106 protein-coding genes and 7 tRNA genes (1 of these 113 running past the window's edge) are annotated in these 115,343 nt (G+C 41.0%); 49 read left to right on the top strand and 64 right to left on the bottom strand.

Annotation, left to right across the window (positions count from 1 at the left end):
- The 9 genes from ACOQOA_RS03165 to ACOQOA_RS03125 form a co-directional block, all read left to right on the top strand.
- On the top strand, nucleotides 1-1,435 hold the 3' portion of the coding sequence (locus tag ACOQOA_RS03165) for an ATP-binding protein (protein ID WP_420547204.1). The gene continues 797 nt to the left of window position 1, outside the view; 1,435 of the gene's 2,232 nt are visible here — the last part of the coding sequence; the start codon falls outside the window, past its left edge; it ends in the stop codon at nucleotides 1,433-1,435.
- 33 nt (nucleotides 1,436-1,468) lie between these two features.
- Complete coding sequence (locus tag ACOQOA_RS03160) at nucleotides 1,469-2,869, top strand: sigma-54-dependent transcriptional regulator (protein ID WP_420547203.1); 1,401 nt, start codon at nucleotides 1,469-1,471, stop codon at nucleotides 2,867-2,869.
- A 38-nt stretch (nucleotides 2,870-2,907) separates the two neighbouring features.
- The gene (trkA, locus tag ACOQOA_RS03155; RefSeq protein WP_420547202.1) at nucleotides 2,908-4,284 is read left to right on the top strand and encodes a Trk system potassium transporter TrkA; all 1,377 of its coding nucleotides are present in this window, start codon (nucleotides 2,908-2,910) and stop codon (nucleotides 4,282-4,284) included.
- 13 nt (nucleotides 4,285-4,297) lie between these two features.
- On the top strand, nucleotides 4,298-4,963 hold the full coding sequence (locus ACOQOA_RS03150) for an HAD family hydrolase (RefSeq protein ID WP_420547201.1): 666 nt from the start codon (nucleotides 4,298-4,300) through the stop codon (nucleotides 4,961-4,963).
- A 224-nt stretch (nucleotides 4,964-5,187) separates the two neighbouring features.
- Nucleotides 5,188-5,442 carry an RNA chaperone Hfq gene (gene hfq, locus ACOQOA_RS03145; RefSeq protein ID WP_420547200.1) on the top strand — a complete coding sequence of 85 codons (255 nt, stop codon included), beginning with the start codon at nucleotides 5,188-5,190 and terminating at the stop codon, nucleotides 5,440-5,442.
- A 47-nt stretch (nucleotides 5,443-5,489) separates the two neighbouring features.
- Nucleotides 5,490-6,884: a GTPase HflX gene (gene hflX, locus ACOQOA_RS03140; RefSeq protein ID WP_420547199.1), complete on the top strand. Its 1,395-nt coding sequence runs from the start codon at nucleotides 5,490-5,492 to the stop codon at nucleotides 6,882-6,884.
- A gap of 95 nt (nucleotides 6,885-6,979) precedes the next feature.
- Complete coding sequence (locus ACOQOA_RS03135; RefSeq protein WP_420547198.1) at nucleotides 6,980-7,801, top strand: inositol monophosphatase family protein; 822 nt, start codon at nucleotides 6,980-6,982, stop codon at nucleotides 7,799-7,801.
- Between the two features lie 46 nt (nucleotides 7,802-7,847).
- A complete protein-coding gene (locus tag ACOQOA_RS03130; RefSeq protein WP_420547197.1) occupies nucleotides 7,848-8,720 on the top strand; it encodes an NAD(P)-dependent oxidoreductase in 873 nt (290 codons plus the stop codon).
- Between the two features lie 15 nt (nucleotides 8,721-8,735).
- A complete protein-coding gene (locus ACOQOA_RS03125) occupies nucleotides 8,736-9,941 on the top strand; it encodes an adenylate/guanylate cyclase domain-containing protein (protein ID WP_420547196.1) in 1,206 nt (401 codons plus the stop codon).
- Between the two features lie 12 nt (nucleotides 9,942-9,953).
- Here the strand turns inward: ACOQOA_RS03125 and ACOQOA_RS03120 are convergent, their stop codons facing one another.
- Complete coding sequence (locus ACOQOA_RS03120; RefSeq protein WP_420547195.1) at nucleotides 9,954-10,679, bottom strand: glutathione S-transferase family protein; 726 nt, start codon at nucleotides 10,677-10,679, stop codon at nucleotides 9,954-9,956.
- 107 nt (nucleotides 10,680-10,786) lie between these two features.
- Between ACOQOA_RS03120 and ACOQOA_RS03115 the strand changes: the two genes are divergently transcribed.
- Complete coding sequence (locus ACOQOA_RS03115) at nucleotides 10,787-11,545, top strand: helix-turn-helix transcriptional regulator (protein ID WP_420547194.1); 759 nt, start codon at nucleotides 10,787-10,789, stop codon at nucleotides 11,543-11,545.
- On the opposite strand, the gene mazG is transcribed toward ACOQOA_RS03115, so the two are convergent.
- Together mazG and ACOQOA_RS03105 are read right to left on the bottom strand one after the other, a co-directional pair.
- Nucleotides 11,529-12,317 (bottom strand): nucleoside triphosphate pyrophosphohydrolase, encoded by a 789-nt coding sequence (gene mazG / locus ACOQOA_RS03110; RefSeq protein ID WP_420547193.1) that lies wholly within the window; start codon nucleotides 12,315-12,317, stop codon nucleotides 11,529-11,531. The genes ACOQOA_RS03115 and mazG overlap by 17 nt on opposite strands.
- A gap of 198 nt (nucleotides 12,318-12,515) precedes the next feature.
- Nucleotides 12,516-13,160: a 4'-phosphopantetheinyl transferase family protein gene (locus ACOQOA_RS03105; RefSeq protein ID WP_420547192.1), complete on the bottom strand. Its 645-nt coding sequence runs from the start codon at nucleotides 13,158-13,160 to the stop codon at nucleotides 12,516-12,518.
- A 123-nt stretch (nucleotides 13,161-13,283) separates the two neighbouring features.
- Between ACOQOA_RS03105 and ACOQOA_RS03100 the strand changes: the two genes are divergently transcribed.
- From ACOQOA_RS03100 to ACOQOA_RS02990, 23 genes are all read left to right on the top strand, one after another.
- Complete coding sequence (locus ACOQOA_RS03100; RefSeq protein WP_420547191.1) at nucleotides 13,284-13,688, top strand: hypothetical protein; 405 nt, start codon at nucleotides 13,284-13,286, stop codon at nucleotides 13,686-13,688.
- A 34-nt stretch (nucleotides 13,689-13,722) separates the two neighbouring features.
- Nucleotides 13,723-14,484 carry a beta-ketoacyl synthase chain length factor gene (locus ACOQOA_RS03095; protein ID WP_420547190.1) on the top strand — a complete coding sequence of 254 codons (762 nt, stop codon included), beginning with the start codon at nucleotides 13,723-13,725 and terminating at the stop codon, nucleotides 14,482-14,484.
- Complete coding sequence (locus ACOQOA_RS03090) at nucleotides 14,477-15,241, top strand: lysophospholipid acyltransferase family protein (protein ID WP_420547189.1); 765 nt, start codon at nucleotides 14,477-14,479, stop codon at nucleotides 15,239-15,241. Before ACOQOA_RS03095 ends, ACOQOA_RS03090 begins: the two co-directional genes overlap by 8 nt.
- Entirely contained in the window at nucleotides 15,241-15,501 is a 261-nt protein-coding gene (locus tag ACOQOA_RS03085) for a phosphopantetheine-binding protein (RefSeq protein ID WP_420547188.1), read from the top strand. The genes ACOQOA_RS03090 and ACOQOA_RS03085 overlap by 1 nt, the downstream gene beginning before the upstream one ends.
- Nucleotides 15,502-15,506: 5 nt before the next feature.
- Nucleotides 15,507-15,752 carry an acyl carrier protein gene (locus ACOQOA_RS03080; protein ID WP_420547187.1) on the top strand — a complete coding sequence of 82 codons (246 nt, stop codon included), beginning with the start codon at nucleotides 15,507-15,509 and terminating at the stop codon, nucleotides 15,750-15,752.
- The gene (locus ACOQOA_RS03075; protein WP_420547186.1) at nucleotides 15,752-16,348 is read left to right on the top strand and encodes a hypothetical protein; all 597 of its coding nucleotides are present in this window, start codon (nucleotides 15,752-15,754) and stop codon (nucleotides 16,346-16,348) included. Before ACOQOA_RS03080 ends, ACOQOA_RS03075 begins: the two co-directional genes overlap by 1 nt.
- Nucleotides 16,349-17,701, top strand: a complete 1,353-nt coding sequence (locus ACOQOA_RS03070; protein WP_420547185.1) for a hypothetical protein — start codon at nucleotides 16,349-16,351, stop codon at nucleotides 17,699-17,701. It abuts the gene before it with no gap.
- A gap of 59 nt (nucleotides 17,702-17,760) precedes the next feature.
- Complete coding sequence (locus ACOQOA_RS03065; protein ID WP_420547184.1) at nucleotides 17,761-18,138, top strand: hypothetical protein; 378 nt, start codon at nucleotides 17,761-17,763, stop codon at nucleotides 18,136-18,138.
- Nucleotides 18,131-18,880, top strand: a complete 750-nt coding sequence (locus ACOQOA_RS03060) for a glycosyltransferase family 2 protein (RefSeq protein ID WP_420547183.1) — start codon at nucleotides 18,131-18,133, stop codon at nucleotides 18,878-18,880. Before ACOQOA_RS03065 ends, ACOQOA_RS03060 begins: the two co-directional genes overlap by 8 nt.
- 11 nt (nucleotides 18,881-18,891) lie before the next feature.
- On the top strand, nucleotides 18,892-19,827 hold the full coding sequence (locus ACOQOA_RS03055; RefSeq protein WP_420547182.1) for a hypothetical protein: 936 nt from the start codon (nucleotides 18,892-18,894) through the stop codon (nucleotides 19,825-19,827).
- A gap of 38 nt (nucleotides 19,828-19,865) precedes the next feature.
- Nucleotides 19,866-21,410: an HAL/PAL/TAL family ammonia-lyase gene (locus ACOQOA_RS03050; protein WP_420547181.1), complete on the top strand. Its 1,545-nt coding sequence runs from the start codon at nucleotides 19,866-19,868 to the stop codon at nucleotides 21,408-21,410.
- Nucleotides 21,411-21,428: 18 nt separating this feature from the next.
- The gene (locus ACOQOA_RS03045; RefSeq protein WP_420547180.1) at nucleotides 21,429-21,833 is read left to right on the top strand and encodes an acyl-CoA thioesterase; all 405 of its coding nucleotides are present in this window, start codon (nucleotides 21,429-21,431) and stop codon (nucleotides 21,831-21,833) included.
- Entirely contained in the window at nucleotides 21,833-22,438 is a 606-nt protein-coding gene (locus tag ACOQOA_RS03040) for a hypothetical protein (protein WP_420547179.1), read from the top strand. Before ACOQOA_RS03045 ends, ACOQOA_RS03040 begins: the two co-directional genes overlap by 1 nt.
- The gene (locus ACOQOA_RS03035) at nucleotides 22,431-24,746 is read left to right on the top strand and encodes an MMPL family transporter (protein ID WP_420547178.1); all 2,316 of its coding nucleotides are present in this window, start codon (nucleotides 22,431-22,433) and stop codon (nucleotides 24,744-24,746) included. The genes ACOQOA_RS03040 and ACOQOA_RS03035 overlap by 8 nt, the downstream gene beginning before the upstream one ends.
- Nucleotides 24,739-25,980 (top strand): NAD(P)/FAD-dependent oxidoreductase, encoded by a 1,242-nt coding sequence (locus tag ACOQOA_RS03030; RefSeq protein WP_420547177.1) that lies wholly within the window; start codon nucleotides 24,739-24,741, stop codon nucleotides 25,978-25,980. The genes ACOQOA_RS03035 and ACOQOA_RS03030 overlap by 8 nt, the downstream gene beginning before the upstream one ends.
- Nucleotides 25,965-26,522, top strand: a complete 558-nt coding sequence (locus ACOQOA_RS03025) for a DUF3261 domain-containing protein (RefSeq protein ID WP_420547176.1) — start codon at nucleotides 25,965-25,967, stop codon at nucleotides 26,520-26,522. Before ACOQOA_RS03030 ends, ACOQOA_RS03025 begins: the two co-directional genes overlap by 16 nt.
- On the top strand, nucleotides 26,519-27,721 hold the full coding sequence (locus tag ACOQOA_RS03020) for a beta-ketoacyl-[acyl-carrier-protein] synthase family protein (RefSeq protein ID WP_420547175.1): 1,203 nt from the start codon (nucleotides 26,519-26,521) through the stop codon (nucleotides 27,719-27,721). Before ACOQOA_RS03025 ends, ACOQOA_RS03020 begins: the two co-directional genes overlap by 4 nt.
- A complete protein-coding gene (locus ACOQOA_RS03015) occupies nucleotides 27,705-28,148 on the top strand; it encodes a hypothetical protein (RefSeq protein ID WP_420547174.1) in 444 nt (147 codons plus the stop codon). Before ACOQOA_RS03020 ends, ACOQOA_RS03015 begins: the two co-directional genes overlap by 17 nt.
- Nucleotides 28,149-28,164: 16 nt before the next feature.
- The gene (gene fabG / locus ACOQOA_RS03010) at nucleotides 28,165-28,893 is read left to right on the top strand and encodes a 3-oxoacyl-ACP reductase FabG (RefSeq protein ID WP_420547173.1); all 729 of its coding nucleotides are present in this window, start codon (nucleotides 28,165-28,167) and stop codon (nucleotides 28,891-28,893) included.
- Nucleotides 28,894-28,896: 3 nt separating this feature from the next.
- A complete protein-coding gene (locus ACOQOA_RS03005) occupies nucleotides 28,897-30,123 on the top strand; it encodes a beta-ketoacyl-ACP synthase (RefSeq protein ID WP_420547172.1) in 1,227 nt (408 codons plus the stop codon).
- 237 nt (nucleotides 30,124-30,360) lie between these two features.
- The gene (locus tag ACOQOA_RS03000) at nucleotides 30,361-30,816 is read left to right on the top strand and encodes a toxin-activating lysine-acyltransferase (RefSeq protein ID WP_420547171.1); all 456 of its coding nucleotides are present in this window, start codon (nucleotides 30,361-30,363) and stop codon (nucleotides 30,814-30,816) included.
- A 156-nt stretch (nucleotides 30,817-30,972) separates the two neighbouring features.
- Entirely contained in the window at nucleotides 30,973-31,599 is a 627-nt protein-coding gene (locus tag ACOQOA_RS02995; protein ID WP_420547170.1) for a hypothetical protein, read from the top strand.
- A gap of 80 nt (nucleotides 31,600-31,679) precedes the next feature.
- The gene (locus ACOQOA_RS02990; protein WP_420547169.1) at nucleotides 31,680-42,842 is read left to right on the top strand and encodes an Ig-like domain-containing protein; all 11,163 of its coding nucleotides are present in this window, start codon (nucleotides 31,680-31,682) and stop codon (nucleotides 42,840-42,842) included.
- A 623-nt stretch (nucleotides 42,843-43,465) separates the two neighbouring features.
- Here the strand turns inward: ACOQOA_RS02990 and ACOQOA_RS02985 are convergent.
- From ACOQOA_RS02985 to ACOQOA_RS02945, 9 genes are all read right to left on the bottom strand, one after another.
- Nucleotides 43,466-43,807 carry a hypothetical protein gene (locus tag ACOQOA_RS02985; protein WP_420547168.1) on the bottom strand — a complete coding sequence of 114 codons (342 nt, stop codon included), beginning with the start codon at nucleotides 43,805-43,807 and terminating at the stop codon, nucleotides 43,466-43,468.
- Between the two features lie 15 nt (nucleotides 43,808-43,822).
- Complete coding sequence (locus tag ACOQOA_RS02980; RefSeq protein WP_420547167.1) at nucleotides 43,823-44,602, bottom strand: MBL fold metallo-hydrolase; 780 nt, start codon at nucleotides 44,600-44,602, stop codon at nucleotides 43,823-43,825.
- Nucleotides 44,602-45,399, bottom strand: a complete 798-nt coding sequence (locus ACOQOA_RS02975; protein ID WP_420547650.1) for a TatD family hydrolase — start codon at nucleotides 45,397-45,399, stop codon at nucleotides 44,602-44,604. The genes ACOQOA_RS02980 and ACOQOA_RS02975 overlap by 1 nt, the downstream gene beginning before the upstream one ends.
- Nucleotides 45,400-45,433: 34 nt before the next feature.
- A complete protein-coding gene (metG, locus tag ACOQOA_RS02970) occupies nucleotides 45,434-46,984 on the bottom strand; it encodes a methionine--tRNA ligase (RefSeq protein ID WP_420547166.1) in 1,551 nt (516 codons plus the stop codon).
- Between the two features lie 57 nt (nucleotides 46,985-47,041).
- Complete coding sequence (locus ACOQOA_RS02965) at nucleotides 47,042-48,166, bottom strand: DNA polymerase III subunit delta' (protein WP_420547165.1); 1,125 nt, start codon at nucleotides 48,164-48,166, stop codon at nucleotides 47,042-47,044.
- A 5-nt stretch (nucleotides 48,167-48,171) separates the two neighbouring features.
- The gene (gene tmk, locus ACOQOA_RS02960) at nucleotides 48,172-48,816 is read right to left on the bottom strand and encodes a dTMP kinase (RefSeq protein WP_420547164.1); all 645 of its coding nucleotides are present in this window, start codon (nucleotides 48,814-48,816) and stop codon (nucleotides 48,172-48,174) included.
- A gap of 19 nt (nucleotides 48,817-48,835) precedes the next feature.
- Nucleotides 48,836-49,987 (bottom strand): D-alanyl-D-alanine carboxypeptidase family protein, encoded by a 1,152-nt coding sequence (locus tag ACOQOA_RS02955; RefSeq protein ID WP_420547163.1) that lies wholly within the window; start codon nucleotides 49,985-49,987, stop codon nucleotides 48,836-48,838.
- 115 nt (nucleotides 49,988-50,102) lie between these two features.
- The gene (locus tag ACOQOA_RS02950) at nucleotides 50,103-51,125 is read right to left on the bottom strand and encodes a septal ring lytic transglycosylase RlpA family protein (RefSeq protein WP_420547162.1); all 1,023 of its coding nucleotides are present in this window, start codon (nucleotides 51,123-51,125) and stop codon (nucleotides 50,103-50,105) included.
- Nucleotides 51,126-51,168: 43 nt separating this feature from the next.
- The gene (locus ACOQOA_RS02945) at nucleotides 51,169-52,425 is read right to left on the bottom strand and encodes a lytic murein transglycosylase (protein WP_420547161.1); all 1,257 of its coding nucleotides are present in this window, start codon (nucleotides 52,423-52,425) and stop codon (nucleotides 51,169-51,171) included.
- Nucleotides 52,426-52,716: 291 nt separating this feature from the next.
- Between ACOQOA_RS02945 and ACOQOA_RS02940 the strand changes: the two genes are divergently transcribed.
- The 7 genes from ACOQOA_RS02940 to ACOQOA_RS02910 all read left to right on the top strand — a co-directional run bounded on the left by ACOQOA_RS02940 (nucleotide 52,717) and on the right by ACOQOA_RS02910 (nucleotide 59,837).
- Nucleotides 52,717-54,324, top strand: coding sequence for an EAL domain-containing protein (locus tag ACOQOA_RS02940; protein WP_420547160.1), 1,608 nt, complete (start codon nucleotides 52,717-52,719; stop codon nucleotides 54,322-54,324).
- A 93-nt stretch (nucleotides 54,325-54,417) separates the two neighbouring features.
- Nucleotides 54,418-54,507, top strand: a tRNA-Ser gene (locus tag ACOQOA_RS02935).
- A gap of 384 nt (nucleotides 54,508-54,891) precedes the next feature.
- A complete protein-coding gene (locus ACOQOA_RS02930; protein WP_420547159.1) occupies nucleotides 54,892-55,158 on the top strand; it encodes a hypothetical protein in 267 nt (88 codons plus the stop codon).
- Between the two features lie 449 nt (nucleotides 55,159-55,607).
- A complete protein-coding gene (locus ACOQOA_RS02925; protein WP_420547158.1) occupies nucleotides 55,608-56,453 on the top strand; it encodes a D-amino-acid transaminase in 846 nt (281 codons plus the stop codon).
- A gap of 335 nt (nucleotides 56,454-56,788) precedes the next feature.
- Nucleotides 56,789-57,784, top strand: a complete 996-nt coding sequence (locus ACOQOA_RS02920; protein ID WP_420547157.1) for an ABC transporter substrate-binding protein — start codon at nucleotides 56,789-56,791, stop codon at nucleotides 57,782-57,784.
- A gap of 85 nt (nucleotides 57,785-57,869) precedes the next feature.
- A complete protein-coding gene (locus ACOQOA_RS02915; protein WP_420547156.1) occupies nucleotides 57,870-58,766 on the top strand; it encodes an ABC transporter permease in 897 nt (298 codons plus the stop codon).
- Nucleotides 58,767-58,781: 15 nt separating this feature from the next.
- On the top strand, nucleotides 58,782-59,837 hold the full coding sequence (locus ACOQOA_RS02910; protein WP_420547155.1) for a quaternary amine ABC transporter ATP-binding protein: 1,056 nt from the start codon (nucleotides 58,782-58,784) through the stop codon (nucleotides 59,835-59,837).
- Between the two features lie 54 nt (nucleotides 59,838-59,891).
- On the opposite strand, the gene ACOQOA_RS02905 is transcribed toward ACOQOA_RS02910, so the two are convergent.
- The 3 genes from ACOQOA_RS02905 to proS are packed head-to-tail and all read right to left on the bottom strand — an operon-like array spanning nucleotide 59,892 to nucleotide 63,841.
- Nucleotides 59,892-61,160, bottom strand: a complete 1,269-nt coding sequence (locus ACOQOA_RS02905) for a diguanylate cyclase (protein ID WP_420547154.1) — start codon at nucleotides 61,158-61,160, stop codon at nucleotides 59,892-59,894.
- 47 nt (nucleotides 61,161-61,207) lie between these two features.
- A complete protein-coding gene (locus tag ACOQOA_RS02900; protein WP_420547153.1) occupies nucleotides 61,208-62,452 on the bottom strand; it encodes a lipoprotein-releasing ABC transporter permease subunit in 1,245 nt (414 codons plus the stop codon).
- 48 nt (nucleotides 62,453-62,500) lie between these two features.
- Entirely contained in the window at nucleotides 62,501-63,841 is a 1,341-nt protein-coding gene (gene proS, locus ACOQOA_RS02895; RefSeq protein WP_420547152.1) for a proline--tRNA ligase, read from the bottom strand.
- A 180-nt stretch (nucleotides 63,842-64,021) separates the two neighbouring features.
- Here proS and ACOQOA_RS02890 point away from each other — a divergent pair, with 180 nt between their 5' ends.
- Both ACOQOA_RS02890 and cobD read left to right on the top strand, forming a co-directional pair.
- Entirely contained in the window at nucleotides 64,022-65,275 is a 1,254-nt protein-coding gene (locus ACOQOA_RS02890) for an NAD(P)/FAD-dependent oxidoreductase (protein ID WP_420547151.1), read from the top strand.
- A gap of 2 nt (nucleotides 65,276-65,277) precedes the next feature.
- Complete coding sequence (cobD, locus tag ACOQOA_RS02885) at nucleotides 65,278-66,294, top strand: threonine-phosphate decarboxylase CobD (RefSeq protein ID WP_420547150.1); 1,017 nt, start codon at nucleotides 65,278-65,280, stop codon at nucleotides 66,292-66,294.
- On the opposite strand, the gene ACOQOA_RS02880 is transcribed toward cobD, so the two are convergent.
- The 33 genes from ACOQOA_RS02880 to ACOQOA_RS02720 form a co-directional block, all read right to left on the bottom strand.
- Entirely contained in the window at nucleotides 66,285-66,776 is a 492-nt protein-coding gene (locus tag ACOQOA_RS02880; protein WP_420547149.1) for a hypothetical protein, read from the bottom strand. The genes cobD and ACOQOA_RS02880 overlap by 10 nt on opposite strands.
- A 46-nt stretch (nucleotides 66,777-66,822) precedes the next feature.
- The gene (locus ACOQOA_RS02875) at nucleotides 66,823-67,380 is read right to left on the bottom strand and encodes a DNA-3-methyladenine glycosylase I (protein ID WP_420547148.1); all 558 of its coding nucleotides are present in this window, start codon (nucleotides 67,378-67,380) and stop codon (nucleotides 66,823-66,825) included.
- 89 nt (nucleotides 67,381-67,469) lie between these two features.
- Complete coding sequence (locus ACOQOA_RS02870; RefSeq protein WP_420547147.1) at nucleotides 67,470-67,709, bottom strand: DUF1467 family protein; 240 nt, start codon at nucleotides 67,707-67,709, stop codon at nucleotides 67,470-67,472.
- A 12-nt stretch (nucleotides 67,710-67,721) separates the two neighbouring features.
- Nucleotides 67,722-68,126: a methylmalonyl-CoA epimerase gene (gene mce / locus ACOQOA_RS02865; protein WP_420547649.1), complete on the bottom strand. Its 405-nt coding sequence runs from the start codon at nucleotides 68,124-68,126 to the stop codon at nucleotides 67,722-67,724.
- Nucleotides 68,127-68,154: 28 nt separating this feature from the next.
- A complete protein-coding gene (locus tag ACOQOA_RS02860) occupies nucleotides 68,155-69,828 on the bottom strand; it encodes a ribonuclease J (RefSeq protein ID WP_420547146.1) in 1,674 nt (557 codons plus the stop codon).
- A gap of 18 nt (nucleotides 69,829-69,846) precedes the next feature.
- The gene (locus ACOQOA_RS02855) at nucleotides 69,847-70,617 is read right to left on the bottom strand and encodes a type III pantothenate kinase (RefSeq protein WP_420547145.1); all 771 of its coding nucleotides are present in this window, start codon (nucleotides 70,615-70,617) and stop codon (nucleotides 69,847-69,849) included.
- A complete protein-coding gene (locus tag ACOQOA_RS02850; RefSeq protein WP_420547144.1) occupies nucleotides 70,601-71,404 on the bottom strand; it encodes a biotin--[acetyl-CoA-carboxylase] ligase in 804 nt (267 codons plus the stop codon). The genes ACOQOA_RS02855 and ACOQOA_RS02850 overlap by 17 nt, the downstream gene beginning before the upstream one ends.
- Before the next feature lie 7 nt (nucleotides 71,405-71,411).
- Nucleotides 71,412-72,863, bottom strand: coding sequence for an NADH-quinone oxidoreductase subunit NuoN (nuoN, locus tag ACOQOA_RS02845; protein WP_420547143.1), 1,452 nt, complete (start codon nucleotides 72,861-72,863; stop codon nucleotides 71,412-71,414).
- A 21-nt stretch (nucleotides 72,864-72,884) separates the two neighbouring features.
- Nucleotides 72,885-74,408, bottom strand: a complete 1,524-nt coding sequence (locus tag ACOQOA_RS02840; RefSeq protein WP_420547142.1) for an NADH-quinone oxidoreductase subunit M — start codon at nucleotides 74,406-74,408, stop codon at nucleotides 72,885-72,887.
- 18 nt (nucleotides 74,409-74,426) lie between these two features.
- Entirely contained in the window at nucleotides 74,427-76,361 is a 1,935-nt protein-coding gene (nuoL, locus tag ACOQOA_RS02835) for an NADH-quinone oxidoreductase subunit L (protein WP_420547141.1), read from the bottom strand.
- Nucleotides 76,362-76,369: 8 nt separating this feature from the next.
- On the bottom strand, nucleotides 76,370-76,678 hold the full coding sequence (nuoK, locus tag ACOQOA_RS02830) for an NADH-quinone oxidoreductase subunit NuoK (RefSeq protein WP_155154122.1): 309 nt from the start codon (nucleotides 76,676-76,678) through the stop codon (nucleotides 76,370-76,372).
- 2 nt (nucleotides 76,679-76,680) lie between these two features.
- Entirely contained in the window at nucleotides 76,681-77,295 is a 615-nt protein-coding gene (locus ACOQOA_RS02825; protein ID WP_155154121.1) for an NADH-quinone oxidoreductase subunit J, read from the bottom strand.
- A 72-nt stretch (nucleotides 77,296-77,367) separates the two neighbouring features.
- Nucleotides 77,368-77,853, bottom strand: a complete 486-nt coding sequence (gene nuoI, locus ACOQOA_RS02820; protein ID WP_155154120.1) for an NADH-quinone oxidoreductase subunit NuoI — start codon at nucleotides 77,851-77,853, stop codon at nucleotides 77,368-77,370.
- 15 nt (nucleotides 77,854-77,868) lie between these two features.
- Nucleotides 77,869-78,909 carry an NADH-quinone oxidoreductase subunit NuoH gene (gene nuoH, locus ACOQOA_RS02815; protein WP_155154119.1) on the bottom strand — a complete coding sequence of 347 codons (1,041 nt, stop codon included), beginning with the start codon at nucleotides 78,907-78,909 and terminating at the stop codon, nucleotides 77,869-77,871.
- Nucleotides 78,902-80,968, bottom strand: coding sequence for an NADH-quinone oxidoreductase subunit NuoG (gene nuoG / locus ACOQOA_RS02810; RefSeq protein ID WP_420547140.1), 2,067 nt, complete (start codon nucleotides 80,966-80,968; stop codon nucleotides 78,902-78,904). Before nuoG ends, nuoH begins: the two co-directional genes overlap by 8 nt.
- A gap of 24 nt (nucleotides 80,969-80,992) precedes the next feature.
- Nucleotides 80,993-82,276, bottom strand: a complete 1,284-nt coding sequence (nuoF, locus tag ACOQOA_RS02805; protein WP_420547139.1) for an NADH-quinone oxidoreductase subunit NuoF — start codon at nucleotides 82,274-82,276, stop codon at nucleotides 80,993-80,995.
- A gap of 14 nt (nucleotides 82,277-82,290) precedes the next feature.
- Nucleotides 82,291-82,896 carry a complex I 24 kDa subunit family protein gene (locus ACOQOA_RS02800; protein WP_420547138.1) on the bottom strand — a complete coding sequence of 202 codons (606 nt, stop codon included), beginning with the start codon at nucleotides 82,894-82,896 and terminating at the stop codon, nucleotides 82,291-82,293.
- Nucleotides 82,893-84,092 carry an NADH-quinone oxidoreductase subunit D gene (locus ACOQOA_RS02795; protein WP_420547137.1) on the bottom strand — a complete coding sequence of 400 codons (1,200 nt, stop codon included), beginning with the start codon at nucleotides 84,090-84,092 and terminating at the stop codon, nucleotides 82,893-82,895. Before ACOQOA_RS02795 ends, ACOQOA_RS02800 begins: the two co-directional genes overlap by 4 nt.
- Nucleotides 84,093-84,094: 2 nt before the next feature.
- Nucleotides 84,095-84,724 (bottom strand): NADH-quinone oxidoreductase subunit C, encoded by a 630-nt coding sequence (locus ACOQOA_RS02790; RefSeq protein WP_420547136.1) that lies wholly within the window; start codon nucleotides 84,722-84,724, stop codon nucleotides 84,095-84,097.
- Between the two features lie 11 nt (nucleotides 84,725-84,735).
- Nucleotides 84,736-85,263, bottom strand: a complete 528-nt coding sequence (locus ACOQOA_RS02785) for a NuoB/complex I 20 kDa subunit family protein (protein WP_420547135.1) — start codon at nucleotides 85,261-85,263, stop codon at nucleotides 84,736-84,738.
- On the bottom strand, nucleotides 85,254-85,622 hold the full coding sequence (locus ACOQOA_RS02780) for an NADH-quinone oxidoreductase subunit A (RefSeq protein ID WP_407923888.1): 369 nt from the start codon (nucleotides 85,620-85,622) through the stop codon (nucleotides 85,254-85,256). The genes ACOQOA_RS02785 and ACOQOA_RS02780 overlap by 10 nt, the downstream gene beginning before the upstream one ends.
- A 419-nt stretch (nucleotides 85,623-86,041) precedes the next feature.
- A tRNA-Asp gene (locus tag ACOQOA_RS02775) sits at nucleotides 86,042-86,118 on the bottom strand.
- Nucleotides 86,119-86,222: 104 nt separating this feature from the next.
- A tRNA-Asp gene (locus ACOQOA_RS02770) sits at nucleotides 86,223-86,299 on the bottom strand.
- 377 nt (nucleotides 86,300-86,676) lie between these two features.
- Nucleotides 86,677-86,752, bottom strand: a tRNA-Val gene (locus tag ACOQOA_RS02765).
- Between the two features lie 41 nt (nucleotides 86,753-86,793).
- Nucleotides 86,794-86,869: transfer RNA gene (locus ACOQOA_RS02760), tRNA-Val, on the bottom strand.
- Between the two features lie 172 nt (nucleotides 86,870-87,041).
- On the bottom strand, nucleotides 87,042-87,317 hold the full coding sequence (locus ACOQOA_RS02755) for an HU family DNA-binding protein (RefSeq protein WP_328597106.1): 276 nt from the start codon (nucleotides 87,315-87,317) through the stop codon (nucleotides 87,042-87,044).
- Between the two features lie 238 nt (nucleotides 87,318-87,555).
- Entirely contained in the window at nucleotides 87,556-89,976 is a 2,421-nt protein-coding gene (lon, locus tag ACOQOA_RS02750; RefSeq protein ID WP_420547134.1) for an endopeptidase La, read from the bottom strand.
- A 156-nt stretch (nucleotides 89,977-90,132) separates the two neighbouring features.
- Nucleotides 90,133-91,401: an ATP-dependent Clp protease ATP-binding subunit ClpX gene (gene clpX, locus ACOQOA_RS02745; RefSeq protein WP_420547133.1), complete on the bottom strand. Its 1,269-nt coding sequence runs from the start codon at nucleotides 91,399-91,401 to the stop codon at nucleotides 90,133-90,135.
- Between the two features lie 248 nt (nucleotides 91,402-91,649).
- Nucleotides 91,650-92,288, bottom strand: a complete 639-nt coding sequence (clpP, locus tag ACOQOA_RS02740) for an ATP-dependent Clp endopeptidase proteolytic subunit ClpP (RefSeq protein ID WP_420547648.1) — start codon at nucleotides 92,286-92,288, stop codon at nucleotides 91,650-91,652.
- 185 nt (nucleotides 92,289-92,473) lie between these two features.
- Nucleotides 92,474-93,907 carry a trigger factor gene (gene tig, locus ACOQOA_RS02735; protein WP_420547132.1) on the bottom strand — a complete coding sequence of 478 codons (1,434 nt, stop codon included), beginning with the start codon at nucleotides 93,905-93,907 and terminating at the stop codon, nucleotides 92,474-92,476.
- A gap of 131 nt (nucleotides 93,908-94,038) precedes the next feature.
- Nucleotides 94,039-94,123, bottom strand: a tRNA-Leu gene (locus tag ACOQOA_RS02730).
- A 229-nt stretch (nucleotides 94,124-94,352) separates the two neighbouring features.
- Entirely contained in the window at nucleotides 94,353-94,688 is a 336-nt protein-coding gene (locus ACOQOA_RS02725) for a hypothetical protein (RefSeq protein WP_155153247.1), read from the bottom strand.
- A 184-nt stretch (nucleotides 94,689-94,872) separates the two neighbouring features.
- A complete protein-coding gene (locus ACOQOA_RS02720) occupies nucleotides 94,873-96,330 on the bottom strand; it encodes an NAD(P)H-hydrate dehydratase (RefSeq protein ID WP_420547131.1) in 1,458 nt (485 codons plus the stop codon).
- Nucleotides 96,331-96,418: 88 nt separating this feature from the next.
- Between ACOQOA_RS02720 and ACOQOA_RS02715 the strand changes: the two genes are divergently transcribed.
- Complete coding sequence (locus tag ACOQOA_RS02715; protein WP_155154542.1) at nucleotides 96,419-96,619, top strand: SlyX family protein; 201 nt, start codon at nucleotides 96,419-96,421, stop codon at nucleotides 96,617-96,619.
- Between the two features lie 140 nt (nucleotides 96,620-96,759).
- Complete coding sequence (locus tag ACOQOA_RS02710; RefSeq protein WP_420547130.1) at nucleotides 96,760-98,076, top strand: aspartate aminotransferase family protein; 1,317 nt, start codon at nucleotides 96,760-96,762, stop codon at nucleotides 98,074-98,076.
- Nucleotides 98,077-98,161: 85 nt separating this feature from the next.
- On the opposite strand, the gene ACOQOA_RS02705 is transcribed toward ACOQOA_RS02710, so the two are convergent.
- Genes ACOQOA_RS02705 through ACOQOA_RS02690 form a run of 4 tightly spaced genes read right to left on the bottom strand, consistent with a single transcriptional unit; the run spans nucleotide 98,162 to nucleotide 103,743 of the window.
- Entirely contained in the window at nucleotides 98,162-98,944 is a 783-nt protein-coding gene (locus ACOQOA_RS02705) for an enoyl-CoA hydratase-related protein (protein ID WP_420547129.1), read from the bottom strand.
- 14 nt (nucleotides 98,945-98,958) lie between these two features.
- Complete coding sequence (locus ACOQOA_RS02700) at nucleotides 98,959-101,019, bottom strand: acetate--CoA ligase family protein (protein ID WP_420547128.1); 2,061 nt, start codon at nucleotides 101,017-101,019, stop codon at nucleotides 98,959-98,961.
- Between the two features lie 23 nt (nucleotides 101,020-101,042).
- Nucleotides 101,043-102,203 carry an acyl-CoA dehydrogenase family protein gene (locus ACOQOA_RS02695; protein ID WP_420547127.1) on the bottom strand — a complete coding sequence of 387 codons (1,161 nt, stop codon included), beginning with the start codon at nucleotides 102,201-102,203 and terminating at the stop codon, nucleotides 101,043-101,045.
- 49 nt (nucleotides 102,204-102,252) lie between these two features.
- On the bottom strand, nucleotides 102,253-103,743 hold the full coding sequence (locus ACOQOA_RS02690; RefSeq protein ID WP_420547126.1) for an L-carnitine dehydrogenase: 1,491 nt from the start codon (nucleotides 103,741-103,743) through the stop codon (nucleotides 102,253-102,255).
- A 176-nt stretch (nucleotides 103,744-103,919) separates the two neighbouring features.
- Between ACOQOA_RS02690 and ACOQOA_RS02685 the strand changes: the two genes are divergently transcribed.
- From ACOQOA_RS02685 to ACOQOA_RS02670, 4 genes are all read left to right on the top strand, one after another.
- Complete coding sequence (locus ACOQOA_RS02685) at nucleotides 103,920-104,882, top strand: GlxA family transcriptional regulator (protein WP_420547125.1); 963 nt, start codon at nucleotides 103,920-103,922, stop codon at nucleotides 104,880-104,882.
- Between the two features lie 111 nt (nucleotides 104,883-104,993).
- The gene (locus ACOQOA_RS02680) at nucleotides 104,994-105,413 is read left to right on the top strand and encodes a Fur family transcriptional regulator (RefSeq protein ID WP_420547124.1); all 420 of its coding nucleotides are present in this window, start codon (nucleotides 104,994-104,996) and stop codon (nucleotides 105,411-105,413) included.
- Nucleotides 105,410-106,210, top strand: a complete 801-nt coding sequence (locus tag ACOQOA_RS02675) for an ATP-binding cassette domain-containing protein (protein ID WP_420547123.1) — start codon at nucleotides 105,410-105,412, stop codon at nucleotides 106,208-106,210. Before ACOQOA_RS02680 ends, ACOQOA_RS02675 begins: the two co-directional genes overlap by 4 nt.
- Nucleotides 106,211-106,224: 14 nt before the next feature.
- Complete coding sequence (locus tag ACOQOA_RS02670; RefSeq protein WP_420547122.1) at nucleotides 106,225-107,019, top strand: iron chelate uptake ABC transporter family permease subunit; 795 nt, start codon at nucleotides 106,225-106,227, stop codon at nucleotides 107,017-107,019.
- Between the two features lie 47 nt (nucleotides 107,020-107,066).
- On the opposite strand, the gene ACOQOA_RS02665 is transcribed toward ACOQOA_RS02670, so the two are convergent.
- The 9 genes from ACOQOA_RS02665 to ACOQOA_RS02625 all read right to left on the bottom strand — a co-directional run bounded on the left by ACOQOA_RS02665 (nucleotide 107,067) and on the right by ACOQOA_RS02625 (nucleotide 112,356).
- Entirely contained in the window at nucleotides 107,067-107,447 is a 381-nt protein-coding gene (locus ACOQOA_RS02665; protein ID WP_420547121.1) for a c-type cytochrome, read from the bottom strand.
- Between the two features lie 218 nt (nucleotides 107,448-107,665).
- Nucleotides 107,666-107,742, bottom strand: a tRNA-Pro gene (locus ACOQOA_RS02660).
- Between the two features lie 62 nt (nucleotides 107,743-107,804).
- Nucleotides 107,805-108,293 (bottom strand): MerR family transcriptional regulator, encoded by a 489-nt coding sequence (locus tag ACOQOA_RS02655; RefSeq protein ID WP_420547120.1) that lies wholly within the window; start codon nucleotides 108,291-108,293, stop codon nucleotides 107,805-107,807.
- A 20-nt stretch (nucleotides 108,294-108,313) separates the two neighbouring features.
- Complete coding sequence (locus tag ACOQOA_RS02650) at nucleotides 108,314-108,619, bottom strand: integration host factor subunit alpha (protein WP_155154532.1); 306 nt, start codon at nucleotides 108,617-108,619, stop codon at nucleotides 108,314-108,316.
- A 204-nt stretch (nucleotides 108,620-108,823) separates the two neighbouring features.
- Nucleotides 108,824-109,795, bottom strand: coding sequence for a beta-ketoacyl-ACP synthase III (locus ACOQOA_RS02645; RefSeq protein ID WP_420547119.1), 972 nt, complete (start codon nucleotides 109,793-109,795; stop codon nucleotides 108,824-108,826).
- Nucleotides 109,796-109,840: 45 nt separating this feature from the next.
- Nucleotides 109,841-110,875 carry a phosphate acyltransferase PlsX gene (plsX, locus tag ACOQOA_RS02640; protein WP_420547118.1) on the bottom strand — a complete coding sequence of 345 codons (1,035 nt, stop codon included), beginning with the start codon at nucleotides 110,873-110,875 and terminating at the stop codon, nucleotides 109,841-109,843.
- Nucleotides 110,876-110,903: 28 nt separating this feature from the next.
- Nucleotides 110,904-111,083, bottom strand: a complete 180-nt coding sequence (gene rpmF / locus ACOQOA_RS02635; RefSeq protein WP_155154529.1) for a 50S ribosomal protein L32 — start codon at nucleotides 111,081-111,083, stop codon at nucleotides 110,904-110,906.
- Nucleotides 111,084-111,212: 129 nt separating this feature from the next.
- Nucleotides 111,213-111,794 carry a YceD family protein gene (locus ACOQOA_RS02630; protein ID WP_420547117.1) on the bottom strand — a complete coding sequence of 194 codons (582 nt, stop codon included), beginning with the start codon at nucleotides 111,792-111,794 and terminating at the stop codon, nucleotides 111,213-111,215.
- Between the two features lie 4 nt (nucleotides 111,795-111,798).
- Nucleotides 111,799-112,356: a ubiquinol-cytochrome C chaperone family protein gene (locus tag ACOQOA_RS02625; RefSeq protein ID WP_420547116.1), complete on the bottom strand. Its 558-nt coding sequence runs from the start codon at nucleotides 112,354-112,356 to the stop codon at nucleotides 111,799-111,801.
- Nucleotides 112,357-112,564: 208 nt separating this feature from the next.
- Here ACOQOA_RS02625 and ACOQOA_RS02620 point away from each other — a divergent pair, with 208 nt between their 5' ends.
- Nucleotides 112,565-113,029, top strand: a complete 465-nt coding sequence (locus ACOQOA_RS02620; protein ID WP_420547115.1) for an outer membrane protein assembly factor BamE — start codon at nucleotides 112,565-112,567, stop codon at nucleotides 113,027-113,029.
- Between the two features lie 39 nt (nucleotides 113,030-113,068).
- Here ACOQOA_RS02620 and ACOQOA_RS02615 read toward each other — a convergent pair whose 3' ends face one another.
- From ACOQOA_RS02615 to ACOQOA_RS02605, 3 genes are all read right to left on the bottom strand, one after another.
- Nucleotides 113,069-114,298: an MFS transporter gene (locus tag ACOQOA_RS02615; RefSeq protein WP_420547114.1), complete on the bottom strand. Its 1,230-nt coding sequence runs from the start codon at nucleotides 114,296-114,298 to the stop codon at nucleotides 113,069-113,071.
- Nucleotides 114,299-114,751 carry a hypothetical protein gene (locus ACOQOA_RS02610; protein WP_420547113.1) on the bottom strand — a complete coding sequence of 151 codons (453 nt, stop codon included), beginning with the start codon at nucleotides 114,749-114,751 and terminating at the stop codon, nucleotides 114,299-114,301.
- A 36-nt stretch (nucleotides 114,752-114,787) separates the two neighbouring features.
- Nucleotides 114,788-115,343 (bottom strand): thiamine-phosphate kinase (locus ACOQOA_RS02605; RefSeq protein WP_420547112.1); only part of this gene is annotated, 556 nt, incomplete at its 5' end.

The raw sequence follows: 115,343 nt of genomic DNA, 5'->3' as shown, positions 1-115,343 counted from the left end.
TGATCCTTTAGTTCTTGAAAAGGCGACTAAAGCACAGAATGCAGTGGCACAATTTAGAAATCTTGAACAACAACGCGGCGATATTAAGATATCGTTTGCGTTTGCGTTCATGATTGTCACTCTACTATTGCTACTTGCGGCTGTTTGGATTGGTTTAAGTTTTGCTGCAAATTTAACGCGCCCAATTTCCACTTTAATTGCGGGAACAGAAGCTATTCGAAGTGGGGATTTATCCATTCGAGTTCCTGAAGTTAAGAAAGAAAACGAGCTAGCGACCCTTAGTCGCGCCTTTAACAGAATGACAGAACAACTTGAAACGCAAAGAAAAGAGATTATCGAAGCCAGTCAGGTTATTGATGAAAGGCGGCGCTTCACAGAAGCTGTGCTAACTGGTGTCTCTGCTGGTGTAATCGGTCTCGATCGAAAAGGACGCGTCGACCTGCCAAACAAAGTTGCTTCCGAGTTGTTAGGATTGCGCTTGGATGAACTAAAAGGACACGAACTTGCCTCACTTGTTCCTGAAATGGCGCCTTTGTTAAGTCAAGCCATACAAAATCACCATATTGACCAATTTTTGGGTGAAGAAATCAAGATCGATGTAGATGGTCAAATTCGTAATCTTTATGTGCGCATCGGAGCAGAGACTGAAAACTTAAATGATGAAATTATTGTTGATGGCTTTATCGTAACATTTGACGATATTACAAATTTACAATCCGCACAGCGAAAGGCTGCTTGGGCAGATGTTGCGCAACGAATTGCACATGAAATCAAAAATCCTTTAACACCCATTCAACTTTCCGCCGAACGATTAAAACGCAAATATTCCAAGCAAATTCAAGAAGATAAAGAAACATTTGAAGCATGTACAGATACCATTGTTCGACATGTGGAAGATATAGGCCGTATGGTTTCTGAATTCTCCAGCTTTGCACGTATGCCAAAACCAACCATGCAAATGGAAAATTTAGCCGACTTATGTCGACAAACTATTTTCTTGCAAAAGAATGCTAATAGAAATGTGGAATATATTTCTGATATTCCGCAGGGCGAAATTTCCGCATTTTGTGATGGAAGGCAAATTTCACAGGTTCTGACAAATTTACTTCAAAATGCTTATGATGCCATTGAGGGACGTAAACAAGATCAGCGATTTGAAAAAGGTGAAATAAAACTCGAATTATTGCAAAAAGAAGGCGGCCTTGAAGTAAGAATCACCGATAATGGCAAAGGGTTACCAATTGAAGAACGTAAAAACTTAATGGAACCTTATGTGACTACACGTGAAAAAGGAACCGGCTTAGGTTTGGCGATCGTAAAAAAGATCATGGAAGATCACAATGGGGAGTTTCTTTTAGACGATCGAGAAGATGGAAGAGAAGGGGCCATCGCAACCTTGGTGTTTTCTGGCCAATCCGGCCAACGCGGTACATAACGATAACAGATAATTTAATGGAGTATACAGGCAATGGCGCCTGAAATTCTAATTGTAGATGATGAAGCCGATATTCGCGGTTTAATCGCCGAGATTTTACGAGACGAAGGGTATGAGGCAAGAGAAGCAGCTTCTGATAAAGAAGCATATGCTGCCGTAGCTGCACGCCAACCAGCCCTAATGATTTTGGACGTCTGGCTAAATGGTAGCGAACATGATGGCATTCAAATTCTTGAAAATATTAAAAAAAATCATCCGTCACTTCCAGTGATTATGATTTCAGGTCATGGTACTGTCGATATGGCTGTAAGTGCAACCAAGATTGGTGCATACGATTTTATAGCGAAGCCTTTTAAAACCGACGTTCTTCTTCACACAATTGAGCGTGCTTTATCTGAAGCAAAACTACGAAAAGAGAATGAAGAACTCAAAAAATTAAGCGGCGAAGAGGATTCTCAAAATCTTGTTGGACAATCAAGTATCATTACTGAAATTCAGAAAGAAATCGAACGTGTTGCTGAAATGGAGAGCCGGGTTTTAATCACTGGTGATCCAGGGTCAGGTAAGAATTTTGTTGCCAAACTTATTCACAAACAATCCCCTAGAAAAGACGGGCCATTTGTGGTTTTAAATTGTGCAGCATTGTCTTCAGAGAAGGTAGAAGAAACTCTATTTGGTGTAGAAGAAACACCTGAAACACCACGCAAAATTGGATTGCTAGAAGAAGCGCATAGCGGCATCTTGTTACTTGATGAAGTAGCTGACATGCCTTTGGATACGCAGGGGCGCATTGTTCGTGTTTTGCATTCTCAAAAATTTCAACGTCTTGGTGGTGAGGGGTTTGTAGAGGTAAATGTTAGAGTTCTCGCGACGAGTAACAAGAACCTTCAACAATTAATGGAAAACGGACTTTTCCGCGAAGACCTATATTATCGCCTGAATGTGGTACCTCTAAATATTCCTCCATTAGTTGACCGCAGAGATGATATTCCAGAGCTTGCAAAACAGTTGCTGAAAAAGCGCGCAACTGCAACCGGTCGCGCTACGCCAATTTTAACAGAAGATGCAGTTTCTGTTCTTCAAACTCATGAATGGCCCGGCAATGTTTGGGAATTGGCAAACATTATTGAGCGCGCCCTTATCATCACACAAAATAAAGATGTTAGTTCTATTAATGGGGATATCGTCAATTCTGCTTTAAGTGAGCAAAGTGAATCAAAACTAATGAGTTGGTCTCGTGCACCAGAAGTCCTGAATAAGCCACTTCGTGAAGCACGAGAATCTTTTGAGCGAGAATATCTAATGTTTCATCTGGATCGTTTTGGTGGCAATATTAGCCGTACAGCGGAATTCGTTGGAATGGACCGTGCCGCTTTACATCGCAAACTTAAAGGTTTAGGTGTTCAATCCAACACAAAATCAACTGGCACTTAATCTAAACCAGTTTCTATTTTTTTCTTTGGGGTTAATTCATGAAAGTCATTATTTGCGGTGCCGGACAAGTAGGTTTCCATCTTGCGCGCTATCTTTCAGCAGAAAACAACGATATTACTGTTGTTGACCAATCCCCGGAATTGATCGGCAAGATTAATGATCAATTAGATGTTCAGGCTTTTGTTGGTCATGCTGCACATCCTCATACATTGGAGAGAGCGGGGGCTGAGGATGCTGATATGTTGATTGCGGTTACGTTCACGGATGAAGTTAATATGACTGCATGTCAGGTTGCTCACTCATTATTCAATGTTCCAACTAAGATCGCACGTATTCGACAGCAAAATTATCTCGACCCTTTGTGGGGAAACTTGTTTTCCAAAGATAATCTTCCAATCGATGTGATCATTTCACCAGAGATTGAGGTTGCAAGAGCTATCAACCGAAGGCTTCATGTTCCTGGTGCCTTTGACATGATACCAATGGCTGATGATCGTGTACGGGTGATCGGTGTGCGCTGCACAGAAGACACACCTATTATCAATACTCCGTTACGCCAACTTACTTCATTATTTCCGGATTTAAGTATCAGGGTTATCGGTATTCGCCGTGATGCCAAAATGATTATACCAACTTCTAATGATCAGATGTTTGCAGGGGACGAAGTTTATTTCGTAACCGAAACAACACATCTATCACGTGCCATGTCCGCATTTGGTCATGAAGAAAAGGAAACCCGTCGGATCGTCATTATTGGTGGCGGAAATATTGGCACCTATCTAGCTAAAGAGCTTGAAGAAGCTAATGATGGATATTCTGCTCGCATTATTGAGTATAGCCCTGAACGCGCGCGTGAAGTTGCTGAGATATTACCTACAACCAGTGTTATTCGTGGCGATGCTCTTGATAGTGAAATCCTTGAAGAAGCGAACATCTCACGTGCTGAAGCTGTTGTTGCAGTGACTGACCAGGATGAGACAAATATTCTATCTTCTCTTCTGGCAAAACGTCACGGTGTCGAACGAGCGATAACCTTAGTTAACAAGGCGAATTACAACCAACTTATAAATAACCTTGGAATTGATGTTGTTGTAAGTCCAAGAGAAATCACCGCATCAACTATTTTACAGCATGTGCGTCGAGGCCGCATTCGCGCTGTACATAGTTTACGCGATGCTGAGGCCGAAGTCATTGAGGCAGAAGCACTAGCAACCTCTCAATTAGTCGGGAAAGCGATCCGGGATGCGAAAATCCCTAAAGGCGTTGTTGTTGGTGCGATTGTCCGTGGGGAGGAGATCATTATCCCACGCGCCGGAACAATTATAGAAGAAAACGATATCATTATTCTATGCGCATCATCTGAAGTCGTTCGAAAAGTTGAAAAACTTTTCGCAGTTCGACTTGAATATTTCTAGTTTGGTATACCAAATGATTAGACGAATTGATAAGTTACAACATCCAAAAGCTATCGTTTTTGATTGGGATAATACTTTGGTCAATACTTGGCCAGTCATCCATAAATCGCTTGAAGAGACCTATTTGGCATTTGATAAAAAGCCAATGACGATGGATGAAGTCAGGTCTAATGTTAAATATTCTTTAAGAGATAGCTTCCCAGATATATTCCATGATGATTGGGAAAAGGCGCGCGATATTTTCTATAATACATTTGAAAAGGTACATCTTGAAGAGTTACAAAAACTAGAAGGGGCTGATGTTTTTCTTAAGCATCTTACATTACTAGATATTCCAATTTCTCTTGTTAGTAACAAAACAGGTAAATACCTTAGACAAGAAGCTGAATATCTCAATTGGGAAACATATTTTCATCGCATCATTGGTGCGGGGGATGCTGAAAACGATAAACCCGCGATCGATCCTTTATATCTGGCTCTCGAAGAAACGAATCTTGACGTGAATGAAGCTATTTGGTTTGTCGGTGATTCCGAGGTAGACATAAAAATTGCCGAAAATGCTGGGTGTACGGGTATTTTACTTCATTTCAATGAAAAGCCACAAGATATGACAGCTTCGCCTCATCAAATTCATCCAGATTTTGACAGCCTGTTACGTGAAATAAGACAGTTTTATTAAAAAAATACAAATAGTTCACAAGTTCTCTTGCATTCTAAACACAATCCAGATTAGAGTATCTAAGCGATAAAATTTGATTTTGTCGCTTCTTGCTTTGCGAGGTTATGAATGGCTGCGGGAAGAATGATGGTTCTTTACTGGGTAATTTGAATTGGGGACATTCAATAACTTTTTCAAGCGATGAAAAATAAACAACAAATAACTAAAAGAAAATGGGGGCACAAATGTCCGAAAAAACACAAAATCTGCAAGATGTATTCTTAAATAACCTACGTAAAAACAAAGCATCCGTCACAGTCTTTTTAGTGAATGGTGTGAAATTACAGGGTATCGTGACGTGGTTTGATAATTTCTGCGTTTTACTTCGTCGCGATGCACATTCTCAGTTGGTTTACAAACATGCAATTTCCACTATTATGCCGGCAACTCCGGTTCAGCTGTTTGAACCAAATGAAAAGGATGAAGGCGAATCTTCGTAATTGTCGCTGCGCTTACATCCAAATCAATTCTCTTGGATGGTACCTAATTGAGTAAAGAACATCGCCGAGAAGGCAAAGGTTGGGGCCCGGCTGAAAGTAGTCGGGCTCTGGTGATTCACCCAATCATTCGAATTAAGGGTGAGCCTCTACGTAGCCCAGACGCCCGTTTGGAGGAAGCAATAGGTCTAACTCAAGCGATTGAGTTAGACGTCGTGCATGCGGAAACGATCCGTACAGACAAAGTAAGTCCAGCACATTTGATTGGTGGCGGTGCGAAAGAACGCCTTGCTCATTTAATTAAAAATGAAGAAATTGATTTGGCGATTGTGGATAGTAGCCTAACACCTATTCAACAACGTAATCTGGAAAAAGCTTGGGAATGTAAGGTTATTGATAGAACGGGTTTAATTCTGGAAATCTTTGGTGCTCGTGCTCGTACACATGAAGGCCGCCTGCAGGTAGAACTTGCGGCAATGAAGTATCAACGATCACGCTTGGTAAGAAGCTGGACCCACTTGGAACGACAAAGAGGTGGTTTAGGCTTCATTGGCGGCCCTGGTGAAAGCCAACTTGAAATTGACAGACGCCTGATTGATGAACGTATTGATAAATTAAAACGTGAATTGGAACGTGTTAAGAGAACACGTGAATTGCAACGTTCTGCCCGCAAACGTGTTCCTTATCCGGTAATAGCGTTTGTAGGCTATACAAATGCCGGTAAATCGACCTTATTTAATCGCCTCACAAATTCGGATGTTTTTGCAAAAGATCTTTTATTTGCAACACTGGATCCGACAATGCGTTCAGTAGAACTTGTAAGTGGACGAAAAGTTATATTATCAGACACAGTTGGTTTCATTTCAGATCTTCCTCATGATTTAATTGCTGCCTTCCGAGCAACATTAGAAGAGGTTTTAGAAGCAGATATTGTACTTCATGTACGTGATATTGCATGCAGTGATAGCGAAGAACAATTACGTGATGTTGAAACCGTGCTTGCAAGCTTGAATATGGGGCAATCAGTGCCCGTAGTTGAAGCCTGGAACAAGCTTGACCTGGTTGAAGGCGAAGAACGCAAAGCATTGCTGGAAAAAGCATTACGCGATGAGAATATTATTGCTATTTCTGCCTTAAACGGCGAAGGGTGCAATGCGCTTCTATCACGTTTAGATGATCTTCTAACCCGCCATAATACTGAGCTGGAGCTTGAGATTGAACCATGGGATGGCAAACAACTTTCTTGGCTTTATGAACATGCTGATGTTTTACAACGTAAAGATACAGATGAAGGAAAAATCGTTCTACGAGTTTCATTTGCTGCGGATATGATGGGAAAATATTTTGCTGCATATCCGGACCAACTTCCTGAAGACGATTACGCGGAAGAGCTGGTGCTGGAGAGTGAAACAGAAGAACCTGTTCCATATGACCCATTGAAATAATTCATCTCATTAAGATAGAAATTCATTTTTATTTCTAATCTATAACGCTATATTATCATTGTGTTTTTAGCATTTTGAAACTATGGAGGCCTATCATGGCTATGCCTGAATTTTCAGCTGATAGGTTAGGTCCGCATTTACAGCAATTAGCTGAAGATATAATGTTGCCAAAATTCAAAATGCTTTCTGATGATGAGAAACGTCAGAAAGCACCGGGCGATTATGTCACTGTAGTAGATATTGAGATGGAAAGACGTCTCAACACCCTCCTGCCACAATTGATTGATGGATCCATCGTAATTGGTGAGGAAGCAGTCTCTACAGATCCAAAACTTCTAAAAGAGGCCTATAAAGAAGACCTCGTATGGTTGGTTGACCCACTAGATGGTACCAACAATTTCACCTCGGGCAATGAAAATTTCTGCGTCATGGTTGCCCTTCATTATAAAGGTGAGACCGTCATATCTTGCATTTATGATCCTTTAAAAAAGAAAACAATAACTGCAGAAAAAGGGCAGGGCGCGTATAATGGAAGTCGCAGATTGATTTGTAACCCGGATGTGTCATTTGAACAGATGACAGGTCAGATAAATTTTCGAATTATCCAAGATGACAATCATAGAGAATATTTGAAGAAAGACTCTCAAGAACGGTTTAGAGAAGTAAAACGTCTAGGTTGTGCTGGACAGGATTTTATTATGCATGCTGAAGATGTTAGACATTTTTCTTTATACAGCAGATTAGCACCCTGGGATTTTGCTGCTGGTGGCTTAATCTTGAAAGAAGCGGGTGGTAAACTTGCTAAAATTGATGAAAGTGAGATGTCCGCCTTTGAATATGCATATGGGTTACTAACATCAGTAAACGAAACGAATTGGTTTGCATTAAAAGATTACTTCTGCAAACCACAGTATTAATAATATTTTCTAGCGATGAATAATATAAGGAAACTGGGAGTTTATAATGGCAAAAGTTGCATTTATCGGTTTAGGTGTCATGGGATATCCAATGGCGGGTTATCTGAAGTCAAAAGGTGAACATGAAGTAACGGTTTATAACCGAACCACCGCGAAAGCACAGAAATGGGCGGAGGAGTTTGGAGGCAATTTTGCTGAGACACCTCGGAAAGCAGCAGCAGGGGCCGATTTTGTATTCTGCTGTGTAGGTAATGATGATGATTTACGTGGTGTGGTCCTAGGAGAGGATGGTGCATTTGCAGAAATGTCATCAGGATCAATCTTTATCGATAATACAACAACAAGTGCAGAGGTAGCACGCGAGCTCTATGCAATTGGTAAAGAAAAAGGGATTTCCTTTATCGACGCACCTGTATCTGGCGGTCAAGCAGGTGCTGAAAATGGTGTACTAACCGTTATGTGCGGTGGTGACGAAGATGCATATACCAAGGCAGAACCACAAATTATGGCATTCGCGCGCGCATGTCGTCGTATGGGTGATATCGGTGCTGGACAAACTACTAAAATGGTTAATCAGATTTGTATTGCAGGCCTTCTTCAAGGTTTAGCTGAAGGTATGAATTTTGGATCAAAAGCTGGTCTGGACATGGATGCTGTTATCGATGTGATTTCAAAAGGAGCTGCTGGATCTTGGCAAATGGAAAACCGTGGTTCCACCATGTGTAAAGGTGAGTTTGATTTTGGTTTTGCCATTGATTGGATGCGTAAGGATCTAGGTATTTGTTTGGAAGAAGCTAAAAATAATGGCGCAAGATTACCAGTAACTGCTATGATTGATCAGTTTTACGCGCAAGTTCAAGCACGTGGCGGTGGTCGTTGGGATACGTCTAGCTTGATGCATTTACTTGCTAACGATTAAGATTAAGGAAATAGGGTGAGTATTAAATCTCTTCAGGAAATCGCACAAATCGTTAGCGACAAGGTGATTAATATTGGATTGATTGATGATCGCCCGGAAAAAGCTTTGGAAACCTTGTGTGATAGTCTTGTCACACTTGGTTTTCCTCTTATGCGAGGGCATATCGCAACAAGTTGGTTAAACCCTGTCTCTCAGTCGACTAGTGTGACTTGGCTTAATGGAAGTGGAATTACGGATCGTGATCGTCATGCCCATGGTGCTGAGAAGTTAGATGATTGGCAACGAAGCCCTTTAAAGTTCTTGCTGGATGAGGAACTCTACGAAAAGAGATTCCCGATCAACGAAGAAAATGTAACAAAATTCCCTCTTCTTGAGAATTTTCAAACCGCAGGCGCTACAGAATATGTAGCTTTTGTTGTGCCATATTCCGATTCTCCTGATGCAATAAAAGACCTTACAGGCGTCATAACTTCCTTTGTAACGGATCAAGAGGGCGGCTTTACTGAAGGGCAAGTTGAAATCTTACGACGTGTCATCCCAAGGTTTGCGCTTGCCTTTAAGTCAGCTATTCGTCATGAAACTTCTAGCAATATCATGACGGCCTATCTCGGTGAAAATGCAGCTGACCAAGTATTATCTGGAAGCATTAAACGTGGAGATGGTCAACATATCAATGCTGTCCTTTGGTATTCTGATATGCGTAATTCCAGCCGACTGGCTAGTGAATTAAAGCAAGAGGATTTTTTGTCGCTCTTGAATAGTTATTTTGAATGCACTGCAGGTAGCGTTTTAGACCATGGCGGCGAGGTCCTAAGATTTGTTGGTGATGCAGTTTTAGCGATTTTCCCCATAGAAGGACGCACAGGCGAAGCAAGGGCATGTCGTATGGCAATGTCTGCAGCGAAATCTGCTTTCGAAAATATGCGTCTATTTAATGAAAATACCGATAACATTACGGAATTTGATTTCGGACTAGGGCTTCATATTGGCGATGTCTTATATGGAAATATCGGCGTACCAGAACGGTTGGAATTTTCCGTGATCGGTCGTGCCGCAAATGAAGTTGCACGCATGGAAAATCATACAAAAGAAGCTGATTCTAGTGTCATTGTATCTTCTTTATTTCAAGACCATGCAAAAAACGAAGATTGGACTGATCTAGGTTTGGTAGAGTTTAGAGGAGTAGGGCGCTCCTTGCACGTCTACTCCCTCGATTTTTAAGGTAACGAAATTTTAGGCAGCACGGACTTTTTGTTTTACTGAAAAGTCAATATATTCAGCCACGCGATCACAATGGTCGTTTAAATTCCCGTATTTTTTAATCAATCCTTTTAAAGGTCCCTTAAAGTCATCAATCCGCATATTAACAATTGTCGCGTAAATACATAGGTCGATCTCCGTGAAATCATTCCCGCAAAAAAAGCGTTTATTGCCCAAATAGTCGGAAATTGCTTTTACATCTTTTTCAGCGAAATAATAAATTTCTTCGCGCGAATGACGTCCTAACCCATGATGGTAAAGCGTAGAAACAACAGATTTTCTCGCCATATTTGGTATAATGGTTTTCATGATTGAAGGCATATTGCCAAAGAAAATTTCTTTCGTTAGCGGCCAGTTTTCATCTTCAATCCAACGATTGAATACAATACACCAATATAGATGTTCCTCTATAAGAGTTTGAAATGCTTTTGCCACGGCTTCTTCTTCTTTTGTCATTTCTCGGCCAACGTGAATATCGAACTTATTTTTAAGATATTCGATGATAAGTGTTGAATCCCCGATTTGATCTTCATTATGACCAATAAAAGGAGCTTTGTTTTTGGGCCCTTTTCTTGGGTCGAATACATGTTCAACCTTATATTCCAAACCGGAAAGTTTTAACCAAGCCTCTGTTTTCAAACAAAATGCACTTAAATTCCCGACGCCAAGAGCTGGGGGATACTGATACAAAGTAATCATTGTAAATTCCTTAAATATATTCATTTGCAACCGAATTCACTTGTATCTCATCGCTACTGACAGCATTATGTCAGGAGAATAAATTTAGAACAAAAGAGTTAAATATCATGCGACGTGCGGATCGATTATTTGAAATTATTCAAATTTTAAGAAGTAAGAATAACGTCATCACAGCCCAAGATTTGGCTGAAGAATTAGAGATATCTGTGCGGACGGTTTATCGTGATATTGCAACGTTACAAGGTCAAAAGATTCCAATTGAGGGGGAAGCAGGTGTTGGATATATTTTACGTGAGGGATATGATTTACCACCTCTGATGTTTAATATCGAAGAGTTGGAAGCCTTGCAGTTAGGTGCGCGGATTGTCGAAACATGGGGTGATCCGACGATCGCAAAAGCTGCAACCAATGTACTTTCCAAAACATCTGCTGTTCTGCCAGCTGAATTAAAGAAGCATCTAAATAACTATGTAGTTGCGGCACCTTACACAAGTCGTCCCGTACCGATTGATGTAGATCTCGCTAAAATCAGACAATGGATCAGAGAGAAACGTCGATTGGAATTCTCTTATTCGACGGAGGAAGGAAAACCCAGTACTCGCGTGATCTGGCCTCTATCATTGGCTTTTTACGGCCCCGTCTGGAATATCGTCGGTTGGTGTGAGTTACGAGAGAGTTTCCGCGCTTTTAGACCAGATCGCATGTCCGAAGTTGTCTTTCATGAAATACATTACCCTGACCAACCGGGGCGTCGATTAAGTGATTATGCGAAATTAATGAAAGAGGAATGCGCTCATAAAATTGAAACTAGCGATGCAACAGAGCAGGGTGGTGAAATTATATTTTACCCTAAACTCGCTTCTTAACCACCTGCCATCTGGCTTCCATATTTTCGAGACTTTGAGCACTTAACTCCTTACCTTCATCCTTAAAACTAGATTCCATAGCTTTGAAACGGCTCGTAAATTTGTTATTGGCTTTTTTCAACGTGACTTCAGGATCAAGCTTAAAATGACGTGCCAAGTTAGCCATGCAGAAAAGCAAATCACCTAATTCATCTTCGATACGTTCAATTGGCGCCTGTTGATCTATTTCCGTCTCTAACTCATTAATCTCTTCGCGAATTTTATCAAAAACATCTTTATAAGAGGGCCAATCAAAATTAACCCGGGCTGCACGTTTTGTTAGCTTCTCAGCCCGTAAAAGTGCAGGTAGAGATAATGCCACACCATCCAAAGCTGATTCATTCTGCCCTTTTTCTTTCCTTTCTGCTGCTTTTGTATCTTCCCAACTTTGTTTAACAGCGTCAGGTGTATCGGCATCATGGTCTCCAAAGACATGTGGATGACGACGTAGCATTTTTTCAGAAATACTTTGAGCGACGTCATCAAAAGTAAACATATCTTCTTCTTCTGCCATCCGCGAATGAAAAACAACTTGGAACAAAAGATCACCAAGTTCATCTTTTAAATCACTCATATCATTACGTTCAATAGCGTCTGCTACTTCGTAAGCTTCTTCAATGGTATAAGGAGCAATGGTTGAGAAATTCTGCTCTAAATCCCAAGGACAACCAGTCTTTGGCGTACGTAACGCGGCCATAATTTCAAGAAGTTTATCTATGTTTTTATCAGACATTTTTATTGAACCAGAAATATTTAGGAATTTTGTAAAGCACGGCCTATCAGTGCTTTTTATCAAAATAGGTGATTCTGCTCTAGAAGTGAGAAGGAAAAACGCTCGAGTTAAAAATATGCAAATACAATATCAGGAAAAATACGTTCTATTAATCGGCCTTATATAAGTTCACCCAATTTACATCGTGCGAATTTATTATTATAATTCAATAGTTTCAGTAATTACATAATCTAAGTGAGGCTCAATGGTAATTGTCGCCTGCATCGTCATGTTATCTATTTTCAATTCGGCTTTAATTGCTCTGTAATCTAGCTTCGCAGAATTTATCCAATCAATGATTTGCATGGGGATTGGTGGATTATGGTTTACAGGATTCATTTTATACCAGCTCTCATAAAGGCACCATATTGCATATAATTTGGTCTTATCTGCTGGCAAGGATAATTTATTATCTTCAGCGGTTATGGCTTCGACAATTTGATGGATATCACGTGACTTAGCCATAAATTCTACATCCACCCCGATAAGAGATACTGACGCGAGATTTACAGCAACCAGTTCGTGACTATGACTGACATTGACATAGGGGGTTGTATCAAGTTTGGGATGGGAAAGTTGTGGTGGAAGGTTTTTTCGCGCCATTATTTGCCAATCTGCGGCGTTAGTGTCAGGTTTAAAGCGAATCGCGAGTTTTCGAATTAAACAGCGCCCTAATAAACTTTGTTGGCGTCGTTCTGCTCTTTGGAACTTCCTTGCATATTCATAATCAGCCTCTTGCGCATATTGTTGAATAACAGTATTCGTATCAGGCCTATTCATAAATTGCTTTTCAAAGAAATACATTGATTACGCCTGCTGTAGAGTAACGGATTGAGAATTCGGGTTTCTACAAAATTTCATTGCCACTTCCTTTACTAACATGGTATGCGAAATCTGATTTTTACATAATAAATTGGGGGATATAAAATGAAATTCTTTACTCGAATAACAACGATGTTAATGGTAGCTCTTTTTGTCGTTGCTTGTGTAAAACCTATATATAATGTTCATAATCATCCCATTAGCTCAGAAGCGCAGAAAAACCTCAGTCTGGATGAAATTGGTAATGTCATACTGAAATCAGCGTTAGATCGCGGTTGGGAGGTCAATCGCGTTTCAGATAATGAAATTACAGTTAGATACGCACGACGAGACTTTGTAGCATCAGCAAAGGTTAACTTCAGCATAACAGATTATTCTATTCAGTATGATAGTAGTTCTAACCTCAATTATAAAAATGGCCAAATTCATCGCAATTATAATAACTGGATTATAAATCTTGAAAATGATATTGCCCGCAATTTGGATAAATTAGCATATAATCTAGATTAGTTTTTGTCTCTTTGTATTTATTTAGGGGTGCAGTGTGACTGATTTCAGTATCTCAATTTTAGACTGGTCTGCTTGGGCTCCAGGCTTTGAGAAAGATAGTGACTGGACGAATTTTGACACTGCTTCTCTTGAAGGTAAATATATACCTGAAGTTAAAGAGTTACCGATGATACAGCGCCGACGATTAAATCGTTTAGGACGCATGGCTATGCGTGTAGCAAAAGATGTTGAACCTCATAAAAATCATCAAGACAGTGAACAATGTATTATTTTGAATGAAAATACTCATTTGGTTTTTTCATCACGTTATGGGGATATTTGTAACACTCTAAAACTTTTGACTAACTTATCTATTGATGGCGATGTTTCTCCCACAAATTTCAGTTTTTCGGTACATAATGCATTAGCGGGTTTTTATTCCATTAATACTAAGAATATTTTACCTCATACAGCTGTATCTGCAGGTGAGAATAGTTTTGAACATGCAATGCTGGAGGCTATGTCTTTAATTTTGGAAGATTCAAAGCGTGATGTTTTACTAGTACATTATGATGAACCCTTGCCGGAATTCTATAGTAAATTCCAAGATGAAACAGTTAAACCTCTTGCATTAGCGGTGCGCCTCGCTGCCAAAAATACTATTGGTCAATCAATAAATGTATTAAAGCAAACACAAGACGTAGAAGCAAAAGAGGATAACCTTCTATCTTTTGTGAAATTTCTATCTGGCATTCAGGAAACATGGAAATGGTCCATCGGCTCACAACACTGGACCTTAAAAAAGCCTCATGAATAAGATGAATTACTATTGGCGCGTCTTCGCAACAGGGACTTGCTTTTTAATCTTTTTTTTAGGTGGACTGGTAATATCATTAATTTGCTTTCCACTTATCGTGTTGTTTACTCTGAATAAGGATTTGAAAGAGAAAAGGGTACAATTTGTTATCCATTTTCTATTCCGAAGATTCGTCGCTTTATTAAGTTTTGCCGGATTATTTAACTTCTATCTGTCTGGCCATGATCAGTTAAGGCAAATGACTGGCAAGTTAATAATCGCTAATCATCCCACTTTGATCGATGTCGTCGTGCTGATGTCTATGATGTCGAAAGCGCAATGCGTCGTAAAACATGAATTATGGGATAGTAAATTTCTGGGCGGGGTTGTTAGAGCAGCCGGATATATTCGTAACGATGGGGATCCCGAAAAATTGATCACAGATTGTTCAGCTAAGTTGAACAAGGGTGAGAACGTGATTCTATTTCCCGAAGGAACAAGAACCAAACCCGGACAAGAAGTGAATTTTAAACGTGGCTTTGCAAATGTAGCTTTATCCGCAGGTTGTGATATCCAACTGGTGTCAATTACTTGTTCACCTATTACTTTGTCGAAAGGTGACAAATGGTATCAAGTCCCATATAGAAAAGCAGATTTTACAGTCGAGGTTGAAAACAAACTGGACATTGCCCGATATATGCGGCAAGAACCCAAAAGCGTTGCAGTTCGCCAACTCACGCGCGATTTGGAGAATTATTATAAAGGGAAGTCTGCATAATGGACGAACTTATCTTAGAGCTAAAAGAATTGATTATTTCATCTCTGGATTTAGAAGATATTTCTGCAAATGAAATAGAAACTGATGAAGCCCTATTTGTAGATGGATTAGGATTGGATTCCATTGATGCATTGGAATTAGGAATGGCAGTGCAAAAAACATATGGCGTAAAAATTGACGCCCAAGATAAAGATGTGAAAAGTCATTTTGCCTCAGTGCGCGCGTTGGCTGAATTTGTGACATCCAAACGTGAAGGTTAGGCTTGATGACACGTGAAGATATCATTCTAAAACTTCAAAGCTATTTGGAAGAGTTGTTTGAAGTGGACCCTGCTGATGCTACGCTAGACGCAAGTCTTTATGAAGACCTTGATATGGATAGTATCGATGCTGTGGATCTAGTTATCAAATTACAAGAATTAACTGGTAAAAAGATTGCACCTGAAGACTTCAAAAGTGTTCGTACCGTTGGTGATGTTGTTGATCAAGTGGAAGCTTTGGTCTCTCAATAATGATGTCTCAAAACGTGCCAAAATTTGTTGGTGGTTTTTCAAGGTGGCTTAAAGCTGTTCTATTCATATTTGGGCTAGCTTATCCATTTCTTATATATTTTGGACTAGATTATTTTTCACCTCTTGTGATTGGTATTTCTTTTATTCTGATACTATCGTTAAGGATGCTTATATTAAAGCGCCGTCAGAATTTAGAATTAGTGGCGATAGCATTTGCTCTTTCATCGGTCATAATTTTATTGCCAATTAATGATCATCTGGCGATCAAGGTATATCCAGTGGCCATTAGTTTGGCATTTGGTTCTGTTTTTTTATGGTCACTATTTCATCCGCCAAGTATTATCGAACGTTTGGCACGCCTTCGTGAACCAAATCTACCTCAACAAGCGGTTACATATACCCGCAATGTCACAAAAATATGGGTTGGATTTTTTCTTTTCAATACGATTATTTCAGGATGGACTGTACTAAACGAAGATATGGAAATTTGGACTTTATATAATGGTTTCTTATCATATTTGATCATTGGATGCCTATTTTTAGGTGAATTTATTATCAGATCTTATTTAAAAAAACGCTATAAGTTGGAGAAATAAATGTTTTCAACCATTACTGACTTGGTAAAGCATCTATTCTCTTCTGAAGATCTTACATCGAATGAAAAACATATTCCCGTCTCGTTCTTAGATGGAAAAATTCTTACTTTGTCAGACTTACGTGATGATGTTCGAAGGCTCTTTGATGATATTCAAGATTGGCCGAATGGTCCCGTGGCAATTAGCCACCATGAAAGTTACAATTTTGCGGTAACTTTATTGGCACTGTTAAATACGTCTAGAGATATTGCGTTTCCACAGAATGATAAAAACGATACTTTGTCTGAATTATCGGAGAAGGGATTTCATGTATTTGTAAATGGTGAACTTATAATAACAACTACACCGCTCGGTAACTGTGATGCTAACTGTCAAAATTTAATTTTCTTTACCTCTGGCTCTACAGGGCAACCTAAAGAAATACGCAAAGATATCTGTCACTTAGAACAAGAAGTTCTATGCCTTGAAAGACAATGGGGTGAGGGGATAGAGAACACAATCACTCTATCTACCGTATCCCACCAGCATATTTACGGTATGTTGTTTAAGATTATTTGGCCATTATCTGTTGGCCGCCCATTTTTATCTAAAAACATTGATTATTGGGAAGATTTGAAAGCACTTTGTGCTACAGATTTTTTATCACAATTTGAATATAATTTGATTTCAAGTCCGGCACATTTAACGCGATACCCCGATCAATTTTTATTAGATGTATCAGAAAAACCAGTGAAAGTTTTCTCTTCCGCAGGGCCTTTATCTTTTGAAGCAGCACAAAAGACAAAACAATGCCTGAATACTCTGCCATATGAAATTTTAGGAAGTACAGAAACGGGGGGGATGGCCTGGAGACGTCAATATCAACAACCTGAATACTGGAAAGCCTTCGATGTCGTTAAATTATCTGTATCAACAAGGAATACATTGGCTGTAGTTTCCCCCTTTATCGGGGAAAATAAAAATTTTGAAACCAATGATTTAGTTGAATTTCATGGATATAAAAAATTTCTACTAAAAGGACGTATTGATCGCATTGTTAAGGTTGAAGGAAAACGAGTTTCGTTACCTGATCTGGAATTTTTTCTGAAAGCGCATGATTGGGTTGAAGATGCTGCAGTTCTAATCTTAAATGATGAAAGAAAATCTGTATCCGCTGTTTTAACTTTATCTCAAGCTGGACGAAGCCTCTTAAAGGAAATTGGTAAGTTTCGAATGGGGCGAAAACTTCGTGAAGAAATGAGCAGTAAATTTGACTTAGTAACGATCCCACGCCGATGGCGATTTGTTGATAATATCCCTCAAAATGCTCAAGGAAAGAGAGTATTTACTGAATTAAACGCACTGTTTGATTGATAATTTTTCTATCTGAATTTATACAGATGCTTGAATTGGGGAATAAAATAGAGGCAGCCATGACTACCTGGCAAACTGCAGAGATAAATCCGATTATTTTGAAGGAAAATATATCCATAGATAATGTGTGTTTACAGATGAAGGCATCGTCAGATTTGTTTCAGTTTCAGGGACATTTTCCTGAAAAATCGATCTTTCCGGGAGTTGGACAATTGGATTGGGCTGTAAAATTTGGCCAAAAATACTTTAAGCATAACCGTGCTGTCATCGGTGTTAATCAACTAAAATTCAAAAAATTTATTGAACCTGATTTACAGTTCGCAATGAGCCTTATTTATCTTAGAGATAAAAATCAAATTACGTTCAAATACGGACTTATCGAAGAAGGTTTACAAGATTGCTTTTCATCAGGGGTTCTAAAGCTTTCTGATGACTGATATGAATATTTTCAACCCCTGTATACTCGTACCAAGTTACAATCATTCCAAGGTAATTGAACAGGTTGTATCTGACCTTGGTGAATCGGGACTTCCTGTTTTTGTTATAGATGATGGCAGTGATGAACCCCACGCTGGTGTTATCGCAAAACTCCATGCCCCAGATAATAATGTATACTGTTTTCGCTTAACAAAAAATGCCGGTAAAGGCGCAGCCGTTTGCAAGGGCTTTCATGAGGCTTTTCAGCAAGGGTATACCCATGCAGTACAAGTGGATGCCGATGGACAACATGACCTGGACGCCATTCAACTTTTAATCAATACCGCAAAAGCCAATCCTAAAGCAGTTGTCAGTGGTAATCCCGTTTATGACGACAGTATGCCAATGTCACGTAAAATTGGCCGTTGGATCACTCATATTTGGGTCTGGATTGAAACATTGTCTTTTGAAATCCGCGATAGTATGTGTGGATTTCGTGTCTATCCCATTCAGAGCTGTATTAAATTGATTGAAACTAGACGTATCGGACTTCGAATGAATTTTGACCCAGAGATTATGGTGCGCCTTTATTGGCGTGGCGTTCCTGTTCGAATGGTACCAGTAAAAGTTATATATCCTGAGGGGAACACATCAAATTTTAAGGTTTGGCGGGATAATTGGCAAATCAGCAAAATGCATACAAAATTATTTTTTGGGATGTTGTTTCGTTTTCCTATTTTAATTGCTCGTAAGTTCAAATAGTGGCGGATGAGATGTTTAAAAAAAAAGCTGAACATTGGGCAACAATAGAAGAACGCGGGGCTTATTGGGGGTTACGAATTGTAGGCTTCATATTTAAACTGCTTGGAACACACCTATGTTTTATTGTTATGCAGCCAGTTTTGTTTTATTTCTTCCTTACTGGGAAAGTGCAACGCCAAGCTTCAATAGATTACCTCAATCGATTAAACACTTTTTGTAAATTAGAAAAAAAAATAAGATGGTGGCACGCCTATCAACATTTTTGCAGTTTTGCATATATGTTTTTGGACAAGATCGCAGCTTGGACAAATCGAATCTCTATTGATCAAATAATCTTTCCTGATAACACCGATATGGAAGACATTATTCGTGAGGGGAAAGGGGTTGTCGTTTTAGCTTCTCATTTTGGAAATATCGAAGTTAGTAGGGCGTTAGCACAAACAAAACATAAAGTTCCTATTACAGTCTTTGCTCATACAAAAAATGCCATTAAGTTCAATAAGTTGTTAACTTCTTATAATCCTGAAGCAGCTATTGATATGGTCGAAGTTAATGATTTAGGGCCAGGAACAGCGATAGATATGCAAGAACGCCTTGAACAAGGGCATTGGATTGTGATTGCCGCTGACCGCGTGCCCGTTGAGGGGGAGAAACGGGTGGTGAATATTCCTTTTCTTGGAAATGAGGCTCCATTCCCTGAAGGTGGTATTATACTTGCCGCATTACTAAAAGCTCCTGTCTATATGATGATGTGTGTCCGTGAAAAAGATCGTAAATTCAAATTGGTCTTTGAAAAACTAGACAATCAACTCATTCTACCGCGTAAGTCCAGACAAGAAGCCATTATCACTTATTTGCGGAAATATGCAGAACTTCATGAGAGATACTGCTTGAAATACCCGTACCAATGGTACAACTTTTTTGACTTTTGGAAGAAGACAAAATAAGACAAAAAATGTTAGATAACATAGAATTGAATATTAAAATGAATAACTTGTCTCCTGTCACATTTGGTGACCATGAACTTTCGATCGAAGATATATATAATATCGCTACACAAAAGGTTCACTGCCAGTTATCGACTGCACCTGATTTCCTCGCACGTATAAAAAAAGGCACAGATTTTCTTGATGACTTGTTAGAAAAAGACGGTGTTATTTATGGTGTGACTACAGGATACGGAGATTCCTGCACACGTGCCGTTGCGGTAAAAAACGCATATGAATTACCAATACATCTATCCCGTTTTCATGGTTGTGGTTTGGGGAAAAACCTAGAGCCAGAACAAGTAAGAGCGGTTTTAGCTGTAAGATTGGCCTCTTTATGCAGAGGCGTTTCAGGCGTTAGTTTGGAATTGATGCAACTGCTTGTAGACATGCTGGAAAATAATATCCTACCAATTATACCCGAAGAAGGTTCCGTAGGCGCAAGCGGTGATTTAACACCTCTATCTTATGTAGCAGCTGCATTAATTGGTGAACGTGAGGTCCTATATAAGGGTAAACAACGCCCGACAATGGAAGTATATGAGGAAGTTGGATTAAAACCAATTTTGATGAGGCCAAAAGAGGCATTAGCCATTATGAATGGTACGGCGGTTATGACTGGCCTTGCAGTTTTTGCATATATGCGAGCTGATTATACCTCTCAAATGTCATCACGCCTAACCGCTATGACATCACTGGCTATGCAAGGTAACCCTGCACATTTTGATGAAAAATTATTCAAGGCAAAACCTCATCCCGGCCAAGAGCTCATTGCCAAACGCATTAGAGAAGATCTTGGGAGCACCTTGAATATAGCGCCTGTTGAACGATTGCAGGATCGATATTCCATACGTTGTGCCCCCCATGTCATTGGCGTGTTACAGGATATGTTACCAAGCTTTCGCCAGCTAATTGAGACAGAGCTAAATAGCGCAAATGACAATCCATTGATTGATCCGGAAGAAGAACGTGTGTTACATGGCGGTCATTTCTATGGTGGCCATATCGCCTTTGCTATGGATGGTATGAAAAATCTGGTCGCAAATATTGCCGATTTAATTGATCGACAGTTAGCATCATTAGTAGATGTGAAATTTAATAATGGATTACCTTCCAATCTAACTGGTGCTACTGGTGATAGAGAGCAACTCAACCACGGGCTAAAAGCAGTTCAAATTGGGGTGTCGGCCTGGGCTGCAGAAGCGTTAAAAAATACAATGCCAGCCAGTGTATTTTCACGCTCTACTGAATGTCATAACCAAGATAAGGTAAGTATGGGTACTATCGCTGCACGTGATTGCTTACGCGTTTTAGATTTGACTGACCAGGTTATCGCAGGACATCTGATTGCAACATGTCAGGCATTACGTTTACGCCGTCGTGCAGGAGAACTAGAGTTTGAGAATTTGACTAATTCTGTTCGGGATTTTGAAGAAAAATTGAAACTTGATATCCACTATATCGACGAGGATGAGCCATTAGAATCTGTGTTACGCTTATTATTGGAAAAGTTACGCGTCCAATATTGGAACCTGTATAGCTAGAGTGGTCGACGTAAGGTTATGTTATCAGCTTCAACAATCATAAAGATAGAATTCTATCACCTGGATCCAATGAATATTGTTTGGCACGGGAATTATCCAAGATTTTTCGAGCAAGCAAGATGTGTGATGTTGGATAAAATTGGCTATAACTACCCAGAAATGAAAGAGTCTGGTTATGCATGGCCTATTGTTGATATGCGGATAAAGTATATTAAGCCTCTTAGATTTGGGCAGGAAATTGAAGTTACTGCATCATTAATTGAGTTCGAAAATAGGATGAAAATCAATTATTTGATCACGGATAGAGTTACAGGTGAAAAAATAACAAAAGGTACGACGATACAAGTGGCTGTCTCAACTGACACCGAAGAAATGCAGTTTGTATCTCCTGATATATTTATTAATAAGGTGAAGGACTTGTAATGAGAATCTTCATCGTCTTAATAATTACTATCTTTTCTTTCAGTCTTAAGGCTCAATCAGGGGAAATTGTCGAACCTGTGATCCTTCTGGAAGGGCAGGGATTAAAAGCCAATTTCGCCCAAAACCGCTATTTAGTCGGATTTGATGGGAAAATTAACTCCTCTGGGATTTTATATCTGTTTGAAGATCAGCGGTTGATTTGGGATGTAACAGAGCCTTTTGCCAGTCGTATGATTTTAGAAAAAAATCATGTAACGCAAATCGTCGACGGTGTTGAGACGTTAAATATTCCAATCCAAAATTTTCCTGCATTGCGTAACATGCAAAAAGTGGTTGCAGCATCGCTGGAAGGTGACTGGACCATACTGAGCAATATGTTTGGGAAGAAACCAATCTTGGAGAGTGGCGGTTGGAGCTTAAACCTTCAAAAAGACGAATTGCCGTCAAACTTTCCGTTCACGTCCATTGATATTCAAGGCGGAGAGTTTGTAGAAATAATCACAATGCTAAGAGCAAGTGGTGATCAAGAAGAAATCATTATGTTTGATCATGAGATTTATAGCGAAGAAATCTTGAAAAAAATGATCGGCCAAAATAATGAATAAATTCGGGCTTGGAATATGGTTATTGTTTTTTCTAACATCCTTAGGAGTGGTTGGATGGAATTTAACGACATCATTTCCAATTGATACCAACATTTTGGCATTATTTCCGAAAGACGATACAAATACTAAGATAAACTGGCTTCAAAAAGCGAAGTCTAAATTTGATCAAAATGCTGCTGATAAAATCATTGTGGTTTTAACGCATCCCGATGAAAATGTGGTTTTTAATGCTGCTGGAAATCTTAAAGCAAAGATGTCAGAACAAGTACTGCTTGATGACATTGTAAGTTTTAATCCAGAAACTGAAATAAATGAAAACTTCCCAGACCTCATTCATCCGTATCGTGCCGGTCTTTTATCTGATTATGATAGGCAGCTACTACGGGATGGCGAAACAGAAATCATAACTAAACAAGCCATAGTACAGATTTTATCACCTTTTGGATTAAGCAACGCAAATGACCTTAAAACCGACCCATTTAGGTTATTATCTAGATATCTCACAGATAAATTACGGCCCGCAAACAGTTTCAGTTTCAAGAATGGCCTCCTACACCGACAAGAGCAGGACACGCATTATGTTCTGTTAACGTGGAAATTGAATGGAAGTGCGTATAGCAATAAAACTCAACAAGTAATTATCCCATTTGTTGAAACATCTATAAATCAATTACATACAGAATTTGAGGAGCTTAAAACCTATAAAACTGGCGCAGTATTTTATGCAGGATATGCCATGGAAAAGGCACAAAATGAAGCTGCCCTTATTGGTACGATCTCCGTTATAGCCATTATCATTATGATGTTGGTCGTATTTAAGCATATACAGCCCATTTACTTAGCTCTTCTATCCATAATTGTTGGGATTGTTTCTGGGTTTGCAGTGACGATATTAGTCTTTGATAAAATTTATATTTTTACCATCGTATTTGGCGCAGCTATTACAGGAATAGCGGTAGATTATGCGATGCATTACTGCTGCACACGATTTTCTAATAAAATTGGTCCCGACCGTATCAATTTAGTTCGTCGTGGCTTGTTTTTAGGTGCGGTTAGTTCCATTATTGGCTTTAGTATTTTACTTTGGCCGCCTTTCCCTGGATTACAACAAATAGGATTATTTTCTGCCGTTGGATTACTTATGGCATGCCTGACTGTTATTTTTGTTTTCCCATATTTGGATAATACAAAAACCTTAAAATTTCCAATTTGGCTACGAAGTATAACAAAAGCCATAAATTATTTTTGGTACATGCGTACGCTAAAAACAGGACGTTTAGCCCTGTATGTAATGACATTTGCTTTCGTTATGTGGGGGGCACTTACATTTCAAGTTAATGATAATTTAAGAGAGTTGGAAGATGTTTCAGAAGCGCTAAAACAAGAAGAAATGGTTATACGTAATTTAGATGGACTGGAGCTGGACACACAATTTTTCGTCGTGGTTGGAAACACAGTAGAAGACGTTTTACAAAAAGAAGAAAAGCTTCGTGGTTTGCTTAACGATCTGATTCAAATGGACGTGTTAACATCATATCAAATGCTAAGTGATATACTTCCATCAATAAAACGCCAAAAAGAAAATAGGATATTAGTAAGAGATCAACTGTTAGAAAATGAGCTGGGTAATATTCAGGCCGTATTAGGTTATTCTGGTAAAATTGATTACAACATAGATAACGAAACCTATTTGACGATTGATCAACTTCCAGCGATCGGTATTGAGAATTTCAATTTACCTGTTGATCAGGGAGTTGCACATTTGGTGCGTTTACAGAACCTCTCTAATCTTTCAGCCATGTCTCATATTGCATCAAAAATCAATGGCGTAAGTTTTATCGATCCTAGTGCCGAAATCAGTAACGTACTTTCAAAATATAGAATACAAGTCGTATATTTAATTATTTTTGCTACGTTGTTCGTATATGTCTTCTTAAGCTTTATATACAATTATAAAGTTGCGTTCTTCACGCTCTTACCATCTGTTCTTGCAGTATTTTTAACACCTCTATTACTATCAGTCATTGGCGAAATATTTACCTTTTTCAATGCGATGGCGCTAATTTTAGTTTTTGCACTAGGTGTAGATTATGCAATCTTTTGTGCTGAGACCGATGAACAACATTATCTGGAAAGTTTAGCTGCAAATTGGTTATCTGCGTTGTCATCCGTTTTTGCTTTTGGCTTGCTGGCTCTTAGTCAACAATACGCTGTGCATGCATTTGGCATAACAATACTGGTTGGAGTTTCCTTAGCATTCTTTATGTCACCTCTAGCTCGGAAAAAGAGGGATGCCAAACATGGCTGATTATATCAAAAAATTTATAGAAACCGTTGTGATTGGTGCTGGCCCCTCAGGTAGTTTAGCCGCACGTTTATTACAACAACAAGGCTTGGAAGTAGAAGTTTTTGAAAAACAGCATTTTCCGCGCTTCGTTATTGGCGAAAGTCTATTGCCACAATCTATGCAATATCTTGAACGCGGACACCTTCTACAATCAGTAGTGGAAGCAGGCTTTCAACATAAAAACGGGGCAAATTTTTACTTTCCTGATTGTAATAGCTCTATCGATTTTCGGAAAAAATTCGAAGAGGGATGGGGAACGACTTATCAGGTACAACGTGAGAAGTTTGATAAAATTCTTGCTGATGAAGTAGTAAAGGGTGGTGTCCCAATTCACTATGGGCATAGTGTAGATTCTGTGAAAGAAACAGAAGAAGGTATGGTATTGTTTATTTCAAATGAAACTGGGGAGAAATTTGAAATAGAAACCAAGTATGTCTTAGATGCTAGCGGGTATGGTCGTGTTTTACCTCGATTATTAAATTTGGAACAACCTTCTGACTTCCCGATGCGCCATGCTTTTTTCACACATGTTAAGGACAATCTTGAAAGTAAAGATTTTGATCGTAATAAAATCCTTATCACTGTAAGCCCGGAAGATCATAATACTTGGTATTGGCTTATTCCTTTCTCAAATGGAACTTCTTCATTAGGTGTTATTCTGCCGCCAGAAAGAACTAAACGAGATATTAGCCACTCTGTACAACTATGGTCAGCAGTCAAGGAGGCACCCAAACTACACACACTTGTTGAAGATGCAGAAGAACTTAGAATGCCAGGTGAAATAGCCGGATATTCTTGTGCGGTAAAGCATCTAGCAACCGATCGTTATGCATTATTAGGTAACGCAGGTGAGTTCCTTGATCCTGTTTTTTCATCTGGCGTAACAATTGCTCTTAAATCTGCTGATTTAGCTGCTCCATTAGTCAAAAAACAAATATCTGGTGAAAAAGTAGATTGGACAAAGGAATACGCAGCACCTTTGAAAAATGGCGTAGATTGTTTTAAAGCGTTCGTAACTGCCTGGTATGATGGACGATTGCAAAAAATCATCAAATATCCACCACAAGATGACAATCAAATCAAACGTATGATTGTATCAATTCTTGGTGGATATGCGTGGAATGAAGATAATCCATTTGTGAGACAACCAACTAAATACCTAGATATGGTGGCGGAACAATGCGCTCCATATTAATCCTTATCTGCCTGATCAGCTTTTCTGCTTGCAGTGGTTTTCAACCAAATACGACTTTACCTGATCGATCAAATTTAACTTATTGGTCTAACGAAGACGAAAAGATAAATGTTGTTCAACAGATCACTGGTAACTGGAAAGGTCAACATTTTTTATTGCAAGTTTATCTGACGATAACTTTGGAAAAAATGGATGTGATTATTTTGGATAGTTTAGGGCGCCGTGGCATGACAGCTAGTTGGAATAATGATGGGATGACGACCTGGAAAGCTGCATGGATGCCAGATTATTTTAACCCTCAATATATGATGTGGGATATCGCTACCGCATTTTGGCCAAAAGAACTTTTAGAAGAAGATCTGGATAATATCTGGCAAATTAAAGATACAGGCAATTTACGTGAAGTTTTTTACGATGGAGATAAAGTAAGTTCTGTGATTTATAAAAATGTCGAAGATAGTATTTGGACGAGTATAGTCATACTTCAAGATCATTCTTTTAACTATGAACTGAATATCAAATCACGTGAGGTTTCACAGTGAAAAGTAAATATTTTCTGAATGCTATGGGAATTGTTAATCCTTTGGGCGTAGGTAAAAATGAAGTTGCACAAAATTTACTAGATGGCTCATGTGAAGGCATGATGAAAAGCCCTGATTTCCTTGCTAATCAAGACACCATTGTTGGGAAAGTAAATTGTGATTTACCTGTCACACCATTACATTTGAAACAGCATGATAGTCGTAATAATAGATTAATTTTGAAGGCATTACTTGAAATTGATCACGATATTCAATATGCAATTTCAAAATACGGAAAAAAACGTATTGCTGTTGTCATGGGAACAAGCACTACAGGCATTTCTGACAACGAAATTGGTATTGTTCACAAATTGAAGAATGGTCATTTCCCTGAAGAATTTGAGTTCGCACGACAAGAAACCTCTTCAATTTCAGAATTTGTTGCTGGTTATTATGGTCTTGAAGGACCATGCGTCACGATTTCTACGGCATGTACATCAAGTGCAAAAACACTATCTGCTGCACGGCGCTATATTGAGACAGGTTTTTGCGATGCTGCCATTGTGGGGGGCGCAGATACATTATGTCGCCTAACACTGAATGGTTTCAATGCATTAGATTCTTTATCAATTGGAAAATGTGCACCATTTGGTGTAGACCGTGATGGCATCAATATAGGCGAGGGGGCCGTCGCTTTTTTGATGACTAAAGAAAAAAGTGCTGTTGAGTTATTAGGTATTGGTGAAACATCAGATGCATACCATATTTCAGCACCCGCCCCTGAAGGAGTAGGTGCAAAGAACGCTATGAAAAAAGCCCTGAATGACGCGTGTCTTACTCAAGAAGATATTGGTTATGTAAACTTGCATGGAACCGCTACTCCCTTAAACGATGCTATGGAAAGTTCTGCAGTATATGACGTGTTTGGAGCGAATGTGCCCTGTAGTTCGACGAAAACCATGACCGGACATATGCTTGGTGCGGCTGGCGGAAACGAGATAGGTTTTTTATGGCTAATTTTGCAAGACAGTTATAGCAATGGCCTGTTACCTCCACAGCTTTGGCAAACGGAACGAGACACAGATTTAAAGCCAATCTGTTTTGTCGACTTTAAACAGCAACGTGATAGAAACAAACGGGCAATGATGAGCAATTCTTTTGCTTTTGGAGGGAATAATATCAGCGTGATACTGGGAGTACATAATGCTGAAAAACTGTAAATTCAGCGTGGACGAACTCATTGCGCATGAAGCACCGATGATCCTGATTGATCAGGTGTTAGGATTTAATGAAACGCAAGTTAAATGTCAGGTTGTTATTACCGAAGAAACACCATTCATGACAAATAATGTGGTGCCTTCTTATGTTTCCATAGAGTATATGGCTCAATCGATAGCCTGTCATAGCGGCATATTAGCATTAAATAGCGGTCGAAAGATTGATATTGGTTTCCTTTTAGGGACAAGACGCCTCATACTTTCAAAAAACGAATTCGTGATTGGAGATGTTCTTGTTGTAGACGCTGAGAACCTTTATAAGGACGGCGAAATGGCTGCATTTGAATGCAAGATTTCTCTTCGTGAAGAAATTGTAGCTACTGCAAATCTAAATGTATATCAACCGCGTGAATTCCAAGCAGAAAGCTAAGCGAGTGTAATGTAAAATGATAACAAAAACCATTCTTGTAACAGGGGCAAGCAAAGGGATCGGTCGTGCGATCGCTATTAAACTCGCAGAAGACGGCTTTCGTATCATTGTACATTATGGCGGTGATAAACAAGGCGCTGAAGAAACCCTAAACGCCGTAAAAGATAAGGGCAGCGACGGAGCTATTCTACAGTTTGATATTTCAGACCGGGAAGATTGTCGTAAAAAGCTGGAACACGCTATTGAAGAGGAGGGGGCTTTATATGGTGTTGTTCTGAATGCAGGTATTACAAAGGATACAGCTTTTCCTGCTATGACAGATATCGAATGGGACAATGTTCTACGCACGAATTTAGATGGTTTTTATAATGTCTTACATCCGGTGACGATGCCGATGGTGTCGGCACGAAATGGCGGTCGGATTGTGGTAATGTCTTCTGTATCCGGCGAGATGGGAAATAGGGGCCAAGTTAATTATTCTGCTACAAAAGCAGGGTTGATCGGGGCGGCCAAATCCTTGGCAGTAGAGCTGGCGAAACGAAAAATCACCGTAAACTGTGTTGCGCCCGGGTTAATTGATACAAAAATGTTGGATAATTTGCCGATCGATGAAATCAAAAAATCTATCCCGCTTCAACGTGTAGGAAAGCCTGAAGAAGTTGCTGCCGCAGTATCTTTTCTATGTTCTGACGACGCTTCTTATATTACGCGTCAGGTTCTGTCTGTGAACGGGGGCATGTATTAAATTATGCGTCGTGTTGTCGTCACAGGAATAAGCGGTATTTCTGCGCTTGGGCAGGAATGGACCGATATAAAATCTGCCATGATCGCTGGAAAAACCGGTGTAAGGCATATGAAAGAATGGGATTTTTACAAAGATCTCAATACGCGTCTTGCTGCACCTATTGAAGGTTTCGATGTAGATCAAGAATATCCACGTAAAAAATTAAGAAGCATGGGGCCCGTCGCAAAGATGTCCGTACATGCGACAAATTTAGCCCTGAAAGATGCGGGTATTGAATTAAATGATCCCATCTTTCAATCAGGCCGAATGGGAGTCGCTTATGGTTCTTCCTTTGGCAGTACGAATCCTATGGTTGCTTTTGGGGAATTTATCTTTGACGGGACGATGAAAAACCTTACAGCAACAAGCTATATCCGTATGATGAGTCACACAAGTGCGGTGAATATAAGTACTTTCTTTGGTATTACTGGTCGCGTAATTCCGACATCGACAGCCTGTACATCTGGCAGCATGGGGATTGGATATGCATATGAAGCGATCAAATATGGTATGCAAGATGTGATGGTAGCTGGAGGCGCAGAAGAGCTTTGTCCCTCTATGGCAGCGGTATTCGATTCTCTTTATGCAACCAGTACAAAAAACGAAACTCCTAAAATTACACCGCGCCCATTTGATAAAAAGCGCGACGGTTTGGTGATTGGAGAAGGGGCTGCAACCTTAATACTGGAAGATTATGAATTTGCCAAAGCACGCGGCGCTCATATCATCGCCGAAATTGTTGGCTTTGGTACGAATTCAGATGGAAATCATATTACCCAACCAACCAAAGAGACTATGGAACAAGCTCTACATTTGGCCTTAGACGATGCTAATTTATCACCGAATGATATCGGTTTTGTTAGCGGCCATGGCACCGCAACAGAACATGGTGATATAGCAGAATCTCATGCAACATATTCGATTTTTGGGAATCGCGTTCCGTATCATACGTTAAAATGTTATTTTGGTCATAGCCTAGGCGCATGCGGTGCAATGGAAGCATGGCTGGGATTAAAGATGCTGCATGATAAGTGGTTCGCAGAACTTATAAATCTGGATGAACTAGATGAAAATTGTGCTGATCTAGATTACTTAAAAGGTTCAGCCCGTGAAATTGATACGGAAATATTAATGAGTAACAATTTCGCCTTTGGTGGCATCAATACATCTCTGATCTTTAAACGAATATAAAATCTAGTTTTCTTTGATAAAGCTATGAAATTAAATCAAGTGTTTCTTATCATATAGTGAAGTGCTGTCGAATTGGATCAAATTTCCATTTAATTGAATTTCAGTGTCCCAAAACTGTCCCAATGATCGTTTTAAGTATTCCACTTACAGGCTGCTACGATAATTGAATAGTATAATTTGTAATTGCCATTTGACGAACATTTGTTAGCTTGGTTTTTTAGTTGTTTGGGGGACAGTATGGCGAAGTATAAAGTCTTTTTATCGGATTTCGAGAAATCTGCATTGGCGGACATACAAAAGATATTTTTACAATCTGATTATCACAAAAAATGGAGCCAGAATGATTTTATTCGTTTGGTACTTCCTCCTGTGCGTTTGAACCAGTGTAGGATTTTTCGTGAAGAAGGTGAGCCAGTTGCGTTTCTGAGTTGGGCGTGGATGAATAAAGCTTCCGAAAAGAGATATCTTAGTCTTAATGATAAATTACAACCAAAGGATTGGAAAAGCGGTAAGAATCTTTGGTTGATTGATGTTATTTGTTTGAATGGACAGTTAAAGAAAATTGCTAATCAAATGAGCAAAGATGACTTTAAATTTATATCAATGGCGAAAGCTGCGAGGTTTGGAGGAAAAGATAATATGACTAGAATACATCTTATTAGAAATCCAAACTTCAAGCACACTAGTTTATAATAGAGTTCGAAGAAAATGTTCTTTCAAAAAAAGAGTTCTCTAGTTCTATCGTTATTTTTTTTATTAGCATTTTTTCTTGTTTTTACAATTGTACTCGTGGGATCGAGAGAGAAGGTATCCTATTCCCAGTCAGAGGTTACTGAATATTTCGTAAAGTTGATTGAAAGATCAGATAATGGAAAAATTATAAAATGGCGTAACTCAACAATAAAGGTTTGGCCATTTGTTTCATCTGAACCGAATCAGTTGATCGAGCAGAAAATTTATAACGAATTTATGAATGTATATGATGAGTTTTCTATTAGGCATCATAATAATTCGGAAATGCTAAAAGTTTTTGAAACAGACGAAATTTTAAAAAAACAAGAGCTGGTTGATAAAATTAATGTATTCATAAAGATATCAGAAAGCGACGATAAAATCGCAGAGTTCAAACGAGAGAATTATGATAAGATCTGCGGCACGAATAGTTACCCAGAATATGAGGCAATTTGTGTTGAGGATGACGATTTGACTGGATTTCTAATCCATGAGGATGGGGAAATAGAGCATGTAAGCCTTATCCTGAAAATTACATCTAATATGCAAGAAAATCGCGAAAAAATATTAAAAGGATTATTATTTAGCGTTGGTTTGCCAATTGAAATAATACCTGAAGCTAGGCATCAAGCTGAAATAGCATTTAAGCTTCATTTAGTGGAATTGTTATATCAAGATGCAATTTTGCCAAATATGAACGTGTCAGAGATTAAAGAAAAAATTCAAGAAATAGTTAATAAGTAAGCTAGCTTTCCTCAGTTTTTGAAGGATATGCGGGGAAGCAATTTTTACGTCAAATTACTTTGTTTGATTGTGAGGGGAAGATGAAAAAGATTGATGCATTTTTGATTGGAAATCCAACAGATTTTATTCCAAGAAATATTTGTTTTGGTGGAGATTCTAGTAACGGTAGTGAGAATGAATATACAGGACCACATCCATCAAACAATTTCCATAACCCTGGCCCAAGTCCATCTGGTGACGTTCAGGGGGGAGATGGTGATGATACAATATATGGCGGCAGTGGATACGATTGGACAGCTCCATATGCAGAGGATTTTACTGGTTTAATTGAAGATGGTTTTTATGATAGCCTTTTCAGTGTTCCTGAGCCTGAAGAGGAGCCTTATGCAGGCCCTCATCCATCAAATAACTTTCATTATTCTGAAGACGACTTGCCTGAGGAAAAAAGAAGAGAGTTAGAGTGGCAAAGAAGAATGCGTCAGTACGAAGGTGAGACATTAAGCTCTTATTCCCCTTTACTTGAGCCACAAGAAGTTAAGCCGGAAGACCTTTTTGACAGTGCGATGAAAAAAGCCATCGAGAAAGCGACAGGTGGCCGGATGGGGTACAAGCCAGTTGCTCTTGATCTTAATGATGATGGAGATATTCAATTAATAGATCACAATGATTCAAATGTTTATTTTGACCATGATGGTGATGGACAAAAAGAAAACTTGGGTTGGATTGGTCCTGATGATGGTTTTTTAGTTATAGACCTTGATGGGGATGGCACAGTTAACTCGCCTGAGGAACTCGCTTTTTCTCTCTCGACAGAGGAAGATGATACAGATTTGGAAGCGCTTGAAGCTGTTTATGATGTGAACGGTGACGGAATGCTTGATGCGTCTGATACACCAGATTTTGCAAAGTTTCGTATATGGCAGGATCTCGACCAAGATGGAGAAACAGACGATGGAGAGCTTAAAACTTTAGGGGAATGGGGGATTACTTCTATTGATTTGACACGAACGGAAGTTGATGAATTGGTTGAAGGGAATATTATCCATAACACTGCAAAATTTGAGACGATTGACGGTTCTGAGGGAGTTGTTTGGGATTTAGAGCTGCAGGCGTCCATATTTGGATATAGTACTCAGGAAACTAGTTCAGGCACAAAGTTTAGTTTGGAAGTGGGATATGATGCCTTATTTGGTCAAGATGGTACGCGTATCGTTGAAGATGCTGCGGAGTTAGGTGTTGATGCGCTGTATGGTGCAAGATTAAACGATCGTTTGTCTACTTCATCAACTAACGATGTATTATTGGACGGCGGTGCTGGAGATGATGTTCTCACAGGTGGTGCTGGCAATGATTGGATTGCCGGTTCAGCTGGAAGCGATAGTATTTTTGGTGGAGCCGGTAGTGACACACTCTTTGTGGACAGCGATGATAAGTTAATTGATGGCGGAGCCGGTAATGATGTTGTGATCGTTTCAAATGCTCAAGGTCTAAGCTTAAATATGGCTACCAGTAATATAGAATCGGCTGTTGGAAATGATGGTAATGATATCTTTTCTGCGGAAGATATGGTCTCTACACCACAAGACATAGATCCTGACAGTGATCAGTCAGATGCAGAACAATCATTACCTTCAGTGATTATTTTTGGTGAAGGAGGGAATGACATTCTTAAGGGAAGCCTTGGGAATGATTTAATCTCAGGAGGAGATGGCCAAGATATTATCCATGCAGGTGCAGGAGATGACACAATCTTTATTGATGCTAACGACAATATAAGTCAAATAAAAGCTGGTGATGGAGATGATGCAATATTTGTGCAGACGGTAGAGGCGGTTACTCTTGATTTGCTGCTGGTAGAAGCAGAGTGGGTTTATGGTAACGATGGTGATGATACGTTCTCTCATAGTGGTGACTATGACGTCTATATGTATGGAAGTGATGGAAATGATAACCTTTCAGGAGGTAGCGGTGACGACACTCTGATTGGTGGTTCCGGGGCTGATATACTAGATGGTGGCAGTGGGTTAGATTTTTTATCTTATGCCGATAGTATAGAAGGTGTAATTGTTAGTTTACTGCATAACACTGCGCAGGGTGGAAGTGCTGAAGGGGATGTGATTTCCAATTTCGAAGGTGTAATTGGTTCAGTTCTAGCCGATTCTGTTGAAGGTAATAATTCATCAAATGCTCTTTATAGTGGCGCAGGTGATGACGTCTTGATTGGATTAGGAGGAGTCGACTTCCTCTATGGTGGAAGTGGGTCTGATACATCAGATTATTCCGCCTCTGGCAGTGCTGTCACCGTTGATCTGACGGAAGGCACTGGTTCGGGTGGCCATGCCGAAGGGGATACTCTCAACTCTATCGAAAATCTGGTTGGCTCTGCTCATGCGGATACCTTGCGTGGTGATGATGCAGATAACGTATTTGCAGGTGGAGCAGGGGGTGATACCCTGTCCGGTGGAGAAGGGAATGATACCTTAGACTATGCGACTTCTAGCGCAGGTGTCAGCATTAATTTGTCCGATAATTCCACCTCCGGAGGAGATGCTGCCGGGGATATCATCTCCGGGTTTGAAAATGTAATCGGATCTGACCATGATGATACGCTGAGCGGGGATGATACGGCCAATAAACTCGAAGGCGGTGCAGGGGAGGACACGCTAACAGGTCTCGCCGGTGCAGACATCCTGTCAGGTGGTGCTGGCAATGACACGATTGAAGCAGGTGCCGATCAGGATCATGTAGAAGGTGGTGCTGGTGCTGATATTCTGGATGGGGGGGATGATATTGATACCCTGTCTTATGAACATTCTTCCGAAGCTGTTTCTGTTGATCTTGGCAATAATCAATTCTCTGGTGGGGATGCTGCCGGGGATGTGGTGAGTAACTTTGAAAATCTTCAAGGCTCCGCCCATGATGATAGTTTAACAGGGAATGATACGGATAATAGTCTGGAAGGATTGGCTGGGGCAGATGCCCTTGATGGCGGTGCCGGAACAGATACGGCCAGCTATGCCAATTCCGAACGGGGTGTGGATGTAAGCCTTTCCCGTGGTGGCGGTTTACATTATCTGGAACAAGTTAAATTTGCAGCCGCATCTACAGGTCAGGTGACCTTATCCGATAATGGCTCTAAAGCTGTTATTGTCGGCGGTAATGCCACGATCTATTCTGAAAGCCTGACCTCTAGTCTATCTGATGGCTGGATCGTCTCAACCCTTTCTGTGGATCCGGGTAACTACACCGATGCCATGCCGGATGGTTATATCTATCTGACAGATAAATCCGCCACGGGGAATACCCCATCTGGACAAGAATATATTAGTCTTTATCTAGGGTCTGATAGCGACAAATTTGGTCTTAAGGTTTTTGATTCCAATGGCGATGAAACCGCAAGTTATGACTTTATTGGTAAATCAGATACGGCTGGAAGTTTCAGTTTTGCCTATCGCCGTGATACAGGTCTTTTGGCTGTATTTGCGAATGGGGCTTTGGCAGGTGTTCTAAACTGGACTTCAGGCCTTGATCTGGTGACAGGTGTGTCTGGTCCGGAAGGCTATAGTTTCAACTTAAGTGAAAATCCTGATCTTTTAGGTCAGATTGGTCTGGATGGCGCACACTCTCTTAATGATACATTCACCAATATTGAAAATCTTCAAGGCTCCCAATATGGCGACCGCCTGGAAGGGGATGCTGGTAATAATACACTCACAGGTGGTTCCGGTAATGATGATTTATTTGGCGGTGCTGGCCTTGATAAGGCAGTTTATAGTGGGGATGCAGCTGGCTACAAATTTACCCGTAACACGGATGCAGATGGCAATATAACAAGTTACACCATTGAAGATATTAATTCTGACTTATCAGGCGATGATGGCACGGATACGTTAGTTGATGTTGAAGAGGCTCATTTTGGAGATGGGACTGTTATCAAGTTTGATGGTAGTAACAATGCAGCGATAGCGGCTGGTGGTAAGGTTGTAGTTAAGGCCGGAGACACGGCGAGCTGGCAGCTTCATGGATATGATATTGATGGGGACACCATTAGTTTTGCCGGTGTTGATGGGACAGGTGCAGCTGTTGCAGCAGGCACAAGCTTTAACACCTCTAATGGTGGTTCTGTCACGATCAATGCGGATGGTAGTTATAGCTATACAGCTGCAACTGGATACGAAGGCAGTGATAGTTTTACCTATCAAGTGACGGATGAACATGGGGCTGTCAGTGAAGCAAATATGGATGTTTTCGTAACTTTACCTAAACCTGATGCTTCGTTGAGTTTGACTGACCCTGATGATTATTTAGTGAATACAAATGGTGTTGTTGGTGATCCACAGGTTTGGACACTCTCTATGTGGGTAAAACGTGACAGTACAGGGGGCACTCACTATTTAATGGATAGTGGTGCCGCAGGTGATAGCAATCCTGATAACATTAAATTTGAATTTAATGATGCGTTACGTGTTGATATGAATGGTAGTTTTGTAATTATGACAGAACAAAAATTCACAAGCACGAATGACTGGTATCATTTTGTTTTTGCTTCGGATACGCGTAGTGGTGTTGCTGATTCAGATTTGTTTAAGTTATATGTTGATGGGGAGCTCGTTACTGATTTTGAATATGATGCGCGTGGCACGCGCCCGACAGCAGGCGGTTCTTGGGGCGATTTCAATTCAGGAAATCCGATCCATTTTGGTCGCCGCATTTATGATAATCAGCTAAATTTCGACGGCTCTTTTTCCAATATTGAATTTGTTGATGGTCTAGCGCTTGATGCGAGTGCATTTGGTGCCAATGTGGACGGAGAATGGACCACTCAAAATTATAACGGCAGCTATGGCCCCGCGGGATATCGCTTGGATTTCTCCGATGCTTCAGACTTAGGCAAAGATAGTAGCGGGAATGAGAATGATTTCGATAATTCTGGGGGCATACAAAACATCTCAGATTCAGATAATGCCATTGACCCTACCTCATCAGGTTCAACAGGAGATTCATCGTCTTCCGTCAATGAAAACCAAGCAGATGTAACTTATTCGGAGCTAAATGGTATATCTTCAAATACGACTACATCCTATTTGTCACGCCAATTTGATAGCGAAGGTGATAAGAACTCCTGGGTTATTGAAAGTTGGGTTAAGCGTGAAAGTGTAGATACAGAGGACTTTATTTTCACTGCGAGTGATTACGCTTGGATTGGTTTTGATAGTAATAATAAATTGGTTTTTGCAAGTTATGCCACCAGTTATCCCAACCCAGTTGGATACTACATAGCGGAAAGTGAACAAACTTTCACTTCAAACGATTGGATAAATATTTCAGTAGCTTATGATACGAATAGGACTGACGGTAAATTTGTCAGAATATTTGTAAATGGTGAAGAGATTGGATTAAGTAGAAATACATTTTTAGGTAACTGGTCTCATGCCGTTATTGGGGAGGATTGGGAGTATCGTATTGGGCAACGTTATAGGGACACAGATATTTTCAATGGCCAGATTGGCAGTATTGTTTATCGCGATGGAGCAAAACTTGAAGATAGGGGAGACCTAATCACAGGTGCCTACAGAGATGAAGAATGGGTTGCAATCGAACCAACTGCTTCAAGTTCCTATGGAAGTAATGGGTTTGCACTAAAATTTAATGATAATAACAATTTGGGCTATGACGTAAGTGGTAATGATAATCATTTTACCACTACTGGGGTTGTTACACATCATAATGATAGTGGAAAACGTGTATTTAAAGCATCTTATGATCATGACGGTAGTTCTGGTAATGACATTCTTTTAGGAGATTTCGGGGCAGATAAACTGAAGGGTTATTCAGGGGATGATTTACTGATAGGTGGTGCTGGTGCTGATATTCTTGATGGTGGCTTGGGAGAGGATACGGCTGATTACAGTGCGTCTACTGAAGGTGTGACGATTGATCTTTCTGCAGGTACAGCGTCAGGCGGTGATGCAGAAGGGGATCAATTAATCTCCATTGAACATGTTACAGGCTCTGCTTTTGCCGATACTTTATCTGGAACAACTGCTGCGAACCGTCTCGAAGGCGGGGCAGGTGATGATGTGCTGGATGGTCGTTCTGGAGGAGATACTCTTCTTGGTGGAGAAGGGAATGATACAGCCAGTTATGCAAGCTCCACAGCAGCCGTAACAGTTGATCTGACAGATAATAGTCAGAATGCAGGTGGTCATGCTGAAGGTGATATCTTAACGGATATAGAGAATATTATTGGATCTGGCTTTAGCGATAGCCTGAAAGGTAATGATCAGGATAACAAGCTTGAAGGTGGAGCTGGCGACGACAGCCTTATCGGTGGGGCTGGATCAGATATCCTTGATGGCGGTACAGGTGAAGATACTGCTGATTATAGTACTTCCAGTGAAGGTGTTACTGTTGATCTTTCTACAGCTACAGTATCAGGTGGGGATGCTGCAGGTGATACATTAATCAGTATTGAGAATGTAACTGGTAGTGATCAGTCAGATACGCTGACAGGGGATGATGTTGCCAATATCCTCGGAGGGAATGCAGGTGACGATGTCCTCACAGGTGGCTCTGGTAATGATGAGCTTGATGGTGGAGCGGGGCATGATATTGCCCATTATAGTGGGGATGTCGCCGGGTATCAGATCAGTGTTGATAGTTCTGATGGGACGGTGACCATTGAAGATGTAGAATCTGGTCTCTCAGGCGATGATGGCACGGATACGTTAGTTGGTGTTGAAGAGGCTCATTTTGGCGATGGGACTGTTATCAAGTTTGATGGCAGTAACAATGCAGCGATTGCGGCTGGTGGTAAGGTTGTAGTTAAGTCAGGAGACACAGCGAGCTGGCAGCTTCATGGATATGATATTGATGGGGACACCATTAGTTTTGCGGGTGTTGACGGGACAGGTGTAGCTGTTACGGCAGGCACAAGCTTTAATACGTCTAATGGTGGTTCTGTCACGATCAATGCAGATGGTAGTTATAGCTATACAGCTGCAACTGGATACGAAGGCAGTGATAGTTTTACCTATCAGGTGACTGATGAACATGGGGTTGTAAGCGAAGCTGTTATGGATGTGGATGTCTCTTCTATTGAAACCACAAATGGGCCCGGGAATAATGAGAGCTCCTCATTCAATGGTAGTTCCAGTCATATGACAAGAACCCCTTCAGTTTCTGGTAACAGGCAAGCTTGGACCTTATCGATGTGGATTAAGCGCGATAGTGTGGGAGGAGTCCAGTGGTTATGGCATAATGGGGACTCAACGAATAGCAATACAGACAATATCTATTTTAAACCCGACAACACTCTAAAGATCGATATGGCAGGTTATACTATTGTAAATAGTGAAGATGCTTTTACAAGTACATCCGATTGGTATCATCTTGTTGTAAGCTCTGATACACGAAACGGTGTATCAAATGATGAACTATTAAATATATATGTGAATGGAGAAAAAGTAACGAAATTTGCTCAAGATGGCCGTGGCACCCATTTGGTTGCAGGTGGACAATGGGCGAATGTGAATACGCTTAACTCAAGTAGTTTTGGCCATCGCAATTTTAATGGGGGTCAATATCACTTTGATGGTTCAATGGCAAATATTGAATTCGTGGATGGTCTAGTACTTGACGCAAGTTCATTTGGTACCAATGTGGAGGGGAATTGGACTGCCCAAGATTATCAAGGTAGTCATGGTGCTACAGGATATCGTTTAAACTTTTCCGATGTTTCAGATTTAGGGAAAGATAGTAGTGGTAATGAGAATGATTTCAATAATGTTGACATTATACAAAACAGTTCAGATTTAGATGTTGCTATTGATCTAAGTAATGCTGCAACTCTATCAAGTTCAACAGCTGAGTTATCGTTTATTTCCAATAAAAATTACGATGAAACTGGGGATGAAGCAGCGTTAGTAAATGTTGGGAATAATGAGTTTATCGGTCATTCCTGGGGTAAGGATATTGCTATCAAGAAAGTCAGAATATGGCGCCCAAGCAACACAGGCTATGATGGATTAGCTGGTTCTGGTGAGATTACTTTCACCGTTGAAGGATCCCATTCAGCGGATTGGTCTGATTCCGTGGTTTTAGGCTCTAAGTCTATTATAGACTATGATGGTGCTCGAATAGCTGAAAGCGCTTATGTTGATATTGATACGTCAACGGCAACATATAAATATCATAGGGTGATTATAAAGACCGCTGGAAATGGAGTAAGAGTCGCAGAGATTGAGTATTTCGATGTTATTGATCAAACACCAATTAGCGGCCTTGGCAATGATGTACTGCAAGGTGAAGCAGATTCAGATATTCTTATAGGTCATTCAGGGGATGATTTACTGATAGGTGGTGCTGGTGCTGATACTCTTGATGGGGGATTAGGTGAAGATACTGCTGATTACAGTGCGTCTACTGAAGGTGTGACAATTGATCTTTCTGCAGGTACAGCGTCAGCCGGTGATGCAGAAGGGGATCAATTAATCTCCATTGAACATGTTACAGGCTCTGCTTTTGCCGATACTTTATCTGGAACAACTGCTGCGAACCGTCTCGAAGGCGGGGCAGATGATGATGTGCTGGATGGTCGTTCTGGAGGAGATACTCTTCTTGGTGGAGAAGGGAATGATACAGCCAGTTATGCAAGCTCCACAGCAGCCGTAACAGTTGATCTGACAGATAATAGTCAGAATGCAGGTGGTCATGCTGAAGGTGATATCTTAACGGATATAGAGAATATTATTGGATCTGGCTTTAGCGATAGCCTGAAAGGTAATGATCAGGATAACAAACTTGAAGGGGGTGCAGGTGATGATAGTATAGATGGCGGCGAAGGATTTGATATTGCGGTTATACACGGGCAATTAAAAGATTTTGTCATCACTTTTGAATCTGATGCAAATACTACATTTTCAGATAGAAATATGTCCGACGGAAATGCTGGATTTGACAAATTGAAAAATGTGGAACAGGTAAACTTTGATGATCGCAGTTTATTCCTAAATGGCCAAAATAATGGTGTGATAGCTATAGATTCTAGAATATCCGCCAAATCACGTGACTTGGTTTCATCTAAATTATCTGCCATCGATATTGAAAATGACAACTTCTCATTTAACGGGTTGAATAACTCAGGAAATCTTGTTGCAACTGGCGTTAGTTTTACATCGGAGAATGGTGGCGTGGTTACAATCAATTCTGATGGCACTTATAGTTATAAAGCTGCTTCTGGATATAACGGAGATGACAGCTTTAGGTTTCGCGCCACAGATGAGCATGGTTTTTCTTCTGAAGCGGTTGTTGTCATCACTAATCAACCAACAATCGAAACGTTTGACTTTGAGGAAGATGCAATAAAAATCGCCACGAATGTTGATATTCAACATAACACAAATTACCGCCATTTTGGATTTGGTGACGTGAATGGCGATGGTCAGACAGATTTAATTATGAATGATCGTGATGTTGATGGATATAATTCCAGCAATGAATCATTTGTGAAAGTTTTATATGGGCAAGCTGGTAGTTTTTATGGAAGTAATTCTGGTCCGTTGAACCTTGATGCATCGGATCACGATTTAATTGCATCCGCCATTGGCACACCAAACGGGGATTCGCTTAAATTTGCTGTTGCCGATACCAATGGCGACGGTCAAGCTGATGTAACCATTGGACACTCTTCTTATTTGAACAGAATTGATATTGAAAGTCTGACAACTTTTGAAAACTCATCTGTGCAACAAACGCTGGCACATGCCACTACTGGTCAAATTAATCAAGGTGGTCCAACTTCTTTGATTTATGCAGATTATAATGGGGATGGGTTTATGGATCTGTTTTCTGGTGGAACTGCAAGTAATTATGGCAGTTTCAGTCCAACCAAGACCACTCTTGGGGCTTGGTTCGGGACAGGAAGTGGATTGTCGTCTTCTCCTTCTGTAGTCGCCTATACCAATTTGGCAGGTGTAGGACAGTCAAGTAAGAGTATGGGAGCATATGCGATTGGCGCCTTAGATTTGAATAATGACGGTTATGACGATGTACTGGTGACAGGTGGTGGTGCCAATGATGGTCAAATGGTCATGATGAATGGCATTAAGATCAATTACGGTAATGCAAATGGTTCATTTACAAGTAATTTAGACAGTGCAGATGGTGGTTTCATCTTAAGTAATGTGACAGATGGTCGTTTGATTGATCTTAAAATGGCAAGCGGGCATGCAGACATTAATGGAGATGGTTCTAATGACCTGGCATTGCATAATCTTTATGAAGATAAGGCATATATTTACTTTGGCGGTAACACAGAAACCGGCAGTGTTGATTTTGATGCATTGAGCAATGATCAGAAATTAACGGTTACCGGCTTAGGCGGGAATGTGACCAGCATGTCGATTGGTGATCTGGATTATGATGGAGTTGCCGATATTGCTATAGGCGTTTCTTCATATGCTGGTGGTGATGGCGCTGTATGGATCGTTAGAGGGCAGGCCCATGGTTGGAATGGGACATTAGATGTTAGCCAAGCTTCTTCTGACCAAGCTGTTTTGATTGCACCGGATAGTGGCAGTGGTAATCAAATTGGTTTGGAAGTCGAGATCGCTGATATGAATTTCGACGGATTGAATGATTTACTTATCGCTAGCCGAGGTGGTGATCGAAGCTTGTATGCGATTGAGGGTAAAAATATCTTTGGATATTGGTCTGAGCCAAATATGGAAGGTACACATGGCAATGATTACCTAAAGGGTGGGGCTAATGCTAATCATATTTCGACTTTTGAAGGAGATGATATACTAATAGGTGGTGCGGGAGCAGATATTCTTAATGGCGGATTAGGGAGTGATACCTATTCATTCTATATCGGCGATGATCAAGATGTGATTAATAATTCAGATAGCAATGCAGCAAGTTCTACAGACAAGATTGTTTTTGGTTCCGGTGTTGATGAGGGCGATATCTGGTTCCGTCAGGAAGGGGATGATCTTGTGGCTCAATTACTTGGCACAGATGATCAGGTCACGATCAGTGATTGGTATGATACAAGTAGTGTGAACTATCAATCGATTGATCAGTTTGAGGTTGCTGATGGCTCTACCTTGAACGCCTCAAACGTTCAGGCTTTGGTCGATGCGATGTCTAGCTTCTCTGTGGACGAAGTTACCAATGATACAGTTATGTCAAATGCAGATCATGATGATGCACAAACTGTGATTGCGGCGAATTGGAGTTAATCATTGAAACGAGGGCGGCCAATAATTTGGCTGCTCTCTTGATTTGGAAAAACAATCAACTTGAAAAACATGTATAAAATTAATTTTTTTAATAATACACGTATTTTCTAAGCGTAATCCCAGATTATCTAAAGGCTAGCTTAATATAAATAAATTTAAATTTTTATTGATTTTTTAAAACACCGAAGGTGTGAAAGTTTATGGTATCTGTGAAAAATACATTTCAAAAATTGATATACGCAGGACTGCATATGAGATAATCAAAGTATTCAGGAGATATTCAGGTCAATCAATTGTGAAGTGATTGTCATAAAACACCAACTCACTATAACAACGATTAACACACACTTATTTGTAGACAACATTTTTTTTATGAATAAGCGCTTCATAAGATCTCCCAATCATATCAATAAATTCGCAGAATACAGCAGTACCAAGTTTTATTACTTTCAGTTTCCAAAAATACATATCTTGCAAAAATACACCTGATTGTTTTCTCGCGTATGTATATGTAAAACCTTATGTATTAGACAATGATCTGAATCAAAAGAGTATTTTGCTCAAAATTACACATCCTCAACTCTATTTCGTCTAATTTATATTATGGAAAATAATATAAATACCTATTCGCTGTTTTCACCAAAGATTAGGTAGTTTCCATCTGGATCCGTAATTTTGAACTCTTTCATTTGGTATGGTGTTACTGACACTTGTTGATCAAGTTTCTCAGCCAGTTGTTCAATCTCTTTACACCAGATGTATGACACGGCTGGGTTAATCTTCTGATCTTTGGAAACTCGGACAAGATGGATCGCTGTTTGTGAAAGTTTTATAATAGCAAAGCTATAATCCTCAGCAACGAAGCCCGATTGAAACTTTAATGTGTCCTTAAAAAAGTCCAGAGACTTTTCCATATCTGATACATGGAATACTGGCACAATATCTTCAATATGCGCATCTATCATATTTTGCAGCCTAATCTATATGTTAATAGTCAGGCCATCATATCCGATTTGAATGTGATCAGGTAATTGTTTTTGAACAGTTCTATAATCCATCTTGGTGTTCATATGAGTTAAGACCGTTAAACGTGGCTTTACACGCTCAACCCATTTAATTGCTTTATCAAGATGTATATGCGTTTGATGTGGCTTTGGCTGCAAACAGCCTAACACCCAGGTATCAATACCTTCAAGTATCTTAAACGCGCGTTCATCGAGCTCAACGACATCTGTCGAATACGCAAAATTATCAATACGATAACCAACTGATTTAGAGAAACCATGATCTTGTTCAAATGGTTGAACCAAATGATCACCAAATTTAAATGAAGGATATTCATCAGAAATGATTTGAGGCTTTAAGACTGGCTTATAATAGTAATTATGAGCGGTCGTTCCCATTTCTGTGAAACAATAGCCAAATCGATTATCCAAATCATTCATGGTCTCTTGGGTGCCATAAACATCTAACGGCGCATTCATCGATTGGCAAATCCAGCGAAGCTCATCAATACCATGCGCGTGATCAGCATGTGCATGTGTATAAAAGACCGCATCTAGTCTATTAACATTGGCATCAATCAATTGTGCACGCAAATCTGGGCCAGTATCAAAAAGAACTGTTTTATCAAAGGTTTCCAACAATAAACCAGATCGACGACGACGATTTTTAGGTTCATTTGGATCACAATCTCCCCAACCGAGCCCGATGGCCGGCACGCCACTTGATGATCCTGAACCTAAAATCGTAATATGCATCAACTTACAAACTTGTTACGATCTATTTTAGTAAATAAATTGAAGAAGTTATTGGTTGTTCTTTCAGCAAGCTCTTCCTCAGAAATCAATTTAATTTCGGCTACATTCCTTGCGGTATGCGTTACAAATGAAGGCTCATTTCTTTTACCACGTAACGGCACAGGCGCCAAAAATGGCGCATCTGTTTCCACAAGTAAACTATCAACTGACAAGGAATCAACTGATGTACGAATTTCCTTAGCAGACTTAAAGGTAACAATACCAGATAAAGAAATAGAAAGACCCAATTCTACTGACTTTTCAGCAAGTTGCTGAGAAGAACTAAAGCAATGAATAAGCCCGGGATAAGCCCCCTTCTCCATCTCTTCAGTTAGGATATTCACCGTATCTTCATCTGCATCACGGGTATGAACAATCAAAGGTAAACCAGTTTCACGGCTCGCTGCTATATGCGCACGAAAGCTATCTTGTTGTTCCTGCCTTGGGCTATGTTCATAAAAATAGTCCAAACCTGTTTCGCCGATCGCAACGACTTTGGGATGTTGAGCGAGCTCAATCAACTTTTCAGTGGTTGCATCTGCCCCCTCTTCTTCCGCTTCATGAGGATGCACACCAACACTACAATAAACACAATCATAGCGCTCAGCAATTTCACGAACTTTCGGAAAGTTACTAAGTTTGGTAGAAATCGTGACCATACAACCAACGCCAGCTTCATTGGCACGCGCCACGACCTCATCAAGGTTATCACCTTCACGTTCCAAATAATCCAGATGGCAATGGCTATCAACCAGCATTGGCTTCGTCATTTTATATTCGATCCTACTATTTTTATACGTCAGCTTCTTCTTCCACAAAACGCGGAAAAATACCAACAGGCTTTTCAATAGCAACACCAGATTTCAACGTTTCTCCATATGCAGAGAAATCACGATTATCTGCGGAAACTTGTAGTAAATCCAACATCTTATCCGCTGATTCTGGCATGAATGGACGTACTAACAAACCAAGTTTACGAATTGTGTCTGCCAATACATATAGAACTGTTTTCATGCGATCAAAATCTGTCTTACGCAGAGCCCAAGGCGCTTGAGCATCTACATAGCGGTTTGCTTCACCGACAACTGCCCAAATTGCTTCTAAAGCTTTATGGAAGGACTGTTGATCAATCAGATCACGTACTTTCACCAATGTATTATCAGCCATAGTCATCAACGCCTTATCATCATCCGTGAAGTCCCCAAATTCAGGGAATTGAGCGCCACAGTTTTTAAAGATCATACTCATCACACGTTGGCAAAGATTTCCAATATCATTGGCAAGATCAGTATTCATACGACCAACCATTGCATCATGAGCGAAGTCCCCATCATTTCCAAATGGTACTTCACGCATCAAGAAATAACGTGTTTGATCCAAACCATATTTCTCAATCAAATCAAGTGGATCAATCACATTACCAAGGGATTTGGAAATCTTCTGGCCTTCATTTGTCCACCAACCATGGGCAAATACACGTTCTGGCAATGGGATTTCAGCCGCCATCAAGAAAGCAGGCCAATAGACTGCATGGAAACGCAAGATATCTTTACCAACCATATGCAAAGAAGCAGGCCAGAAGTCTTTAAAGCTTTTCTTTTCAGTGTCTGGATAACCTGCAGCTGTTAGATAGTTTGTCAACGCATCCAACCAAACATACATGATATGATCATCGTCGTTAGGTACAGGAACACCCCAGCTAAATGTCGTACGGGAAACAGATAAATCCTTTAAGCCGCCTTTAACAAAGCTTAAAACCTCATTTCGACGACTTTTAGGTGCAATAAAATCAGGATTGCTTTCATAAAGCTCAAGCAACTTATCTTCCCAAGCAGACAGTTTGAAGAAATAGCTAGGTTCTTCCACCCATTCCACTTCTGCACCTGTCGGAGCAATCTTTTTCCCATCTGGGCCATCAACAAGTTCCGTTTCTGTATAGAAAGCTTCATCGCGAATTGCGTACCAGCCAGCATATGCGCCAAGATAAATATCACCAGTTTCGACAAGTTTATTCCAAATTGCCTGGCAAGCTTCTTTATGACGCTCTTCGGTTGTGCGAATGAAATCGTCATTTGAGAAATTCATCGCCTTTGCAAGATCACGGAAATTCTGGCTTACATTGTCTGTAAATTTTTGAGGATCAATACCCGCTTTTTCCGCTGATTGTTCAACTTTCTGACCATGTTCGTCAGTGCCTGTCAGGAAATGTACGTTATAACCATCCATTCGTTTAAAACGTGCCATAACATCACATGCTAAAGAGGTATAAGCATGACCAATATGTGGTTTGTCATTCACGTAATAAATCGGTGTGGTGATATAAAAATTCTGACCGGCAGACATGATAGTCTTGTCCTTTATTGTTAAATTATTGAAAATTGAGATTTCTCAACAGGTCTTTTAGCGCCCTTGAGCCAAAGTTTCTAGCGTTAAAAATGCATCAATGACAACTTGGCGTCTATCTAAGTTACTTGGTGCTTCGGTTTGCCATAATCTTTCATTAACCAAATCTGCAGCTTCTAACCATTTACCCAGTGGCATCAAAGCTTTACAGGCTTCAATCGCCATATACTCCTCCGCAAAGATTGGTTTAGGCATGTGATCACCTGCCAAAATTTTCAAAAGGCGTTTAAACCACCAATCAATGAGATTTCTGAAAACTATGTAATTTTCTTTTGCGTCTTTCCGTGAAAGTGTATCTGCTAAAGAATGCAATTTGGTTAAGGATAAATCTTGAGGATGGGAAAGCAAAGAGACAACCATCTTAAACAAATCCAATCCGCCATTTTCTTGCAATTCCATCGCCTTACCGACACTTCCTTCAGAAAGTCGTGCAAGTGCATGCGCATCATCATTTCCAAGTTCTGGATATTGCGATAATAATAACTCAGACACACTCTCATCTGGTATGGACTTAAAGGTTAATTTTCTGCAACGGGATTTAATTGTTGGCAATAAGCGGCCAGGAGCATGGGAAATCAGAATAAATATTGCCCTTGCAGGTGGTTCTTCAAGTACCTTTAATAGAGCATTTGCAGCATTTCGATTTAAATCATCGGCCGCATCTACAAGGATCACTCGCCAATCAGATTCTGCGGGTGTTAATCTAATAAATTCAATAGCTTTTCGTGCAATTGCAACTGGAATATCGTTTTCTGCTACACGTTTTGTATCAGGATTCATCATACCTTTTTCAAGAATCTGAAAATCACTATGACCACCAGACGTCATACGTCGATAGACTGGATGTTCTGCTGAAACTTTTAAACTATTTGGTTGATCGCCAAATAATCCGCCTCCTTCTCCACCTCCAGCAAGAATAAAGCGCGCAAACTGATACCCTAAACTCGCCTTTCCAATGCCTTTGGGACCTGTAAATAACCAAGCATGATGTAATTTTCCTGAATTCCAAGCATCTAACAGAAGCTGCTCGTTCGCCTCATGACCTTTAACAGATAAGGAATCTCGAGGTGATAGTAGAGCGGTATTTGCTTCATCAGCGATTTCAGATTCATCAAACATCATCTTGCCTAAATCTCTAATTCAGGAAAAGTAGTTAGTAATTGTTGTTCAAGTCTTTTGCTCACTTCGTCAATTTCGCCATTACCATCAATCACTTTAACACGATTAGTTGCATGATTTGCGATATCTAGATATCCATCACGCATACGTTGATGAAAAGAAATATCCATATTTTCATAGCGATCTTCACCATCACGTCGTGCCAATGCACGTTTAAGCCCTACTTCAACAGGGATATCGATAATAATTGTCAAATCTGGATTAAAATCACCTAAGGCCGCTTTATGAACTTGCTCAACACGTTCTCGCCCTAGTTCATGGCCATATCCTTGATAAGCCATCGTTGAATCGGCAAAACGATCACATAATACCCATTTTCCTTCAGCGATAGAAGGTTTAATGATTTTCTCAACATGATCATTACGCGCAGCATAAAGCAACAGTAATTCCGTTACGCCATCCCAACGGCCAGCATCCCCTGTGACAAGCAGCTCGCGAATTTCCTCGCCACCTTTAGATCCGCCAGGTTCACGACTGAGAATGACTTCAATACCATTTCTTGCTAGCATTGCGGCAATTTTTTTAATCTGGGTAGACTTACCGCTTCCCTCGCCACCTTCAAAACTAATAAATCGACCGGGTTTGATAGACATATTCAAATTTCCATTCGACTTAATTTTCGCCCCAAAGCAAATAGCTAAACGCAGAAGATAAGCGACCAAATGCACCTAATTGCTCAACTGTTTCAGCTGCAATCAAAGGAAGTTCTACAGGTTCAATATCTGGCGCTGTAATATATATGCTACCCAATTGAGTACCTTCAACGATCGGCGCTTTTACCGGCTCCGTATAACGCAAGTTCACACGTAAATCATCCCGGTTTTTCCGACGTAAAGTTATACCGACCTCTTCTTCGATAATAATCGGAACTTCCCCTTTGACACCTAACCAAACCGGTAACTTTGTAACGGTCTCATTTGCTGAGAATAATTCATAATGTTTCCACTCACGAAATCCCCAAGTCATAATACGTTCCGCCTCAACGCTACGCTCATTTGAAGATAACATACCGTTTGCAACAAGTATCAGACGACGACCATCCCGAATTGCGGATGCTGTGAGACCATAGCCTGATGCCTCTGTATGTCCAGTTTTAAGTCCATCAGCACCATTAAAACCATTTCTAATCAATGGATTACGGTTACGCTGTTTAATACCACTAAATGTAAAATATTCCTCGGAATAAATATGATAATATTCTTGCATATTTCGAATAGTTGCTTCAGCAAGAATAGCAAGGTCACGGGCAGTAGTATAATGTTCAGGGTCAGGCCAACCTGACGCATTTTTAAACTGAGTATTCGTCATACCAAGTTCGTGTGCTTTATCTGTCATGGAGCGAGCAAAAGCTTCTTCACTTCCCGCTAAACCTTCGGCTACAACAATTGTTGCATCATTACCTGACTGAATAATAATTCCACGTAATAGATCTTCAATTTTCACACGTTTACCGACTTCAACAAACATCTTGGAGCCACCCTTTTTCCATGCTTTACGGCTTACAGGAAAAGTATCTTCCAGAGATAACGCACCATTTTTCACTTGCTCAAGCAGCATATATGCGGTCATCATTTTTGTCATAGAGGCAGGATACATACGCGTATCTGCATCTTTTTCAAAAAGTATGGTACTTGTCTCCATATCATATAAGAAAACTTGCTTTGCTGTAGTTTCCAAATCCTGGGCGCGTACAAGATTGCTTAGCAAAATGGTGCTAAATACTAGTGCAACAAATGAAAAAGATTGTTTGAAGGTTAGCTTCATGATCATGATTGCCTTTAGATCGTTTACGTTTTCTACGTCACTATTAAATGTTTATGCCTAAATTAAGGCATCTATCCGGAACGGGTATAATTATCCATTCTAGATTGATCAAATATTAATTCTTTGCTTCCACGACAATACGTGCATCTGGATAACCAGCTTCCACGATCGCTTTCTGTATGTTATCGGCTTGTGCAACGTTTTCTATCGGTCCGACGCGCACGCGAAATAGAGGGTTTTCAGCTTTATTTATTTGTTGAATAACAACATCACCAACCGATGAAAGGCGTGCCTGAGTTTTAACCGCATTTGCATATTGAGAAAATGCACCAGCCTGGACATAAATCCCAGGAATAAATCCAACTACAACATTTTCTACTTTTGCCTCATTTTGTGGGGCTTCAAGTATCTTTGTTTCGACAGTCGCTGGTACCGATACTCCGCTAACTGCAGCAACAGAAACTTCACTATCAGATGCAGCTGGAACCGATATTTCAACACCATTCTCTTCGATTAATGTTTCTGTTGCGATGGCAACTGTCGGTGCAGCAACTGGGGCCGGTGGCGCCTCCCCTCCCTCAACATCACCACGCATGTAGGATGCTAAAAGACGGCTTTCAGCTTCTAGAATTTCTACCTTAACCAATGCAGTTCCCTGTTTTTCGAAACCCAGTAATTGAGCCGCGCGTTTCGACATATCAATGATGCGATCATGTGCATATGGACCGCGATCATTTACTTTTACTTTTAAGGAACGTCCATTTTCCAAATTTGTCACACGCACAACAGAAGGAAGAGGTAATGTTTTATGTGCAGCAGAAACTTTATTCATATCAAAGATAGCCCCGTTTGCTGTCTTTTTATTATGAAAATTTGGTCCATACCAAGAAGCTACGCCTTGTTCAGAATAGGTATAATCTTCTTTAGGATAATACCAGTTCCCTTTGATTTTATAAGCATTTCCTACTTTGTAATGCGTGCCGTTAGTACCATGTTCTGGGCCACCTAAAACAGGCCCTCCACCACTTGTATCATTATTGCTGATAGTTTTTGAGGCTTGAGACAAGAATTGAATTTCACTGCAAGCCGTAAACATGAGCATTGATAGAATCAAAACTATGCCGTTTCTTAATTTCATACTTATTCTCAAACCCATTTTCTTTATCCCGAACTTCCAGTTGTTACCCGTTAGCCTCAGTAATGATACGTGTTACCAGTGAAGCTTCTGGATATCCGTCAGCTGGAAGACCGTGCTTAATCTGAAATGCTTTAACAGCGGCCCGTGTTTTTGATCCTAATATTCCGTCGGGGTTTCCAGCATTGAACCCAAGAGTATTCAATGCGGCCTGTAATGCAATGGCCTCATCACGGTGTAACGGTTTATCATTTGCAGGCTTTTTGGCGACTAAATCGCCTTTACCTTGTAGTTGATCCGCTAAATGTCCTACAGCAATGGCATAAAGAATAGATCGATTCCATACCATGATCTTGCGAAAATTATTATACACTACGAAGGCAGGGCCTTTATGACCTGCTGGCAACACAATTGACGCATCAATTACGACTTTAGGCAAATCTGCACCATTTGCACGTCTAACGCCTAATTTTTGCCATTCAGATAGATCTTTCTGAATATTTAAATCAGCTAATTCGTAATTAAAACCATCTGGAAGTATTACTTCTCTTCCCCAAGTTTGCTCCTTATTCCAACCAATCTGAGAAAGATAGTTGGATGAGGAATACATTACATCGGTCAAACTACCCCATAGATCCTTTTTCCCATCATTATCACCATCAAATGCATATCCTGTGAACGTTGAAGGCATAAACTGTGTTTGTCCCATTGCCCCAGCCCAAGAACCAAGCATCCTTTCATGCGCAATATGACCTTGATCAAGGATTTTTAAAGCTAAGAGAAGTTCATTCGTAAAAAATTCGCTACGTCGAGGATCATGTGCCAATGTCGCAAGTGCATCGACCACGGGAAAACCACCTGTATAATCGCCGAAGTTGGTTTCTAATCCCCAAAACGCAACAAGAAAACGGGGTTGCACACCGAATTTTTGATACACCTCATTTAAAAGTATCTTATGCTCTTTTAACAAGCGGCGACCACGTTCAATTCGTTCTTTCGAAATCGAACGTTCAATATATCCCCAAAATGTACGAGAAAATTCTGGTTGACGTCGGTCGTAATACAAAACTTTTTCTACTGGTTGCCAGTCTGCAAAAACTGTATCAAAAGTACTTTCAGAGATTCCTTCTTTGAGAGCAGTTTGTTTAAAGGTATTTAACCAATCAACTGGCGCTATAGGATTGTTAAGCTCTGTATTCACATTGGTATCTTGAGCATTTACTGGAATATTTGCAAAAGACATCGCAATCACTGCCGTTACAGGAAGGATTGTGGATTTCAGAAAAGATTTCATCCTGATCATTGATATATACCTGTCAAAAATAATTACATAATTCCGCTATCGCGATTCGGTTTCATTGGACAAGTATTCGCAGCTTATTCATCAATTGCAAATCACCGCAATCGCAAAATACTATCTCCATTCCTCTTGCATATAGGACTGATTAAAATCATACTAAATGTAAGTTGTTGAAATTGATGCTGAACAAGGACATCAACATTATTCTATAATTATGTGATACAGACATATTTATAATACATTCAAATAACTTGAGTTTATTTATGCCAAATCGTTTAAGGTTGGGGAATTTAAATGGTCACTGTTCTACGTGCTGATGGTAAAATAGATGCAGTTCAGGATAACCCTGAAGAGCGCTTTATGTTGGTGGTAGACGAGGTAGGAAATATTCTGCGAGGCAATAAAAATGCTTTAACTTGGCTTGATCAGAAACCACAGGATTTAGCAGAAAAGAACATTGCAGATATTCTTGCTCCACCTTCACAAATGTTAGCTTCGGATATTATTGTGAATGCTGTAAGTGGCTTCCATATGGATTTACAACCCGCCTTTGTATTCGGTGCAAAACGTCTGGTTAAAGGCTTCCAAATGATGGGAGAACCCGTTGACCCTGATGGTAGTATCTCCGATACAACAGAATATCGTTTACGTTTTCAATATGACGCGAGCTTATCAGCCGAATCCAATCCTATGAATTCTGCAAAGGGCTTCGCAAACAGTGTAAATGACATCTTGAAACATTCAGAAGAAGATTTGGATATGACCTTCGTGTCTGTCGGTGATGTAGATGGATTGGCGACAAATCTTAATCTTTCAAAAGACCAAATTGATAATTTCACTAAAAATATGGAAGATCGCTTACGCGAATCTAGCCTTGATCAAGCAGCTTTAGGTCAGGTATCCAGTGGCAAATACGGTGTTTTACATAAATCACAGGCTGACCTTTCTGGTATGCATGAAGATATTAAAGGACTTGCTCAGGAAATTGATCCTGAAGGCAAAGCTCTTAATGTTGAAACTAAGACAATGTCGCTTGATGCAGATGGCTTGGAAGATGATGAGTTAGCAGATGCACTTTCTCATGCGATAGATAGTTTTGCCGAATCAGGATTGGATGATCTCATTTATGACAATCTAGGTTCAGCCCATACTGCCTATTTGGATCATAAATCGGATCGCTTATCGATTTTGAAAGAAGTGATTAGTAAAGACCAGTTATCTGTTGTATATCAACCGGTTGTGAATGTTCATAAATGGTGTACAGACCATCTTTGGGCTGAGATTCGCGCAGACCTTGAAGATGATGGACTTGGTGTAGAAGAAATCATCAAATTTACGCGAGATAATTTGGATCTACGTGTCCAAGTAGACGAAGCCCAATGTAGATTCATAGAAACAGATGACTGGTATAAAGGTTGTCCTGTTGCGATCACTTTACATGTAAGATCACTGCTTAAAGAAGATGTGGTAATGCGACTTCTTAAATTTGCCAGTACTGCTGGTGACACCAAAGTGATTCTTCGCATTTCAGGATTTAGTCCTAACGATCTCAGTCGCTTATCCGCTTTAAGTACCTTAAAACAATCTGGCTTCTCAATTGCTTTATATGGAGAGGAACTCGGAGCTATTAACTCTCAAATGTTAACTGAATTGCCTGCGGATTACATTATCTTGGAAGATGGTTTCACGGAAAGTACGGCGCATCTAAAAGCGTCTTTAGCAATGCTGGAAAAGATGGAACAACGCTGCCTACAACATGACATCAAGTTGGTCTTTGACGGTATTCGTGAAGAGGATACGGCAACTGCATTGGCCAAGTTAAAAGTTGCTGTCGCAACAGGTAGTTACTTCGGTGATCATGTCTCAGATCTAGCGGATTTGCGGTATCCAATTCAGCAATAATATTTTTTTTACATTTTTGTCATTTTTATACTTGCTCTTAAGGCGGTTTTAAATATTATGCCCGCCGTAACCGAATGGTTCCGCATCATAGATGGAGCGGTGACAGAGTGGTTGAATGTACCGGTCTTGAAAACCGGCGTGCGTGAAAGCGTACCGTGGGTTCGAATCCCACCCGCTCCGCCATCTATATGGCTATACAAGAACGAGGCATTATGCCTCGTTTTTTGTTTTATATTCTACTTTTGGAATATTGACTTCCTGTTCACTCCCCCTCCCAAAATCTTCAGATAAATATGATGAAGATGCTACTTAATAAGATTAAGCGCCTTTTCTTATTAAATCTTTATGGAGTTTAGATTCTTCATAATGTTGATCACTTAAAATATTTTAAAACTAGCATTAAAAGTGCTTTGCCACACATAATACTGAATTAATATCGCATTCGAATATATTATTTTTGAAATAATTACTTGATTAAAAATCACAAAAAGAAATATAATTTCTCAATCAAGCCACATAAAGTTCATTTTAGAACTTTAATAATTATCAACAATGAACACATTTATTATGACAAAAGGTTTTAGAAGTTTATCAAAATCACAACAAAAAACACTCAAATATCTCTTTCGATATTTACTAAAAGGTGTAGCTTTTGCTGCTATACTTTGTTTAGGTGTGTTCTACTTTGATCTTGGAAATCTTTGGTCTATGGCAAGTGCATATAGTTATGGTTGGCTTATTGTCATGAAATTATTCTTTGCCATGGCTGTAACATGTGCTGGTGTATCCATGGGATATGGGATGTTTACCCTTCCAGTTCATGACGACAAATAAAAAGTGGCAAATAGTCACTTTATATCTGTTTTTGAGCTAATGGATTTCTTTCGAAGATCATGAGCTTAGCGTTCAAGTTTAATAACGTATACCAATCTCTTTAGCTATTTCATTTATTATTCGCGATACTACGTACATATATTTGTAATAATAAATATGCCTTCCCATTTAAAAATTAAATATAATGTCTGCATTATTTATCAAAAGATCTTAACTAATTAAGTATGATGTGGCCTGATCAATTACAGGCAACTGTCCCTCCCCAATCAGATAAATAAATGTGATTAAAGCGCCGGATCATTAGATTGGACGCTTTTTGACAAAAAGTGATCACATTTCTGATTGATGATTAATTTTAATCATCGTACATAGGATCAAATTATTTCGAGCGCCCTCGCCTTTAATAGAAAAATGAGATCAAGGCGTTTCATCAGTTGGAGGATTTTTTTATGAGCAGAATTGTTTATGTGAATGGTGACTTTGTGCCTGAAGAAGAAGCAAAAATCTCTGTGTTTGATAGAGGGTTTTTATTTGCTGACGGTATTTACGAGGTTTCCTCTATCTTAGAAGGTCGTTTGATTGACAATGCTGCCCATTTAGCACGTTTGAAACGTTCCGCAGATGAATTGAAGATGGATTTACCTCTGTCTACCGATGACATTGAAAAAGCTATGCTTGAATTACTTGAAAAGAATGGTGTTCATGAAGGCGCATTATATCTTCAAGTTACACGCGGAGCTGCAGACCGTGACTTTGGTTTTCCTGCAGATGCAAAACCTTCATTAGTTATGTTCACTCAGGAAAAGAATCTGATTAACAGCCCCGCCGCTCAAAAAGGGATTGCCGTCATTTCAGTTGACGATATCCGTTGGGGACGTCGCGATATTAAAACAGTTCAGCTCCTTGCCCCCGTACTTGCAAAACAAGCAGCAGTAGAAGCTGGTGCTAATGACGCATGGCTTGTTGAGGAAGGTTTTGTCACCGAAGGTAGCTCTAACAATGCATACATCGTAAAAGATGGTGTGATTATTACACGTCATCTTAGCAACAGTATTCTTCATGGTATTACACGTGCGGCAGTTTTAAAGCTTGTTGAGCAAGAAGGTCTAAAATTGGAAGAGCGCCCTTTCACCATGCAAGAAGCATATGAGGCTGACGAAGCGTTTGTAACAAGTGCGACAACATTTGTTTGGCCTGTCGTAAAAATTGATGACGCGGTTATGAGCAACGGTGCCCCAGGCGAAATTTCAATGAAATTGCGTAAATTGTATATTGAAGAAGCTTTGAAACGCTAATTTAAAAACCTTCTAAATTATTCGCTAAGGGCGCCTGCAGATTGTAGAGCGCCCTTTTTAGTGATTTTTTAGATATAAGTTGCGCTTTAAATACTAATAAATTTGTAGACAAAAATTATTTTGATCCAAGCACCTAAAATTTTTTGTCTTAGGGGCAATTTAAACGTTGTCACGGTACAAACTTGCCCCTTATGATATAGTGAAATTGCAAAATCGGCACAATGCGCGTCGCATTTTCGATGATGCAATTCGTAAATAGGTCTTTTACGATGTCGCAAAAAGACTGTTTAATGTATAAATAAGAAAATTTTTAAAAATAGGTCTGGGAGACTAAGATGAAAAAACTATTGTTAGGCGCTGCTGTTCTTGCTGGTTCAATCGGTATGTCCACTGCGTCCAAAGCTGAATGCGGTAGTGTTACTATCGCAGATATGAACTGGGCGTCTGCTGAGTTTATTGCGTATGTAGACCAATTTATCCTTGCAAACGGTTATGGTTGTGATGTTGAACTTGTTCCTGGTGATACAATGCCGACAGGTACATCCATGGCAGAAAAAGGTGAGCCGGATATCGCACCAGAACTATGGGTTAACGCGTTGCGTGACGTGTTAGATGCACAAGTAGAAGCTGGTAAGCTTGAATATGCTGGTAAATCTCTTGCTGATGGTGGTGAAGAAGGTTTCTGGATTCCACAATATATGGTGGATAAACATCCTGAAATGGCAACAATCGAGGGCGTATTAAAGCATCCTGAAATGTTCCCTAACCCAGAAGATGAAGATCGTGGTTTGTTTATGAGCTGCCCATCCGGTTGGAACTGTGCAATCACAACTTCTAACTTGTATAATGCGTTTGATATGGAAGCTAAAGGTTGGGATCTTGGTGATCCAGGTTCCGCTGCTGGTCTAGACGGCTCTATGGCGAAAGCATATGAGCGTGGTGAAGGTTGGTTCGGCTACTATTGGGCGCCAACAGCATTCTTGGGTAAATATGAAATGCACAAAGTTGATTTTGGTGTTGAGCATAATAAAGAAGAATGGGATTCTTGTACTGTAATTCCTGATTGCGCTGATCCAAAACCAAATGCTTGGGTTGCCTCTGAAGTATTCACTGTAACAACTGCTGGCTTTAAAGATAAATCTCCTGAAGCATATGGTTATGTATCTTCCCGTAGTTTCTCCAACAAATTCATGAATAAATTCTTGAAATGGATGAATGAAAACCAAGCAAGTGGCGAAGAAGCTGCTGAAGAATTCTTGGTAAAATACGAAGCAGAATGGACACCTTGGGTAACCAAGGAAGTAGCTGATAAAGTGAAAGCTGCCCTATAATAATTAAGGTGCCGGTAGCTTTTCAAAAGTTACCGGCATTTTTATTTCTGCATATACCGAATAAATAACAAAAAGGGCCTATACAATGGCTAAAGAAAAAAGCTGGATTGAAGCATTCCCAGCGATGGAACGCGGAGATTTACGTGAATTACGTAAAGCCGTCGACAATGGGTTTAGAGAGTTCTCATCAGAGTTTGGACCATATATCGAATTAGCCTTCGACCCTCTCCTCACATTTCTAATCTGGTCTGAAAAATTATTATTAAATACACCTTGGTTTATCGTTTTAGCCGCACTTGCAGCGATATGTTGGTATGGCAGTAAAAATATACGCGTTGTTATTGGTGTCATTATTTCCTTCATGCTGATCGGATATTTCGGTATGTGGGATAACACCATGCGTACCCTCAGTATGATTTTAGTATGTACTACTTTATCGATCGCCTTTGGCATGCCTCTTGGTATCTTGATGGCAATGTCCAATAAAGCACAGTCTATCGTCACACCAATTCTTGATGTCATGCAAACGATGCCAAGTTTCGTATATTTGATTCCTGTTGTGATGCTATTAGGTATCGGTAAGGTGCCAGGATTAATTGCCGTTGTAATTTATGCAATTCCACCTCTGATTCGCCTTACAAATCTTGGTATTCGTTTGGTTGATAAAGAAGTTCTTGAAGCGTCTGACGCATTTGGCGCCTCAAAACGCCAAAAGCTTTTCGGGGTTCAAATTCCACTTGCCCTTCCAAATATCATGGCTGGTGTTAACCAGACAATCATGATGGCTTTGGCGATGGTGGTCGTTGCTTCCATGATTGGTGTTAAAGGACTTGGCCAACCGGTGTTGAAAGCCATTAACAACCAACAATTCTTCCTTGGTGTAATGAATGGTCTGGCGATTGTTGCACTTGCCATCATTTTCGATCGTGTAACGCAGGCTTACGGCCTACGTATCCAAAAACATCGTAATAAAGCGCATTAAGAAAGGATAGAAATAATGAGTGATCCAATTAAAATTTCTATCCGAAATCTTTACAAGATTTTTGGTAAGAATCCTAAGAGCGTTCTTCATCATGTAGAAAATGGTGTTAGCAAACCTGACTTATTAGAGAAACATAAGCATGTTCTTGGTCTGCAGAATATCAATCTTGATATCGAAGCACGTCATATCCATGTGATAATGGGCCTATCTGGTTCAGGTAAATCCACATTAATCCGTCATTTTAACCGTTTGATTGAACCAACAGCTGGCGAAATCTTGATTGATGGCCAAGATGTCATGAAGTTGAACGAAGAAGAACTTCGTGAATTTCGTCGCCACAATATCTCCATGGTATTCCAGAAATTTGGCCTTCTACCGCATCGTACAGTTATGGATAATGTGGGTTATGGCCTTTCTATTCAGGGCATCACAGGGGATAAGTTAAAAGAACGTTCTCAAAAATGGATTGATCGCGTTGGTTTAACAGGTTTTGAAAAACATTACCCAACACAGTTATCTGGTGGTATGCAACAACGTGTGGGATTAGCCCGTGCATTAGCAACCGATTGCGAAATCCTGTTAATGGATGAAGCTTTTAGTGCTCTTGATCCGCTAATCCGTACAGATATGCAAACAATCTTGTTAGACCTACAAAAAGATCTTCATAAGACAATTGTCTTTATTACCCATGATTTGGATGAAGCACTACGTATCGGAGATCGTATTACTATCTTACGGGATGGGGCGATTATCCAGGATGGTGGCCCTCAGGATATCGTTATGCGTCCAGCAGATGATTATATCCGCGAGTTCATCCGCGATATCAATCGTGGTCGTGTTGTTCAAATCGGCTCTATTATGGGTGAAAAAGGTTCCGCTGAAACCAGTGGAGAACCTATTCTTGTTTCTCGCAATCTTGAAGATGCTCTTCCAATGGTGTCTGCATCTCCAACAAATGCAATTGCGGTTGTGGATGATGAGGGGCAAGAGATTGGCGTTGTTACATCAAAAGATATTATGTCCGGTATGGAACGCCCCGCTGTCGCGGAACGCGCTGTTAAGTTTATGTAACTCATATATTTAACAATAAAAACAAAGGCCTGAATTAATTTTCAGGCCTTTTTTCTATCTAGAAAGAACAACTTTATTCCTTCCCCCCTCTTTCGCATCATACAAGCGTTCATCAGCTTCATTTATCATATCGTCAATGCTATCAAGTCCCTTCTTTGTACAGGCTCCGAGACTTGCCGTAACTTGAAATTTCCCTGTTGAGCTTTCGAATTCTAATTCGCTAATCTTTTGACGAAGATGGTTCAGATAATTTCCAACAACCTCTGGGTCCATACCTACTGAAAAAAGGCAGAACTCCTCACCGCCGAATCTCGCAATTAGATCTTGTTCTCGTGCTTCCGTCTCCAATACTTGCGCAACCTTTATAAGCACTTCATCGCCAACATGATGTCCATGAGTGTCATTCACTTTTTTGAAGAAATCTACATCAATCATACTTACCAATATAGAAACCCCATCCTTACAAGCTTTCTCATACGCAGAAATAGCAGTTTTAAAGAAAAAACGCCGATTATACATACCAGTCATGTAATCACGGGTCGCTGCGATATGTAACTTATTAATTTGTTCCAAATTATTGAGGTTATGAGATATCCGGCTAATAAATTCTTCCGGTTGAATTGGTTTATGGACAAAGTCATCAGCACCAATTTTTAAAAACTTTGAAGGTAATCTTTTATCATCAGCTGCAGAAAACCCAATGATTCCTAACTCGTTCTGATTCCATTTTTTGCGCAAGTTCACTATAAGATCAAAGCCATTCATCTTTGGCATTTCATAGTCAGTAATAACAAGAGAAATTTTCGTAGTTTTGCTCTTACTTGCGTCCGTAACAATCTTTAGAGCTTCATCGCCATTTTCAGCTTCGATTACATTTAAGTTAAAGCGTTTTAAAAAGTGAGCAGCCATCTGACGCTGTATCTTAGAATCCTCTGCGATTACAACGTTGATACTTGCATTATTATGAAACCGATTAACTAGTGAAACTAAATAGTCGAAACTGGAGGGATTGTCTTTAATAATATAATCAACAACATTTAACTCATTGATATTATGTTGTAATTCTTCTGAAAAATTAGAAGAGAAAACGATGCATGGTAATCCGTAATCTTTTACAGTTTTTACAATTTCAACACCAGATGCATCAGGTAATGTTAAATCCAATAACGCTATAAAGAAATCTTCTTTACGTGTATCAAGGACAAGTTTGGCAGCTTTCATTGTTTCAACAACAACAACAGATAAGCCCAACTCATTTTCGATTTTATGTTTTACGATGCTTGAAAAGAACTTTGAATCCTCAACAACAAGTAATTTTCCCAACTTTTCGCCTCTTATTTTTATTCAAATCGTCTTTCGCTATTTGTTACTTATTCGTAACGTAATACTTCAACTGGATCTAAACGCGCAGCACGCCACGCAGGATAAATCGAAGCAACAAAAGAAAGGGCAAGAGCCATCACAATGACTGTAACCACTTCCCCTTGTTCAATACGCGCGGGAAGTTGAGATAAGAAGTAAATTTCAGCCTGAAATAAATTAGTGTTGGATAAAGATTCGATCCACTGACGAATAGTTTCAATATTGCTTGCAAAGGAAATCCCTAAGACACTTCCAAAAATAGTGCCTATCACACCGACTGAACTCCCCGTCATAAAGAAGATACGTAAAATAGAATTACGTGATGCCCCCATACTTCGCAGGATCGCGATACCACGGGCCTTATCATTCACCAACATAATTTGGCTTGAGATAATGTTAAATGCAGCCACGATGATGATAAGCGTTAGGATTAGAAACATCACATTTCGCTCAACTTGCAAAGCCGTAAAGAAACTTGAATTCGTCTGCTGCCAGTGTCTAACCCAATAATCGCGACCAATCATGTCATAAATTGGTTTTTGCATATCGAGCGCATTGTCAGCTGATGTCAACATAACTTCAATTGCCGATATAGAATCCGGTAGATTAAAATAAATCTGCGCTTGTTTCAGTGGCATATAAACATATGAGTTATCATATTCATACATACCCACTTCAAAAATCGATTGAACGTAATAACTTTTCATTCTTGGTACAGTACCAAAGGCAGTTATCTGGCCTTTTGGGGCAATTAAAGTGATATTATCCCCTATATTCAAGCCCATCCGGCGTGCCATCCGCACACCTATAATAACACCGTCACCTTCATTGAACCCTTCTAAACCTCCCGAAATAATTGAATCAGAGAGCTGACTTCTATTCAAAAAACCTTCTTTGGTGACACCGCGTACGACAGATCCACTTGCAGTACCATTGGCACTTGCCATCACCTGACCTTCAATCATTGGCATTACAGAAACAACACCAGGGACCTCTAAAATCTGATCGGCAATATTAGTATAATCTGTGAATTCGTTTGTATAAGACGTAATCGTCATATGACCATTGAGGCCAAGTATACGGCTTAATAACTCATGACGAAATCCATTCATCACGGCCATAACGATTATAAGAGTTGCAACACCAAGCCCAATCCCTAGCAAAGAAAACCAGGCAATAACAGAAATGAACCCCTCTTGGCGCTTCGCCCGCAAGTAGCGCATCGCCACGGAAAATTCAAATCTGCTAAACATGCCCGGTTCCTTTAAAATAAATATGTGCTAGTGGTGATAAAAAGATCTTTAGGAGGCTGTTACCAATTCTAATGCAGCTTCGATGGATACTTCTTGCTTCTCACCTGTGCGACGATTTTTAACTTCAACTTGGCCATTCTTTAATGAACGTGGACCAACTGCAATTTGCCACGGCAAACCAATCAGATCCATATCAGCAAATTTTGCACCGGCTTTTGTATCGCGATCATCATACATGACTTCAACACCAGCTTCTTGAAGTTTTGTAAACATACCTTCGCAAGCCTCATCACATGCATCATCACCAACTCGCAGGTTGATAATACCTACCTGGAATGGAGCAACAGATTCTGGCCAAATAATACCATTGTCATCATGATGAGCCTCGATGATGGCGCCAATAAGGCGAGAAACACCAATGCCATAAGAACCCATTTGAACAGGTACTTGTTTGCCTTCTTTATCTTGAACGACTGCACCTAATGGTTCGGAATATTTTGTACCAAAGAAGAAGATATGGCCAACTTCAATACCTCTTGCAGAAACGCGCTTGTCTTCAGGTACTTCCGTTTTAAACTTACCTTCATCATGCATTTCTTCGGTAGCAGCATACATAGAAGTCCATTGATCTACAATTGGCTGTAGATCACCTTTGTAATTCACTGCTTCTGCGTTAGGATCAAGTGATAGGAAATCTTCATGACAGAATACTTCACTTTCGCCTGTTTCCGCCAAAATAATAAATTCATGGCTATTTTCACCACCAATCGGGCCTGTGTCAGCACGCATCGGGATAACTTGAAGACCCATTTTTGCATATGTACGTAGATAAGATACAAACATACGATTATAGGATTTCAAACCATCTTCAACAGTCAAGTCGAAGGAATATCCATCTTTCATAAAGAATTCACGGCCACGCATCACACCAAAACGCGGACGAACTTCGTCGCGGAATTTCCATTGAATATGATACATCATTTGTGGGCAATCTTTATATGAAACAGCCCCATCACGGAACAAATCTGTAATTAATTCTTCATTTGTTGGGCCAAAAAGCATTTCACGATCATGGCGATCCGTGATCCGCAGCATTTCTTTACCATAATCATCATAACGGCCAGATTTACGCCATAAATCCGCCGACTGAATAGTTGGCATCAAGATTTCATTTGCACCTGCACGATCTTGTTCTTCACGTACAATTTGCTCAATTTTACGCAAAACGCGATAGCCCATTGGCAACCAAGAATAAATGCCAGAAGCGGATTGACGAATCATTCCTGCACGCAGCATTAAACGATGGGAAGCAATCTCTGCTTCTGCAGGATTTTCCTTCAAGGTTGGCATGAAATATTCGGATAAGCGAACAGCAGGATTTAACCGCATGGTAGGCCTCTTTAATACAAATGATTTTTACAAATTTTTACTACCGCTTAGCTACAGGCTTTCCTAATGATTTGCAACAAAAACGGATGAAAGAACATATTTTTCCTTTTCACATTTTTGAAACAATGATACGGCTGATTCCCTCTGATATATCTGACTATGTTGGGATTGGGTAAAAGAATGACGTTTCAACCGAAAGACATCACGGTGATTGGTGCTGGTTTCATCGGTATTGTATCCGCTTTGAAGCTAATAAAAGATGGTCATAAAGTCACGATTATTGATCGTGTGGGTCCAGGCAATGGCGCATCACATGGAAATGCAGGCGTTTTGGTGCAAAATAATGCAGAACCGATCAGTGGCCCATCTACGATCTCTCAGTTACCAAAATGGTTGTTTGATCCTCATGGTCCATTAACTATTCGATGGAAACATCTTCCTCGCCTCGCTCCTTGGCTTGGCCGTATGATACTTGAAGGCTTACCTCATAACTATCAAAGGAATGCAACAGCCTTACAACAATTAACACAACATGCCGTTCCAGAATGGAATGAATTAATCAGAAACACCAATAGACAATCCTTAGTCCGTCCTGTTGGATGGTTTAAACTATTTTCGTCAGACGCATCATGGAAATATGGCAAAGAAGTTGTCGAAAGCTGTAAAAAACATGGTACAAAATACGAAATCCTAAATAGCGATGAGATACGCCAACTAGAACCACATTTGGCGCCTGTATTTAAATATGGCTTATTACAACCAGATTCCGCTTTCATCATCGATCCGCAACAGATGTTAGATCAATTATTCGATGAATTCCTCATCCTTGGTGGTAAATTCGAAAAAGCCAATATCCAATCAATTCTTCCCACATCAGAAAAAGTGACATTGTTTTTTGATGATAACAGTTCAAAAATCGTGGATGATATCCTAATTGCCGCGGGTGGATGGTCAAACAAGCTTTTAAAAACATTCGGTGAATCAGTACATTTACAAGTTGAACGTGGCTATCACGCGATGATTAAACATCATCCTGAAAAAGGCCCTTTAATAGGCCGACCAACCATGTTTTGCGATCATACTTTTGTTATCGCACCAATGGATAAAGGCATGCGTGTCACCTGTCAGGTGGAACTTGCAGAGATTGATTCAGAACCAGATTACACAAGATTGAGACGCCTTCTTCCTATCGCAAAGAAATATATTCCTGATCTTACCATGGATATAGAAAGTGAATGGATGGGTGCGCGCCCATCACAACCAGATAGTGTTCCAACAATTGGCTGGCTTCCCAATCATCCAAAAGTGATGCTTGCATTTGGACACCAACATTTAGGCGTAACGATGGCAGGAATTACTGGTCGCGTCGTATCTGACCTATATGCAGGTCGTGATCCTAGTATCGACCTCACCCCCTATCGTGCCATTAGATAGTCATGAAAGATAATAAACATCATGGCGGTGATCTCGGTTGGGCGATTAATCATTTTGGCTTGTCGGAAGAAGAATGGATCGACTTATCAACAGGAATTAACCAGTCCTCATACCCATTTGATTTAAAAGAAAACTTCAATGTTAATGCTCTGCCTTCAAAAGCATTATATGACGCTTGCCTTTCTGCAAGCGGTTCCTATTTCAATGCAAGGCTAACCCCGTCTAATACCTTACTTACACCTGGATCCCAATTCATCATAAGTCAGTTACCTCACCTGTTTGCACCTGATGAAATAGCAATTTTATATCCAACTTACGGTGAACATGTACCGGCTTGGAAGGAAGCAGGCCATAAGGTACATTTGGTTAGAAATATAGATGAAGCTCTAGCCTTGAATTCTAAGTTCATTTTATTGGTTAACCCTAATAATCCAGACGGAAAACTTTACTCTCAATCAGAGTTACTAAAAATTTCCAATCAACAGGCTTCTAGAGGTGGATATCTGGTCATTGATGAAGCGTTTATTGATATTTCTTCTGAAGAAAGTTTGTCCGATTATGCTGGGCAAGAGGGTCTTATAATCCTACGTTCATTCGGTAAGTTTTTTGGACTTGCCGGTATACGCTTAGGAACTCTGCTTGCACCTCAGGATATTATTGAACGTTTACAAAGAAGATTGGGGCCATGGGCTGTCTCTTCCATCACGCTTGCTGTCGCAACACAAGCTTATCAAGATCAAGAATGGATTGATCGGCAAAAAACTAATCTTAGTAAGAGTAGTGAGAAAATCGATCGTCTTTTTTCAGCGGTTGGATGCGATATTGTTGGCGGAACTATTCTCTATCGCCTATATCACACTGAAAGCGCTTCTACCTTATTTAACCATCTAGGACAAAAAGGAATCTACTTGCGTCATTTTGAATATAACCCAAATTGGTTGCGGGTCGGGGTTCCAGACATCCATAATGAATTGTTATGGCAACGACTGGAAAACGCTTTATCAGATTTTCATTCCTGAGATTTTAGTTTCTGATATGTGAGGCAAGCATCTGATAATGCATTATTTTGCTCATCTGTTAACGTTTTACCATTATAGGTAAGTTTGCCGGATGAGATGTTATATTTAATACGTCCTAAATTAAAATTACTATCCGGGAAAAGCGTAGCAAGATCGCTACGCCCCGCAGCTTGAAATGCGTTTAAAGTTAAATCAAACTCAATAATATTTGGAAAATCAAACTCATACTCCTGCCCATCAACATTTGCTGACGTAACTGGTTTTCCGCGTACATCAACGCCCGGTACATAATCGGCGCCATCAGTACGATGCTTTTTTAGTGCTTTTTCACAAGCCTTACCAGAAGCCACAAGCTTACGTTGGTGTTCTTTCTCCTCTTGATTAAGAGTTAAATTTTCCAAAGGCACAGATTGCTGGGATATAGCAATCATTGGAAAAGAAATAACAGATAGGATTGTGAATGTAATAATACGCTTTATCATCATAAAATCAGTGAAGCAAAATTAACGCCAAGTTAGCTTATTATGGTTATTCCTGATAAAATTCCAATCCCTGCTCCATCCAGGCTGGCGATAATTTTTCAATTTTTTTATAAATCGGACATTCTGGGCTATGGGTACCAGGTAAATAACCGATACTCATCAAAAACTCCCCTGTAATTTCGCCACCCGTGAATTTAAAGGTTTTCTTGAATAGCTTAATCCATTCAGTTTTTTTCAACGGATGATGTGATGCAATCCATTTATCAAAACCTCCATGGCTCGCGCGCATTGCCTTAATGGTTTTGGCGTTTTCAATCGCCGCATTAACTTTTAGCTTATTTCGGATGATACCTTCATCTTCTAAAAGACGTGCGCGATCCTTCTCAGAATATTCACTCACAGCATCCACGTTAAAACCATCATAGGCTTTATGGAAATTATCTTTTTTCTTGAGTATCAATCCCCAATTAAGGCCAGCTTGATTAATCTCTAAAACAAGACGTTCAAATAATTGACTTTCCTCATAAATAGGAAATCCATATTCCTTATCGTGATAAGGGCCATGTAGGTCATCACCAATTGCATAGTCGCAATACCAGCTCATCAAGAACTCCTAAAATAATTACTATGTTTTCAATTGGTTGCACTATAAACAACTACTGCTGACAGCATTATGTCAGCAGTAGATTACTTTTATGCATCAAGTTTAATAAGTCCTGATGATTGCACATACCACCAAATTGCTAAGAGAACGGCAGTAATGACTGAAGTCACAAGTGCTTTTTTAACAAGCATAGGTTTCTTTGGTGCCCCCGGTTCATGCCCAACTTCAACCTCATCTTCATTTGGACGTTCCACACCAAATGGAAGAGCCATAAAGAAAACAAGCCACCAGATAATAACATAAGTAACGATCGCAGAAGCAATAGACATAAATAATTCCTTTTAAACCTGTTCGATTTCAACAAGGGTGCCGCAAAAATCTTTTGGATGGAGGAATAACACTGGCTTGCCATGTGCACCAATTTTTGGCTCCCCATCTCCTAAAACGCGTGCGCCGTCTGCTTTTAACTTATCACGGGCAGCTAAAATATCCTCAACCTCATAGCAAATATGATGCATTCCACCGGAGGGATTACTTTCCAAGAATTTAGCAATTGGCGATGCATCTCCTAACGGATGAAGCAATTCAATTTTTGTATTTGGGAGCTCCACGAAAACAACAGTGACACCATGTTCAGGGATATCAACGGGTGCTGACACTGTCGCCCCTAATGTATCACGATACATTGCGGTTCCTGTTGCCAAATCTGGTACAACAATCGCAACATGGTTCAGACGTCCTATCATCATTTAACTCCCGTTTTGTAATTTCTTATTAGATCCGCACAAGATGCACTTGCGCTTTAGGTTTCTTGCCACAAATATCATTAATCTGGCGACGCAACGCAATACGAACAGCTTCAGAAACCTTCTTATCGTTCAGTCGTTCATCTCGATCCAATCTTTTAACTGTTAGTTCAACCGTGTCAGTTAATTCCGCAAATTCATCTTCTTCATGATCTTCCAGAAGACCTTCGACAGAGATCTTTGGTGCTTCATATAAACGGCCTTTTGCATCAACGACAACTGTGGCAAAAATCATCCCACCCCATCCCATTTTCCGACGATCTCGCAAAGAAATACTATCAAGTGGCGTAATGCGGTTACCATCTAGTGCTAAACGACCATTGGGTACTTCATCGATAACGTCAGCCCCATCTTTGGTAATCTTAATCAATGCACCATTACGCGGGACAATACCATGCGGAACCTGACAGTTTTTTGCCAACTGTGCGTGCCCCATCATATGACGTAATTCACCATGAACAGGAATAGCAACATCAGGGCGAATCCATTGATACATCTGCGCTAATTCATCCTTATTTGGATGTCCAGAAGTATGAATTTCGTAATCATCCGCCGTAATCAAAGTCACACCATTTTCAACCAAACCGTTTTGAACGCGGTTGATCGAAATTTCATTCCCCGGAATTTCACGGCTAGAAAAAATGACGGTATCCCCTTTTTTAAAACTAACATCACGATGATCACCACGTGCAATACGTGCCAATGCAGCACGTGGTTCACCCTGACTTCCTGTACAAATATATAATACTTTTTCTTTTGGAAGGTCTCTCGCTTCTTCAGCTTCCAAGAAAGGTGGCATGCCCTGCAAATACCCCGTTGCTTTCGCAGCCTCTGTCATACGCCATAAAGACCGCCCAACCAAACATACCGCACGACCACTTTTGCTAGCAGCAACAGCAGCACTTTCGAGACGCGCAACATTCGATGCAAAACAGGCAATAGCAACACCGCCTTTAATCTTGGAGACGATATCCACTAAATTCTCACGAACATCCGCTTCAGAACCGGAACGACCGGGTACCAATGCGTTTGTGGAATCACAGACCATTGCAGTGATACCATCTTTACCCGCTTGAATGAGACGTTCTTCATCTGCCGTCGGACCTAACAAAGGATCAGGATCAAGTTTCCAGTCCCCTGTATGCATTACACTACCTGCTTCGGTACGAATGATAAGGGCGTTAGGTTCCGGAATGGAATGTGTAAGCGATACAAGCTCTAGTTCAAACGGACCTGCCTCGAACCGCCCAGATAAAGGCACTTCAATGATATTAGCATCACCTACAAATTGGCTTTCCTCCAACTTCTTTCGAAGAATAGCTGCTGTAAAAGGAGTGGCATAAATCGGACAATCAAAACAATCCCAAAGATATGGAACCGCACCTAAATGATCTTCATGGGCATGTGTTAAAACCAACCCGACCAAATCATCCGCTCGATCCTCGATAAAAGTTGGATCGGGAAAGATAACATCGATACCTGGTGTGGTAACATCACCAAATGTAATACCGTAATCGACCATTAACCATTTACCATTATGACCGTATAGGTTCAGGTTCATGCCAATTTCACCAGAACCACCTAATGGTAAAAATAGAAGTTCGTCCTTACCTGGCTTTCCCGTTTTGTGGTATTCGCTCATTTATTTTTTCTTTTCTATTCAAATATTTCTTTTATATATTTCAACTAAACCATCAAGTGTCAGACCACGATCGATATCTTGAATTTTATCAGTTGATTGCGCAAAGATATCCGACAATCCGCCAGTGGCGATTACTTTCATATCTTCACCAAATTCTTTAACTATACGATCAATCATACCTTCAAGCATGGCAACATAGCCCCAGAAGATACCTGATTGCATCGCTGATTCTGTATCATCACCAATGACTTTTTCGCTGGCTTTAATCTCTACTAAAGGTAATTGCGCGGCAGCCATATACAAGGATTTCAGAGATAAATTCGGACCCGGCGCAATCACGCCACCGCAATAATTCCCGTTTCCATCCACAATATCAAAGGTAGTAGCAGTCCCAAAATCCACAATAATGAGAGGACCACCATATTTTTTATGTCCTGCAATTGCATTCACGATACGATCTGCACCCACTTGACGAGGATATTTTATCAATACCTCTATGCCCAGCTTGATACCCGACACCGCAGAAACTAATAATGGATCATCATCGAAATACCGACGACAAAGGCTTTCAAGATTAAACATTGTTTCCGGTACAACACTTGCCAGAATTGTTCTCGTAATATCCTTAAACTCGATATCTTTGATCGCCATGAGTTGATGTAACCAAACAGCATATTCATCCGCTGTGCGCTTTGGATCATTCATACAGCGCCAAACACCTAAGCGCTCATCACCATCATAAACAGCAAAAACCACATTGGTATTTCCAGAATCAATTGCTAGCAGCATCGCCGTTTCCTTTCAAAAACACATCACCAGCCGTTATGGCAGCGCGACTGCGGTCTTCACGTTCAAGAATAAGTGCCCCGTCCTCATCCATATCAAGGAAACGACCATGTTCTTCCAAATTATTCGCTAAACGAGCTACAATATTTCTTCCAAATCCATAGCAATTCTGTAACCAGATTTCGCGTATTTCTTTAAACCCATTTAACTTCCATATTTGAAAGAATTGCGCAAATTCCTCTAAATAGGCATTCAGCAACATATAAGGCTCAATATCTTTGTTAAATTGATTAATATGAGCCGCTGCATAAGGTGTTTCGCTTGGATGGTGTGATACATTGGCACCGGATCCAATAACGACCCAATTCTGTCCAGTCTTATTCACGCCGCACTCAAGCAAGATGCCACAGATCTTGGCGCCATCAACCAAGATATCATTCGGCCATTTACATTCAACGCGTTGTTTCTTTTCAGCAAAGCGCGCTATGGCAGCACGCATGGAAATTGCCGTTACAAAAGACAGTTGAGCTGCTTTCGCTAATTCACCGACATCTTGAATAAGGATGGAGGCATATAAATTCCCTGCAGGTGATGCCCAGCTGCGACCGCTGCGCCCTCTTCCACCTGATTGTGCCTCTGCCCAAAATACAATATTTCCCATACTGACTGGTGGGTATTTCATTGCTTCTTCACGGGCAACATCATTGGTGGAGCCTACAACAGGCAATGCCCGCAGATCGAAACCTGCGGGCATTTGCACGTAAGAAGCTTTCATAGAGCTACTATTCACTTATCGATTATCCACCAAATAAGGAAGATGCAGCTTTAATCGCCGGATCAGTTACAACTGGCATGTAAAGGATCATGGTTGCAGTCACAATACCAGTCACTGCCAAGATCAATTTCATTGCACCACTTTCAACACTATCCAGTTTTTCAGCAGGGTCATCAAAATACATAACCTTGATAACACGTAAGTAATAGAATGCGCTCACAACTGAAGTCACCGCACCAATCACTGTTAATGTAATCAAACCAGCATCAACAGCTGCTTTAAACACAAATAACTTTGACATAAAGCCTGCCATTGGAGGAATACCAGCCATGGAGAACATGAAGACCATAATCAACATTGCCATAACCGGGTTATTTTTGCTTAGACCAGCCAAATCAGAAATGTTTTCAACCATACGGCCGCCAACTTTCATATTCAGGATACAAGCAAAAGTACCGATATTCATCACAAGGTAAATCGCAAGATAAATCAGAACAGCTTCGACACCGCCTTCTGTACCAGCAGCTAGACCAATCAAAGCAAATCCAATATGACCGATAGAAGAATAAGCCATCAATCGTTTAATATTACTTTGTGCGATCGCTGCAAATGAACCGATGAGCATAGACAGAATTGATAATACTACGATCACTTGAGACCACTCAGAAACCAAGCCGCCAAACGGACCAACAAGAACACGGATTAACAATGCCATTGCTGCCACTTTTGGTGCAACAGCAAAGAAAGCTGTTACAGGAGTCGGCGCACCTTCATACACATCAGGTGTCCACATATGGAACGGAACAGCAGAAATCTTGAAAGCCAGACCAGCAACCATAAATACCAAGCCAACGATTACACCCATATGTGCACCAGTCTCAACTGTGAAGGCATTAGCAAGTGCATCAAATTGTGTTGAGCCCGCAAATCCATACACCATGGACATACCATAAAGAAGCATACCTGAAGACAATGCACCAAGTACAAAATACTTCAATCCAGCTTCTGTTGAACGAGAATTATCACGTTGGAATGCCGCCATTACATAAAGGGACAAACTTTGCAGTTCCAAGCCTATATATAAGGACATTAGGTCATTGGCAGAAACCATCATCATCATACCCAAAGTCGCAAATGCGATCAAAATTGGATATTCAAATTTAGCCATACCTTCACGGCGGATAAAACCGTTAGACATTGTTACAGCAAGCAAACTTGCCAACAAGATCAATAGCTTCATATATACTGCAAACTGATCCACGATAAATAAATCATTCATCGCCAATTGAGTGGTACCGCCAACTACAAACAGAACCAATCCCGCAGTTACAACAAAACTTACTTGGGTTAAGGCAGATACAGCCCCTAATGTGTTCTCAGCTTTTGAATAAGCACCGATCATCATCAAAGCCATAATTGCAATGGCCAGAAAGATTTCCGGATAAGCCGGGAATAAAACAGGCAATTCAGTCATTTTTCTTTGTGCCTCTCTTACTTACTGGCCAAGGCTAGCTGTTGCTGTTTGTGCAGCAGCTGCGAGGCTTGTTTCATAGTTTTGGACAAGATGGGTTACAGATGCCGCGATCGGATCCAAGAATGTGTTCGGATAGATACCCATCCACAAAGTCAGGATAACTAATGGAACGAAGATCGCAATTTCACGTGCATTCATTTCTGTTAGTGCTTTGATTGAGTCTTTCTCCAATACACCGAAGATAATCCGGCGATAGAGATATAAAGCGTAACCAGCACCTAAGATCATACCTGTTGCCAGACCAGCCGCTAACCATGTGGACGCTTGGAAAGCACCAACAAGGATCAAGAACTCACCAACGAAACCAGATGTTCCTGGAAGACCAACTGAAGCCATTGTGAAGAACATAAATAATACTGCATATCTTGGCATTACATGCACAACACCACCATACGCATCAATTTCGCGTGTATGTAGACGATCATAAACGACACCTACACATAAGAACAAAGCACCGGATACAAGGCCATGACTTAACATCTGAATGATAGAACCTGCGATCGCCTGTTCATTCATTGAGAAAATCGCAGCGGTTACAAATCCCATATGTGCGATGGAGGAATAAGCAATCAGCTTTTTCATATCGCTTTGAACCAATGCAACCAATGATGTGTAGATCACCGCAATAACAGATAACCAGAATACAAAATCAGCAAAATACTCGCTCGCCAATGGCATCATCGGGATGGAGAAACGTAAGAAACCATAGCCCCCCATTTTCAACAACACACCAGCCAGAATAACAGAACCAGCTGTTGGCGCTTGCACATGGGCATCAGGCAACCATGTGTGAACAGGCCACATCGGCACTTTCACAGCAAAAGATGCAAAGAATGCCAACCATAACCAAGTTTGCATAGAAGCTGCAAAGTCATGTGCCATTAATTCAGGAATATTTGTTGTACCTGTTTCGAAATACATTACCAAAATCGCAACAAGCATCAAAACAGAACCTAACAAAGTATATAGGAACAATTTAAATGCAGCGTAGATACGATTTTGACCACCCCAGACACCCACAATGATAAACATCGGGATCAATACACCTTCGAAGAAGATGTAGAAGAGGAAGATATCCATCGCCAGGAACATACCAACCATCATTGTTTCTAAAACCAAGAAAGCGATCATGTATTCACGTACATGTTTCTTGATCGCTTCCCAGCTGGAAAGAATACAAATTGGTGTTAGCAAAGTAGATAACAAAACAAAGAATACGGAAATACCATCCACACCCATTGTGTAGTTGATATTAAAGGCAGGGATCCAAGCGTAGCTTTCTACAAGTTGGAAATCCGCACTGGTACCGTCAAAGTTAGCCCAGATAAACAGGGAAAGAACGAAAGTACAAAGTGACACCCACAAGGCTGTCCAGCGTGCATTACGTGCTACCTGCTCTGCTGATCCCGGGATCAATAAAAGAGCAAGCGCGCCTAATGTCGGCAGGAATGTTGTGAGTGACAGCAAAGGCCAGTCTAAAGTCATAATATTCCTCTCCCTGGATTATGCTGACATGCCGGAAAGCATGTACCAGGTTACGAACACAACCACACCAATTAGCATGGCAAACGCATAATGATAAACATATCCGGACTGAAGCAAGCTTGCTAACTTGGAACCATCTTTGGTTCGTGCAGCCACACCGTCAGGACCGAAATAGTCAATTGTTTTCTCGTCACCGCGTTTCCAGAAGAAACGACCGATCACGAAAGAAGGCTTCACGAAAATCGCATCATACAATTCATCGAAATACCATTTATTAAGTGAGAAGGCATATAAGCCACTGAAGCTTTTTGCCAATTTGTCTGCACTGCCCGGCTTTTTGATATAAATAACCCAAGCGAGTACCAAACCAAGAACCATCACAACAAATGGAGACCAAACAACCCAAGAAGGTACTTGTTTCGCTTCTTTCATAATATTGTTTGCTTCTGCGATGTAGATCGAACTACCCCAGAATTCTTTATAGCCTTCACCGATGAAGTCCCCTGCGAACACCGCACCGAAACCAACAGCACCAACAGCAAGAATTGCCAATGGGATTGTCATAACCAATGGGCTTTCATGAACATGCGCCATTGTTTTCTCATCCGCACGAGGTTTTCCATGGAAGGTCAAGAACATCAAACGCCAGCTATAGAACGAAGTCATCAATGCCGCAATCACGCCTAACCAGAACGCATAACCACCAGCACCAGAGCCTGCCGCATAAGCCGCTTCAATGATCATATCCTTAGAGAAATAGCCAGATAAACCAGGAACACCGGTAATTGCCAATGTACCAATTAACATCACAGCCCAAGTGAATGGGATCAACTTACGGATGCCGCCCATTTTCATCATGTTTTGTTCATCAGACATCGCATGAATCACAGAACCTGCACCAAGGAATAACAATGCTTTAAAAAAAGCATGAGTTGTTAGATGGAACATAGCTGCTGGATATGCTGAAACGCCTGCTGCGAAGAACATATAACCCAACTGAGAACATGTAGAATAAGCAATCACACGTTTAATATCTGTCTGTGTCAGACCAACTGTTGCAGCAAAGAAAGCTGTCGTTGCGCCAACGATTGTCACGACAGTCAATGCCACTTCAGAGAATTCGAAGATTGGTGACAAACGACATACCATAAATACGCCTGCTGTCACCATTGTCGCCGCGTGAATCAAAGCTGATACAGGTGTTGGACCTTCCATCGCGTCTGGCAACCATGTGTGTAAACCAAGCTGTGCTGATTTACCCATAGCCCCCATAAACAATAACAAACAAGAAATTGTAATGGCGTTGAATTCCATGCCAAGGAACACAAAGTTAGCTTCTGCAACGGCAGGGATTGCTGCAAAGATTGTATCAAATTCAACAGAACCTGTAAGAACGAAGATTAAGAAAATACCCAATGCAAAACCAAAGTCACCAACACGGTTTACAATAAACGCTTTCATTGCTGCCGCATTTGCGGATGGTTTTTCGAACCAAAAACCAATCAAAAGATAAGATGCAACACCAACGCCTTCCCAACCAAAGAACATTTGCACCAAGTTATCTGCTGTTACCAACATCAACATGGCAAATGTAAAGAAACTTAGATAAGCCATGAAACGTGGTACAGATTTATCATGATGCATATATCCGATAGAATATAGGTGCACCACGGATGACACTGTTGTTACCACAATCAACATCACTGCAGTTAACGTATCAACTTTCAAAGCCCAGTTGAAAATAAAGTCACCAGAAGCAACCCAAGAAAGAACGGTTACCGTATATGCGTTGCCACCAAAGCCCACATCAAAGAATGTGAACCAAGACATAGCAGCCGCAACCATCAGCAAGCCTGTTGTAATAATTTGAGATACCTTATCGCCCAAAGCACGACCGAAGAAGCCGACAATCAATGCGCCAATTAAAGGTAAAAAGACAATACCGGTAATCATAGTTTGACTTAGCCCTTCATGGTATGAATGTCGTCGACCGCGATGGTCGCACGATTACGATAATAAACGACAAGGATCGCCAGACCGATTGCTGCTTCCGCAGCGGCAACCGTTAAGACAAAGATCGAGAAGATCTGACCCGATAAATCCTGTAAATGCGTAGAGAATGTCACCAAGTTGATATTCACCGCTAGCAACATAAGTTCAACGGACATCAAGATGATAATGACGTTCTTCCGGTTCAGGAAAATACCGAACAATCCCAATGTGAAAAGGATGCCAGCCACTGAAAGGTAATGCGCAATACCAATTTCCATGATTAAATCCCTCCCCCAGATGAAACTTTAACCAATTCAACCTCTTCTGAAGCCGGGCGAGCAATCTGATCCATGATACGCTGTTTCTTAACACCATCACGAGAACGAAGGGTAAGAACGATAGCGCCAACCATCGCCAGCAACAGAACCATGCCAGATCCCATAAACAAATATACATAATGCGTATAAATGAGATTACCCAAGGCTTCTGTATTATGAACCTCTGACGCAGCTGGTGTCGCTGTTGCCGCATTCACTGAAATAACTGCAGGTTCAACCACCCATGCGGTGAAGATTGTAAATAATTCAACAAGGAGAACAGCACCTACCGCTAATCCAATTGGCAAATATTTAACAAAGCCGCGGCGCATCTCGTTCAAGTTCACATCCAACATCATTACGACAAAGAGGAACAACACAGCCACAGCCCCCACATAAACAATCACGAGGATCATTGATATGAATTCTGCGCCTTGCAACAGGAACAGACCTGCTGCATTAAAGAATGCAAGAATAAGAAACAACACGGAATGTACCGGGTTTCTTGCTGTAATCACCATAAAACCGCAAGCGATCGTGATGATTGCGAACATATAAAAAACAAGGGTCTGTATCATCTATCTAACCTCCAGCTTCAGCTGGTTTTGATTCCCTTTAAACATGAAAAACATCAAATCTTCCCTTCTGCCTTATCGATAAGGCGCATCCAATTCGATGTTTTTCGCAATTTCAAATTCCCAACGATCACCATTCGCAAGAAGCTTGTCTTTATTATAGAAAAGCTCTTCACGAGTTTCTGTTGCAAATTCAAAATTTGGTCCCTCAACAACTGCATCTACCGGACATGCTTCCTGACAGAAGCCACAGTAGATACATTTTGTCATATCGATATCGTAACGTGTTGTACGACGTGAACCATCTTCACGAGGTTCAGCTTCGATTGTAATCGCCTGTGCAGGACAGATCGCTTCACAAAGCTTACATGCAATACAACGTTCCTCACCATTAGCATATCGACGTAACGCATGTTCACCGCGAAAACGTGGACTTAGTGGTCCCTTTTCATAAGGATAGTTGATTGTATGTTTTGGACGGAACATGGCTTTAAGTGTGAGTGCCATGCCCTGAAGCAATTCAGTCAATAGGAAAGAACGTGCTACCTGATCAAAAGACATTTTTTTCTTCCTTCCTTAACCTGCTAGAAATCCGCCATATACCGCAATACCTGCATATAAGAATACGCAAAGTAATGTGAATGGTAGGAAGACTTTCCAGCCCAAACGCATTAACTGGTCATAACGATAACGTGGGAATGTGGCACGAACCCAAAGGAAACCAAACAACATCAAAGCTGTTTTTAAGGCAAACCAGATTGGCCCCGGGATCATGTTCAATGGCGCGATATCAAATGGTGGCAACCAACCGCCTAAGAATAATGTTGTCGCCATACCGGACATTAAGATCATATTCGCATATTCCCCAAGGAAGAATAACGCAAATGTCATCGATGAATATTCAACGTTGTAACCGGATACCAATTCCGCTTCCGCTTCAGGTAAGTCAAATGGCGCACGGTTTGTTTCAGCCAAAATGGAGATATAGAAAACCACGAACATTGGTAACAATGGAATCACAAACCACATATTTTCTTGTTGATACCGAACGATATCAGACAAGTTCAAACTGTTTGTAAAGATCAATACAGTCACGATTACCAAGCCCATGGATACCTCGTAAGATACCATCTGAGCCGCAGAGCGTAACGCACCTAAGAAAGCATATTTAGAGTTAGATGCCCAACCGGCAATCACGATACCGTATACACCTAACGAAGAGATCGCGAATAGATATAAAATACCAACATTGATATCCGCTAATACCATCCCTTCACCGAAAGGAATTACGGCCCAAGCAATCAACGCCAAAATGAACGTCAGTGCTGGTGCAATTACAAATAATGCGCGGTTGGAACCAGAAGGAATAATTGTTTCTTTCAAGAACAATTTCAAACCATCCGCAAGAGGTTGCAATAAGCCAAATGGGCCAACAACGTTTGGACCTTTACGATATTGCATCCAACCAATCACTTTACGCTCAGCCAATGTCAGATAAGCAACTGACAAAAGAATCGGCACTGTAATCAGCAAACAATAAATCACAATTGCAAGTAAGGGAGCAGCATAGTCCTGCCACCAAACCGCATTAATGAGACCTGCCAAGAAATCAGCCATTGGTTCCTGTCGCCTCCCCTTCAGCCGCTTTCGCGTTTAGAATGATATCTTGTGTACATTTTGCCATAGTCTCGGAAGAACGACTAATTGCACAAGTCATATAGAAATTTTCAATCGGACTAGCAAAAACGTCAGAAGACATATCGCCTGATGTACCGAAATCACCCCAAGTTGCTGTTGGTGTCGCATCGACTTCAGCCATATGCGGGAAGTCTTTGCGCAATGCAACGCGTAGCTCAGATAAACTGTTATAAGGAAGTGTTTTACCCAGAACTTCAGATAGGGCCCGTAGAATTGCCCAATCTTCCTTCGCTTCACCCGGCGCAAATACAGCACGCTTACTTACTTGCACACGCCCTTCGGTGTTCACATAAGTACCTGATTTTTCAGTATAAGCAGATCCCGGCAAAATAACATCAGCAACATGTGCCGCTTTATCACCATGATGACCTTGATAAATCACAAAGGTATCCTTCAATGCCTCTGTATTGATTTCGTCTGCATCTAGTAAATAAACTGCTTTCACAGAACCTGCAGTCATATCAGCAACTGATTTACCAGATTTACCCGGAACGAAGCCAATATCCAGACCACCAACGCGACTTGCTGCCGTATGAAGCACGTTAAATCCGTTCCATTCATCAGTAATCATACCGGTGTCATCAGCAATTTTCTTTGCTGCAGCCAAGATCGCCGCACCGTCTTCACGGGCCAAAGCACCAGAACCAACAATAATCATCGGGTTCTTGGCATCTTTGAGGACTTTCGCAAAATCAGCTTTGCCATCCGCAACTTGCTTCAGGCTATCGGTTCCTGCACCTAAATAGCTGTAGTCATATGTAAGGCGAAGCGTTTCACCAATCATACCAACTTGCATTTGGCCAGTTAACCAACGTTTACGGATACGTGCGTTAATAATCGGCGCCTCCCAACGTGGGTTAGCGCCAACAATTAACAAAGCGTCAGCTTCTTCGATACCAGCAATTGTTGTGTTGAACAGATATGACGCACGTACTGAATTATCCAGTTTAGCGCCATCTTGGCGACAATCTGTATTTTCAGATCCTAGAGAATTCATAAGCTCTTTCAGGGCATACATGGATTCGACGTCTACCTGATCCCCTGCAATTGCGCCAATTTCATCACCTTTTAAACCGGAAAGTTTATCTTTCACTGCCGTGAAAGCCTCATCCCAACTTGCAGGTTTCAATTTACCATCAGCACCACGAACATATGGACGATCCAGACGTTGATTTTTCAATCCGTCACATGCGTAACGCGTCTTATCTGAAATCCATTCTTCGTTCACATCTTCATTTAGACGCGGAAGAACACGTAGAACTTCGTTCCCACGAGCATCAACACGAATGTTAGAACCTACGGCATCAAGAACGTCGATTGTCTCTGTTTTCTTTAATTCCCAAGGACGGGCATTGAACGCATAAGGTTTAGACGTCAACGCACCAACTGGACAAAGGTCAATCACGTTTGCAGAAAGTTCTGAAGAAACAGCGCGCTCCAGTGTAGAAATCTCTGCACTTTCACCGCGGTTCAACAAGCCCATATCTGTAACCCCACCTACTTCGGTAGAGAAACGCACGCAACGTGTACAATGAATACAACGCGTCATGATCGTATTGATCAATGGCCCCATGTATTTTTCTTTTACAGCGCGTTTATTTTCTTCAAAACGACTTCCATCACGACCATAAGCAACAGCTTGGTCTTGCAAATCACATTCACCACCTTGGTCACAAATTGGACAATCAAGTGGGTGGTTGATGAGCAAGAATTCCATTACCCCGTTTCGAGCAGAACGAACCATTTCGGAATCTGTGAAAATTTCCATACCGTCTCCGGCTGGAAGAGCGCAACTAGCGGCAGGCTTTGGAGGTCCAGGTTTGACTTCCACAAGACACATACGGCAGTTACCAGCAACAGAAAGACGTTCATGATAACAGAAGCGCGGTACTTCGACACCTGCTTGTTCGCAGACTTGAAGTACTGTCATCCCTGCATCAAATTCGACTTCCTGACCGTTTACCTGACAAACTGGCATTTCGGTTATCTCCTTATCGATCCGTTACGCTGCAGATTTTGCAATCTTGCGCGCTTCCATGATGCGCTTTTCCAATTCAGGACGGAAATGACGGATCAGTCCCTGAATTGGCCATGCAGCAGCATCACCCAATGCACAAATGGTTTTACCTTCGATTTGCTTGGTTACCTCCCAAAGCATATCGATTTGTTCAACAGTCGCATCACCACGTACCATACGTTCCATCATGCGCCACATCCAACCTGTACCCTCACGACAAGGTGTACATTGGCCACAGCTCTCATGTTTGTAGAAATATGATAAACGTGCAATTGCTTCGACAACATCAGTGGATTTATCCATCACAATTACTGCAGCGGTTCCGAGACCGGATGTATGTTCACGAAGAGCATCATAATCCATCAAAACATCGTCACAGATATGTTTTGGTAACAATGGTACAGAAGAACCACCTGGAATAACCGCAAGCAAATTATCCCAACCGCCACGAACACCACCGCAATGCTTTTCAAGCAGTTCTTTGAGCGGAATGGACATTTCTTCTTCAATGTTACATGGCTTATTCACATGACCAGAGATACAGAACAATTTGGTACCGTGGTTATTTTCGCGACCAAAGCCTTTAAACCAATCCGCACCGCGTTTCAAAATAGCAGGCGCAGATGCAATTGATTCCACATTGTTCACTGTTGTTGGACGACCATAAAGACCAGCCATAGCGGGGAAAGGTGGTTTCAAACGTGGTTGACCTTTTTTACCCTCAAGGCTTTCAATCAACGCCGTCTCTTCACCACAGATATATGCCCCTGCTCCGCGATGTACGAAAATATCGCAATCATAACCGGATTTGCAGGCATTCTTACCGATCAATCCCGCATCATAAGCTTCTTTAACTGCGCCTTCTAAAACGGAGGCCTCATAAACAAACTCACCACGGATATAGATATATACAGCAGTTGCACCGATCGCGCGAGCCGCTAACAAGCAACCTTCTAAAAGAATATGAGGATCATTACGCATGATCTCACGGTCTTTACAGGTACCCGGTTCGGATTCGTCAGCATTCACCACTAGGTATACTGGGCCTTCAACGTCTTTCGGCATAAAGGACCATTTCAAACCTGTCGGGAAACCCGCACCACCGCGACCACGAAGACCTGAAGCTTTCATTTCTTCGACAATCCAATCACGGCCTTTTTCCAATAAAGCTTTGGTACCATCCCAGGCACCACGCTTCATAGCATCTTTCAAATTCCACGGATGATATCCGTAGAGGTTTGTGAACATGCGATCTTTATCTTGTAGCATATCTCACTCTCCCCCTATGCGCTTTTCTGCGGGAAGTCACCTTCCAGCAGGACAATAGGACCACCTTCAGGCTCAGAACAGCGACGACCATTTTGTGGTCCGATTTTCACTGTTTCGCCTGCCTTTAAGGCATCCAAAATTGTCAAAAGGCTTTCTTCCGTTAAATCTTCGAAGAAATCATCATTGATTTGGACCATTGGAGCATTAGAACATGCGCCCAAGCATTCAACTTCGGTTAGTGTAAATTCACCATCCGCAGTTGTTTCACCATTCTCAATACCAAGATGCTTCTCAACAGCTTTACGAAGCTCTTTAGCCCCGCGTAACATGCAAGGCGTTGTACCACATAATTGAATGTGATGATTCCCTACAGGAACCGTATTGATCATTGTAAAGAAGCTTGCCACTTCTTTGACGCGAATCAACGGCATTTCCAATAGCTTGGAGATGCCTTCGAACGCAGCCTCTGTCACATAGTGACCTTGGTCATGCAATTGACGTTGAGCTTGATCAAGACAAGTCAAAACCGCACTTTGCTTACGACCTTCAGGGTATTTAGCGATGGCGCGTTCAACTTCCGCCAAAAACTCTCCCTGAAATTCAAATGTTTCATTACTCATCGGTCAATCTCACCAAATACAACGTCGAAACCACCAAGAATCGCAACTGAATCCGCCAACATATGGCCTTTACAGAAATGATCCATAGATTGCAGATGCGCATATCCAGGGGCACGAATTTTACAACGATACGGTTTTGCAGAACCATCAGAAACAAGATACACGCCGAATTCACCTTTTGGTGCTTCCACAGCAGTATATGTCTCACCGGCTGGTACGTGGAAACCTTCAGTGAAGAGCTTAAAGTGATGGATCAACGCTTCCATAGATTGTTTCATCTCACCACGTTTAGGCGGACCAACCTTACCATCAGTTGTCATCACAGGGCCTTCAGGCATATCTGCAATACATTGGCGAATGATTTTCACACTCTCGCGAATCTCTGCGACACGAACAAGATAACGGCTATAGCAGTCACCGTTCTTGCCTACAGGAATATCGAAATCAATCTTGTCGTAAACATCATATGGTTGAGATTTACGTAAATCCCAGGCAATACCTGAACCACGCAAAGTCGGACCTGTGCAGCCCCATGCCATCGCATCATCAGGTGAGATAATCCCAATATCTACGGAACGTTGTTTGAAGATTCGATTGTCATTCAACAACGTTTCCATATCAGCAAGAAATTTAGGAAACTCATCTGCCCACTCAATGATTTTATCTGCCATACCAGCTGGCATGTCTTGATGAACACCACCAACGCGGAAATAAGCAGCATGCATACGCGCACCACAAACAGCCTCATAAATTTCCATCAATTTCTCACGCTCTTCAAACGCCCATAACATTGGTGTCATCGCACCAACATCCATTGCATAAGCAGGAACGTTCAATAAGTGATTTAAAATACGAGAAATTTCAGCAAACAATACGCGAATATATTGACCACGTTCAGGCACTTCAACGCCTAACAACTTCTCAGTTGCCAAGCAAAAAGCATGTTCCTGAGACATTGGAGCAACATAATCAAGACGGTCAAAATAAGGAACCGCCTGCATATAGCTTTTATGTTCAATTAGTTTTTCGGTGCCACGATGTAACAGACCAATATGTGGATCCACACGGTCGATCACCTCACCATCCATTTCCATCACCATCCGCAATACACCATGAGCCGCGGGATGTTGCGGACCGAAGTTAATTGTCATTGGTTTGATGGTTGGATCATCAGTTTTAATTAGGGTTTCGGCCATAACTACTTGCCCTCTCCCTCTTCTAAAGTCGCTTTCTCATCACCTGGTAAAACTGGTGTCATACCTTCCCAAGGACTAGAAAATTCGAATTTACGGAATTCCTGTGTCAGATGAACAGGCTCATACACAATACGTCCCTCTTCTTCGTCATAGCGAACCTCCACATGCCCTGTCAGCGGAAAATCCTTGCGAAGAGGATGACCATCGAAACCATAATCCGTCAGAATTCTGCGCAAATCTGGATGATCAGAGAAGAACACACCATACATATCCCATGTCTCACGTTCAAACCAGTTTGCAGTCGGCCAAATCGCACAAACACTCGGTACAGGGGTATCTTCGTCTGTTGAAACTTTCATACGGATACGCTGATTATGTTTCATACTCAAAAGATTATAAACTACTTCAAAACGATCTTCACGTTCAGGGTAATCAACACCGCAAATATCCATACATTGCTTAAACAAGCAACGCGCGTCATCACGAAGAAATTGAGAAACTTTTTGAATTGAATTCAAACCAACATAAAGAATCAGTTCACCATTCTTCATTTCGTAAGATTCGATGTCGTCTGAAAGCTTCGCCTCTACATAAGCGCCAAGTTCTTCCAACGCTTGATTAACTTCACTCATATCAAGCATCCTTAGCGTTTAATAGAACCAGTTCTACGGACTTTCTTCTGTAATTGAAGAACACCGTAGATCAAAGCTTCTGCTGTTGGTGGGCACCCTGGGACGTAAACATCCACAGGAACAACACGGTCACAACCGCGAACAACCGCATATGAATAGTGATAATAACCACCGCCATTTGCGCAAGATCCCATGGAAATCACCCAGCGTGGCTCTGCCATTTGGTCATAGACCTTACGCAGCGCGGGGGCCATTTTATTTGTTAACGTACCAGCAACAATCATCACATCTGATTGACGTGGAGATGCACGTACGACAACGCCGAAACGGTCCAAGTCATAACGTGGCATATATGCATGAATCATCTCTACCGCACAGCAAGCCAGACCGAAAGTCATTGGCCACATAGATCCTGTGCGTGCCCAGTTCACCAACTTGTCAAAATTTGCAACAACAAAGCCTTTATCTGTTAGCTCGTCATTTACAGCCTGCAAAGTCGGGTTAGGCTTATTTTGAGACGGATTAGAGATTACTCCCATTCTAGAGCCCCTTTCTTCCACTCATAGGCAAAGCCAATGGTCAAAATTACTAGGAAAATCACCATAGACCAAAAACCAAACAATCCGATATTCCCGAGACTAACAGCCCATGGAAAAAGAAAAGCGACTTCGAGATCAAAAATGATGAAAAGTAAGGTCACAAGATAGAAGCGAACGTCAAAGCGTGTACGTGCATCGTCGAAAGCTTCAAAACCGCACTCATAGGCGGATAATTTTTCAGGATCCGGTTTCTGGCGCGCGACGATCATGCTTCCAAGAATCATAACCACGCAGAGTCCAATGGCAATACCCAAAAAGACCAGGATCGGAAAATACTCACTCAAGAGCTGATCCAGCATATTTAATGCTCCCCTTTACTAAGGCGTATACAAGCAGCCTCCACGCTACTTTTATACCTCCTCAGAATGTTAACGAATTGGAACCACGGAAGTAGTGCTTCAAACTCGTCATAAAAATCGATCCAATTGACCGAGAATAGATCACCTATTCTCAATAACAGTTATAGGCGCATTTTTCCAGCTAAAGCCTTGCTCTAGATCAAGTAATTAATCTAAAAGCGGCAACCTCTTATATCGGGCGCGACAAAAGACAGACGCAATTACACCTATTATTTTGCGGCACTATAGGGAGATTAATCGGAAAATCCAAGAGGGGGAAGTAAAAAAAATCTTATAAAGTTGAATATACAAGAGTCTGATTTTTCTCATAAAAAAAGCGTCAAACCATTTCGGCGACGCTAGCAACTTTCAAAAGAAAGTGGCGAGAGTGACGAGACTTGAACTCGCGACCTCCGGCGTGACAGGCCGGCGCTCTAACCAACTGAGCTACACCCCCACATATGTGGACATTGAATTTTGAGCTTCCTCAACGCTTCAACAAGCGTTTTTCTATTCCTCAACACATCTACTGTCAAGATAAATAACATTCTTAAGAGTAAATGGCGAGAGTGACGAGACTTGAACTCGCGACCTCCGGCGTGACAGGCCGGCGCTCTAACCAACTGAGCTACACCCCCACATTTGTGAGTATCAAAATCTTACTTTACTTTGCTTTAAGCTTAGTGCCGTTTGCTCTTGACGGGCGAATATCTACTTGCCTCGCCCCTCTCTGTCAACATGATGTTTATACTTTTTTTCATTATTTTGTCACATCTACCTGATTAACATCATATCTATTTGATTTTTAACAGTTTTCCGTTGCATGTTTTTTATATTTAGTTAACAGTTTCACATCAAAATAGTACTTAAATACGCCAGAGGCATTTAATCCAATACAAGCAAAAATAACTTCTGCATGAATCAGTTCAAAGCACATGTAAAAAACACAAATTAACTAATTGAAATACAATATAAAAAAAAGAAAAGGCCTCGCTTTATTGCGAGGCCTTATTCATGGTGGGCGATGACGGGATCGAACCGCCGACCCTCTCGGTGTAAACGAGATGCTCTCCCAGCTGAGCTAATCGCCCTTTAAGACAACTTGTCTTTGGGATTGAGATGTTGGAGTAGATGGTGGGCGATGACGGGATCGAACCGCCGACCCTCTCGGTGTAAACGAGATGCTCTCCCAGCTGAGCTAATCGCCCATCGTTTCCAAGTCTCTATCGGATGCGCGGTTTATATGAAAGTCCGCGGGTATTGGCAAGAGGTAAAATTCACTTTTTTCAATTATTTTTCTTTTTTTTCATGATCTAGAAACAAAAGAAAACGGCCACTTGAAAAAGTGGCCGTTTTCCTTAAATCACGTATAAACAGATATTAGCTGTTTACTGCGTCTTTCAAACCTTTACCAGCTTTGAACTTTGGTTGGTTAGAAGCTGGAATTTGAATTTTCTCGCCTGTACGTGGGTTACGGCCTTCAGAAGCAGCACGTTTTGTAACTGCAAAAGTACCGAAACCTACCAAACGTACTTCGTCGCCGGATTTCAAAGCGCCAGTTACAGCGTTGAATACAGCGTCAACAGATTTAGCAGCGTCAGCCTTAGAAAGACCAGATTCATTAGCTACAGAAGCAACAAGATCGTTTTTATTCACGATAGACCCCCTAGAATTTTTTATTGGGTTTCTTAAACAGATTAACGAAAGGTTCATCCTTTCGACGAGAAGCAGTTTAAAGTTATTTCTTTCTTCACGTCAATCATGAAACCGCAGATTTCTGCGGTTTTCCACAGATTTTTTATCATTTTCTATGTTGACATATCGTACAAAAACAAAACAGGCCCCAAAAATGGAGCCTGATTGAAACAATATTACCTAGAATGTAACAAGAATGTTAATGCGTGGTCACTTCATTATGCGATTCGTCGCCCTCGCTTACTGCAGTAACGGCCTCTGATTCTCCCTCATCATCATCCGCTTTCCATTCAATTGGCTTGGGTGATGTAGCTAAAGCATGTTCAAGCACTTCATCGACAGTAGAAACAGGTACAATTTCCAGTACTTCTTTCACATTATCCGGAATATCTTCTAGATCTTTTGTATTGTCGCGCGGAATCAATACCTTTGTAATCCCACCGCGAAGTGCTGCAAGAATCTTTTCTTTCAAACCACCGATAGGAAGTACACGACCACGTAAGGAAATCTCACCAGTCATTGCAACATCTTTACGAACAGGTATTCCCGAAAGCAATGACACGATAGAAGTTACCATAGCAACACCAGCCGATGGGCCATCTTTTGGAGTCGCACCTTCGGGAACATGCAGGTGAATATCAGCTTTTTCAAAAGCTGTAGGCTTAATACCAAAGCTCGGCGCACGGCTCTTCACATAACTTTCAGCAGCCTGAATAGATTCTTGCATCACATCCCCAAGCTTACCTGTTTTTATGAATTTTCCTTTGCCCGGAACCATCACAGATTCAATAGAAAGCAATTCACCACCAACTTCCGTCCAAGCCAAACCAGTAACTACACCGATTTGATCCTCATCTTCTGCCTCGCCGAATCTAAATTTACGAATACCTGCATATTCTTTTAGATTCTCATCGGTAACTTCGATGGATTTCTTTCCATCCATCATAATTTCCTTGATACCTTTACGGCATACATTGGCGATCTCACGTTCAAGACTACGTACACCAGCTTCGCGCGTATAATAACGAACAATATCGCGAATAGCCTCGTCCGAAATTGTCCATTCCCCATCTTTCAAACCATTTTCTTTGATTTGTTTCGGTACCAAATGACGTTTGGCAATTTCAATTTTCTCAGCTTCGGTATAACCCGGAATACGAATAATCTCCATACGGTCCAATAAAGGGCCGGCCATATTTAAAGAGTTAGACGTTGTTACAAACATTACGTCTGAAAGATCATAATCGACTTCGAGGTAATGATCTGCAAATGTTGCATTTTGTTCAGGATCCAATACCTCAAGCAATGCGGAAGATGGATCACCACGCCAGTCATTTCCAAGTTTATCGATCTCATCTAACAAAAACATCGGATTCGATGTTTTTGCTTTTTTCATACCCTGGATCACCTTACCAGGCATGGATCCAATATAAGTTCTACGATGCCCACGAATTTCTGATTCGTCACGTACACCACCAAGAGACATACGCACAAAATTACGATTCGTAGCTTTTGCGATAGATTGACCTAATGATGTTTTACCAACACCCGGAGGGCCAACTAAACAAAGAATCGGACCTTTCACTTTATTCATACGTGCTTGTACCGCAAGATATTCAAGGATTCGATCTTTAACTTTCTCAAGACCATAGTGATCTTTATCCAAGATTTCTTTCGCTCGGTTCAAATCTTTCTTGATTTTACTACGCTTTTTCCAAGGAATTGAAATGATCCAATCTAAATAGTTACGGACAACAGTCGCTTCCGCAGACATTGGACTCATCGTTTTCAATTTTTTCAATTCTGCATTCGTTTTTTCACGTGCTTCCTTGGTCAATTTTAACTTATCAAGCGTCTCCTCAAGTTCCGTCAGCTCATCCTTGCCATCATCCCCCTCGCCTAATTCTTTCTGAATCGCTTTCATTTGCTCATTCAGATAATATTCGCGTTGGGTCTTTTCCATCTGACGCTTCACACGGCTGCGTATCTTCTTCTCAACCTGCATTACGCTAATTTCGCCTTCCATAAAGCCATACACTTTTTCAAGACGTTCAGAAGCAGAAGATAGTTCAAGAATTTCTTGTTTCTCATCAATCTTCAAAGAAAGGTGCTGTGCTATCGTATCAGCTAGTTTCGATGGATCTGTGATCTCATTTACAGTTGCTAAGATCTCTGCCGGAATTTTTTTATTTAATTTAATATATTGTTCAAACTGACCAACTGCTGCGCGCGCCAAAGCTTCGAGTTCTGCAGAATCTTCTTCAACAGGTACTAGATCAGTTGCATAAGCTTGAAAAAAATCCGGATTGTCAGAATAATCTTCAATCTTCACACGATGCTGTCCTTCAACAAGGACTTTTACAGTACCATCAGGTAACTTCAATAATTGAAGGATAGTACCGACCGTACCAATCTCGTATAAATCTTCCACTGACGGATCATCTACAGATGCATTTTTCTGGGTGACCAACAGGATTTGCTTATCATCCTGCATCACATCTTCAAGAGCTTTAATAGATTTATCACGACCGACAAAAAGCGGTACAATCATATGCGGAAACACAACAATGTCTCGCAAAGGAAGGATTGGATAGAGCGCAGCTTGTGAAGCTTCTAACATGTTAAGACCTTTCTTTATACAACAGAATTTTCCCTGCTAAGGCGAAACATCCTGTCTATTTGTCCTTTATCCAAAAATTTGATTACATTCTAGTGTCAATCAAATCATTAAGTGAACGGGCTTCCCAAAATCTTGGCAAAGCCCATTCATAGGGAATCAGGCGCTGCTTTCAATTTCTTCTTTACGTTCAGCATAAATGTGGAGAGGATCGGCCTTACTTTCAACCACCTCTTTATTAATAACCACTTTTTCTACGCCTTCCAAAGAAGGTAATTCATACATGGAATCAAGCAAGATACCTTCCATGATAGAACGAAGGCCACGTGCACCGGTTTTACGTTCAATTGCCTTACGTGCAACCGCACGAACAGCATCTTCTGTAAATTCCAGTTCAATTTTTTCCATATCAAACAAGCGTTGATATTGCTTCAACAACGCATTGCGTGGCTGAGTCAGAATTTCAACCAATGCATCTTCATCAAGATCGGTCAAAGTTGCAATCATTGGTACACGACCAACGAATTCCGGGATCAAACCAAATTTCAGTAGATCCTCAGGTTCAATATCACGTAGTAACTCACCAACATTACGATCGTCTTCAGACTTAACATCAGCTCCGAAACCAATTGAAGAACCTTTTCCACGGCCAGCGATAATTTTATCAAGACCGGCAAAAGCACCGCCACAAATAAATAGAATATTAGTTGTATCAACTTGTAAAAATTCTTGTTGCGGATGTTTGCGACCACCTTGTGGAGGAACAGAAGCAACCGTCCCTTCCATAATTTTCAATAAGGCTTGCTGGACACCCTCACCCGAGACATCACGAGTAATGGAAGGATTATCAGCTTTACGGCTAATTTTGTCCACCTCATCGATGTAAACGATACCGCGTTGAGCGCGTTCCACATTGTAATCAGCAGCCTGTAGCAATTTAAGAATAATATTCTCAACATCCTCACCAACATAACCTGCTTCGGTGAGTGTTGTTGCATCAGCCATTGTGAATGGAACATCAAGGATGCGAGCAAGAGTCTGAGCAAGAAGTGTCTTACCGCAACCTGTTGGGCCAATTAGAAGAATATTGGATTTTGCCAATTCCACATCACCATTCTTGCTTTCATGAGCAAGACGTTTGTAATGGTTATGAACCGCAACAGCCAAAACGCGCTTAGCAAAATCTTGGCCAATGACATAGTCATCAAGTACATCACGAATCTCTTGTGGTGCGGGAACCCCTTCACCAGACGTCGCCAAAGATGTAGATGTATCTTCTTTTATGATGTCCATACAAAGTTCTACGCATTCGTCACAGATGAACACTGTTGGACCTGCAATTAACTTACGTACCTCATGCTGGCTCTTGCCGCAGAAGGAGCAGTATAATGTATTCTTTGAATCACCGCTGCTGGTGGTCTTGCTCATTTATTTTTCTTTCATCAAAAAAGCATCGATATAAATTTAATTATAGACCCCAAAACCGGGCGAGCAATCCGAAATTACAGATTTCTTCACTATATCCGATATTAAAAGAATATTTTATTGAGATCGATATGATCAACCGCCTCATTTAATTAAGTTTTATTCGTTTTCGGAACATTCATTAAACATCACAAAAAAAAGGCCTCCTAAATTGAGGAGGCCTTAATAACTTTAAATAAGTTACATATTACTTATTCGTCATCACCATCCAAATCAGGGCGAGAATCAACAACTTCATCAATCAACCCAAATTCTTTAGCTTCTTCAGCTTCCATGAAATTGTCGCGTTCCATAGCTGTTTCAATAGTTTTGAGATCCTGACCTGTATGCTGTACATAAATTTCGTTCAAATTCGCACGCATACGCAAAATCTCACGCGCTTGGATTTCAATATCAGTAGCTTGCCCCTGAGCACCGCCAGACGGTTGATGAATCATGATACGAGCATTTGGAAGTGCAAAACGCTTACCTTTATCCCCCGCAGTTAATAACAATGACCCCATTGAAGCAGCCTGTCCTAAACATAGAGTGGATACACTAGGGCGAATATATTGCATTGTATCATAGATAGACATACCAGATGTAACGACACCGCCAGGTGAATTAATATAAAATGCGATATCTTTCTTTGGATTTTCAGCCTCAAGGAACAATAACTGCGCACAAATTAAACTTGCGACATGATCATTCACCTGACCAGTCAAAAAGATGATGCGCTCTTTTAAAAGGCGGGAATAAATATCATATGAGCGTTCGCCACGGTTTGTTTGTTCCACAACCATAGGAACAAGAGTATTCATATATACGTCAATTGGATCGCGGTCTGTAATCATGGTGTGGCCACCCCCTGTATTTTAAAAAGAGAATCAGTAAGTAGAAGAACTTACTCTAGAAAGCACTAATCCCACGGATATGACAAGCAGAAATGCCTGAAGAGTCCGTGGGATTAGCATATAAGTGATTTGTCCGAAATTACCAGACCGAAATCATCTGATCCGGTAATATCTTTAAATCTTTATTTTTTTGCTGCAGCTTTCTTCGCAGAAGATTTCTTAGATGCAGATTTTTTAGAAGTAGCTTTCTTTGCAGCTTTCTTAGCTTTCGCTTTTTTTGCTGGCTTAGCTTCTGCTTCATCTGGATCTTTAACCAGCTCATCAACGCTGATTTCTTCTTCTGTTACTTTCGCCATTTCAACCAAGAAGTCTACAACCTTGTCTTCGAAGATTGGCGCCTGCAAGCTAGCCATAGCTTCAGGATTTTGCTGGTAATATTGCATTACCTGCATTTCCTGACCTGGATATTTGCGTGCTTCATTCATGATTGCTTTATTCAAATCATCCTGAGCAACCTGAATGTTGTTTTTTGTACCAATTTCGGACAACAATAGTCCGAGCATTACGCGACGAACCGCAATTTCACGATATTCAGCTTTCAATTCGTCTTCATCTTTAGACGAATCATCTTCGTCCAATTGACCAGCTTCTTTAGCTTGTTCGAACTGCTTCCAGATACTGTCAAATTCTTGCTCTACCATACCTGCGGGTACTTCGAAATCGTGTCCTTCTTGCAATGCGTCTAATAGTTGACGCTTGGTACGGTTACGCGCGAATTGATCGTAATCAGCTTCTAAACGTTCACGGATATTGGATTTTAACTGATCCAAATCTTCCAAACCTAGGTTTTTCGCTAACTCGTCATCAATTGCAGTTTCAACATATTCACGTAATTCTTTAACATCTACTGCGAATACTGCTGCTTTACCTTTTAGGTCTTCTGCATGATATTCTTCTGGGAAAGTTACATTAACTTCCAAAGAATCACCTGGCTTTGCGCCAACTAGTTGCTCTTCGAAACCTGGAATGAACTGACCAGAACCCAATTCCAAGTTATGACCTTCACCAGCACCGCCAGGGAATTCAACACCATCAACGGAACCTTTAAAATCGATAACAACAACGTCACCATCTTTTGCTTTACGTGCTTTTGCAACTGGCTCAGATTTACGGAAGTCTTTAGCGATACGCTCTAGCGCTTCGTCTACTTCGGACTCTTCGATTTTTGCTTTGTATTTAGTCAATTCGATGGAAGCGAAATCCATCTCTTTGATTTCAGGCATACATTCAACGCCCATTTTGAAAACAAGATCTTTGCCTTCATCAAAGCTTTCAATTTCGATTTTTGGCTGCATAGCAGGACGAAGTTCATTTTTAGAAACAACTTCGGAACTGCTTTCATTGACAGCAGCTTCCAAAACTTCACCCATCACAGATTTACCGAAACGTTGACGTAAAATTGTCAATGGCACTTTGCCTTTACGGAAACCCGGAAGATTGATTGTTTTGCCAACTTCTTGCAGGCGGGAATCAACACGTGCGTCGATATCAGAAGCAGAAACCGTTACAGTATATTCACGGCTCAAGCCTTCATTTTTAGTTTCGTTAATTTGCATGGAAACAACCTTTAGTCAGGCATGTGAAAGTTTAAACTCTTTGCTTATAACCATGTATAAGAGATCGGAACATGGTGACCGCATTTTTTTATATGCGGGACTTCGAGGCTGCTCTTACTTCGGAGCGTCTTTGGTGCGGTCGGAGAGACTCGAACTCTCACACCATAAGATACTAGAACCTAAATCTAGCGCGTCTACCAATTCCGCCACGACCGCGCATCTACAAAGAAGGCTCCGAAAACACCGCCTCGGTGTCTCAAGCGCGGCGGTTCTATAGCAGTCTGATTTCGGTCCGTCAAAGCCTAACTGACAAGTTTTTTCATTTTTCTGTATTTTTTTTTATTTTTGGCAGTTTTCGGTCATTAAAAAAGGGGCTCAAATAGGCCCCACTCTCTTTTGATGGTACATCATACCATCAAAAGACATTTAAAACTGCCAGATGATTCTAGCTAGCGATCCTATCCTGATACATCTCAGTAAATGTATTTAATGCTAAAACACGAGGGCCATGTATTTCCGAGTAAGCCATACATGCCTTTTCCATTTTAAGTTCATAACGCACATGAGGTATGCCAAATGAATCTGCTGCAACCGATAAAACCCGAGCTGTTTCCACCATATGATCTTTGCGTTCCCGCCGAAACAAAGCCCCAGCTTTTACATATTCTAATTTCTGACCTCGTTTAAAAAACATACTACTTCTTTCTTTGCCTTTTGCGTTTAAGTAATTCGCTTGGCTCTTTCCTTGAAGGATTATGGTTCTATTTAAACCAGCGTTCATTGTTATAGTTTCCCATCGCTTTGGTGATTAACATTCATCACCATTCCTAAAGATATCCTATAAGCCCCTAAGCACGAATCGTACCACGTATCCGATTCGCACGCAAATAAATTAAGATTAGAAGTTTTTTCTTATTTTTTAAGTTAACAAAAATATATTAGTAATTGAAAGTTAACATTATTTTTTATATTAGATTTTTAAACGCTTGTGGAATTGCATCGACAAGATCTTCTGCAATCAATCCTTGTCCACATAAATTGCCCAGTTCCCCATGTAACCAAACAGCTGCAGCGGCGGATGAAAATGCCTGATTTCCTTGCGCTAATAGCCCGGTAATCATCCCAGCTAAAACATCCCCACTCCCTGCCGTTGCCAAATCAGATGGCGCGTTACTATTAATAATTGCCTTACCGGACGGGTCAGCAATCACCGTGTCCGCCCCCTTAAATACGATCACTGCCCCAGATTGTTTCGCTGCAAGGCGTGTTTGTTCCAATTTTCCAATTGGTTGAGACAAGATTTCAGGAAAAAGTTTCCCAAACTCCCCTTCATGAGGCGTCATAATGCAAGGGCCTTTTATAGAATTGAAAAGCAAATCCTGATTCTCGGAGAACATAGAAAGTGCATCTGCATCCAATACAGTTGGCTTGCCTTCTTTCATAGTCGTTAATACACGCTCTTGTGCACCAAAAGCATATCCCATTCCGGGGCCAATCAAGTAAGCATCCGCACGCTGATCACGTAAAATCTCTTTATATCCTGTTGTGTCACGATACCCCCGAACAATAACACTGGATAAAGACACACGATAAAGAGTGGATGCTTTTTCCGGACTCGCAATAACAACATAACCCGCCCCTATTCTTTGTGCTGAGCGTGCTGCCAAACGCGTTGCACCCGTCATTACTTCTGCACCTGCTACGATTGCATATCCGCGAGAAAATTTATGAGCATCATGCTTTGGCGGATGAAATAAATCGCGCCACAATCCCTTATGATTCTCAATACAACTTATTTGATCGGTTTGGATATTTTCATCCTTTATACCTATATCAGCGAGGATCAGCTCCCCCGTCAAGGCACGTCCTGGATATAAGAGATGTCCTGTTTTCTTATGGCAAAAGGTAACAGTTGAATGTGCTTGCCTCGCATGCCCTAATATCAGTCCCGTATCCCCATTCACGCCACTTGGAATATCTACGGATACGATTGGTAAATCTTCTAAAGAATCTAAGAACTCAATCAATTCAGGTTCTAAAGTGCGGTCTAGCCCGGTTCCGAAAATTGCATCTACGACTAATGTTAGATTGCTTAACGAGGCCGATTCTAGTGCTAATAACTCCCCTTCCCATCTTTCTGCCATAGCGGTTGCATCTTGGCTCATCTTTTCAGAGTCACCAAATAACACAACTTGGACATCCCAGCCCATCTTTTGCAAATGCCGTGCAACAACAAATCCATCTCCACCATTATTACCCGGGCCACAAAGGATTAATACATTACCCTTAGAAAACGTCCTCCGTATATGCTTTACAACCGCAATACCGGCATTTTCCATCAACCATAAACTATCTGTTCCTGTGTCAATCTCTGCTTGATCAGTTTTTCTCATTTCCTCTACGGATAAAAGATTGTGTTTCATTTCAGGCTGCTCTTGCTTATAGGTGGGTAACTAAATGGATTTAAACTAATATTTATAGTATAATGATCTCATACATAAAGGTATAGCGATGAGCACGGAACGTCTAACAGAAATGGAAATAAAAATCGCTGAATTGGAACAAACTGTTTCTGAGTTAAACGAGGTCGTTACCACTCAGTGGGCACAAATTGACAAACAATCATTGGAAAACAAAATCCTTATGCAAAAGATACAGCGTATCGAAGAAGGGTTAAAATCTATGGATGATGCGCCGCCACCGCATTATTAAACTTTACTAATTATGCTCTGTTTTTGATTTGCTAAAATTCTGGCTCATCTAAAATTTCAAAACTGGACCTAATCTGGCAGCCAGTTCTTTGCTAAAAGACAATCAGGAAAATTTTGATAAAAACAGCGGAGTATAATTCGATGCGTACCGAGACAAATAATATGGATGCGTTCTGGATGCCGTTTACAGCAAACAGACAGTTTAAGAAGGAACCTCGCCTTCTGAAATCCTCTAAAGACATGTATTACACCAACACAGATAACCAGCAAATCCTTGATGGCACAGCCGGTTTATGGTGTGTGAATGCTGGTCACTGCCGTCCAAAAATTACTGAAGCAATCCAAAAACAATGTGCAGAACTTGATTATGCGCCAGCTTTCCAGATGGGCCATCCAATCGCATTTGAACTTTCCTCTCGTTTGGTGAATTTGCTTCCACAAGGTTTGGACCACGTGTTTTATACAAACTCTGGTTCCGAATCCGTAGAGACAGCACTAAAAATCGCGCTTGCTTATCATAAAGCACGTGGTGAAGGTTCTCGTACCCGTTTAATCGGCCGTGAACGTGGTTACCATGGTGTAAACTTTGGTGGTATTTCTGTGGGTGGCATCGTTGCCAATCGTAAACAGTTTGGCACATTGTTGACAGGTGTTGATCACTTGCCACATACACATTTGCCAGAACAAAACGCTTTCACAAAAGGCCAACCAGAACATGGTGCTTATTTGGCAGAAGATCTTGAGCGTATCGTTGCTCTTCATGACCCATCCACAATTGCAGCCGTGATTGTTGAACCAATGGCTGGCTCCACCGGCGTATTGATGCCACCTAAAGGCTATTTGGAAAAGCTTCGTGAGATCTGCGACAAATACGGCATCTTGTTAATTTTTGATGAAGTTATCACAGGTTTTGGTCGTTTGGGTTCTGCCTTTGCAACAGACCATTTCGGCGTAACACCCGACTTAATCACAACAGCTAAAGGTTTAACTAATGGTGTTATTCCAATGGGTGCTGTTTTCGCAAAAGATTTCATCTATGACACATTGGTTCAAGGCCCAGAGAACATGATCGAATTGTTCCATGGCTATACCTATTCTGCGAACCCAATTGCTTGTGCAGCTGCATTGGCAACATTGGACACATATGAGGAAGAAGGCCTTTTAACCCGTGCATCTAAATTGGATGCTTACTGGGCAGATCGCATTCATTCTTTGGCAGATTGTCCAAATGTCGTTGATATTCGCAATATGGGACTAATCGGTGGTATCGAATTAAAAGGTATCGACGGTGAACCAACAAAACGTGCCTTCTCTGCTTTCTTGAAGGCATATGAGAAAGGTCTGTTGGTCCGTACAACTGGTGACATTATTGCACTCAGTCCTCCATTGATCATTTCAGAAGAACAAATAGACTTTATCTTCAATACATTACGTGAAGTATTACACGAAATCGATTAATGTTGCTGATCAATGTAGATCAATAAAAAAAGCCGGAGAAGCAATTTTCTCCGGCTTTTGCTTTGAGTAACAAGTTTATAAATAACTATTTACCTTGCCATACAGGGTCGCGCTTTTCAGCAAATGCACGTGGGCCTTCTTCTGCGTCCTCAGAGGTCAACATCTTCTTATACTGAGGAGATCCACCTTCGCGCATAAATTTGAAGCCTTCTTCAGTCGTCATCCCCTTCGTATCACGCATCAATTCTTTGATAGCCCCAACGGCTAAAGGAGCTGCAGAACAAATATCATTTGCCAGCTCACGCGCTTTATCCATCAATTGTTCCAATGGAACTACATAGTTTATCATTCCCCAATAAGATAGCTGTTCTGCTGATAAACGTTTACCTGTCATCAACCATTCATTGGCTAATTGGTGTGGTACGTTACCAGGTAGACGAATTGTACCTGCATCTGGGATAACGCCTGCGAAAACTTCACCAAAGAAAAATTCCGCATGTTCTGCAGCAACAACCATATCTGCAGCCAAAGCCAGTTCAAAGCCACCACCAACAGCCATACCATTAACTGCAACAATAACAGGCTTATTCAAATTAGGTAATTCACAAAAACCACCAAAGCCACCTTCGCCATAATCAGATTCATAATCTTCTCCTTCAGCCGCAGCAGATAAATCCCAACCAGCAGAAAAGAAACGTTCGCCTGCACCAGTTAGAATTGCAACGCGCATTTCTGGATCGTCCCGAAACTCCGTAAAAACGCGACTCATTTCCTGACTAGTCGCTTGATCAATTGCATTTGCCTTAGGACGATCTAAGGTCACTTCAAGGATTGGACCGTTCTTAACTACTTTTACAGCATCAGACATTATACTTTCCCTTTCTATTTGCTACTCATCCGGATTAGAGCATCAGCAGCAAAAGCCCCTTGCCCCTTAGGACATACCATCAATGGATTCACATCTAACTCTTCAACTTGATCAGGATGATCATCAACGAATTTTGCAACCGCAATAACAGCTTTTACAACAGCATCGATGTCTGCCTCAGGCTTCCCGCGAAAACCCTTTAACAACATAGATGTTTTCAAGCCATCAATTGCTTCACGAATTTTTTCTTCTGAGGTTGGCAATAATAATGTTGCACTATCTTTCAATAGCTCAACAAGAATTCCCCCTGCCCCAATTACCAATGTCGGGCCAAATTGATCATCTCTTGTGACGCCAATAATCAATTCTGCAATGAAATCAGGTACCATCTTTTCGACAAGAAAACGATCAGATAGATCACTCATTGCTTCGACAGCATCATTCACATCATCACCGTTTTTCATATTGAGTTTCACTGCACCCATTTCAGTTTTATGAGCTAAATGAGAGCCAACAGCCTTCACGACAACCGGAAATCCTAATGCTTCTGCAGCCGCTACTGCTTCGGTCGCATTTGAAACCAGTGCTGATTCAGGCGTTTGAAGCCCATAACTGTTCAAGAGTTTCTTGGACTTCCATTCGTCCAACATTTCAACATCGCCAGATATCGGTTTTGACATCGCTAGTGGTTCAGGAAGGTCACGTTCCAAGGCTAAACCAACTTTATAGGAGGCATTCAATGCTTTTAAACAAGTATCCAAACCAATCATCGGCGCAATCCCGCCGTCACGCGCAATTTCAATTGCATGTTCCGGCATACATTCCGCCATTGATGCTAGAACAATCCCCTTACCCCCAGTAGCACGAGACGCATTAATAAGAGCATTCTTGCCTGCATCCCAATCTGTATGATCAGCCCCTTCATAATTCGGCCAATCCAACAACAACATCGTCGCATCGAAACCACCTGACATCATCGCAGAAAAAGTTGCAGTCTTTGCCTCTTCATCTCCCCAGATATACGTGTGATAATCAAGTGGATTAGACATACTCACATAGTCACCTAAGGTTTCTTCCACGCGATCAGCATCTTCTTGGGTTAAATCTGGGAATACCAAGTTAGTATCTTCGATTAAATCCGCCATCACGCCGGCTTCGCCACCGGAACAACTCATAGAAGCAACCTTATTACCTTTTAAAGGTCCTAAGATAGATATGAGTTTTAATGTCTCTAACAAATCATTCACTGTATTAACGCGTGCAATGCCAAGACGATCAAATAAAGCATTAAACAAACTATCCGCGCCTGCGAGAGAACTCGTATGGCTCATCGCAATCTTTGCTGCCGCAGAAGAACGTCCCGTCTTCATCGCGATAATCGGGACTTTCTTCTCATGGGCAACACGTGCAACACGATCAAATTCATTCACATCTTTAATTGCTTCAATATGAAGACCTATCGCAGTTACACGATCATCTTCAAGAACCGCATCCATCACTTCCGCAATAGATACTGCCGCCTGATTGCCTAACGTAAACATATAAGCCACCGGCACACCGCGGCGCTGCATGGTCATATTAATCGCAATATTCCCGCTTTGCGTAATAATCGCGACCCCTTTATCAACTGGTTTGCATCCATGTTGATCTGGCCAAAGTGCAACACGGTCCATCGCGTTAATAATACCATAACAGTTCGGCCCAATGATCGGCATATCACCAGCTGCTGCAACCAGGCGTTCTTGGCGTTCCACACCATCTCCGCCAACTTCACTAAATCCGGATGCATAAAGGGCTGCACCACCGCAGCCAATTTCATCTAATTCTCTAACAATCTCAATGGCAGCTTCTGCATTTACAGCCACATATGCAGCATCTGGAATGCCCGGTAATTCCGCAATACTGCGATAGCATTTTAATCCATCTAATTCATCGCGTTTTGGATGAACTGCCCAGATTTCTCCCTCAAAGCCAATTCGTTGGCATTCACGAATGGCATAACCCGCACCACGACTGCCGAAGACTACAATAGTCTTCGGCTGGATCATGCGGGTAAAACGTTCTTTGTTAATCAAAGTTTTATTCCGTTTTCTAATTATTATTGTTCAAGTGGACGCAACATAGCGCGAGAAATAATATGACGTTGAATTTCACTGGTCCCATCCCAGATACGCTCAACACGATGATCACGCCAGATACGCTCCAGCGGCAATTCGTTCATCAAACCCATACCGCCCAAAATTTGGATCGCTTCATCAGAAATCATTGCTAGCGCTTCAGTCGCCTTTAGTTTGGCCATCGCAGCATCACTATCAGTCATTGTGCCCTGATCCAATTTCCAAGAGGCGTAATATGTCATCAATTCGGCGCATTTGAATTCCGTCAACATGTCGGCTAATTTGAAACTAACCCCTTGGTTCTTACCAATTGGTTGACCAAATTGTTTACGCGTTGCTGCCCATTCGGATGCAACTTCAATTGCACGTTCACAACGGCCCAAGCACATCGCGGCAACTTGCAAGCGTGTGCCCGCCAACCATTCATTGGCGACGGCAAAACCTTTATGCACTTCACCCAAAATTTGAGATTCATGAACACGACAATTATCGAAATTCAGAATACAGTTATGATAACCGCGATGAGATACAGATTCATATCCTGGTGCGACCTCAAAACCTGGTGTGCCCATATCCACCAAGAAAGCTGTGATCAGTTTCTTTTTACCACGTGGCGTATCTTCCTCACCTGTTGCAACAAACAGAATCACAAAGTCAGACACATCTGCATGCGAAATAAAGTGTTTAGTACCATTAATCACCCAATGATCACCATCTTGAACAGCTGTTGCTTTCATAGAGCGAACGTCAGACCCTGCATCAGGTTCTGTCATCGCTAGGCAATCAACCTTTTCACCACGTATCGCTGGTAAAAGGTAACGCTCACGCTGCTCTTCATTACATGCCATCAAAATACCTGACGGACGTGCAACCGCATATTGAAGAGCCATGCTTGTACGGCTTAATTCCTGTTCAAGGATGGTTACGGATAAAGCATCCAATCCACCACCGCCAAGTTCAGCTGGCATATTTGCAGCATAAAATCCATGCTCAATTGATTTCTGTTTGATTTGCTCTAGCAGTTCTGGACGAACTTCTCCTGTTTTCTCAACTTCATCCTCATACGGCATTAGCTCAGCTTCAACAAAAGCACGTGCGCTTTCACGGATCATTTTATGTTCTTCTGTAAGGGCGAAATCCATGTTTCTTACTCCTAATTCTTGATATTTTTATCTGAATGCAATTTTGCAATCAGGATTTCTTTTTAATTTGCATGACACGCCCTTTTTCGCGTGGTGCGTCCATGTCTTTATGCACTTCCCAAATCGCCTGAAGAGCCTCATAGACATCTTCACGAATTGGACAAGCCGCAGAAGCTTTCATATCCACATGCAACAACATCTGTTCTGCTGTCGCTAATTTCTCGCCTGTTGTCGCGTGATACATCGTGTGGAAGATATGCATGCGTTTTTCATCAAGCCCTAAAAGCTGGGTTTCATAGCGCAACGGATCGCCAGTGCTGCATTCTTGGTAATAATTGATATGTGTTTCAACGGTATAAAAACTTAATCCGCTATCACGATATGCTTCATCATCTCCGATGAAGCGGAACAATGCGTCTGTCGCCCATCCCATAGCGGTTAAGTACGCTGCTTCTGTCATATGACTGTTGTAATCAACCCATTCCGGGAGACATTGATTTTGATAAAGAGCCAAAGGTGCGCCAATTTCACTACCTTTTTCCCATTTTTGGAACTCTTGAACAGCTTTAATACGGCGTGCTTCATTTTTGTGAACCAACTCACCTGCGCCTTCTTTGAAGTTACGTAATGCATTCATGATCGCTATCAGGCAATCATCGCGCATTTGCTCAAGCTCTTTGATGGTTGTGTTTTCTGTAAATTCAGCAGTACCATCCACCATGGCGTCCACTAATTTATCGGTAAATTCAGGCCCTTTTAATTTCGTCCACGGGAGTTCTAATGCCGGGCCGAATTGCTCCATAAAATGACGCATACCCGCATCACCGCCAGCCAAGGTAAAAGTTTTATTCACCCCCATAAATGCCCAACGAAGCCCCGGCCCATAAATGATTGCATCATCCATTTCTTTAGGCGTCGCGATGCCATCATTAATCATGTGTAAGTTTTCACGCCATAGAGCTTCTTGAAGACGGTCTGACAAAAAACCTTCAATTTCATTACGAACCTTCAAGCTATACATGCTGATAGTTTCGTAGAACTCCATCGCTCTTTTGATATTGTCATCAGAGGTTTTCTCTCCCCCTAAAACTTCACAAAGTGGCAATAGGTAAACTGGATTAAACGGATGACCTACCAGAATACGTTCTGGATGTTTCGCTTCTTTTTGAAAATCAGTAGGTAAAAGACCAGAAGTAGAAGATGCGATAATCACATCAGGACGTGCAGCCGCATCAAGATCTGCATGAATTTTAGTTTTTAACTCCAAGCGTTCTGGCGCTGATTCCTGAATAAAGTCGGCCATTGATGCCATTTCTTCAAGTGACGATGCAAAGGAAAGGTTATCTAGACTAGCACCTTCGAATAACCCAACTTTTTGCAACGCAGGCCACGCGTTCTCAACGCCGGCACGGAGTCGTTTTTCTGCGTCCGGCGCAGGATCCCAAGCAATAACTTTTAACCCATGTGCCAAAGCACGCGCGGCCCAACCAGCCCCGATTACGCCTACACCAATGATACCGAATGTCTTAATTTCTGACATATATTTTTCTCCAGCCCTTATTATTCCTAGACTTTTCTAGTCATTCCTCGGTCAACTCTGAAAAAAATATGTAACAAGTTCATTTTTCCTTTGACCGAAATCGACTTTTGAATGATAAATTGCGCATTGACGAAAAACGACGATTTTATTGTCGCAAAATGTTAAAAGGTAAACGAATGGAATTTGGTGAAAATCTAGGTAATGAGCCACAAAGACTTGGCTTTTTTCTTTTGCCAGAATTTTCGTTGATGGCATTTGCCTCAACGTCTGAACCGTTGAGAATCGCAAACTGGCTTAAAGGGGAAACCCTTTATGATTGGACTTTACTGTCTGAAGACGGTCAACCAGTCAAAGCAAGTAGTGGAATGGATGTGCCTGTTGATTGTTCAATAGATGATGTAGATTTTTTACCAATGACCCTTACATGTGCCAGTCATCATCCAGAAACTGCAGCAACAGATAAAGGTCTTGGTTGGTTACGTCGCCAAGGTAGCCGTGGTGCCCTTCTTGGTGCCATTGATACCGGAAGCCATATTCTAGCTGCGGCAGGTTTGTTGGATGGGTATAAAGCGACTATCCATTGGGTACATATCGATTCGTTCCCTGAACATTTTCCAAAGGTTCATGTATCACGTGATCTATATGTCGTTGATCGTCAACGTTTTACTGCAACTGGCGGTACCGCTGGTACCGATATGATGTTACAATTGATCAGTATGCAACATGGGCGGGACCTTGCCGTCGCCGTTGCAGAACAGATCAGTTATAATCGTATGCGCGAAGGACATGAACCCCAACGTATGGATACGGGGCATCGTTTGGCAACCAGTAACCGATATGTAATTCAAGCCGTTGAACAGATGGAAACTCATATTGAAGATCCATTACGTACGAGTGATATCGCGGATCTTTTAGGAATTTCCCTAAGGGAACTGGAACGTGCCTTTCAAAAGGCGCTTAAAAATACACCTGGTGCATATTATCGTCGCATGCGATTGGAAAAATCAAGAAAACTGCTCCAACAAACTGACCTATCCGTGCTGGATGTCGCGGTAAGTTGCGGGTTTACCTCTTCGGCCCATTTCTCGCGATGTTACCGCGAACATTACGGGCATCCGCCAAGTACAGATCGAAAATAAACTTTTAAAAGGGTTAATTTCCCCCAGTTTACATAGAAATGACACAGCAAGCCTTGCTCAATCCAAAAATGTGATGTTATAACAATTTTCATAACATAATGGATGATATATATGTCTGCAAAACCAATAAAACTGACCACGGATCGTAAGTCTGTTCTTGATATCCTAAAAAGTAGCGATAGCCCAAAAGGCGCGTATGATATTTTGGATGAACTTAAAAAAGTTAAAAGCAATGCTGTACCAATGACGGTATATAGAGCACTAGATTACCTCACCGAACATGGCTTAGTTCACAAAGTTGAAAACCTAAACGCTTATATACTTTGTAATCATCCAGAACATCATCATATTTGCCAAATTATTATTTGCGAAGCTTGCAATAAGGCGACTGAGAGCTGCGATAAAGAACTCGCATCTCTCGTACAAAAGAAAGCTGAAGATGCAGGCTTTAAAATTTCAAAAGCGATTCTTGAAATCACGGCTACTTGTGAGGAATGTCTCGCCAATGATAAAGGAAATGTGGCTTTATGACTGCCCCTCTTCCAGAAGTGTTAATTGAAGCTAAAGGCATATGTCTTGCAAAATCTGGTAAAGAAATTCTTAGGAATGCCGATATTACACTTCGTAGAAATGAAATTGTAACTCTTATTGGTCCAAATGGTGCTGGTAAATCTACTCTATTAGAAATTGCAATCGGCTTACAAAAAGCAGATTCAGGTACAGTGCGAACCAAAAAAGATTTATCAGTTGCCTATGTTCCACAAAAGCTCGCTGTTGATCCAATTATGCCATTAACAGTTAAGCGCTTGATGCAGTTAACAAAAAAAGTTTCTCAAAAAGATGCTGTCGAAGCTTTACAAAAAACCAAAGCAGATCACTTACTTGATGAAATGGTTTCCGATCTATCAGGGGGGGAAATGCAACGTGTTTTACTGGCCCGTGCAATCTCTCAAAAAGCAGATTTACTCGTTCTAGATGAACCAGCTCAAGGTGTTGATTATGCGGGGCAAGCTGACTTTTATGCATTGATTGAAAAAGTGCGAGATGAAGAGAAGTGCGGTATCTTGTTAATTTCGCATGACATTCATATTGTTATGTCAGCAACAGATCATGTGGTCTGTCTCAACGGTCATATTTGTTGCGCAGGTAAGCCGGAGGCAGTGAGCTCTGATCCGGCATATAAAGCCCTATTTGGTGCAAATATGCCAAATAATCTAGCAATCTATAATCACCATCATGACCATGAACATGATCTGGACGGCACAATTGTCGCCCCTGGTGAAAGCAAGGGCCATGAACATGGCCCAAACTGTAATCATTCCCATTAAAATGAGTATCAAAAATGGATGATTTTTTAATACGTGCCATCATTATTGGCCTCATTATCGCGTTGATAGCAGGTCCAATTGGTTGTTTCGTTGTATGGAGACGGATGGCTTATTTCGGTGATACGATGGCACATACTGCTTTAATGGGAGCATCATTTGGGTTGGTTTTAGGTGCTGATCCGATTATTGGCGTGCTATTCACGTGTTTTGGCTTCGCAATATTACTCTTCTTTGCTCAGAATCAGCGCCTTATTGCTAATGATACGTTATTAGGGATTCTCGCTCATGGTAGCCTGGCTGCAGGTATCGTACTGGTAAGCTTGATTGAAGATATCCGCCTAGATCTTATGGGATATCTATTTGGTGACATTCTGGCAGTGGATTCTGTTGATATTGTTACCACATCCTTGGCTGCTATAGCCCTATTTGCGATTCTTGTTTTGATCTGGCGTAATTTGATAGCAATCACGATAAGTGAAACGTTGGCACGTGCTGAAGGGTTAGCTGTTAATAGAGTTAGAATTACATATATGTTGCTTATTGCAGCCGTGATTGCGCTGTCAGTTCAAGTGATTGGCATGCTTTTGATTACAGCGTTATTAATCATTCCAGCCGCAGCATCACGACGATTATCCAAGTCACCAGAACAGATGGCTTTCTTTGCAAGCATGCTAGGATGTATCGCTGTTATCGCCGGATTATCAGCATCCTACCAATGGGATGTACCAAGTGGTCCTGCAATCGTTTTAAGTTGTGTCATACTATTTTTGACATCAATACCCTTTGGAAAAACTCCTAGAGTTAAATAAAAAAGCCGCCTAATTTAAGGCGGCTTTTCTTTTCGAAATTCTAGCTATTAACTTCCAATGGTCATCAGATATGCAATCACATCTTGGCGATCTTTTTCTTTCTTAAGTTTAAAGGTCATTCTTGTACCTTTAACCATTTTCTTTGGATTTTTGAGCCATTGATCCAAATTTTCTTCATCCCATGTAATACCAGCAGCGGCTAGTTTTTTAGAATGCTTATAATCAGATGTTCCTGATGGGCGTGTTAAGAAACCTGCCAAATTAGGTCCTGTTGCCTTTGGCTTCTTACCTGCTTCTACAACATGGCAAGTTTTACATTTCTTCTTGAAAATCTTCTCACCATTTGCCGCATCACCTGCCATAGCAGATGTCGATAAAGCCATTGCAGATGTAACTGCGATTACTGCGAGCGAGAGTGTCTTTTTCATTTACTTTCTCCGATCCTGATCAGGGATTTTATTTGTCGTATAACAATAGCTTTCATATAGGAAATATACGTAACAATGTCACCTATAGTTTTTAAAGAAATTGGATTAACTGAATCAAACTTTCGTACAAAATGCCCATATCTTTTAGAATATGAGGTTATGATAATTGATATAAGAAAGCCTTGATAAAAATCAATTTATCAAGGCTTTAAAATTTTTGGTCGGACTGAGAGGATTCGAACCTCCGACCCCTTCACCCCCAGTGAAGTGCGCTACCAGGCTGCGCTACAGTCCGCTTTGACAAAAAATATCTACAAGGCAAGAATTAGTAAATCAACATCAAAGAGCGTTTAGTTACTAAGTTAAACCAATCAGCGCATTCTTAATCGCTAACAATTCTTCACGAATTGAAAGAAGTTCCATTTTATCTACTTGATTTAATTCGGAACTATCTGCACCAGGATGTCCGCCACGTTCAACAATAGCATCCAGTATGCTAGGTTGATCATTAATATTGTCCTCGTCGGATTCAATAACTGCATCAGCGAGAAGAAATCTAATCCCCTTCTCTCTCAACAGTTTTTGTACACCTCTTATCGTGTATCCCTCATTATATAAAAGATCACGAATACGGGTAAGCAATGCCACATCTTCTGGTCGATAGTATCGACGCCCACCCCCACGTTTCATAGGTTTTACTTGAGTAAATTTGGATTCCCAAAATCGCAGAACATGCTGCGGCACATCTAAATGTGTCGAAACTTCACTAATTGTCCTAAAAGCACGTGAAGATTTATTAGCACGTCGATTTGCACGACGACTACTTCCGTTGACTGCGTCACTCATAAAAAGTCTCTAGCTAAATTTTATTCTGGATATAGAGAATCATTAATTGCGTTTTTCAACACATGGCTTGGTCGGAAAGACAAAACTTTACGTGGAGAAATAGGAACCTCTTCACCAGTTTTCGGATTACGGCCGATACGCTCGCCTTTGCTTCGAATAGAGAAGCTACCAAATGAAGAAATCTTAACAGATTCCCCTTCTACAAGAGCATTGGACATTTCATTCAAAACCGCTTCAACTAGATCAGCAGATTCATTACGAGATAAACCAACTTCTTCATATACAGCTTCAGCGAGCTCTGCGCGGGTAACAGTTCTATCGGACATTTTAAATCCCTTCCCGTGTCAAATCGGATGGACCGATGTTCTACTTTCTAAAGTCTTTATAAATCACAATAGCTTATTGCGTCAATCGCACTAAACTTCTTAACAACATGATTCCACAAAACTTCTGAAAATGTAAGGGTAATATTAGAAAAATCATGAGAAAACAGATTTAAAAATGATTTTAGCTAGGTCGTTATTGGCTTGTTACCAACGCAAAACAATTGCACCCCAGGTAAAACCGCCCCCCATCGCGGTCAATGCAATCACGTCACCTTCTTTAAAATGACCATGTTTCACACCATGTGTCATGGCCAAAGGCACAGTTGCAGCAGACGTATTTGCATGTTCTTGAACAGTGATCATGACTTTATCACGTGATACGCCAAGTTTTTTACCTACCTGTTCAATAATACGGATATTTGCTTGATGCGGCACCAACCAGTCCAAATCATCTTTCGTTAATCCGGCTTTTTCAAGCGCCTCTTCAACGGATTCACTCATACGTGCAACAGCTTGACGAAAAACGTCTTGCCCTGCCATCCTTACACAACCCGCATTGCCAGAAGTTGCAACACCGCCGTCCACATAAAGCTTATCATAGTTAGCCCCGTCGGTCCCAAGGATAGTTGTTAATAAACCACGTTCACTATTTACGCCTTCTGAATCAACAGCTTCTAGTACAATTGCACCAGAACCATCTCCAAACAATACGCAAGTGGAACGATCCTCCCAATCAAGAATACGGCTGTATATCTCCGCACCAATAACTAGTGCGCGTTTCGCTTGTCCCAAGCGTAACATGTTATCCGCTTGCGTCATTGCAAAGATAAAACCACTACAAACAGCTTGTACATCAAATGCAGGACCTTTAGTCACCCCAAGGCGTGCTTGTACTTTTGCTGCTGTAGCTGGGAACGTGTTATCAGGTGTAGTTGTCGCCAAAATGACAAGATCAATATCAGCTGCGGACATATCAGCTGCTGCCAAAGCGCGTTCAGCCGCGGCTACGGCTAGATCATTTGTAAATTCATCATCAGCAGCAATATGACGACGCTCAATACCTGTGCGTTTACGAATCCATTCATCAGAGGTATCAACGATTTCGGAAAGATCGTCGTTGGTCATGATTTTTTCAGGCAAATATGAACCAACGCCTCTAACAACAGAACGATACATTACAGCTACCCGCTTCCCGATTTAATAGACCTTATAAGATAAGCGTCAAGCTTTCTCGTCTTGACGCATGGTCTCAAAATCTTCTTTTATTTTTTCCATAAATCCGTTGGCAGCCATATCAGCAGCCACACCAATAGCATTGGCGAATCCTAATTCGTCAGTACCACCGTGACTCTTTACCACGATTCCATTCAAGCCTAGCAAGACTGCACCATTATATAATCGAGGATCAACGCGCTTACTTAATCGCTTCATCGCGCCAGAAGCTAACAAATACCCCAGTTTTGCCATTAAACTGCTTTTAAAGGCATCACGGAAGAAAGAAACGAGCATAGTCCCCATCCCTTCCATCGTTTTCAAGGCAATATTACCTGTATAACCATCTGTAACAATAACGTCGACGGTACCGCGGGTAATATCATCCCCTTCAACAAATCCATGAAATTTAACTGGTAAATTGGTCTCAGTTAACATTTGTGCCGCAAGTTTAACTTCGTCGCGGCCTTTTAACTCTTCCACACCGACGTTTAATAGTCCGATGGAAGGTTTATCTCGCCCCATTACTGTACGTGCGAAAACTTCGCCCATCACTGCAAATTGAACAAGATTATCTGCATCACATTCCACATTTGCCCCTAAATCTAACATGCAACTCGTGCCGTTCAGATTTGGCAATTCAGTACAAATCGCAGGACGATCAATACCAGGTAATGTGCGCAGACCAAACATCGCCATTGCCATCAATGCGCCAGTATTGCCGGCGGAAACAGCCGCATCGGCATCGCCAGATTTTACTGCATCGATTGCAAGTCGCATACTAGACTTACGTCCATTGCGCAAAGCATTGGACGGTTTGTCAGTACTTTTAACCATCTGATCCGTATGGCGGATATCCACATAACCAGCTAAACTTGGTTGTGCATCGACTAATGGTTTAAGTCTTTTTTCATCGCCAAAAAGCAGAAAACTGGCCTGGGGTAACTTTTCCCGGGCCAGTGCCGCTCCCTTGACTACAATCTCCGGCGCATGATCGCCGCCCATTGCATCAAGTGACAGAACCAGTGGTTTTAATTCAGTCATACTCTATCCTGAGACTGAAACTTCAAGCTTATGCAGAAGCTTCAGCAACCTCACGACCGTCATACTGACCACAAGAACCACAAACGTGATGAGGACGCTTCAATTCACCACAGTTGGAACATTCTTGATGTGCGTTTGAGCTCAAAGCATCATGTGCACGACGCATATTACGGCGAGATGGGCTCACCTTTCTCTTCGGAACAGCCATTGTTCAATACTCAACTTCTTATCCGGGTAAAACCTTACATACATATAGCTACTCATTTAACTATATGCGAAACGGCGCTGTTCATAACTAATTCGACAGCATTCCGCAAGTCCAATGAGACAAAAATACTTATTTTTTTTGATCTTTCAACTTAGAAAGTGCTGCAAACGGACTTATTTTATCGCCATTCACTTCAAATTTACGACCAGAAGCCTCTGCATCTTTCTGTACTTCGTAGATATCAGCACTATCTGCACGAGGATATAGATCAAGGCATAAAGACAAATGTTGTGTCGCTACTTCAGCAACATCAATTATACCAGCTTCCAATGGCTCATAGTCATTTTCTTCAGATAAAACAAACTCTCTTTCAACCACATCCGAATCTGTTTCCGGTGCAAAATCAAGATCAAACTCTTCCTCGATCACCGCAGGGACAGGCTTTAGGCTAACAACACATGGCTGCGCAAGTTTAGCAATAATTTTACCTTCAACGCGAATAATAGAACTACGTCCTAAAGGTTTTACCTTCATCTCAGCGCGAAATTCATCAAATTCAAGTAGATCAAGTCGTTTGGCTAATGCGGCGCGTTCTTCGGGAGAAGCTGTTAATTTAAACATTCGCCCCAAGGATGGGACTTTGTCCACCTCTACTTCATGACTAAATTCTGGTGCTGAATTTGGAATTTCTGAATTATCATTTGGTGCCATTTTACTATTCCTTAATCTGCTCAAATTTCAGATGACCATCAGCAATTTCATTGGCTGGGGTTAGCTTCAAATATTCTCGCTGCACAAAAACATAATCAACAATCTTCTGCGCATTCAAAGAAACAGGTTCATCACTTCTATAAACATTGCGCATAATGGATTCGCCCAGCTTCGTCTTACGATCACTTTCTGCCTTTTCCATAAGGGCATGATCATACATCTCCATACGCCCATAGAGCGCTAACCCCATATCTTGCACCTTCTTGCCAACCTTCATATCACCAACCCCCATTTCACGAAGGCTGCGATCCATATCAGCAATGACCAGATTTGCTAGCTTTTGACTTATCTCAGACAAGCTGTCATCTTGGCGCATACGATCCATAGCTAAGAAATAATGCAATGCAATCATATCAAAGCGTCCATCTAAATTATCTGTGACCTCAAGATCTCGATAAAAAGAAACAGAACGCGCTTGTGCTACAATGTTTGAATAAAGATCACCAACTGGACCTTTATCAGCTGCACCTTTAAACAAATCTAAAACCCAAGAAAGTGGCATTTTTTACCCTTCATAAAACAGAGACTTGAAAGCTAAAAGACAAATCAGCTAGCATCTGATCTGGAAACTTGCTATTCCCTAACAAAAGAGTTAGGCAGTAGTTATTAAAATTCAATTCATTTTCTTTATAGATTTAATCTATTCGGCGGGCTAGTAGCAGCTTGCAGAGTGAGAAGCAAAGAAAAAAGCAAGATAAAAGGTCTTATTCATGTTTTCCAAACCATCGGATAACACATATAAATTTGCCAAAGTTGTAAAAACATCTGTGCTGACTGTCGCGCTAGTTGCAATATTATCTGCTTGTTCCCCGCGTGTTTCCACACATGGAAATTATCCACGTCCGGAACAAATGGAACTATTTCACATTGGGCAGGCAAATAAAGAAACTTTCCTAAAAGTACTAGGACCACCAACTACCATTGGGACATTTGATTCCGAGGTTTGGTATTACATGTTTCAAGAGTTTGAAAGATTTGGTTTTTTTGAAGCTGAACTAACAAAAATGAATGTTATTGCATTTCGATTTGATGAGGCTGGTATCTATCAAGAGCATAAGGCATATGATTTAGAGGACATCAAAAGAATCTCAATGGATGATAACATCACGCCAACCGCAGGACATGAAATTAGTATTCTACAGCAAATGTTTGGCAACTTCGGAAGATTAAATTAGGTCAAAAAAGGCTCCTTAAAAGGAGCCTTTTTTTTACGATTAAGCCTCTTCCACAGCGTGAACTCTGGCATATTTCTTATGGGCTTTAACTGACAAAGCCACCGCTATTGTCGCAATCCCTAAAGGAACAATCACGGCGATATTAACCGCATCCCATCCAATCGCTTGCTGTAAGTACCCTGCAGTTAAACTGGTTGAAGCTACTGTTCCAAATACTAGAAAATCATTAAAACCTTGAACTTTATTACGTTCAGAATTGGTATATGATTCTGTAAGTAATGCGGTGCCACCAACAAACATAAAGTTCCAACCGATCCCTAGCAGAATTAAGCTACTTACAAAATTTAACATTTCAATGCCAGAAAGATTAATGGCAATTGTCGCAAACATACAAGCAATACCAATAAAGATAATACGAATAACGCCATATCTTTTAATTAAGCCCCCAGTAAAAAAACTTGGCGCATACATCGCAACCGCATGCCATTGAATTGCAAAAGCTGAGTCATCGAATTCAAAACCACATGCAACCATCGCCAATGGTGTCGCAGTCATAATTAAAGACATAGCACCATAGCCAATCATTGCAGCAACAACAGCGGATACGAACAGTGGTTGTTTTATAATTTCTAGAAGCGGTCGACCAGTATCTTTTTTTTCTTCGTCACTTAACCCAGGAATATCAATAAATTGAAGAATAGCGATTGTGATTAAACAAAGAACAATAATCGCGGCATAGCAACCTGCATATGTATATGGCGCTAGAGCATTCTCTGTTAATTTAGCAATCTCAGCGCCAAAAATCGCCGCAATCACCCCGCCTGTCATGACGTAAGATATTGCTTTGCTTCTATAAGCATCTGTCGCAACTTCTGATGCCGCAAATCGGAAATAAAACCAAACCGCGTTATTTATACCAAGTAAAAAACCACCGGCACAGAACAGCTCAAAGCTTCCTTCCATAATTGCATAGGCAGATAAAGCCGCACCAAAAATGCCGATTATTTGACCAATCGTAAATCCAGCTTTGCGTCCGATATGACGCATAATCATATTGGCCGGAATCGTAGAAAGCATCGTGCCTAAAAATTGCAACGTGAGAGCCAGTGTCGGAAATTTTCCATCTGGCATCAAGATCGTTCCAGCAAGACTGGTAACAATGATAACCATCACAGACCCCATCTGTGACAGGGAAAGCCCACTCGCGAGTAACCAAACGGTGCGCTTCATTGACGCATCGCTCATGGCTAGACCAGCTTGTCCAGACATCTAACTTCCTTTTCTTTCGAAAATACCTTCCACGAAGACATCTTTAACCACTTTAGTGCCTAATGTTTCCATGGCAATTTTCTTTAAACGATTTGCAATAGCCCGCACATTAACAGGCTTCTCAATAGGCATACCAGCAAAATATGCATGCGTAGAACGTAAAAACTGATCTTGCAGTTTTGGGATATATGACTGAGCCAAAGGGACATATTGTTCTTCGGTTAATTCAACTGCAACATTAATCAAAACAAACTTAACAACCTGCCCATTTCGAATCACAGGAATAGTTAAACCTTCCATCCCATCCAGAAATACAGGAGGCGGTGGTGGGGGTAATTCTTCTGGTGCAGGTGGTGTGTCTGCATTATCTCCCATAAAAAGAAAGAAATATGCAGCGCCGCCGCCTCCCCCAAGCAAAAGCAATATAATGAGTATGATTAATATCTTTTTCATAACGAGTTGCTACATGCCCACGAGAAATCAGTTTCGTCAAGTGTGGGAATACCCAAACTTTTGGAAAGTAAGTTTTTTTTCGTCTTCATCGACCACGGCGACCGACTCTTTTCCCTGATGATTTACTACCCCGATTCTTGAAATTGTCAGGTTAAGTTCTCGCGCGCGTGCTGATAAAATCTCCCGAAATGATGATGGTGCCGTAAATAAAATCTCATAATCGTCACCGCCTGTAAGGATGACTGCCAAATATCTTTGGTCATGTATCACATATTTTGAGGCTTCATCGGACAGAGGTATATCTGCCGTATATAACTTTGCTGATAAATTTGAAGCTCTCATTAGCTTGGCTGTATCCGCCAACAATCCATCAGATATATCCATTGATGACGTCGCAAATTCACGAAGAAGCTTTACATACTCCATACGCGGTTGCGGATGATAATACCGATCTTCAAGATAGTTTGAGGTTAATTGCTTTTGCGCAGCAAGAAGCCCTAAAGCTCCATCTCCTATAGAACCCGTTACGTAAATATCGTCATCTACCGCAGCTGTATCTCGTCGTATCATACCTGCTTCAGGAACAATACCG

Origin of the sequence: Curvivirga sp. (assembly GCF_965219885.1) — a bacterium.
Taxonomy (GTDB): Bacteria; Pseudomonadota; Alphaproteobacteria; order UBA8366; family Aestuariispiraceae; genus Curvivirga.
Note: the sequence above shows the minus strand (reverse complement) of the source record. Positions and strands in the feature narration are given on the sequence as shown.

What these genes read in the sequence shown, in the direction of transcription:
- ACOQOA_RS02715 (WP_155154542.1), top strand. Translation starts at nt 96,419, where the DNA reads ATGAGCACGGAACGTCTAACAGAAATGGAAATAAAAATCGCTGAATTG.
- ACOQOA_RS02955 (WP_420547163.1), bottom strand. Translation starts at nt 49,987, where the DNA reads ATGAAGCTAACCTTCAAACAATCTTTTTCATTTGTTGCACTAGTATTT.
- nuoI (WP_155154120.1), bottom strand. Translation starts at nt 77,853, where the DNA reads ATGTCTTTTGATCAGGTAGCACGTTCTTTCCTATTGACTGAATTGCTT.
- ACOQOA_RS03115 (WP_420547194.1), top strand. Translation starts at nt 10,787, where the DNA reads ATGCGACGTGCGGATCGATTATTTGAAATTATTCAAATTTTAAGAAGT.
- ACOQOA_RS02685 (WP_420547125.1), top strand. Translation starts at nt 103,920, where the DNA reads ATGGAATTTGGTGAAAATCTAGGTAATGAGCCACAAAGACTTGGCTTT.
- metG (WP_420547166.1), bottom strand. Translation starts at nt 46,984, where the DNA reads ATGTCTGCCGGTCAGAATTTTTATATCACCACACCGATTTATTACGTG.
- ACOQOA_RS02985 (WP_420547168.1), bottom strand. Translation starts at nt 43,807, where the DNA reads ATGATAGATGCGCATATTGAAGATATTGTGCCAGTATTCCATGTATCA.
- rpmF (WP_155154529.1), bottom strand. Translation starts at nt 111,083, where the DNA reads ATGGCTGTTCCGAAGAGAAAGGTGAGCCCATCTCGCCGTAATATGCGT.
- ACOQOA_RS03135 (WP_420547198.1), top strand. Translation starts at nt 6,980, where the DNA reads ATGGCTATGCCTGAATTTTCAGCTGATAGGTTAGGTCCGCATTTACAG.
- ACOQOA_RS03055 (WP_420547182.1), top strand. Translation starts at nt 18,892, where the DNA reads ATGTTTAAAAAAAAAGCTGAACATTGGGCAACAATAGAAGAACGCGGG.
- ACOQOA_RS03025 (WP_420547176.1), top strand. Translation starts at nt 25,965, where the DNA reads ATGCGCTCCATATTAATCCTTATCTGCCTGATCAGCTTTTCTGCTTGC.
- ACOQOA_RS02720 (WP_420547131.1), bottom strand. Translation starts at nt 96,330, where the DNA reads ATGAAACACAATCTTTTATCCGTAGAGGAAATGAGAAAAACTGATCAA.
- ACOQOA_RS03060 (WP_420547183.1), top strand. Translation starts at nt 18,131, where the DNA reads ATGACTGATATGAATATTTTCAACCCCTGTATACTCGTACCAAGTTAC.
- ACOQOA_RS02725 (WP_155153247.1), bottom strand. Translation starts at nt 94,688, where the DNA reads ATGAACGCTGGTTTAAATAGAACCATAATCCTTCAAGGAAAGAGCCAA.
- ACOQOA_RS02710 (WP_420547130.1), top strand. Translation starts at nt 96,760, where the DNA reads ATGCGTACCGAGACAAATAATATGGATGCGTTCTGGATGCCGTTTACA.
- mazG (WP_420547193.1), bottom strand. Translation starts at nt 12,317, where the DNA reads ATGTCTGATAAAAACATAGATAAACTTCTTGAAATTATGGCCGCGTTA.
- ACOQOA_RS02680 (WP_420547124.1), top strand. Translation starts at nt 104,994, where the DNA reads ATGTCTGCAAAACCAATAAAACTGACCACGGATCGTAAGTCTGTTCTT.
- clpX (WP_420547133.1), bottom strand. Translation starts at nt 91,401, where the DNA reads ATGAGCAAGACCACCAGCAGCGGTGATTCAAAGAATACATTATACTGC.
- nuoK (WP_155154122.1), bottom strand. Translation starts at nt 76,678, where the DNA reads ATGGAAATTGGTATTGCGCATTACCTTTCAGTGGCTGGCATCCTTTTC.
- proS (WP_420547152.1), bottom strand. Translation starts at nt 63,841, where the DNA reads ATGCGGTTAAATCCTGCTGTTCGCTTATCCGAATATTTCATGCCAACC.
- ACOQOA_RS02645 (WP_420547119.1), bottom strand. Translation starts at nt 109,795, where the DNA reads ATGTATCGTTCTGTTGTTAGAGGCGTTGGTTCATATTTGCCTGAAAAA.
- ACOQOA_RS02675 (WP_420547123.1), top strand. Translation starts at nt 105,410, where the DNA reads ATGACTGCCCCTCTTCCAGAAGTGTTAATTGAAGCTAAAGGCATATGT.
- ACOQOA_RS02780 (WP_407923888.1), bottom strand. Translation starts at nt 85,622, where the DNA reads ATGCTGGATCAGCTCTTGAGTGAGTATTTTCCGATCCTGGTCTTTTTG.
- ACOQOA_RS02980 (WP_420547167.1), bottom strand. Translation starts at nt 44,602, where the DNA reads ATGCATATTACGATTTTAGGTTCAGGATCATCAAGTGGCGTGCCGGCC.
- ACOQOA_RS02825 (WP_155154121.1), bottom strand. Translation starts at nt 77,295, where the DNA reads ATGATACAGACCCTTGTTTTTTATATGTTCGCAATCATCACGATCGCT.
- ACOQOA_RS02910 (WP_420547155.1), top strand. Translation starts at nt 58,782, where the DNA reads ATGAGTGATCCAATTAAAATTTCTATCCGAAATCTTTACAAGATTTTT.
- tmk (WP_420547164.1), bottom strand. Translation starts at nt 48,816, where the DNA reads ATGTCTATCAAACCCGGTCGATTTATTAGTTTTGAAGGTGGCGAGGGA.
- trkA (WP_420547202.1), top strand. Translation starts at nt 2,908, where the DNA reads ATGAAAGTCATTATTTGCGGTGCCGGACAAGTAGGTTTCCATCTTGCG.
- ACOQOA_RS02975 (WP_420547650.1), bottom strand. Translation starts at nt 45,399, where the DNA reads ATGCTGGTTGATAGCCATTGCCATCTGGATTATTTGGAACGTGAAGGT.
- ACOQOA_RS03160 (WP_420547203.1), top strand. Translation starts at nt 1,469, where the DNA reads ATGGCGCCTGAAATTCTAATTGTAGATGATGAAGCCGATATTCGCGGT.
- hfq (WP_420547200.1), top strand. Translation starts at nt 5,188, where the DNA reads ATGTCCGAAAAAACACAAAATCTGCAAGATGTATTCTTAAATAACCTA.
- ACOQOA_RS02690 (WP_420547126.1), bottom strand. Translation starts at nt 103,743, where the DNA reads ATGTCAGAAATTAAGACATTCGGTATCATTGGTGTAGGCGTAATCGGG.
- ACOQOA_RS02615 (WP_420547114.1), bottom strand. Translation starts at nt 114,298, where the DNA reads ATGTCTGGACAAGCTGGTCTAGCCATGAGCGATGCGTCAATGAAGCGC.
- ACOQOA_RS03090 (WP_420547189.1), top strand. Translation starts at nt 14,477, where the DNA reads ATGAATAAGATGAATTACTATTGGCGCGTCTTCGCAACAGGGACTTGC.
- ACOQOA_RS02925 (WP_420547158.1), top strand. Translation starts at nt 55,608, where the DNA reads ATGAGCAGAATTGTTTATGTGAATGGTGACTTTGTGCCTGAAGAAGAA.
- ACOQOA_RS02655 (WP_420547120.1), bottom strand. Translation starts at nt 108,293, where the DNA reads ATGAGTGACGCAGTCAACGGAAGTAGTCGTCGTGCAAATCGACGTGCT.
- ACOQOA_RS02965 (WP_420547165.1), bottom strand. Translation starts at nt 48,166, where the DNA reads ATGATGTTTGATGAATCTGAAATCGCTGATGAAGCAAATACCGCTCTA.
- ACOQOA_RS02870 (WP_420547147.1), bottom strand. Translation starts at nt 67,709, where the DNA reads ATGTCTATTGCTTCTGCGATCGTTACTTATGTTATTATCTGGTGGCTT.
- nuoN (WP_420547143.1), bottom strand. Translation starts at nt 72,863, where the DNA reads ATGACTGAATTGCCTGTTTTATTCCCGGCTTATCCGGAAATCTTTCTG.
- ACOQOA_RS02650 (WP_155154532.1), bottom strand. Translation starts at nt 108,619, where the DNA reads ATGTCCGATAGAACTGTTACCCGCGCAGAGCTCGCTGAAGCTGTATAT.
- ACOQOA_RS03085 (WP_420547188.1), top strand. Translation starts at nt 15,241, where the DNA reads ATGGACGAACTTATCTTAGAGCTAAAAGAATTGATTATTTCATCTCTG.
- ACOQOA_RS02990 (WP_420547169.1), top strand. Translation starts at nt 31,680, where the DNA reads ATGAAAAAGATTGATGCATTTTTGATTGGAAATCCAACAGATTTTATT.
- ACOQOA_RS03030 (WP_420547177.1), top strand. Translation starts at nt 24,739, where the DNA reads ATGGCTGATTATATCAAAAAATTTATAGAAACCGTTGTGATTGGTGCT.
- nuoH (WP_155154119.1), bottom strand. Translation starts at nt 78,909, where the DNA reads ATGGCTGATTTCTTGGCAGGTCTCATTAATGCGGTTTGGTGGCAGGAC.
- ACOQOA_RS03080 (WP_420547187.1), top strand. Translation starts at nt 15,507, where the DNA reads ATGACACGTGAAGATATCATTCTAAAACTTCAAAGCTATTTGGAAGAG.
- ACOQOA_RS03015 (WP_420547174.1), top strand. Translation starts at nt 27,705, where the DNA reads ATGCTGAAAAACTGTAAATTCAGCGTGGACGAACTCATTGCGCATGAA.
- nuoL (WP_420547141.1), bottom strand. Translation starts at nt 76,361, where the DNA reads ATGATTACCGGTATTGTCTTTTTACCTTTAATTGGCGCATTGATTGTC.
- lon (WP_420547134.1), bottom strand. Translation starts at nt 89,976, where the DNA reads ATGTTAGAAGCTTCACAAGCTGCGCTCTATCCAATCCTTCCTTTGCGA.
- ACOQOA_RS02670 (WP_420547122.1), top strand. Translation starts at nt 106,225, where the DNA reads ATGGATGATTTTTTAATACGTGCCATCATTATTGGCCTCATTATCGCG.
- tig (WP_420547132.1), bottom strand. Translation starts at nt 93,907, where the DNA reads ATGCAAATTAACGAAACTAAAAATGAAGGCTTGAGCCGTGAATATACT.
- ACOQOA_RS02940 (WP_420547160.1), top strand. Translation starts at nt 52,717, where the DNA reads ATGGTCACTGTTCTACGTGCTGATGGTAAAATAGATGCAGTTCAGGAT.
- fabG (WP_420547173.1), top strand. Translation starts at nt 28,165, where the DNA reads ATGATAACAAAAACCATTCTTGTAACAGGGGCAAGCAAAGGGATCGGT.
- ACOQOA_RS02840 (WP_420547142.1), bottom strand. Translation starts at nt 74,408, where the DNA reads ATGACTTTAGACTGGCCTTTGCTGTCACTCACAACATTCCTGCCGACA.
- ACOQOA_RS02875 (WP_420547148.1), bottom strand. Translation starts at nt 67,380, where the DNA reads ATGAGCTGGTATTGCGACTATGCAATTGGTGATGACCTACATGGCCCT.
- nuoF (WP_420547139.1), bottom strand. Translation starts at nt 82,276, where the DNA reads ATGCTACAAGATAAAGATCGCATGTTCACAAACCTCTACGGATATCAT.
- ACOQOA_RS03050 (WP_420547181.1), top strand. Translation starts at nt 19,866, where the DNA reads ATGAATAACTTGTCTCCTGTCACATTTGGTGACCATGAACTTTCGATC.
- ACOQOA_RS02795 (WP_420547137.1), bottom strand. Translation starts at nt 84,092, where the DNA reads ATGGCCGAAACCCTAATTAAAACTGATGATCCAACCATCAAACCAATG.
- ACOQOA_RS03130 (WP_420547197.1), top strand. Translation starts at nt 7,848, where the DNA reads ATGGCAAAAGTTGCATTTATCGGTTTAGGTGTCATGGGATATCCAATG.
- nuoG (WP_420547140.1), bottom strand. Translation starts at nt 80,968, where the DNA reads ATGCCAGTTTGTCAGGTAAACGGTCAGGAAGTCGAATTTGATGCAGGG.
- cobD (WP_420547150.1), top strand. Translation starts at nt 65,278, where the DNA reads ATGAAAGATAATAAACATCATGGCGGTGATCTCGGTTGGGCGATTAAT.
- ACOQOA_RS03120 (WP_420547195.1), bottom strand. Translation starts at nt 10,679, where the DNA reads ATGATTACTTTGTATCAGTATCCCCCAGCTCTTGGCGTCGGGAATTTA.
- ACOQOA_RS02630 (WP_420547117.1), bottom strand. Translation starts at nt 111,794, where the DNA reads ATGGCACCAAATGATAATTCAGAAATTCCAAATTCAGCACCAGAATTT.
- ACOQOA_RS03005 (WP_420547172.1), top strand. Translation starts at nt 28,897, where the DNA reads ATGCGTCGTGTTGTCGTCACAGGAATAAGCGGTATTTCTGCGCTTGGG.
- ACOQOA_RS02890 (WP_420547151.1), top strand. Translation starts at nt 64,022, where the DNA reads ATGACGTTTCAACCGAAAGACATCACGGTGATTGGTGCTGGTTTCATC.
- ACOQOA_RS03035 (WP_420547178.1), top strand. Translation starts at nt 22,431, where the DNA reads ATGAATAAATTCGGGCTTGGAATATGGTTATTGTTTTTTCTAACATCC.
- ACOQOA_RS02705 (WP_420547129.1), bottom strand. Translation starts at nt 98,944, where the DNA reads ATGTCTGATGCTGTAAAAGTAGTTAAGAACGGTCCAATCCTTGAAGTG.
- ACOQOA_RS02790 (WP_420547136.1), bottom strand. Translation starts at nt 84,724, where the DNA reads ATGAGTGAAGTTAATCAAGCGTTGGAAGAACTTGGCGCTTATGTAGAG.
- ACOQOA_RS02800 (WP_420547138.1), bottom strand. Translation starts at nt 82,896, where the DNA reads ATGAGTAATGAAACATTTGAATTTCAGGGAGAGTTTTTGGCGGAAGTT.
- ACOQOA_RS02785 (WP_420547135.1), bottom strand. Translation starts at nt 85,263, where the DNA reads ATGGGAGTAATCTCTAATCCGTCTCAAAATAAGCCTAACCCGACTTTG.
- mce (WP_420547649.1), bottom strand. Translation starts at nt 68,126, where the DNA reads ATGATAGGACGTCTGAACCATGTTGCGATTGTTGTACCAGATTTGGCA.
- ACOQOA_RS03065 (WP_420547184.1), top strand. Translation starts at nt 17,761, where the DNA reads ATGACTACCTGGCAAACTGCAGAGATAAATCCGATTATTTTGAAGGAA.
- ACOQOA_RS02610 (WP_420547113.1), bottom strand. Translation starts at nt 114,751, where the DNA reads ATGAAAAAGATATTAATCATACTCATTATATTGCTTTTGCTTGGGGGA.
- ACOQOA_RS02950 (WP_420547162.1), bottom strand. Translation starts at nt 51,125, where the DNA reads ATGAAATTAAGAAACGGCATAGTTTTGATTCTATCAATGCTCATGTTT.
- ACOQOA_RS02625 (WP_420547116.1), bottom strand. Translation starts at nt 112,356, where the DNA reads ATGCCACTTTCTTGGGTTTTAGATTTGTTTAAAGGTGCAGCTGATAAA.
- ACOQOA_RS02860 (WP_420547146.1), bottom strand. Translation starts at nt 69,828, where the DNA reads ATGAGCGAATACCACAAAACGGGAAAGCCAGGTAAGGACGAACTTCTA.
- ACOQOA_RS03105 (WP_420547192.1), bottom strand. Translation starts at nt 13,160, where the DNA reads ATGTATTTCTTTGAAAAGCAATTTATGAATAGGCCTGATACGAATACT.
- plsX (WP_420547118.1), bottom strand. Translation starts at nt 110,875, where the DNA reads ATGACTGAATTAAAACCACTGGTTCTGTCACTTGATGCAATGGGCGGC.
- ACOQOA_RS02695 (WP_420547127.1), bottom strand. Translation starts at nt 102,203, where the DNA reads ATGGATTTCGCCCTTACAGAAGAACATAAAATGATCCGTGAAAGCGCA.
- ACOQOA_RS02920 (WP_420547157.1), top strand. Translation starts at nt 56,789, where the DNA reads ATGAAAAAACTATTGTTAGGCGCTGCTGTTCTTGCTGGTTCAATCGGT.
- ACOQOA_RS02930 (WP_420547159.1), top strand. Translation starts at nt 54,892, where the DNA reads ATGACAAAAGGTTTTAGAAGTTTATCAAAATCACAACAAAAAACACTC.
- ACOQOA_RS03150 (WP_420547201.1), top strand. Translation starts at nt 4,298, where the DNA reads ATGATTAGACGAATTGATAAGTTACAACATCCAAAAGCTATCGTTTTT.
- ACOQOA_RS02945 (WP_420547161.1), bottom strand. Translation starts at nt 52,425, where the DNA reads ATGATCAGGATGAAATCTTTTCTGAAATCCACAATCCTTCCTGTAACG.
- ACOQOA_RS03000 (WP_420547171.1), top strand. Translation starts at nt 30,361, where the DNA reads ATGGCGAAGTATAAAGTCTTTTTATCGGATTTCGAGAAATCTGCATTG.
- ACOQOA_RS02855 (WP_420547145.1), bottom strand. Translation starts at nt 70,617, where the DNA reads ATGCTGCTAGCAATTGATTCTGGAAATACCAATGTGGTTTTTGCTGTT.
- ACOQOA_RS02620 (WP_420547115.1), top strand. Translation starts at nt 112,565, where the DNA reads ATGTTTTCCAAACCATCGGATAACACATATAAATTTGCCAAAGTTGTA.
- ACOQOA_RS02900 (WP_420547153.1), bottom strand. Translation starts at nt 62,452, where the DNA reads ATGTTTAGCAGATTTGAATTTTCCGTGGCGATGCGCTACTTGCGGGCG.
- ACOQOA_RS03040 (WP_420547179.1), top strand. Translation starts at nt 21,833, where the DNA reads ATGAGAATCTTCATCGTCTTAATAATTACTATCTTTTCTTTCAGTCTT.
- ACOQOA_RS03075 (WP_420547186.1), top strand. Translation starts at nt 15,752, where the DNA reads ATGATGTCTCAAAACGTGCCAAAATTTGTTGGTGGTTTTTCAAGGTGG.
- ACOQOA_RS02665 (WP_420547121.1), bottom strand. Translation starts at nt 107,447, where the DNA reads ATGAAAAAGACACTCTCGCTCGCAGTAATCGCAGTTACATCTGCAATG.
- ACOQOA_RS02880 (WP_420547149.1), bottom strand. Translation starts at nt 66,776, where the DNA reads ATGATAAAGCGTATTATTACATTCACAATCCTATCTGTTATTTCTTTT.
- ACOQOA_RS03070 (WP_420547185.1), top strand. Translation starts at nt 16,349, where the DNA reads ATGTTTTCAACCATTACTGACTTGGTAAAGCATCTATTCTCTTCTGAA.
- ACOQOA_RS03045 (WP_420547180.1), top strand. Translation starts at nt 21,429, where the DNA reads ATGTTATCAGCTTCAACAATCATAAAGATAGAATTCTATCACCTGGAT.
- ACOQOA_RS03100 (WP_420547191.1), top strand. Translation starts at nt 13,284, where the DNA reads ATGAAATTCTTTACTCGAATAACAACGATGTTAATGGTAGCTCTTTTT.
- ACOQOA_RS02915 (WP_420547156.1), top strand. Translation starts at nt 57,870, where the DNA reads ATGGCTAAAGAAAAAAGCTGGATTGAAGCATTCCCAGCGATGGAACGC.